At 67.6% G+C, this 115343-nt stretch carries 96 protein-coding genes and 3 pseudogenes (2 of these 99 cut by a window edge); 56 read left to right on the forward strand and 43 right to left on the reverse strand.

The annotated features are described in order from the left end of the window. From VHAB30_RS01850 to ppc, 3 genes are all read right to left on the reverse strand, one after another. Positions 1–1776, reverse strand: partial view of a GH36-type glycosyl hydrolase domain-containing protein gene (locus tag VHAB30_RS01850; protein ID WP_159275617.1) — the 5' end (the start) only. It extends 6417 nt beyond the left edge of the window; the window shows 1776 of its 8193 coding nt (coding positions 1–1776); the start codon lies at positions 1774–1776; its stop codon lies off the left edge, out of view. Next, positions 1773–1991: a hypothetical protein gene (locus tag VHAB30_RS01855; protein ID WP_062474298.1), complete on the reverse strand. Its 219-nt coding sequence runs from the start codon at positions 1989–1991 to the stop codon at positions 1773–1775. The genes VHAB30_RS01850 and VHAB30_RS01855 overlap by 4 nt, the downstream gene beginning before the upstream one ends. 166 nt (positions 1992–2157) lie before the next feature. Then, the gene (ppc, locus tag VHAB30_RS01860) at positions 2158–5004 is read right to left on the reverse strand and encodes a phosphoenolpyruvate carboxylase (protein ID WP_070062227.1); all 2847 of its coding nucleotides are present in this window, start codon (positions 5002–5004) and stop codon (positions 2158–2160) included. 106 nt (positions 5005–5110) lie between these two features. Here ppc and hemC point away from each other — a divergent pair, with 106 nt between their 5' ends. The 4 genes from hemC to VHAB30_RS01880 are packed head-to-tail and all read left to right on the forward strand — an operon-like array spanning position 5111 to position 9191. Beyond that, complete coding sequence (gene hemC, locus VHAB30_RS01865) at positions 5111–6016, forward strand: hydroxymethylbilane synthase (RefSeq protein WP_235926390.1); 906 nt, start codon at positions 5111–5113, stop codon at positions 6014–6016. A 19-nt stretch (positions 6017–6035) separates the two neighbouring features. Further along, positions 6036–6806, forward strand: coding sequence for a uroporphyrinogen-III synthase (locus VHAB30_RS01870; RefSeq protein ID WP_159275619.1), 771 nt, complete (start codon positions 6036–6038; stop codon positions 6804–6806). Then, positions 6803–7897: a uroporphyrinogen-III C-methyltransferase gene (locus VHAB30_RS01875; RefSeq protein WP_095949583.1), complete on the forward strand. Its 1095-nt coding sequence runs from the start codon at positions 6803–6805 to the stop codon at positions 7895–7897. Before VHAB30_RS01870 ends, VHAB30_RS01875 begins: the two co-directional genes overlap by 4 nt. Before the next feature lie 7 nt (positions 7898–7904). Next, positions 7905–9191 carry a heme biosynthesis protein HemY gene (locus VHAB30_RS01880; RefSeq protein WP_159275620.1) on the forward strand — a complete coding sequence of 429 codons (1287 nt, stop codon included), beginning with the start codon at positions 7905–7907 and terminating at the stop codon, positions 9189–9191. A 22-nt stretch (positions 9192–9213) separates the two neighbouring features. On the opposite strand, the gene VHAB30_RS01885 is transcribed toward VHAB30_RS01880, so the two are convergent. After that, positions 9214–10782: an MFS transporter gene (locus VHAB30_RS01885; protein WP_159275621.1), complete on the reverse strand. Its 1569-nt coding sequence runs from the start codon at positions 10780–10782 to the stop codon at positions 9214–9216. 111 nt (positions 10783–10893) lie between these two features. On the opposite strand from VHAB30_RS01885, the gene VHAB30_RS01890 reads away from it, so the two are divergent. After that, positions 10894–11772 (forward strand): LysR family transcriptional regulator, encoded by an 879-nt coding sequence (locus tag VHAB30_RS01890; RefSeq protein ID WP_159275622.1) that lies wholly within the window; start codon positions 10894–10896, stop codon positions 11770–11772. Positions 11773–11833: 61 nt separating this feature from the next. Here the strand turns inward: VHAB30_RS01890 and VHAB30_RS01895 are convergent, their stop codons facing one another. Further along, complete coding sequence (locus VHAB30_RS01895) at positions 11834–15064, reverse strand: Rne/Rng family ribonuclease (protein WP_159275623.1); 3231 nt, start codon at positions 15062–15064, stop codon at positions 11834–11836. 548 nt (positions 15065–15612) lie between these two features. On the opposite strand from VHAB30_RS01895, the gene VHAB30_RS01900 reads away from it, so the two are divergent. From VHAB30_RS01900 to VHAB30_RS01915, 4 genes are read left to right on the forward strand one after another with little or no spacing between them, the layout of a single operon-like run. Beyond that, on the forward strand, positions 15613–16713 hold the full coding sequence (locus VHAB30_RS01900) for an RluA family pseudouridine synthase (protein WP_062475576.1): 1101 nt from the start codon (positions 15613–15615) through the stop codon (positions 16711–16713). Next, on the forward strand, positions 16706–17389 hold the full coding sequence (locus VHAB30_RS01905) for an HAD family hydrolase (protein ID WP_159275624.1): 684 nt from the start codon (positions 16706–16708) through the stop codon (positions 17387–17389). The genes VHAB30_RS01900 and VHAB30_RS01905 overlap by 8 nt, the downstream gene beginning before the upstream one ends. Positions 17390–17399: 10 nt before the next feature. Further along, complete coding sequence (locus VHAB30_RS01910; RefSeq protein WP_070062237.1) at positions 17400–17768, forward strand: Rieske (2Fe-2S) protein; 369 nt, start codon at positions 17400–17402, stop codon at positions 17766–17768. Position 17769: 1 nt separating this feature from the next. After that, on the forward strand, positions 17770–18810 hold the full coding sequence (locus tag VHAB30_RS01915; RefSeq protein WP_056572114.1) for a S49 family peptidase: 1041 nt from the start codon (positions 17770–17772) through the stop codon (positions 18808–18810). Positions 18811–18823: 13 nt separating this feature from the next. Here the strand turns inward: VHAB30_RS01915 and VHAB30_RS01920 are convergent, their stop codons facing one another. Genes VHAB30_RS01920 through VHAB30_RS01930 form a run of 3 tightly spaced genes read right to left on the reverse strand, consistent with a single transcriptional unit; the run spans position 18824 to position 21338 of the window. Beyond that, positions 18824–19990, reverse strand: a complete 1167-nt coding sequence (locus VHAB30_RS01920) for an MFS transporter (RefSeq protein ID WP_159275625.1) — start codon at positions 19988–19990, stop codon at positions 18824–18826. Positions 19991–19992: 2 nt separating this feature from the next. Further along, on the reverse strand, positions 19993–20760 hold the full coding sequence (locus VHAB30_RS01925; protein WP_159275626.1) for an SAM-dependent methyltransferase: 768 nt from the start codon (positions 20758–20760) through the stop codon (positions 19993–19995). After that, complete coding sequence (locus VHAB30_RS01930; protein ID WP_159275627.1) at positions 20757–21338, reverse strand: Maf family protein; 582 nt, start codon at positions 21336–21338, stop codon at positions 20757–20759. Before VHAB30_RS01930 ends, VHAB30_RS01925 begins: the two co-directional genes overlap by 4 nt. 86 nt (positions 21339–21424) lie before the next feature. Between VHAB30_RS01930 and VHAB30_RS01935 the strand changes: the two genes are divergently transcribed. From VHAB30_RS01935 to nagZ, 22 genes are all read left to right on the forward strand, one after another. Beyond that, positions 21425–21982, forward strand: coding sequence for a YceD family protein (locus VHAB30_RS01935; RefSeq protein WP_095949572.1), 558 nt, complete (start codon positions 21425–21427; stop codon positions 21980–21982). A gap of 173 nt (positions 21983–22155) precedes the next feature. Continuing rightward, on the forward strand, positions 22156–22338 hold the full coding sequence (rpmF, locus tag VHAB30_RS01940) for a 50S ribosomal protein L32 (RefSeq protein WP_057592299.1): 183 nt from the start codon (positions 22156–22158) through the stop codon (positions 22336–22338). 61 nt (positions 22339–22399) lie between these two features. Further along, positions 22400–23497 (forward strand): phosphate acyltransferase PlsX, encoded by a 1098-nt coding sequence (plsX, locus tag VHAB30_RS01945; protein ID WP_159275628.1) that lies wholly within the window; start codon positions 22400–22402, stop codon positions 23495–23497. Then, positions 23497–24474 (forward strand): beta-ketoacyl-ACP synthase III, encoded by a 978-nt coding sequence (locus VHAB30_RS01950; RefSeq protein ID WP_070062242.1) that lies wholly within the window; start codon positions 23497–23499, stop codon positions 24472–24474. The genes plsX and VHAB30_RS01950 overlap by 1 nt, the downstream gene beginning before the upstream one ends. Positions 24475–24525: 51 nt before the next feature. After that, on the forward strand, positions 24526–25479 hold the full coding sequence (fabD, locus tag VHAB30_RS01955) for an ACP S-malonyltransferase (protein WP_159275629.1): 954 nt from the start codon (positions 24526–24528) through the stop codon (positions 25477–25479). 32 nt (positions 25480–25511) lie between these two features. Further along, on the forward strand, positions 25512–26255 hold the full coding sequence (fabG, locus tag VHAB30_RS01960; protein ID WP_062475549.1) for a 3-oxoacyl-ACP reductase FabG: 744 nt from the start codon (positions 25512–25514) through the stop codon (positions 26253–26255). A gap of 100 nt (positions 26256–26355) precedes the next feature. Further along, positions 26356–26595 (forward strand): acyl carrier protein, encoded by a 240-nt coding sequence (gene acpP / locus VHAB30_RS01965; RefSeq protein ID WP_007830471.1) that lies wholly within the window; start codon positions 26356–26358, stop codon positions 26593–26595. Between the two features lie 96 nt (positions 26596–26691). Then, a complete protein-coding gene (gene fabF, locus VHAB30_RS01970) occupies positions 26692–27936 on the forward strand; it encodes a beta-ketoacyl-ACP synthase II (protein WP_159275630.1) in 1245 nt (414 codons plus the stop codon). Between the two features lie 13 nt (positions 27937–27949). Further along, positions 27950–28432 carry a hypothetical protein gene (locus tag VHAB30_RS01975; RefSeq protein WP_159275631.1) on the forward strand — a complete coding sequence of 161 codons (483 nt, stop codon included), beginning with the start codon at positions 27950–27952 and terminating at the stop codon, positions 28430–28432. A 9-nt stretch (positions 28433–28441) separates the two neighbouring features. Beyond that, entirely contained in the window at positions 28442–29116 is a 675-nt protein-coding gene (rpoE, locus tag VHAB30_RS01980) for an RNA polymerase sigma factor RpoE (RefSeq protein ID WP_235926394.1), read from the forward strand. A gap of 17 nt (positions 29117–29133) precedes the next feature. After that, positions 29134–29808: a sigma-E factor negative regulatory protein gene (locus VHAB30_RS01985; RefSeq protein ID WP_159275632.1), complete on the forward strand. Its 675-nt coding sequence runs from the start codon at positions 29134–29136 to the stop codon at positions 29806–29808. A gap of 38 nt (positions 29809–29846) precedes the next feature. Beyond that, complete coding sequence (locus tag VHAB30_RS01990; RefSeq protein WP_235926396.1) at positions 29847–30914, forward strand: MucB/RseB C-terminal domain-containing protein; 1068 nt, start codon at positions 29847–29849, stop codon at positions 30912–30914. A gap of 108 nt (positions 30915–31022) precedes the next feature. Beyond that, positions 31023–32501 carry a DegQ family serine endoprotease gene (locus VHAB30_RS01995; RefSeq protein WP_062475536.1) on the forward strand — a complete coding sequence of 493 codons (1479 nt, stop codon included), beginning with the start codon at positions 31023–31025 and terminating at the stop codon, positions 32499–32501. Between the two features lie 522 nt (positions 32502–33023). Next, positions 33024–34835, forward strand: coding sequence for a translation elongation factor 4 (lepA, locus tag VHAB30_RS02000; protein WP_070062248.1), 1812 nt, complete (start codon positions 33024–33026; stop codon positions 34833–34835). An 11-nt stretch (positions 34836–34846) separates the two neighbouring features. Further along, the gene (gene lepB, locus VHAB30_RS02005) at positions 34847–35812 is read left to right on the forward strand and encodes a signal peptidase I (protein WP_159275634.1); all 966 of its coding nucleotides are present in this window, start codon (positions 34847–34849) and stop codon (positions 35810–35812) included. Positions 35813–35853: 41 nt separating this feature from the next. Further along, positions 35854–36225, forward strand: coding sequence for a DUF4845 domain-containing protein (locus VHAB30_RS02010; protein WP_159275635.1), 372 nt, complete (start codon positions 35854–35856; stop codon positions 36223–36225). Positions 36226–36245: 20 nt separating this feature from the next. Further along, positions 36246–36932 (forward strand): ribonuclease III, encoded by a 687-nt coding sequence (gene rnc, locus VHAB30_RS02015; protein ID WP_056572447.1) that lies wholly within the window; start codon positions 36246–36248, stop codon positions 36930–36932. 7 nt (positions 36933–36939) lie between these two features. After that, complete coding sequence (era, locus tag VHAB30_RS02020) at positions 36940–37905, forward strand: GTPase Era (RefSeq protein ID WP_159275636.1); 966 nt, start codon at positions 36940–36942, stop codon at positions 37903–37905. Between the two features lies 1 nt (position 37906). After that, the gene (gene recO / locus VHAB30_RS02025; protein ID WP_159275637.1) at positions 37907–38680 is read left to right on the forward strand and encodes a DNA repair protein RecO; all 774 of its coding nucleotides are present in this window, start codon (positions 37907–37909) and stop codon (positions 38678–38680) included. Beyond that, entirely contained in the window at positions 38677–39444 is a 768-nt protein-coding gene (locus tag VHAB30_RS02030; RefSeq protein ID WP_159275638.1) for a pyridoxine 5'-phosphate synthase, read from the forward strand. The genes recO and VHAB30_RS02030 overlap by 4 nt, the downstream gene beginning before the upstream one ends. Next, positions 39441–39833 (forward strand): holo-ACP synthase, encoded by a 393-nt coding sequence (acpS, locus tag VHAB30_RS02035; protein WP_056572075.1) that lies wholly within the window; start codon positions 39441–39443, stop codon positions 39831–39833. Before VHAB30_RS02030 ends, acpS begins: the two co-directional genes overlap by 4 nt. A 44-nt stretch (positions 39834–39877) precedes the next feature. Then, positions 39878–40975 carry a beta-N-acetylhexosaminidase gene (gene nagZ, locus VHAB30_RS02040; protein WP_159275639.1) on the forward strand — a complete coding sequence of 366 codons (1098 nt, stop codon included), beginning with the start codon at positions 39878–39880 and terminating at the stop codon, positions 40973–40975. Here the strand turns inward: nagZ and VHAB30_RS02045 are convergent. From VHAB30_RS02045 to VHAB30_RS02055, 3 genes are read right to left on the reverse strand one after another with little or no spacing between them, the layout of a single operon-like run. Continuing rightward, positions 40945–42837 carry a glycosyltransferase family 2 protein gene (locus tag VHAB30_RS02045; RefSeq protein ID WP_159275640.1) on the reverse strand — a complete coding sequence of 631 codons (1893 nt, stop codon included), beginning with the start codon at positions 42835–42837 and terminating at the stop codon, positions 40945–40947. The two genes, nagZ and VHAB30_RS02045, sit on opposite strands and share 31 nt — an antisense overlap. 19 nt (positions 42838–42856) lie before the next feature. Further along, positions 42857–43393 carry a YgjP-like metallopeptidase domain-containing protein gene (locus VHAB30_RS02050; protein WP_159275641.1) on the reverse strand — a complete coding sequence of 179 codons (537 nt, stop codon included), beginning with the start codon at positions 43391–43393 and terminating at the stop codon, positions 42857–42859. Between the two features lie 7 nt (positions 43394–43400). After that, entirely contained in the window at positions 43401–44666 is a 1266-nt protein-coding gene (locus VHAB30_RS02055) for an Hsp70 family protein (protein WP_095746459.1), read from the reverse strand. A 94-nt stretch (positions 44667–44760) separates the two neighbouring features. Between VHAB30_RS02055 and VHAB30_RS02060 the strand changes: the two genes are divergently transcribed. Then, entirely contained in the window at positions 44761–46095 is a 1335-nt protein-coding gene (locus VHAB30_RS02060) for a glycosyltransferase family protein (protein WP_159275642.1), read from the forward strand. A gap of 21 nt (positions 46096–46116) precedes the next feature. Here VHAB30_RS02060 and VHAB30_RS02065 read toward each other — a convergent pair whose 3' ends face one another. From VHAB30_RS02065 to VHAB30_RS02085, 5 genes are all read right to left on the reverse strand, one after another. Next, a complete protein-coding gene (locus VHAB30_RS02065) occupies positions 46117–46911 on the reverse strand; it encodes a class I SAM-dependent methyltransferase (protein WP_159275643.1) in 795 nt (264 codons plus the stop codon). 23 nt (positions 46912–46934) lie between these two features. Then, positions 46935–48476 carry a lysine--tRNA ligase gene (gene lysS / locus VHAB30_RS02070; RefSeq protein WP_062475499.1) on the reverse strand — a complete coding sequence of 514 codons (1542 nt, stop codon included), beginning with the start codon at positions 48474–48476 and terminating at the stop codon, positions 46935–46937. A gap of 146 nt (positions 48477–48622) precedes the next feature. Then, positions 48623–49993 (reverse strand): hypothetical protein, encoded by a 1371-nt coding sequence (locus tag VHAB30_RS02075; protein ID WP_159275644.1) that lies wholly within the window; start codon positions 49991–49993, stop codon positions 48623–48625. A gap of 17 nt (positions 49994–50010) precedes the next feature. Then, positions 50011–50634 carry an LON peptidase substrate-binding domain-containing protein gene (locus tag VHAB30_RS02080; RefSeq protein ID WP_159275645.1) on the reverse strand — a complete coding sequence of 208 codons (624 nt, stop codon included), beginning with the start codon at positions 50632–50634 and terminating at the stop codon, positions 50011–50013. A gap of 28 nt (positions 50635–50662) precedes the next feature. Continuing rightward, positions 50663–51628, reverse strand: coding sequence for a glycosyltransferase family 2 protein (locus VHAB30_RS02085; RefSeq protein WP_159275646.1), 966 nt, complete (start codon positions 51626–51628; stop codon positions 50663–50665). Positions 51629–51718: 90 nt separating this feature from the next. Here VHAB30_RS02085 and VHAB30_RS02090 point away from each other — a divergent pair, with 90 nt between their 5' ends. Then, a complete protein-coding gene (locus tag VHAB30_RS02090; protein ID WP_056572059.1) occupies positions 51719–52279 on the forward strand; it encodes a YggT family protein in 561 nt (186 codons plus the stop codon). Positions 52280–52365: 86 nt separating this feature from the next. On the opposite strand, the gene accD is transcribed toward VHAB30_RS02090, so the two are convergent. From accD to VHAB30_RS02180, 18 genes are all read right to left on the reverse strand, one after another. Next, on the reverse strand, positions 52366–53238 hold the full coding sequence (gene accD, locus VHAB30_RS02095) for an acetyl-CoA carboxylase, carboxyltransferase subunit beta (RefSeq protein WP_062475492.1): 873 nt from the start codon (positions 53236–53238) through the stop codon (positions 52366–52368). 24 nt (positions 53239–53262) lie between these two features. Continuing rightward, on the reverse strand, positions 53263–54108 hold the full coding sequence (trpA, locus tag VHAB30_RS02100; RefSeq protein ID WP_159275647.1) for a tryptophan synthase subunit alpha: 846 nt from the start codon (positions 54106–54108) through the stop codon (positions 53263–53265). Then, on the reverse strand, positions 54108–55394 hold the full coding sequence (gene trpB, locus VHAB30_RS02105; RefSeq protein ID WP_159275648.1) for a tryptophan synthase subunit beta: 1287 nt from the start codon (positions 55392–55394) through the stop codon (positions 54108–54110). Before trpB ends, trpA begins: the two co-directional genes overlap by 1 nt. 47 nt (positions 55395–55441) lie before the next feature. Continuing rightward, on the reverse strand, positions 55442–56185 hold the full coding sequence (locus VHAB30_RS02110) for a phosphoribosylanthranilate isomerase (protein WP_159275649.1): 744 nt from the start codon (positions 56183–56185) through the stop codon (positions 55442–55444). Further along, on the reverse strand, positions 56182–57006 hold the full coding sequence (truA, locus tag VHAB30_RS02115; RefSeq protein WP_159275650.1) for a tRNA pseudouridine(38-40) synthase TruA: 825 nt from the start codon (positions 57004–57006) through the stop codon (positions 56182–56184). Before truA ends, VHAB30_RS02110 begins: the two co-directional genes overlap by 4 nt. Positions 57007–57037: 31 nt before the next feature. Then, complete coding sequence (locus tag VHAB30_RS02120) at positions 57038–59836, reverse strand: FimV/HubP family polar landmark protein (RefSeq protein WP_159275651.1); 2799 nt, start codon at positions 59834–59836, stop codon at positions 57038–57040. Between the two features lie 167 nt (positions 59837–60003). Further along, on the reverse strand, positions 60004–61149 hold the full coding sequence (asd, locus tag VHAB30_RS02125) for an aspartate-semialdehyde dehydrogenase (protein ID WP_159275652.1): 1146 nt from the start codon (positions 61147–61149) through the stop codon (positions 60004–60006). A gap of 90 nt (positions 61150–61239) precedes the next feature. Beyond that, positions 61240–62328 carry a 3-isopropylmalate dehydrogenase gene (gene leuB / locus VHAB30_RS02130; RefSeq protein ID WP_159275653.1) on the reverse strand — a complete coding sequence of 363 codons (1089 nt, stop codon included), beginning with the start codon at positions 62326–62328 and terminating at the stop codon, positions 61240–61242. A gap of 43 nt (positions 62329–62371) precedes the next feature. After that, entirely contained in the window at positions 62372–63022 is a 651-nt protein-coding gene (gene leuD, locus VHAB30_RS02135) for a 3-isopropylmalate dehydratase small subunit (RefSeq protein ID WP_062479700.1), read from the reverse strand. A 14-nt stretch (positions 63023–63036) separates the two neighbouring features. Continuing rightward, entirely contained in the window at positions 63037–64458 is a 1422-nt protein-coding gene (leuC, locus tag VHAB30_RS02140; RefSeq protein WP_159275654.1) for a 3-isopropylmalate dehydratase large subunit, read from the reverse strand. 48 nt (positions 64459–64506) lie between these two features. Further along, a complete protein-coding gene (locus VHAB30_RS02145) occupies positions 64507–65460 on the reverse strand; it encodes a LysR substrate-binding domain-containing protein (protein WP_159275655.1) in 954 nt (317 codons plus the stop codon). Between the two features lie 179 nt (positions 65461–65639). After that, positions 65640–66950, reverse strand: coding sequence for a citrate synthase (gene gltA, locus VHAB30_RS02150; protein WP_062479703.1), 1311 nt, complete (start codon positions 66948–66950; stop codon positions 65640–65642). A 24-nt stretch (positions 66951–66974) separates the two neighbouring features. Then, on the reverse strand, positions 66975–67295 hold the full coding sequence (locus tag VHAB30_RS02155; RefSeq protein ID WP_062479704.1) for an FAD assembly factor SdhE: 321 nt from the start codon (positions 67293–67295) through the stop codon (positions 66975–66977). Positions 67296–67319: 24 nt separating this feature from the next. After that, the gene (locus tag VHAB30_RS02160) at positions 67320–68021 is read right to left on the reverse strand and encodes a succinate dehydrogenase iron-sulfur subunit (protein WP_062479706.1); all 702 of its coding nucleotides are present in this window, start codon (positions 68019–68021) and stop codon (positions 67320–67322) included. Positions 68022–68043: 22 nt separating this feature from the next. Further along, a complete protein-coding gene (gene sdhA, locus VHAB30_RS02165) occupies positions 68044–69852 on the reverse strand; it encodes a succinate dehydrogenase flavoprotein subunit (protein ID WP_159275656.1) in 1809 nt (602 codons plus the stop codon). Between the two features lie 6 nt (positions 69853–69858). Beyond that, complete coding sequence (gene sdhD / locus VHAB30_RS02170; RefSeq protein ID WP_062479708.1) at positions 69859–70224, reverse strand: succinate dehydrogenase, hydrophobic membrane anchor protein; 366 nt, start codon at positions 70222–70224, stop codon at positions 69859–69861. A gap of 13 nt (positions 70225–70237) precedes the next feature. Beyond that, positions 70238–70684 carry a succinate dehydrogenase, cytochrome b556 subunit gene (sdhC, locus tag VHAB30_RS02175; protein WP_159273217.1) on the reverse strand — a complete coding sequence of 149 codons (447 nt, stop codon included), beginning with the start codon at positions 70682–70684 and terminating at the stop codon, positions 70238–70240. A 234-nt stretch (positions 70685–70918) separates the two neighbouring features. Next, positions 70919–71677 (reverse strand): GntR family transcriptional regulator, encoded by a 759-nt coding sequence (locus tag VHAB30_RS02180; protein WP_070062271.1) that lies wholly within the window; start codon positions 71675–71677, stop codon positions 70919–70921. 181 nt (positions 71678–71858) lie between these two features. On the opposite strand from VHAB30_RS02180, the gene VHAB30_RS02185 reads away from it, so the two are divergent. The 5 genes from VHAB30_RS02185 to VHAB30_RS02205 all read left to right on the forward strand — a co-directional run bounded on the left by VHAB30_RS02185 (position 71859) and on the right by VHAB30_RS02205 (position 77919). Then, complete coding sequence (locus VHAB30_RS02185) at positions 71859–72845, forward strand: malate dehydrogenase (RefSeq protein WP_042578072.1); 987 nt, start codon at positions 71859–71861, stop codon at positions 72843–72845. A gap of 15 nt (positions 72846–72860) precedes the next feature. Beyond that, positions 72861–73649 carry a trans-aconitate 2-methyltransferase gene (gene tam / locus VHAB30_RS02190; protein ID WP_159275657.1) on the forward strand — a complete coding sequence of 263 codons (789 nt, stop codon included), beginning with the start codon at positions 72861–72863 and terminating at the stop codon, positions 73647–73649. Beyond that, positions 73646–74659, forward strand: coding sequence for an HpcH/HpaI aldolase/citrate lyase family protein (locus VHAB30_RS02195; protein WP_159275658.1), 1014 nt, complete (start codon positions 73646–73648; stop codon positions 74657–74659). Before tam ends, VHAB30_RS02195 begins: the two co-directional genes overlap by 4 nt. A gap of 23 nt (positions 74660–74682) precedes the next feature. Beyond that, positions 74683–75240, forward strand: coding sequence for a hypothetical protein (locus VHAB30_RS02200; protein WP_062479718.1), 558 nt, complete (start codon positions 74683–74685; stop codon positions 75238–75240). A 93-nt stretch (positions 75241–75333) separates the two neighbouring features. Next, positions 75334–77919 carry a bifunctional aconitate hydratase 2/2-methylisocitrate dehydratase gene (locus tag VHAB30_RS02205; protein WP_159275659.1) on the forward strand — a complete coding sequence of 862 codons (2586 nt, stop codon included), beginning with the start codon at positions 75334–75336 and terminating at the stop codon, positions 77917–77919. Between the two features lie 87 nt (positions 77920–78006). On the opposite strand, the gene VHAB30_RS02210 is transcribed toward VHAB30_RS02205, so the two are convergent. The 3 genes from VHAB30_RS02210 to VHAB30_RS02220 are packed head-to-tail and all read right to left on the reverse strand — an operon-like array spanning position 78007 to position 80477. After that, positions 78007–78867, reverse strand: coding sequence for a hypothetical protein (locus VHAB30_RS02210; protein WP_159275660.1), 861 nt, complete (start codon positions 78865–78867; stop codon positions 78007–78009). Positions 78868–78897: 30 nt separating this feature from the next. Then, positions 78898–80040 carry a DUF2827 domain-containing protein gene (locus tag VHAB30_RS02215; protein ID WP_070062276.1) on the reverse strand — a complete coding sequence of 381 codons (1143 nt, stop codon included), beginning with the start codon at positions 80038–80040 and terminating at the stop codon, positions 78898–78900. Further along, on the reverse strand, positions 80037–80477 hold the full coding sequence (locus VHAB30_RS02220) for a DUF4019 domain-containing protein (protein ID WP_159275661.1): 441 nt from the start codon (positions 80475–80477) through the stop codon (positions 80037–80039). Before VHAB30_RS02220 ends, VHAB30_RS02215 begins: the two co-directional genes overlap by 4 nt. A 317-nt stretch (positions 80478–80794) precedes the next feature. On the opposite strand from VHAB30_RS02220, the pseudogene VHAB30_RS31395 reads away from it, so the two are divergent. Together VHAB30_RS31395 and VHAB30_RS31360 are read left to right on the forward strand one after the other, a co-directional pair. After that, positions 80795–81844 (forward strand): annotated as a pseudogene (locus VHAB30_RS31395) (ESPR-type extended signal peptide-containing protein); the annotation flags it as partial. A gap of 1395 nt (positions 81845–83239) precedes the next feature. After that, a pseudogene (locus VHAB30_RS31360) lies at positions 83240–90766 on the forward strand (ESPR-type extended signal peptide-containing protein); the annotation flags it as partial. A 2594-nt stretch (positions 90767–93360) separates the two neighbouring features. Here the strand turns inward: VHAB30_RS31360 and VHAB30_RS31400 are convergent. The 3 genes from VHAB30_RS31400 to VHAB30_RS31410 form a co-directional block, all read right to left on the reverse strand. Then, positions 93361–94023, reverse strand: a complete 663-nt coding sequence (locus tag VHAB30_RS31400) for a hypothetical protein (RefSeq protein WP_308789327.1) — start codon at positions 94021–94023, stop codon at positions 93361–93363. A 15-nt stretch (positions 94024–94038) separates the two neighbouring features. Next, entirely contained in the window at positions 94039–94389 is a 351-nt protein-coding gene (locus tag VHAB30_RS31405; protein WP_308789328.1) for a hypothetical protein, read from the reverse strand. Positions 94390–94473: 84 nt separating this feature from the next. Next, entirely contained in the window at positions 94474–94689 is a 216-nt protein-coding gene (locus tag VHAB30_RS31410; protein WP_308789329.1) for a hypothetical protein, read from the reverse strand. On the opposite strand from VHAB30_RS31410, the pseudogene VHAB30_RS31415 reads away from it, so the two are divergent. The 5 genes and pseudogenes from VHAB30_RS31415 to VHAB30_RS02245 form a co-directional block, all read left to right on the forward strand. Further along, positions 94592–95080: pseudogene (locus VHAB30_RS31415) on the forward strand (YadA-like family protein); the annotation flags it as partial. The gene VHAB30_RS31410 and the pseudogene VHAB30_RS31415 sit on opposite strands and share 98 nt — an antisense overlap. A gap of 85 nt (positions 95081–95165) precedes the next feature. Further along, positions 95166–96317, forward strand: coding sequence for a DUF2827 domain-containing protein (locus tag VHAB30_RS02230; protein ID WP_070062291.1), 1152 nt, complete (start codon positions 95166–95168; stop codon positions 96315–96317). Continuing rightward, positions 96314–97480 carry a DUF2827 domain-containing protein gene (locus VHAB30_RS02235; protein ID WP_159275662.1) on the forward strand — a complete coding sequence of 389 codons (1167 nt, stop codon included), beginning with the start codon at positions 96314–96316 and terminating at the stop codon, positions 97478–97480. Before VHAB30_RS02230 ends, VHAB30_RS02235 begins: the two co-directional genes overlap by 4 nt. Before the next feature lie 11 nt (positions 97481–97491). Continuing rightward, entirely contained in the window at positions 97492–98082 is a 591-nt protein-coding gene (locus tag VHAB30_RS02240; RefSeq protein WP_159275663.1) for a hypothetical protein, read from the forward strand. 122 nt (positions 98083–98204) lie between these two features. Continuing rightward, on the forward strand, positions 98205–100463 hold the full coding sequence (locus tag VHAB30_RS02245) for an acyl-CoA dehydrogenase (protein ID WP_159275664.1): 2259 nt from the start codon (positions 98205–98207) through the stop codon (positions 100461–100463). Here the strand turns inward: VHAB30_RS02245 and VHAB30_RS02250 are convergent. After that, on the reverse strand, positions 100369–101223 hold the full coding sequence (locus VHAB30_RS02250; RefSeq protein ID WP_095746440.1) for a helix-turn-helix domain-containing protein: 855 nt from the start codon (positions 101221–101223) through the stop codon (positions 100369–100371). The genes VHAB30_RS02245 and VHAB30_RS02250 overlap by 95 nt on opposite strands. Before the next feature lie 132 nt (positions 101224–101355). On the opposite strand from VHAB30_RS02250, the gene VHAB30_RS02255 reads away from it, so the two are divergent. From VHAB30_RS02255 to VHAB30_RS02305, 11 genes are all read left to right on the forward strand, one after another. Continuing rightward, a complete protein-coding gene (locus VHAB30_RS02255; RefSeq protein WP_159275665.1) occupies positions 101356–101769 on the forward strand; it encodes a hypothetical protein in 414 nt (137 codons plus the stop codon). 163 nt (positions 101770–101932) lie between these two features. Beyond that, positions 101933–104800 carry an aconitate hydratase gene (gene acnA, locus VHAB30_RS02260; protein ID WP_159275666.1) on the forward strand — a complete coding sequence of 956 codons (2868 nt, stop codon included), beginning with the start codon at positions 101933–101935 and terminating at the stop codon, positions 104798–104800. A 10-nt stretch (positions 104801–104810) separates the two neighbouring features. Then, positions 104811–105272, forward strand: coding sequence for a metallophosphoesterase family protein (locus VHAB30_RS02265; protein ID WP_159275667.1), 462 nt, complete (start codon positions 104811–104813; stop codon positions 105270–105272). Between the two features lie 121 nt (positions 105273–105393). Beyond that, complete coding sequence (gene efeU, locus VHAB30_RS02270; RefSeq protein WP_159275668.1) at positions 105394–106230, forward strand: iron uptake transporter permease EfeU; 837 nt, start codon at positions 105394–105396, stop codon at positions 106228–106230. A gap of 12 nt (positions 106231–106242) precedes the next feature. Continuing rightward, positions 106243–107421, forward strand: a complete 1179-nt coding sequence (gene efeO, locus VHAB30_RS02275; protein ID WP_095746435.1) for an iron uptake system protein EfeO — start codon at positions 106243–106245, stop codon at positions 107419–107421. Positions 107422–107443: 22 nt separating this feature from the next. After that, on the forward strand, positions 107444–108745 hold the full coding sequence (gene efeB, locus VHAB30_RS02280) for an iron uptake transporter deferrochelatase/peroxidase subunit (protein WP_159275669.1): 1302 nt from the start codon (positions 107444–107446) through the stop codon (positions 108743–108745). Between the two features lie 44 nt (positions 108746–108789). Further along, positions 108790–109626 carry an iron uptake system protein EfeO gene (gene efeO / locus VHAB30_RS02285; RefSeq protein ID WP_082818180.1) on the forward strand — a complete coding sequence of 279 codons (837 nt, stop codon included), beginning with the start codon at positions 108790–108792 and terminating at the stop codon, positions 109624–109626. Between the two features lie 140 nt (positions 109627–109766). Further along, on the forward strand, positions 109767–110066 hold the full coding sequence (locus VHAB30_RS02290; RefSeq protein WP_070062301.1) for a FeoA family protein: 300 nt from the start codon (positions 109767–109769) through the stop codon (positions 110064–110066). Next, positions 110059–111954: a ferrous iron transporter B gene (gene feoB, locus VHAB30_RS02295; RefSeq protein ID WP_159275670.1), complete on the forward strand. Its 1896-nt coding sequence runs from the start codon at positions 110059–110061 to the stop codon at positions 111952–111954. The genes VHAB30_RS02290 and feoB overlap by 8 nt, the downstream gene beginning before the upstream one ends. A gap of 27 nt (positions 111955–111981) precedes the next feature. After that, the gene (locus VHAB30_RS02300) at positions 111982–112284 is read left to right on the forward strand and encodes a DUF6587 family protein (protein ID WP_062477175.1); all 303 of its coding nucleotides are present in this window, start codon (positions 111982–111984) and stop codon (positions 112282–112284) included. A 5-nt stretch (positions 112285–112289) separates the two neighbouring features. Continuing rightward, the gene (locus VHAB30_RS02305) at positions 112290–113474 is read left to right on the forward strand and encodes an FAD-dependent monooxygenase (RefSeq protein ID WP_159275671.1); all 1185 of its coding nucleotides are present in this window, start codon (positions 112290–112292) and stop codon (positions 113472–113474) included. 263 nt (positions 113475–113737) lie between these two features. Here VHAB30_RS02305 and VHAB30_RS02310 read toward each other — a convergent pair whose 3' ends face one another. Together VHAB30_RS02310 and kynA are read right to left on the reverse strand one after the other, a co-directional pair. After that, complete coding sequence (locus tag VHAB30_RS02310; protein ID WP_159275672.1) at positions 113738–114991, reverse strand: SMI1/KNR4 family protein; 1254 nt, start codon at positions 114989–114991, stop codon at positions 113738–113740. A gap of 94 nt (positions 114992–115085) precedes the next feature. After that, positions 115086–115343: the end of a tryptophan 2,3-dioxygenase gene (kynA, locus tag VHAB30_RS02315; protein ID WP_159275673.1), read on the reverse strand. Its footprint extends 603 nt past the window's final position; only the last 258 of its 861 coding nucleotides appear in the window; its start codon lies beyond the right edge, outside the window; it ends in the stop codon at positions 115086–115088.

A 115343-nucleotide genomic window follows, 5' to 3' on the forward strand; every position in this document is an offset into this window, starting at 1 on the left:
GCTCCAGCTGCGCGGACGGTGCAGCAGCAGGAAGCGCGGCGCGGCGCCGTCGGCCGGCGGGTACTTGGCGTTGAGTGCGGCGATGCGTTGCTGGGCGTCATCGAGCAAGGGCGCGTCGTCGGGCATCGCGGCTTGCGACGCGTCGGCCCAGTCGGTCAGCAGCGCGAACTGCGCGTGCGCCTCGCGGTTGGCGAGCCAATGCAGTTCGAGCCGGTGCGCGAGTTTGGCGTTGTTCGCGGTCGAACCCAGCATCGTGGGCATGACGACGAGCGCGCGGTGCCGCTCGGGAATGCCGTTCGCAAAATCGAGGCGTGGCAGGGCCTGCACCCGCACCGACTCCGCCATGATGCGTTGCGCCAGTGCAATCAGCGCCTCGGACAGCGGCCACGCGAGCAGCAGCAACGCCGCGACCGTGGTCCAGTCGCCGCGATGCGGCAGACCGTGCAGCACGGCGGCCAGCAGCAGCGCGGTGCCGAGGGCGACGGACCCCACGTAGACGGGCAGGCGCCAGCCGCGATGGCTGCGTGCGGGCCGCGCGCTCGCAGTGCGTGCAGCTTGGCCCGGCGCTGCGTTCGCCTGCAGCGATGCGATCAGCGCGGGCCGGCCCTGGCCGAAGAGGTAATAGCCCGCAGTGCCGTCGGCACGGTCGGTCTCGGCACCGGCTTCGTCGGCCGGCGCGCCCGATGCCAGCGTGACCACGGCCTGCGCCACTTCGCGCTCGGGCCGTTCGGTGCTGCGCGCCACCTGCTCCATCGCATGCGTGATCTGCTGGCGCGTGAGTTCGCTCTCGTTCGCAAAGCTCGGCAGTTCGCGCAGCACGCGCAGCGAGCGGCTCACCGGCTCGATGAGGTCGCTCCATTCGACCTGGCCGATCATGCGCAGGGTCGTGATGATGTTGCCGACCGTGAGGTTGGCCGCGGCCTGCGCGTTCTGCGCGTCGCCGATCAGCGCCGGGCCGTTGGGACAGTGCTGTTCGGTCCAGCGCACCAGCGCGGGCATGTCGTCGCCGTGCTCGACGGGCAGGCGCTGCCACAGCTGCGTGAGGTAGCTGTCCTGCAGGCCGTGGCTTTGCAGTGCGCGGTACAGCACGTCGAGGTCTTGCACCGAGAGGTGCGGCGCCGCGTCCCAGGCCGCATGCGCGATCTCGCGCGCGACCTTGTTCTCGGCGATGCGCTCGGCCACGCGGCGCAGGTTTTCGAGCAGCACCACGCGCAGGGTGGTGGGCAGCGCCCACAGCTCGCCGAGCATGAGCTCGTCGATATCTTGATACGCGTTGAGGAAGGCCGTGAACAGCGTCTTGTTGAGCACGCTGTCGGTGTGCGCCACATAGGCCCACGCAATGCCGTACACGCGCGGCAGCCCTGCCAGCGGCGGCGTGACGAGCTTGGGCAGGCGCGCGTAGTAGCTGCGCGGCACGCCGTCATGGATCTGCTGGAGCTGCGCCTCGACGAGGTGGAAGTTGTCGAGCAGCCATTCGGCTGCCGGCGATACATAGCGCCCGCTCAGCGAGATCAGCGCGATGTAGTCGAAGGCGGCGCGCAGCGACTCGAGGTTCTCGTCGACCCGCGGAAAGAAGGGCGCGCCTTCGCGCGCGCGGTGGTGCTCGTCTTCCACCACCTGGGCACGGGCCAGGCTGTGGCCGTGCTGTTCGAAACGTTGGGCACCGAAGAGTTCGGCGCGGATCGGGAGGGCTACCGGGTCGTGCGGACCGAGCAGAAGGGTCCGGGCGTAGTGACTGAGCCCTTGGAGGCGGTCGACGACGGCAGCGGCGCTCAAGTGACCGCGAACAGGCCGATGCCCAGAACCACGGCCACGCAGGCCATCGTGACAATGCGACCCGCAGCGAGCGCGCGCACACGTTGCATGTGGCTTCGCAGCGAGAACCATCGCCCGTGGGCACGTGCACAGTGGTGCATGTGGGAAGCCAGGGCCTCGAAATCGCTGCCGACGAAATCGATCTGAGAATGGGAAAGGGACTGCGGGACGGACATTGCAACGGGCTCCTGTGAAACGACTTCGAGCTGCCGCGCGATTGCGAGAACTGTGAACGTGTCCCGACCGTACCCTTTTAAATGACCTTACAGGTACCTCATTGCCGACAGCGCACGTAGGAAAGGGCGCACAAGGCGCCCTTTGTCCGTGGAGGCTGTGTGCAGGTTAGCCCGTGTTGCGCAGCCCCGCCGCCACCCCGTTGATCGAGATGTGGATGCCGCGCTGCAGCCGCTCGCCGCCGTCGCCCGCGCGATAACGCCGCATCAGCTCGACCTGCAGGTGGTGCAGCGGGTCGATGTACGGGAAGCGGTGGCGCACCGAGCGCTGCATCTCGGCATTGCCCTCGAGCCGCTGCTTGGCGCCCGTGATGAGCGTGAGCGCATCCGAGGTGCGTTGCCACTCGGCCTCGATCATCGAGAACACCTTCTGGCGCAGCTTGCGGTCGGTGACCAGCTCGGCATAGCGCGAAGCCAGCGCGAGGTCGCTCTTGGCCAGCACCATGTCCATGTTCGACAGCAGCGTGCGAAAGAACGGCCACTGCGCGTACATGCGCTGCAGCAGCGCCTGGCGTTCCTTCTTGCCCGCGGCGGTGCCGGCGGCGGCCAGGAACTGCTCCACGCCCGAGCCGAAGCCGAACCAGCCCGGCAGCGTGAGGCGGCACTGGCCCCAGCTGAAGCTCCAGGGCACGGCGCGCAGGTCGTCGATCTTGTGGCTCGGGTTGCGCGAGGCGGGGCGCGAGCCGATGTTGAGTTCGGCGATCTCGCGGATCGGCGTGGAGCCGAAGAAGTAGTCGCCGAAGCCCGGGGTCTCGTACACCAGCTTGCGGTACGCGGCCATGCTCGCGGTCGAGAGTTCGCCCGCGGCCGAGAGGAAGTTCGCGGGCGCCGACTTGCCCTGCGGAAGCAGAGTCGCTTCGAGCGTGGCGGCCACCAGCGTCTCCAGGTTGCGCCGGCCGATCTCGCGGTTGGCGTACTTCGAGCCGATCACTTCGCCCTGCTCGGTGAGGCGGATCTGGCCGCGCACCGTGCCGGGCGGCTGCGCCAGGATGGCCTGGTAGCTCGGGCCGCCGCCGCGTCCCACCGTGCCGCCGCGGCCGTGGAACATGCGCAGGCGGATCGGGTTCTTTTTCTTCTTGTTCAGCTCGTCGAACAGCGACACCAGCGCGATGCCCGCGCGGTACAGCTCCCAGTTGCTGGTGAAGATGCCGCCGTCCTTGTTGCTGTCGGAGTAGCCCAGCATCACGTCCTGCTCGGCGCCCGAGCGTTCGATGAGCGCCTGGATGTTCGGCAGCGCGTAGAAGGCACGCACGATGGGCGCGGCGTTGCGCAGGTCTTCGATGGTTTCGAACAGAGGCACCACGATCAGGTCGCAGGTCGCGTTGCTGTCCATCGCGCCGCGCAGCAGGCCCACTTCCTTCTGCAGCAGCAGCGCCTCGAGCAGGTCGCTCACCGTTTCGGTGTGGCTGATGATGTAGTGGCGGATGGCCGCCGCGCCGTAGCGCGCACGCGCGGTGCGTGCGGCCGCGAAGATGGCCAGCTCGCTTCGGGCGAGCGGCGAGTAGTCGGCATCGGGCACGCGCAGCGGACGCGCGTCGTCGAGCAGCTTGAGCAGCAGCGTCTGCTTGGCCTCTTCGGCCAGCGACGCATACGAGGGCTCGATGCGCGCGGTGGCCAGCAGCTCGGCGATCACGGCCTCGTGCTTGTCGGAGCTCTGGCGCAGGTCGACCGTGGCCAGGTGGAAGCCGAACACTTCCACCGCGCGGATCAGCGGGCGCAGGCGCGGCGCCGCGAGCACGGTGCCGTGCTTCTCGACCAGCGACTCCTCGATGGTGCGCAGCTCGGCCAGGAATTCTTCGGCATTCGCATACGGGTTCTGCGGCGCGACCGCATGGCGCGCGGCCTCGCCGCCGCTGAGTTCGCGCAGCGTGGCGGCCAGGCGCGCGTACACGCCGGTGAGGGCGCGGCGGTAGGGCTCGTCCTTGCGGTGCTCATTGGTGTCGGGCGAGCGCTCGGCCAGCGCCTGCATCTCGACCGACACATCGACCAGCGTGGCCGACAGCGACAGCTCGCCGCCCAGGTAGTGCACCTCGGTGAGGTAGTGGCGCAGCGCGAGTTCCGACTGGCGGCTCAGCGCGTACTCGAGCGTCTCGGCCGTGACGTTGGGGTTGCCGTCGCGGTCGCCGCCGATCCACTGGCCCATGCGCAGGAAGGGCGCGACCGAGGGCGTCTGCCCGCCTTGCACCAGCGCCTTCTCGAGGTCGGCGTACACGCGCGGAATTTCGCGCAGGAAGGTGGCTTCGTAGTAGCTCAGCGCGTTCTCGATCTCGTCGGCCACCGTGAGCTTGGAGAAACGCAGGATGCGCGTCTGCCAGATCTGCGTGACGCGGATGCGCACCTGGGTTTCGTTGTCAGCCAGTTCGATGGGCGAGAGCGCGTCTTTTCCGCCCGCATAGGCGTTCTGGCGCAGCTTGATCTCGTCGCGCGTGGTCAGCAGCAGGGCGATGGCGCGCTCGGCGTCGAGGATGCTCTTGCGCTGCACTTCGGTCGGGTGCGCCGTGAGCACGGGCGACACGTAGCTGTGGGCCAGCGAGGCGACGATCTCGTCGGGCTTGATGCCGGCCTTGCGGATGCGGGCCAGGGCGGTCTGCAGGTCGCCGTCGGCCTGCACGCCTTCGCGCTCGGCCTCGGTGCGGCGGCGGATCTGGTGGCGGTCTTCGGCCAGGTTGGCCAGGTGGCTGAAGTAGGTGAAGGCGCGGATCACGCGCACCGTTTCGGCGGCGCTCAGGCCCTTGAGCAGGTTCTTCAGCGCGCGGTCGGCGGCATGGTCGGCGTCGCGTCGGAACGACACCGACAGGGTGCGGATCTTCTCGACCAGCGCGTAGGTTTCGTCGCCCTCCTGCTCCCGGATCACGTCGCCGAGGATTCGGCCCAACAGCCGGATGTCGTCGATCAATGGCTGGTCTTCGGTCTGGCGGCGCTTGGCGGGAGATGCAGGAGTCTTGCTGGCTTTCATTCGATGTTGTTCCTGGGGACTTGAATGGACGCGCCGCCTCCGTTGCTGCGGCGCAACATGCTAGCATTCCAGAGGTCAGAAACCATGTACTTTTTTGGGAGCGATCTTGAGCAACATCGTGATCGCCACGCGCGAAAGCCGGCTGGCCCTGTGGCAGGCCGAACACGTGCAAACGCTTTTGCAAGAACGAGGCCACACGGTCAGCCTGCTGGGCATGACGACCCGTGGTGACCAGATCCTGGACCGCACGCTGAGCAAGGTCGGCGGCAAGGGCCTCTTCGTCAAGGAACTCGAAGCCGCGCTCGAAGACGGGCGCGCCGACATCGCTGTGCATTCGCTCAAGGATGTGCCGATGGAGCTGCCCGAGGGCTTCACGCTGGCCTGCGTGCTGGAGCGTGAAGACCCGCGCGACGCGCTGGTGTCGCCGCGCTACGCCTCGCTCGACGAGCTGCCGCAGGGCGCGGTGGTCGGCACCTCCAGCCTGCGCCGCGTGGTGCTGCTGCGCGCGCAGCGGCCCGACCTGCGCATCGAACCGCTGCGCGGCAACCTCGACACCCGCCTGCGCAAGCTCGACGAAGGCCACTACGACGCCATCGTGCTGGCGGCGGCCGGGCTCAAGCGGCTGGGCCTCGAAGACCGCATCCGCGTCGCCTTCGACCCCGACACCATGCTGCCCGCCGCAGGGCAGGGCGCCCTCGGCATCGAGGTGCGCGCCGACCGGCAAGACCTCATCGACCTGCTGGCACCGCTGGCCCACAAGGGCGACTGGCTCAGCACCACCGCCGAGCGCGCCGTGAGCCGCGCGATGGGCGGCAGCTGCTCCATGCCGCTCGCGGCCCATGCGCGCCGACAGGCCGACGGCACGTTGCGCATCGACGCCGCCTGGGGCGACCCGGAAGGCGATGCGCCGCTGGTGCGCGTGCATGCGCAGGCCGAGGCCGGCGACTTCGCGGGGGCCGATGCCCTCGGCCAGCACGCCGCCGGGCTGCTGCGCGACGCCGGTGCCCACTGATCACGGTGGGCGCCGAGCGATGCGCGCGGGGCCTGTCATCGTCACGCGGCCGGCGCACGAAGCGGCGGCGTGGGTTCGCGATTTCCAGTCGGCCGGTCTCGAGGCCGTGGCGCTGCCGCTGATCGCCATCGCGCCCGCGCTCGACGTCGAACCGCTGCGCGCCGCGTGGGCGCGGCTCGCGGACTACGCGGCGCTGATGTTCGTGAGCGCCACCGCCGTCGATCACTTCTTCCAGCACCGGGGCACCTCCACCCTCGCCGGTTGCCGCTTCTGGGCCACCGGCCCCGGCACCGAGCGTGCACTGCTGCGCGCCGGCGTGCCGCCCGCCGCCATCGACGCACCGCCACCCGGCGCCACGCGCTTCGACTCCGAGGCGCTGTGGGCGCTGGCCCACGGGCAGGTGTCGCCGGGCGTGCGCGTGCTCATCGTGCGCGGCGGCGACGAAGCCGGCCAACCGGCCGGTCGCCAATGGCTGGCCCGCGAGATCGACGCCGCCGGCGGCGTGCGCGACACCGTCGTGGCCTACCGGCGCCTGGCGCCCGCGCTCGACGAGGCGCAGCGCCGCATCGCGACCGAAGCCGCAGGCGGGCACGGCATCTGGCTCTTCAGCAGCTCGGAAGCCATCGGCAACCTGCAGCGCGCCATGCCGGGCACCTCGTGGCAGGCGGCGCGCGCCATCGCCACCCATGCACGCATCGGCGAAGCCGCGCAGGCCGCGGGTTTCGGGGCGTTGCGTGTCTGCACACCCCTGCGGGAAGCGCTGATCGCGTCGATAGAATCCTTCGCATGAGCGCCGCGTCCCCGTCCGACGACCTTTCTCCCCCTTCCGCCGCCCCGGTGCAGGTGCCCGCCACGGTGGCGCCGCACCAGACGCCCGCCGCCCAGGCGGCCGCGGCCACCCTGCTGGCACGCATCGGCATGGGCCTCGTGGCCCTCGTGGCGCTGATCGCGCTGCTGTCGACCATCGCGTTGTGGCAGAAGGTCGGCGGCATGAAGGAACAGCTTGCGCGCCAGAGCGCCGAGGCCACCGCCCAGTCGATGGAAGCGCGCACGCTGGCGCGCCAGGCCAGCGACACGGTGCGCGACGCCGCCGCCCGCGTGGCGCTCATCGAGACCCGCGTGGCCGAAGTCGCGCTGCAGCGCTCGCAGCTGGAAGAACTCATTCAAAGCCTCTCGCGTTCGCGCGACGAGAACCTGGTGATCGACATCGAATCCGCCGTGCGCCTCGCGCTGCAGCAGGCGCAGGTCACGGGCAGCCTCGAGCCGCTGCTCGCCGCGCTCAAGGCCGGCGACCTGCGCATCGCACGCGCCGCGCAACCGCGGCTGGCGCCCGTGCAGCGCGCCATGCAGCGCGATGCCGACCGCCTGCGCAGCAGTGCCAGCACCGACAGCGCCGAAGCCCTGCAGAAGCTCGACGAACTGGTGCGCAGCGTGGACGACCTGCCCACGCTCAATGCGGTGGCCGTTCGCGGCAACGGCGTCAACGCCTGGCGTCCCGAACCCATTCCCGCTGATGCGCCCTGGTGGCAGCGTGTGCTGCTGACCATCCGCGGCGAGGCCCGTTCGCTGGTGCGCGTGGGCCGCATCGAGAGCCCCGAAGCCGTGCTGCTGGCGCCCGAGCAGTCGTACTTCCTGCGCGAGAACCTCAAGCTCAAGCTGCTCAACGCGCGGCTGTCGCTGCTGTCGCGCCAGATGGATGCCGCGCGTGGCGAACTGGGCCAGGTCACCGCGTCGCTCAACCGCTATTTCGATCCGGCCTCGCGCCGCACGCAGGCCGCGGCCACGCAGCTGCAGCAACTGCAGCAGCTCGTGCGCAGCACGGAGCCGGTGCGCATCGACGACACGCTGGCCGCGCTGACCACCGCGGCCGCAGGGCGCTGATCCGTTCATGCGCGCCGCAATCTGGCTCCTCGCGCTGTTCGCCGTCGCTGCGGCGGTGGCGCTGTTCGCCGGCAACAACCAGGGCACGATCACCGTGTTCTGGCCGCCGTGGCGGGTCGACCTCTCGCTGAACCTCGTGCTCGTGATCCTGCTGCTGACCTTCGTGCTGCTGCACGTCGCGTTGCGCGCACTCGCGGCGCTGTTCTCGCTGCCCACGCAGGCGCGCCACTGGCGGCTGCAGCAGAAGGAGCGCATGCTGCACTCCGCCTTGCTCGACGCCATGGTGCAGCTGATCGCCGGCCGCTTCTCGCGCGCCCGCAAGGCTGCGCAGGCCGCGCTCACGCAGGAAAAGACACTGGCCGCGCTCGGCGCCGAGCTGCCGCAGGCGCAGCAGGTGCGCGTGCTGTCGCACCTGCTGGCCGCTGAAAGCGCGCAGGCCCTGCAGGACAAGGCCGCGCGCGACGCGCATCTGCAGCAGGCCCTCAACGAAAGCGCCGACCGCACCGTGCTCGCGAGCCCTGAAACCCGTGAAGGCGTGCAGCTGCGCGCCGCGCGCTGGGCGCTCGACGACCGCGACCCGACGGCCGCGCTCGCACGGCTCGAAGAACTGCCGCAGGGCGCGCAGCGCCGCACGCTGGCGCTGCGGCTGCGCCTCAAGGCCGCGCGGCAGGACCGTCGCACGGTCGAGGCGCTCGACACCGCGCGCCTGCTGGCCAAGCACCGCGCCTTCTCCGACGCGGCGGCGCAAAGCATCGTGCGCGGCCTCGCGACCGAACTGCTGACCGGTGCGCACGACCCGGCGCAGCTGCTGCGTGCGTGGTCCGAACTCGATTCCGCCGAACGCCAGATGCCCGAGGTGGCCATCCACGCGGCCCAGCGCATGGTCGCGCTGCGTGGCGACCTGGCGCTGGCACGCGGCTGGCTGCTGCCGGCCTGGGAGCGCATGGTGGCGAACCCGCGTGGCCTCGGCGACGGGCTGCGCGTGAAGCTCACGCGCGCGCTCGAAGCGGGGCTCGATTCGGTGGACGCCGACTGGCTCGCACGCATCGAAAGCGCGCAGCGCAACAACCCGCGCGACGCCAACCTGCAGTACCTCGCCGGCATGGCCTGCATGAAGCGCCAGCTCTGGGGCAAGGCCCAGCAGCTGCTCACGCAGGCCGGGCTGGGCCTGCAGGACCCCGACCTCTACCGGCGCGCCTGGCTCGCGCTGGCCCAGCTGGCCGAGGCGCGCGAAGACCACGCGCAGGCGGCCGACGCGTGGAAGCGCGCGGCGCAGGTCGACAGCACGCCCTGAGCGTTGCCTCAGTCCGCCGGCTTCAAGAGCACGCGGATTCCTTGGCGGTCGCCAGGCCCGTCGTTCGCACCGACGGCTTGCCATTGCCGAAGATCAGCAGGCTGAAACCGGCCAGCACCCACACCCCGATCCCGCCGTAGAGCATCACCCAGCCGAAGCTGTGCACCAGCGCCGCATGCACGGCGGCGCCCGACGGATCGGCCTGCGCCAGCGCCGGGAACTGCTCGGGCAGCGACGCGAAGCTGCCCGCCGCGACTTTCTCTGCCAGCGCGCGCAGCTGCGCTGCATCGAGCGACGCGGACAAGGTCTGCTTCAGGTGCGCGTGAATGCCTTCGAGTAGCAGGAACCCCATCAGCGCAATGTTGATGGCCAGCGTGATCAGCCGCGCGCTCATGTCCATGCCCGAGGCCATGCCCGCGCGCGCGCTCGACACCGAGCCGGTGGTGGTGTTGGTGACGGGCGTGTTCGTCAGCCCCAGCCCGATGCCGGCCAGCAGGCAGCCGGGCAGCAGCGTGAGCCAGCTCGCATTTGCCAAGCCGCTGCCCCAGCGCATCGCGACGAAGCCCAGCCCGATCACGAACAGCCCCGCCGGGATCACCACGCCGGGCCGGTAGCGCATCGACAGGCGCTCGGCCAGCGGCGGCAGCACCAGCGTGGGCAGCGTGTAGGCCAGCAGCGCCGAGCCGGCCGTGACGGCGTCGTAGCCCAGGCCGCTCTGGAAGTAGATCGGCAGGTAGATCATGAACGGCCAGAAGCTGAAGTTCATGCCGATGGAGCCGACGATCGAGCCCGAGAAATTGCGGATGCGGAAGACCGAGAAGTCGAACATCGGGTGCGGGTTGATCTTCTCCACCCACACGAAGACCGCGAAGCAGGCCAGCGTCGCGACGAGGATGCCGATGGCCACGGGGCTCGTGAAGCCGAGGCCCGGCCCCTGCGTGATGAAGTAGGTCAGGCCGAACACCGCGAGCGACAGCGTGACGATGCCCGGCAGGTCGAGCCGCTTCGCGTCGGGGTCGCTGGACTCTTCCACGCTGCCCAGGACCAGTGCCAGCGCCACCACGGCCAGCGGCACGTGGACCAGGAACACCCATTCCCAGCTCGACAGCGCAACGATCGCGCCGCCGACGATCGGCCCGAAGCCCAGTCCCATGCCGAACACCACGCCCCAGATGGCGAAGGCCTTGCTGCGCTCCTTGCCTTCCTGGAACTGGTGCGACAGCACCGCGAGCTGGCAGATCAGCATCGCGCCGCCGGCCAGGCCCTGCAGGAAGCGGCTGACGATCAGCACCGGCGCGTTGCCCGCGATGCCGCACGCCAGCGAGGTGAGGCCGAACAGCACCACACCGACGATCAGCACGCGCTTGCGGCCGTAGCGGTCGGCCACGGTGCCGGCCGCCATCAAGACCGTGGTGCAGGCGAGGGTGTAGGCGTTCATGATCCACTGCATGTCGCTGAAGTCGCCGTGCAGTGATTTTTCGAGCGTGGGAAGAATGACCGGCACGCTGGAGATTTCCAGGCCGAACATCAAGGCAATCAGGCAGACCGCGGACAGGGCGATCCGGTTCTTGCCGGCAGGGGAGAGGGACATCGGGCGGTTTCCAAAAAGGCAGAGCGGCCGATTCTGGTGAAACCCTCTTCATGATGGAAATGATTTGATTTCCTAGAATTCATTAGGAAACATCATTGATCAAAACTCCCCATGGACTTCGACCCCACGCTGTTGCGCGCCTTCGTGGCCGTCAAGGAAACCGGCGGCTTCACGCGCGCCGCCGAGCGCCTGCACCTGACCCAGTCGGCCATCAGCCACCAGATCCGCAAGCTGGAAGAGCAGGTGGGTCGGCCGCTGTTGCACCGCACGACGCGCCGCCTCACGGTGACCGAGGACGGTGAAGACTTCCTGCGCTACGCGACGCAGATCCTCGACACGCTCGACGCGATGACGCGGCGCTTCCAGCCCTCGCCGATCTCGGGCGTGGTGCGCTTCGGCGTGCCGGACAACTTCATGGGCGACCGCCTGCCGCCGCTGCTCTCGCAGTTCGCGCGCGGGTTCCCGGCCGTGCGCATGGAGGTCTGCGTGAGCATGCACACCGACTTGCGCGCGGCCATCCGCGCCGGCGAGCTCGACCTCGCGGTCGTGATGTCGCCGCCCGACGTGGTGGAGGGCACCTGTCTGCGGCGCACGCAACTGGTCTGGGCTGCGGCCGAGGCCTTCGAGGCGCCGAAGGGCGCATCGCTGCCGCTGGCCTTCTTTCCGAAGCCGTGCGTCAACCGGCAGGTGGCCGGGTCGGCGCTCGACCTCGCGCCGCTCGACTGGCACGTGGTCTTCACCTCGGCCAGCCCGCAGGGCATTCGCGCGGCGGTGCTGGCGGGGCTGGCGGTGACGGTGCTCACGCGCGAGGAGGTGGAGCCGGGCATGAAGATCGTCGACGGCCGCTACGGCCTGCCGCCGCTGCCGAGCGTGAACTTCTCGTTGATCTGGAGCGAGAACGGCAAGACGCCCTGCGCCTGCCGCTTCGGGCAACTGATCCTGGAGATGCCGGACCTGCCCGGCGTCGAGGCGCTGCCGCAGCAGGCCTGAACTCCGAAGCAAAAAAAACGGCGCCACGAAGGCGCCGTTTTCATTTGCGAGGGAGCAGGGCTCAGAGCGAGCGCTGCTGTTCCTGCGGCTGCTGCTGTTGCTGTTCGAACGGCAGCGACATCGAACCGAGGTCGCGGCGGGTTTCGACCAGCACCAGCGGGCCTTCGTCGAGCACGATCACCGGCGGGCGTTCGCGCGGCACGTGCACCGGCTTCGGCTCGGCGGCGATCGCGGCGCGCGCCTGCGCGATGCGTTCGGCATCCGAGTTGACCCACTGCAGGCCCGAGCTTTCGGCGATCTGCGCGAGCTCGTTCAGCGGCAGTTCGAAGGCCTGCACCTTGGGCAGTGCACGGCCGTTGCCGGCGGGCGCTGCTGCTGCGGGCTTGGCCGCGGCTTCGACCACGATGGGCGCTGCGACGGGGGCCGGTGCGGGCGCGGCGGGGCGCTCGAAGCGCGGCTGCTCCTGCACCTGCGGCGCGGGTTCGCGCACTTCGACCGCGGTGGCGACCACGGCCACTGCGGCGGCTTCCGCCACCAGCGGCAGTTGCTGCTGCGGCTGGCGCTCGGCCTGGGCTTCGGCAGCCACGGCGCCTTCGGCGACCGGTGCGGCGTCTGCGCCGTTGGCTTCGCTGCCACCGTTGCCGGCGTCGTCACGCGGACCGCGTTCGCGGCGGTCACGGCCGTAACGGTCACGCGAACGGCCGCGGCGCTCTTCGCCGTCGCGGCGCGGGGCTTGCTGCTCGTTGCCTTCGTTGCTGTTGCCTTGCTCGGCATCGCCAGCGACAGCCGATTCGGCCACGCGTGCGTCGCCTTCGTTGGCTGCAGGTGCGTCGTTGCGGCGCTCGCGGCGGCCGTCGTTGCGCTCACCGCGCGGGCCGCGCGACTCGTCGCCACGGCCGTTGCGGGGCTGGCGCTCGCCGTCGCCGGCGGGTGCTGCTTCATCGCGCGGCTGTTGCTGCTGCGCGTCGCCGTTGCGCTCACCGCGCTCGTTGCGTTCGCCGCCACGTTCACCACGCTCGCCACGTTCACGGCGCTCGCCGCGGGCGCGGGGTGCGCGTTCCGCTGCGGCATTGCCGTTCTCGTCGCCGCCGGGTGCCGGCTGCTGTTGCTGCGCGTCGAGGTTCAGGTTGCCGTCGAGCAGGGCTTCGGCCGGCGCGTTGCGGCCTTCGCCACCTTCGCGGCGCTCACCGCGACCGCCACGGCGTTGTTCGCCGTCGCGCGGTGCGCGTGCTTCACGGGGCTCGCGTTGCTCGCGTGCCGGGTTGGTGCTGTCGTTGCGCTGCTCGGTGTTGCGAGCCTCGCCGCGGCGTTCGCCGCCTTCACGGCGCTCGCCGCCGCGTCCGCCACGGCGGTCACCGTCGCGTCCACCCGAACGGCCGCCGCCTTCGCCACGGCCTTCGCCGCCGCGTCCGCCGCGGCGCTGTTCGCCGTCGGCGCCGCGCGCACCGCGCGTTTCGCCGTCACGGCCCGGGCGACCGCCTTCGCGGCGGGGCTTCGGTGCTTCGACCGGAATGGCGCTGGGCGCCGGTGCCGGTGCGGGCGCCGGCGAGGCGCCGCCGAAGAAGCTCTTGATCCAGGCCATGAAGCCGGTCTGTGCCGGGGCCGGAGCGACCACTGCGGGCGGGGCCACCGGTGCGGGCGCGGGCGCAGCGCGCACCGCTTCGGGCTTGGGCGGCACCACGGGCGCGGGTGCGTCGGGCAGCACGCCCTTGATGACCGGCGTCTGCTTGTTGGTGGGTTCCTGCGAACGGCGCGTGACCGAGGTCGGGTCCTCGATCTCGTCGGCCATCTTGTAGCTGGCTTCGATGTGATCGAGGCGCGGATCGTCGTGCTTGAGGCGCTCGAGCTTGTAGTTCGGCGTTTCGAGCGTCTTGTTGGGCACCATCAGCACGGTGACGCGCTGCTTGAGCTCGATCTTGGCGATTTCAGGGCGCTTTTCGTTCAGCAGGAACGAAGCGACTTCCACGGGCACCTGCACATGCACGGCGGCCGTGTTGTCCTTCATGGACTCTTCCTGAATGATGCGCAGGATCTGCAGCGCGCTCGATTCGGTGTCGCGGATGTGGCCCGAGCCGCCGCAACGGGGGCAGGGGATCGACGAACCTTCGGACAGTGCCGGCTTCAGGCGCTGGCGGCTCATTTCCATCAGGCCGAACTTGCTGATCGAACCGAACTGCACGCGGGCGCGGTCTTGCCGGAGCGCGTCGCGCAGGCGGCTTTCGACTTCGCGGCGGTTCTTCGACTCGTCCATGTCGATGAAGTCGATGACGATCAGGCCGCCCAGGTCGCGCAGGCGCATCTGGCGGGCCACTTCGTCGGCGGCTTCGAGGTTGGTGCGGGTGGCGGTTTCTTCGATGTCGCCGCCCTTGATGGCGCGGGCCGAGTTCACGTCGACGGACACCAGTGCTTCGGTGTGGTCGATCACGATGGCGCCGCCCGAGGGCAGCTGCACGGTGCGGGCGTAGGCCGACTCGATCTGGTGCTCGATCTGGAAGCGGCTGAACAGCGCCGCGTCGTCGCGGTAGCGCTTCACGCGGGCGGCATGCTCGGGCATGACGTGCGCCATGAACTGCTGCGCCTGGTCGTAGATGTCGTCGGTGTCGATCAGGATGTCGCCGATGTCGTGATTGAAGTAATCACGGATCGCGCGGATGACGAGCGACGATTCCTGATAGATCAGGAAGGCACCCTTGCCGCCCTTGGCCGCGCCGTCGATGGCGGTCCACAGCTTGAGCAGGTAGTTCAGGTCCCACTGGAGTTCGGGCGCCGAGCGGCCGATGCCGGCGGTGCGCGCGATGATGCTCATGCCCTTCGGGTACTCGAGCTGGTCCATCGCCTCCTTGAGCTCGGCGCGGTCGTCGCCCTCGATGCGGCGCGACACGCCACCGCCACGGGGGTTGTTGGGCATCAGCACGACATAGCGGCCGGCCAGCGAGATGAAGGTGGTGAGGGCGGCGCCCTTGTTGCCGCGTTCTTCCTTTTCGACCTGGACGGTGAGTTCCTGGCCTTCACGGATCACGTCCTGGATGCGGGCCTGGCTGGCCGACACGCCTTCGGCAAAGTACTGCTTGGAGATTTCCTTGAACGGCAGGAAGCCGTGGCGGTCTTCGCCGTAGTCGACGAAACAGGCTTCGAGCGACGGCTCGACGCGGGTCACGACCGCCTTGTAGATGTTGCCCTTGCGCTGTTCGCGCCCTTCGATTTCGATTTCGTAGTCGAGCAGTTTCTGCCCGTCGACGATGGCCAGGCGGCGTTCTTCGGCCTGCGTGGCATTGATCAGCATCCGCTTCATGATGCGTTGTCCTTATATGTATCGTTCTACCGGCTCATGACGAGCCAACGATGCACGGACGACGCCCGCGAAACCAGGGAATTGCCGCTTGGCCCCGGATGCTGTGACTGCCGCGCCAGGCGCGAGCAGGCCTCTCGAGCGTCAGCTCAAGAAGACAGCCGGGGTGGGGGCGCGTGGATGGGCGCGAGCCAGATTCGGTGTTGGGTGGCTGCCTTTTTGACAGCCGGTTGCGCAAGGGTGGCGCGCACTGCGGGCGATTCAATGCCTGAGGCGACTGGTCGAAACCAGGTCGACCAGCGCAGGCATATTTGAATCAGCAGCATCAACACAACAAGGGACTCGCTTCGATCCGCCTGCAGCTTGGAAGCTGCAGGCTGGGTATTCCGTATCGGTGTTTCGTGGGTGTCGGCTTGACTTGGGTGCCTGGCCTGCCACTTTGCGCGATTGCGCGGGGTTTGCGGGCTGGACGCCAAAGCGGCATCGACCTCACAGCATGGTCGTCAGTGCTCTAAACTTCTGTCTAATCAAGCACTTACACGACCGCGCTGGTGAAAAACATTATAGGTGCGAAGAAAAGCCCCGCGGGGGCTCCAAATCCCGCGGATCGACCCGCGGGCGCCGACACCGGCACGCCGCACGCCGCCATCCACTTCCTGACCGTCGACGCCGAATCCGCCGGGCAGCGGCTCGACAACTTCCTGTTTCGCCATCTGAAAGGCGTGCCGAAGACGCACGTCTACCGGATCATCCGGTCGGGCGAGGTGCGCATCAACAAGGGCCGCGCCCAGGCCGAAACCCGCATCGAAGACGGCGACCTGGTCCGGATTCCGCCGGTCCGCATATCGCCGCGCGCCGAAGAGGGTGCCACGCCGCCCGCGCCGGCGCGCGAGTTTCCCGTGTTGCTCGAAGACGAGGCCGTGCTGGCCATCGACAAGCCGGCCGGCGTGGCGGTGCACGGCGGCAGCGGCGTGAGCTTCGGCGTGATCGAGCAATTGCGCACGGCGCGCCCGGGCGCCAAGTTCCTGGAACTGGTGCACCGGCTCGACCGCGAAACCTCCGGCATCCTGCTGGTCGCCAAAAAGCGCAGCGCACTGGTGGCATTGCAGGACCAGTTTCGCGAGCGTGAAACCGGCAAGACCTACCTGGCGTTGGTCGAAGGCGACTGGCCCGCCAACAAGAAGGTGCTCGACGCGCCGCTGGCCAAGTACCTGCTGCCCGACGGTTCGGGCGCCGGTGCCGGCGAACGCCGCGTGCGCGTGGTCGCCAAGGACCACCCCGACGCGATGCGCGCCGTCACGCTGGTGCGCGTGCTGGCCCGCCTCAGCCTGCCGGGCGACGCCACGCCGCTGTCATTGCTGGCGGTGACCATCAAGACCGGGCGCACCCACCAGATCCGTGTGCACCTGGCCTCGGCCGGGCATCCGATTGCCGGCGACGACAAATATGGCGAGTCCGATCGGCAGCGCGCCTTGCACAAACTCGGCCTCAAGCGCATGTTCCTGCATGCGTGGCGGCTGCAATTCAACCACCCGGCCAGCGGCGAGCGCATTGCGCTGCAGGCCGGGCTGCCGCCCGAGCTGCATGCGCTGATGTCGCGTGCGGCGCTCGAGGCGATGGCGCAACATCCCACCCCCACGGCCCATGACTGATTCTTCCGCCAGCCCTGCACGTTCCCCTCGCTTCGACCTGATCGCCTTCGACTGGGACGGCACGCTCTACGACTCCACCCGCCTGATCGTGCGCTGCATCCAGGCGGCCGTGGTCGATGTCGGCGGTGCCAAGCCCAGTGAGGACGATGCCGCCTGGGTGATCGGCCTGGGCCTGGCCGAGGCGCTCGCGCGCGCGGCGCCCGACGTGCCCAAGGAAAAGTACCCCGAGCTCGGCGCCCGCTACCGCTACCACTTCCTGCAGCACCAGGACGACCTCGTGCTGTTCGACGGCGTGCTGCCCATGCTCGATGCGCTGCGCGCGCGTGGCCACAAGCTGGCCGTGGCCACGGGCAAGTCGCGCCGCGGCCTCAACGAAGCATTGAAGACGGTGGCGCTGCGCGACCGCTTCGACGCCTCGCGCACCGCCGACGAAACCTTCGGCAAGCCGCACCCGCGCATGCTGCTCGAACTCATGGAAGAGCTCGACGTGCCGGCCGAGCGCACGCTGATGATCGGCGACACCACGCACGACCTGCAGCTGGCGCAGAACGCCGGCTGCGCCAGCGTGGGCGTGGGCTTCGGCGCGCATGCGTCGTCCACCTTCGACGAATTCAAGCCGCTGTACGTGGCGCAGTCGATCGCCGAGCTGCAGGCCTGGCTGCTCGGGAACGCCTGAGGGCCAAGGCATGAGCGACTCGCGCATCCCGCTGTGCAATGCCTCGGACCTGGTCGAGGGCGGCAACGCCGTGCCCTTCGACGTGGTCCACGGCGGCGAAACCTGCCGTGCCTTCGCGGTGCGCTTCGAGGGCCTGCCGCATGCGTACCTCAACCGCTGCAGCCATGTGGCGATGGAGATGGACTTCCAGCCCGACCGCTTCTTCGACGACAGCGGCCAGTGGCTGCTGTGCGCCACCCACGGCGCTGTCTACAAGCCCGACACCGGCGAATGCGCGGGCGGACCCTGCCGCGGCGGGCTCGTGAAGATCGCGCTGAGCGAAGAAGACGGCGTGGTGCACTGGCATACTGACTGGAACCTCCAACCTCTTTCCTTCTGACATGACCGATCCGAATCGCAGGGAACCCCAGGGTTTCGAACCGCTGGAGCCGGCCGTCCCCCTCACGACATCCCAAGACAGCCCCCGCACCATGGCCCAAGATCCCACGCAGCGCCCCGGGTGGGAGCGCGCCACGCTCGAGAAACTCGCGTTCGCCTCCCTGAATGAGCAGAAGGCCACGCGCCGCTGGAAGACCTTCGTGCGCCTGGGCTGGCTGGCCTTCTTCGTGTTCCTGGCCTGGTTTGCGTTCTCGCGCAGCACGCCCAGCACCGCCAAGACCACGGCCCATACGGCCGTCGTCGAGATCAAGGGCGAGATCGCCAACGGCGGCGACGCCAGCGCCGAGTTCGTGATCGCCGCCATGAAGACGGCCTTCGAGGACGAAGGCGCCAAGGGCGTGGTGCTGCTGATCAACTCGCCCGGCGGCAGCCCGGTGCAGGCCGGCATCATCAACGACGAGATCAAGCGCCTGAAGGCCAAGCACAAGAAGCCGGTCTACGCGGTGGTCGAAGAGACCTGCGCCTCGGCGGCGTACTACATCGCAGCTGCCGCCGACAAGATCTTCGTCGACAAGGCCAGCATCGTCGGCAGCATCGGCGTGCTGATGGACGGCTTCGGCTTCACCGGCGTGATGGAAAAGGTCGGCGTCGAGCGCCGGCTGCTGACGGCCGGTGAGAACAAGGGTTTCCTCGACCCGTTCAGCCCGATGAACGACGCGCAGCGTGCGCATGCCCAGTCGATGCTCAACCAGATCCACACGCAGTTCATCAACGTGGTGAAGACCGGCCGCGGCGACCGCCTCAAGCTCGATACCCCGGGCCTGTTCAGCGGCCTGTTCTGGAGCGGCGAGCAGGCCGTCGAGTTCGGCCTGGCCGACCAACTGGGCAACGTCGACTTCGTGGCACGCGAGGTGATCAAGGCCGAGGAAGTCATCGACTACACGCGTCGCGACAACGTGGCCGAGAAGCTGGCCAAGAAGTTCGGCGCCGCCATGGGCGCGGCCTCGGTGAGTGCGCTGAAGACTTCGCCGGCGCTGCGCTGAGCGCGGCTTTTTTTCAGGCGGCGCTGCTGTCGCCGCTGCCGGTGAACCGGGCCGAGGCCGCCAGCGCGGCGGCAAAGGCCACCACCACATAGAGCGCGGCGGTCAGCGAGCTGACCCGCGCCAGCAGGCCGATCACCGCGGGCCCTGCCATGAACCCCAGGTAAGCGATGGCCGACACGGCGGCAATGCCATTGGCGGGCGCCACGCCCGGCACGCGGGCCGAGGCGCCGAACAGGATCGGCACCACATTCGCGAAACCAACGCCGACGCCTGCGAAGCCGAGCAGTGCGAGCCAGGGCAGGTCGGTCAGCAATACCAGCGTCATCGCCCCCGCCGCGAGGAGGCCACTGCCGCGCAGCAAGGCCGTGGGTGAGAAACGGGCGCGCATCGCATCACCGCCAAAACGTGCGGCTGCCATCGCGGCGGAAAAGCTCGCATAGGCCAGCGCGGCCTGCTGCTGCGGGCTGCCCAGTTCCTGCTGCATGTAGAGCACGCTCCAGTCGTAGATGGCGCCCTCGGCGATCAGCCCCAGCGCGGCCAGCACGCCAAGCACCGCGAGCACGCCGCGCGGCAGGCGAAAGCTATGGTCCGCTGCGGCCGCGCCGTCGGCGGGGGCAGCCGGCGTGGGCAGCATGCGCGTTGCCGCGATCGCGACCACGCCGATCATCACCACGGCCACGGTCCACAAGTGGGTCTGCGGCGCCATGCCGGCGGCCAGCGCCGCGCTGCCGCTCGCGGCACCGACCATACCGCCGAGGCTGAACATGCCGTGCATGCCGCTCATCAACGGTTGATTGCCGCGCAACTCGAGCTGTGCGGCCTCGGTGTTGATCGCCACGTCGAACACGCTGGTGACCAGGCCGAACACCGCCAGCAGGCCCAGCAGCGCGGCATAGCCGGGCATCGCGATCAGGCCGGCGATCAGCAGTGCGTAGACGCAGCCGCACAGCGCGGCCATGCGGCGCGGGCCGTGGCGGCCGATCCAGCGCCCGGCGCTGGTCAGGCCGACCATCGCGCCGGCGCCCGCCGCGAGCATGGCGAGCCCGAGCTGCGCCTCGTCGATGGCGTAGTGCGCCTTGACCGTCGGCACGTGCACGCCCCAGGTCGCGAAGATGAAGCCCGACGCGAAGAACTGGGCGCGCGACGCCCAGCGCGTACCGGCCGTGACGCCCGGCCCCACCCTCAGCGCCCGATCGCGAACACGGCGGGCAGGCGCTCGTCGGTCGTGGCCTGCGGCTTGGCGGCGCGCCAGGCTTTCACCGTCTCGCTGCGCACCTGCGCGGTGGCGAGCGTCAGGCCGCGCGCGACGGCGAGGCGGGTGTTGTGCTGCAGCGTCTGCACCAGCGCCTGCAGCAGGGCGGCGTTGCGGTACGGCGTTTCGATGAAGAGCTGCGTCTGGCCGGTCTTGAGCGCGAGCGCCTCGAGTTCGCGGATGCGCGCCTGGCGTTCGCCGCCGTCCTGCGGCAGGTAGCCGACGAAGGCGAAGTTTTGTCCGTTCAGGCCGCTTGCTGCGAGGGCCAGTAGCAAAGACACCGGCCCGGTGAGCGGCACGACGGTGATGCCCAGGTCGTGCGCGGCGCGCGCCACCGACGAGCCGGGGTCGGCCACGGCGGGCATGCCGGCTTCGCTCAGCAGGCCGATGTCGTGGCCTTCGAGCGCGGCGGCGAGCAGCGGGCGGGCGTCGAACTGGCCGGCGTGGTCGCCTTTCTTGTGCACTTCGCGCGGCAGTTCCTGGATGTCCTGCGCCTGCAGCGGCGCGGCGAGCGGGGCGACGGCGTCGACGCGCTTCAGGTAGGCGCGGGCCGACTTGGCGTTCTCGCAGATCCAGTGCGTGATGCCGGCGGCGGCCTGCAGCGTGCCCAGCGGCAGGGCGTCCTGCAGAGGGGCCTGGAGGTCGCAGCCGAAATCGAGCGGCGCGGGGACGAGGTAGAGCTTGCCTTTTGTGGTCACAGCAGGTCGACTCCCGCGGCACGCAGCATCCGGCAGGTGCGGATCAGGGGCAGGCCGACCAGCGCGGTGGGGTCGTCGCTGTCGATGGCGTCGAGCAGCGCGATGCCGAAGCCTTCGCTCTTGGCGCTGCCGGCGCAGTCGTAGGGCTGTTCGGCTAATAGATAGCGCTCGATGGCGGTGTCGGAAAGGTCGCGGAACACCACGCGCACGGGGGCGATGTCGCGCTGGACGAAGCCCGTGGCGTGGCAAACGACGGCCACGGCGGTCTGGAAGATCAGCGTCTGGCCGCGCATGCGGCGCAGCTGGGCGGTGGCCCGTGCGTGGTCGCCGGGCTTGCCGAGCGCGTCGCCCGCCAGGTCGGCGACCTGGTCGGAGCCGATCACCACCGCGTCGGGAAAGCGCGCGGCCACGGCGTTGGCCTTTTCCAGTGCCAGGCGCTCGGCCAGCGCGCGGGGCGTTTCGCCGTCGAGTGGGGTTTCGTCGACTTCGGGGGCGTGCACCTCGAAGGGCAGATGGAGGCGGGTGAGCAGTTCGCGCCGGTAGCGCGAGGTCGAGGCGAGGATCACGGTGCGTTGCATGCAGCGATTGTGCGTGAGCGACCGGACCCGACCGGCTCGGCGGGTTGCTCGCCTGGGAGGCCGGCCGGCGCGCTAGACTGGGGCAGATGAAGAGAGAATTTGCCCCCGAAAGGCTCAATGTGCCCGCGTTCACCGCGGCGGCCGCCACGCTGGAAGGCGCCGATCCGGTCCCGGGTTTCGCGCGCCTGGTCGCCGAACTGGCGACGCCGGCCACCGACGCCGTGGTCCGCTGGGAAGCGACCGGTGAAGAGCGCCCCGGCGCCGACGGCAAGGCGACGCCCTGGCTGCACCTGGATGTCGAAACCACCGTGCCCCTGGTCTGCCAGCGCTGCCTGTCGCCGGTCGATACCGAACTGTTCGTGGACCGCTGGTTCCGTTTCGTGGCCGACGAGGCCACGGCCGAGGCGGAAGACGAGGAGTCCGACGAAGACCTGCTGGTCGTCAGCCGCGACTTCGACCTGCGCGGGCTGATCGAGGACGAGCTGCTGATGGAAATCCCCGTCATGCCGGTCCACGACGTGTGCCCGACCCCGGTGCGCCTGTCCTCCAGCGACGACGATTTCCAGGCGGCCGAGGAGGCCAAGCCGAACCCCTTTGCCGTGCTCGGCGCGTTGCGTCCGCGCAAGCCCGAAGAGGGTAAGTAGCCCTTTCTCTCTGGCTGGGCTATAATCATGGGCTTCGCGCGCGCCGCCGTGAGCAGCAATGCATACAAGGCAAAGGCAGAACGTGGCATTCCATGCATGCCGCCGGAGCTTTCGTCTCATTGCCACCGCTTGAGCCCGCATCCAGTCACCCACCTAACCGTCCAGGAGCCATCATGGCCGTCCAGCAAAACAAGAAGTCGCCTTCCAAGCGCGGCATGCACCGTTCCCACAACGCCCTGGGCGTGCCCGGCATCGCTGTCGAGCCCACCACCGGCGAAACGCACCTGCGCCACCACATCAGCCCGAACGGTTTCTACCGCGGCCGTCAGGTGCTCAAGAACAAGTCCGAAGCCTGATCTCGAATCCCAAGGCCAAGGCCCGAAGCTACTTTTGCTGTAGCGTCGGGCCTTTGTTTTGATGGCTGCGCCTTTTTCTCCCGAACTCACTGCTGCGCCCGCCGCAATCACGCTCGCCGTGGATTGCATGGGGGGTGATCATGGGCCGCGTGTCACGCTCGCGGCCTGCCGCGCGTTTCTCGAGCGGCACAGCGAAGCCTCGTTGCTGCTCGTCGGTGCGCCGGCCGCATTGACGGGGTTTGCCGACCATCCGCGCGCCCGCATCGTGCCGGCCAGCGAAGTGGTCGGCATGGACGATCCCATCGAAATCGCCCTGCGCAAGAAGAAAGACTCTTCGATGCGCGTCGCGATCCAGCAGGTCAAGGATGGCGCGGCGCAAGCGGCGATATCTGCCGGCAACACGGGCGCATTGATGGCGATTGCACGCTATCTGCTCAAGACGCTCGACGGCATCGATCGTCCTGCCATCGCGCCGCAGCTGCCCAATGTGAAGGGCGGGGCGACCACCGTGCTCGATCTTGGTGCGAACGTCGATTGCGACGCTGAGGATCTGCTTCAGTTCGCCGTGCTGGGCTCGGCGCTCGTTTCGGCGCTGACCGGCAACGAATCGCCGTCGGTCGGCTTGCTCAATATTGGCGAAGAAGCCATCAAGGGCAGCGAAACCATCAAGAAGGCCAGTCAACTGCTGCGTGCAGCTGCCAACTCCAAGGATCTGAACTTCTACGGCAACGTCGAAGGGAACGACATTTTCAAGGGCACGACCGACATCGTCGTGTGCGACGGATTTGTCGGCAACGTGGCGCTGAAGGCCAGCGAAGGCGTCGCGTCGATGATCGGCGAGTTCATTCGCGTCGAGTTTTCGCGAAACATTTTCACGAAACTGGTGGCTATTGTTGCTTACCCGGTTCTAAAAGCGTTCAAAGGTCGCCTGGATCATCGTCGCTACAACGGCGCGGCCCTGTTGGGCCTGCGCGGGCTGGTGTTCAAGAGCCATGGCTCGGCCGACGAAGTGGCTTTCGGCCATGCGTTGGATCGCGCTTATGATGCCGCTCGCAACAACCTGCTCGATCGCGTGCGGGCCCGCATCGCCCACGCCGCGCCTTTGCTCGCGCGGCAGGAGTCGGCGGTGCCGGCCGACGCGACAGCCCTTCACGCTTGATGACCCCTTTTTCGCGCATTACCGGCACCGGCAGCTACCTGCCCCCCCGCCGCGTCACCAATGACGACCTTGCCAAGGATCTGGCGACACGCGGCATCGAAACTTCCGATCAGTGGATCGTCGAGCGCACCGGCATCCACGCGCGCCACTTCGCGGCGCCCGATGTCAGCAGCAGCGATCTCGGCCTCGAAGCCGCGAAACACGCGCTGGAAGCCGCCGGCCGCAAGGCGAGCGACGTCGACCTGATCATCGTCGCGACCTCGACGCCCGACATGGTGTTCCCGTCGTCGGCCGCGATCCTCCAGCACAAGCTCGGCATCGCCGGCTGCCCGGCCTTCGACGTCCAGGCGGTCTGCAGCGGTTTCGTCTACGCACTGACGGTGGCTGACGCGATGATCCGCACGGGCACCGCGCGCTGCGCGCTGGTGATCGGCGCCGAAGTGTTCTCCCGCATCCTCGACTTCAACGACCGCACCACCTGCGTGCTGTTCGGCGACGGCGCGGGTGCGGTGGTGCTCGAGGCTTCCGACGAACCTGGCATCTTGGCCAGCGACCTGCATGCGGACGGCAAGCACGTCGGCATCCTGTGCGTGCCGGGCCATGTGTCGGGCGGCAACGTGCTCGGCACGCCGCTGCTGCACATGGACGGCCAGGCCGTCTTCAAGCTGGCGGTGCGCGTGCTCGAAGATGCCGCGCGCGCCACGCTGGCCAAGGCCGGCAAGACCGAGGCCGACATCGACTGGCTGATCCCGCACCAGGCCAACATCCGCATCATGGAAGGCACGGCCAAGAAGCTGAAGCTGCCGCGCGAGAAGCTGGTCGTCACGGTGCACGAGCACGGCAACACCTCGGCCGCCTCGATCCCGCTGGCGCTCGACGAAGCCGTGCGCTCGGGCAAGGTGAAGAAGGGTGAGACCCTCATGCTGGAAGGCGTGGGCGGTGGCTTCACCTGGGGCGCGGTGCTATTGAATCTGTAGTGCGTCGCGGCGCCCCGAAGCGGGCGTCGGCGCGGTGACGAAGAAACAACAATGAAATCCTTTGCTTTTGTCTTTCCGGGTCAGGGCTCGCAGGCGGTCGGCATGCTCGACGCCTGGGGCGATCACCCGGCCGTGGTCGAGACCTTGCGCGAAGCCTCTGAAGCGCTGGGCGAAGACATCGGTGCACTGATCAAGAACGGTCCCAAGGAAGAGCTGGCGCTCACCACCAACACGCAGCCCGTGATGCTGGTGGCTGGCGTGGCCGCCTGGCGTGCCTGGCTGGCCGAAGGTGGCGCCGCGCCGTCCGTGGTGGCCGGCCATTCGCTGGGCGAGTATTCGGCGCTGGTGGCTTCGGGCGTGCTCACGCTTTCGCAGGCCGCACCGCTGGTGCGTTTCCGTGCGCAGGCCATGCAGCAGGCCGTGCCGGTCGGCGTCGGCGCGATGGCGGCGATCCTTGGCATGGCGTCCGACAAGGTGGTCGCCGGCTGCGCCGAAGCCACCGCCACGTTCGGCCCCGGCAGCGCCGAGGTGGTCGAGGCCGTGAACTTCAACGATCCGATGCAGACCGTGATCGCCGGCAGCAAGGCTGCGGTCGACAAGGCCTGCGAGCTGTTGAAGGCCAACGGCGCCAAGCGCGCGTTGCCGCTGCCGGTGTCGGCGCCGTTCCATTCAAGCCTGATGAAGCCCGCGGCCGAAGCCCTGCGCGAGAAGCTCGCGAGCGTGGCGCTGGCCGCGCCGCAGATTCCGGTGCTCAACAACATCGACGTGGCCGTCGAGACCGATGCCGACCGCATCCGCGACGCCCTGGTGCGCCAGGCCGCCGGTCCGGTGCGCTGGGTCGAGAGCGTTCAGGCCTTGAAACTGCGCGGTGTAGCCGCCATCATCGAGTGCGGTCCCGGCAAGGTGCTGGCCGGCATGGTGAAGCGCATCGCCCCCGAACTGGAAGCCGCGTCGGTGTACGACCCGGCCACCCTCGCGGACGTCCGACAATCGCTCGCCGGCTGAACGCCGCCAGGCCCCGATACTTTTTCTCTTTTATGAGCACTCCCAAATTCGAAGGCCAGGTCGCCCTGGTCACCGGCGCAACGCGCGGCATCGGCGCCGCCATTGCGCTCGAACTCGCGCAGCGCGGCCTCAAGGTCGTGGGCACCGGCACCACCGATGACGGCGCCGCCAAGATCACCCAGGCGCTGAGCGCGTTCGACGGCCGCGGCCGTGCGCTCGACGTGAACGACGGCGCTGCTGTCGAAGCCCTGATCGACGAGATCGTGCAGGCTTACGGCGCGATCCATGTGCTGGTCAACAACGCCGGCATCACGCGCGACACGCTCGCCATGCGCATGAAGGACGACGACTGGGATGCGGTGCTCGACACCAACCTCAAGGCCGTCTTCCGTCTCTCGCGCGCGGTGATCCGCCCGATGATGAAGCAGCGCTATGGCCGCATCATCAGCATCACGAGCGTGGTGGGCGCGTCCGGCAATGCCGGCCAGGCCAACTACGCGGCCGCCAAGGCCGGCGTGTCGGGCATGACCCGTGCGCTGGCCCGCGAACTCGGCAGCCGCAACATCACGGTCAACTGCGTCGCGCCGGGCTTCATCGAAACCGACATGACGGCCAGCCTGCCGGAAGCCCAGCAACAGGCGCTGCTCTCGCAGATCCCGCTGGGCCACCTGGGCAAGCCGGCCGACATCGCGCATGCGGTGGCCTACCTCGCATCGCCGCAGGCCTCGTACGTGACGGGGCAGGAACTGCACGTCAACGGCGGCATGCACATGTAGCCGAAAGGCGCAATCTTTTTCCGTACCGGAGCGCGGGGCAAATGCCACGGGCCGCCCGGCTAAAATCCACCAGTTACCTACAACCCTTAGAGGGAATCAAATGAGCGATATCGAAGCACGTGTCAAGAAAATCATCGCCGAGCAGCTCGGCGTGGAAGAGTCCCAAGTGACGAACGAAAAGGCTTTCGTGGCCGACCTCGGCGCTGACTCGCTCGACACGGTCGAACTCGTGATGGCACTCGAAGACGAGTTCGGCATCGAGATCCCGGACGAAGACGCAGAGAAGATCACGACGGTGCAGAACGCCGTCGACTACGCCACCAAGAATCAAAAGGCCTGATCGGCCAGCTGACACTGCAACGACGGCCGGCGGCTCTTTTTTCAACCGCCCGCGCCGCTCGGCAGCTGTCCAGCGCTTCCAGAAAGGTTTGCCGGCATGACCAAACGCCGCGTCGTCGTGACCGGACTCGGTTGCATCGCTCCTGTCGGAAACACCGCAACCGAATCCTGGACCAACCTGTTGGCCGGGAAGTCGGGCATTGCGAACATCACCGCGTTCGATGCAAGCGCCTTCGCCTGCAAGTTCGCCGGTGAGGTCAAGGGTTTCGACATCACCCAATACATCTCGGAGAAAGAAGCGCGTCACATGGACCGCTTCATTCATCTGGGACTCGCCGCCGCCATCCAGGCGGTGCAGGACAGCGGACTGCCGACCGGCGACGCGCTGTCCTATGAAAAGGCCGTGCGCATCGGCTGCAACATCGGTTCGGGCATCGGCGGTCTGCCGATGATCGAACAGACGCATGGCGAGTACGCGAGCCGCGGCCCGCGTCGCATTTCGCCGTTCTTCGTGCCGGCGTCGATCATCAACATGATCTCGGGCCACGTCTCGATCAGGTACGGCTTCAAGGGCCCGAACATCGCCGTCGTGACCGCCTGCACCACCGGCCTGCATGCCATCGGCACGTCGGCACGCATGATCGAGTACGGCGATGCCGACGTCATGATCGCGGGCGGCGCCGAATCGACCATCTCTCCGCTCGGCATCGGTGGCTTCACCGCGCCTCGCGCGCTGAGCACCCGCAACGACGATCCCGCCACGGCCTCGCGTCCGTGGGACAAGGACCGCGACGGCTTCGTGCTGGGCGAGGGCGCCGGCGTGCTGGTGCTCGAGGAGTACGAACACGCCAAGGCGCGCGGCGCCAAGATCTACGCGGAAGTCTCCGGCTTCGGCATGACGGGCGACGCGTACCACATGACCGCCCCCGACGTCGACGGCCCGCGCCGTTCGATGGCGATGGCGCTGGCCAATGCGGGTGTCAACGCCGACGAGGTCCAGTACCTGAACGCGCACGGCACCTCGACGCTGATCGGTGACCTCAACGAGACCAATGCGGTCAAGCTGGCGTTCGGCGATCACGCGAAGAAGCTCGTCGTCAATTCGACCAAGTCCATGACCGGCCACCTGCTGGGCGGCGCGGGCGGCATCGAATCGGTGTTCACGGTGCTCGCGCTGCATCACCAGAAGAGCCCGCCGACGATCAACATCTTCAACCAGGATCCGGAGTGCGATCTCGACTACTGCGCCAACGAGGCGCGCGATCTGAAGATCGATGTCGCGGTCAAGAACAACTTCGGCTTCGGCGGCACCAACGGCACGCTGGTGTTCAAGCGCGCTTGAGCGTCGCTCTCCCATGCACAGCGCACCGTCGGTGACCTATCCGGTGGGGCGCACCCGCGGCGCGACCCGGATTCTTCTGGCCCTTTGGACTCTGGGCGTCTGCTGCGCCGGCGCAGCCTGCTATCTGTTCGATAGCAATGGCTGGCGCCAGTTGTTACTGCTCCTCAGCGTCGTCTTTTCCGGTGTCGCGGCAGGTTTCGGCCTGCGGCGCGACGGGGTGGCGACGCTGCATTTCGATGGATCGCATTGGTCGCTGACCGGTGCCGATCCGACGCGCGGCGTGCTCGCCGCGCGCGCCGTGGTGGCGCTCGATTTCCAGTCGCTGCTGCTGGTCCGCCTGGCCGAACCCGGCCGCGCGGCCCGCTGGGTCTGGCTCGAGCAGCGGGCCATGCCCGAGCGCTGGCGCGACGTGCGCCGTGCGGTCTATGCGCGGCCCCCGGCGGCCGAGCCGGCCGGCGATCCCTGGCGCGCGACCGCTCCGGCCGACGCGCCCTGACCCGTTTCGATGACCACTTCTTTGCCTCCCGTGCCTCCGGAGTCCGCGCTGCCCGATGAGGCGGCGCAGGCGCCGCGCCCGGGTGAGGTCGATTTCCAGCTGGTCCAGCGCACCGTCGCGGGCGACCAGAAGGCGTTCGAGCTGCTGGTCATCAAGTACCAGCGCCGCATCGAACGCCTGATCGGACGCATGGTGCGCGATGTCGACCTGATCGAGGACATCGCCCAGGAAACCTTCATCCGCGCCTACCGCGCGCTGCACCAGTTCCGCGGCGAGGCGCAGTTCTACACCTGGCTGTACCGGATCGCAGTGAACACCGCCAAGAAGGCGCTGGTGGACATGAAGCGCGATCCGACCGTCTCCGAAAGCGCACTGCGTTCGTCCTCGGATGACGAAGATGAAACTTACCGTCCTGGAAACGAACCAACCAGCGATGAAACCCCCGAATCGGTCATGGCGGCGAACGAAATCGCCAGTGCCGTCGAGGCTGCCATGGAAGCGCTCCCCACCGAGCTGCGCCAGGCGGTCACGCTGCGCGAGATCGAGGGGATGAGTTACGAAGAGATTGCCGAGGTCATGGATTGCCCGATCGGCACGGTGCGCTCGCGTATTTTCCGGGCGCGCGAGGCCATTTCGGCCAGGGTCAAGCCGCTGCTGGACAACCAGTCCGGCAAGCGTTGGTAGATCAGCAGGTGAATGACATGAATCAGACGATGACGGTTCGGGAACAGGTGTCCGCACTGGCGGACGGCCATTTGCAGGGCGAGGCGTTCGCGCGTGCGATCGAATCCGTCTGCGCCGAGGACGACTCGCGCGACGCCTGGCACGCCTACCACGTGGTGGGCGATGTGCTGCGCTCGTCGGCGCATTCGCGCTGCAGCGACACCTCGGCCTTCCTGGCGCGTTTCCAGCAGCGGCTGGCGCAGGAGCCGGTCGTGATCGCTCCGCCCGCGGCCGTGGCGCCGCTGGCCGCCGTGCCGGCCGCGATGCCCGTTCGGCAACGCGCTGAGGCGGCCAACGAGCCGGTGTTCCGCTGGAAGCTGGTGGCCGGCGCCGCGTCGTTGATGGCCGTGGCGGCCATCAGCTGGACGCTGGTCGGCAACGGCGCCGCGGTGCCGAACGGCGGTGCCCAGCTGGCCGCGGTGCAGCCGCCCGTGGCGAATTCGGTGCTGGCGGCCGCGGCCGGCGGCAGCGAGCTGCCAGGCAACGGCGCCCTGACGCCGACCCGCGTGCTGGTCGGCAATGGCAATCCGCAGGTCATGCTGCGCGATCCGCGCCTTGACCAGCTGCTCGAAGCCCACCAGCAGGCCGGTGGTGCATCGCAAATGCCGTCCGGTTTCCTGCGCAACGCCACCTTCGAGGGCCCCACGCGCTGATTGCGCGACCGTCGCCGCCTGCAATGACCGTTGTTCACATGCCGATTTCCGCACGCACCCTGGTGCTCGCGTTTGCTGTTCTTTGCCTGGGGCAGATGGCCACCGCGCAGACCCGCTACGGTGCGGCGAACACGAAGAGCGTGCCCTCGGCGCAGACCGACGAACCGCCGGCCATGGGCGTGACCGAGTGGCTGCAGCGCATGCATGCGGGCGCACGGCAGCGCAGCTACGTGGGCACCTTCGTGGTGTCGGCGCCAGGTGGCGATCTGTCGAGCGCGCGCATCTGGCATGTGCGCGACGGCGATCACCAGCTGGAACGCATCGAAGCGCTGTCGGGCCCGCCGCGCTCGACCTTCCGGCGCAACCGCAACGTGATGACCTTCCTGCCCGAGGCGAAGGTCGTGAAGGTCGAGAAGCGCGAGAACCTCGACCTCTTCCCCAACCTGCCCGACAAGCCCGATTCGTCGGTGGGCGACTACTACGACGTGCGCGCCATCGGCAAGGACCGCGTCGCGGGCTTCGATGCCGACGTGGTGCAGCTGGTGCCGCGCGACGGCCTGCGCTTCGGCTACCGCATCTGGAGCGAGCGACGCTCCGGCCTCGTGGTGAAACTCCAGACCGTCGACAGCGACACCCGCGTGGTCGAGCAGTCGGCGTTCTCCGAGCTGCAGCTCGATGCGCCCGTGAAGGCGCAGGCGCTGGCGCAGATGATGGCCAACACGAGCGGCTACCGCATCGAGAAGCTCGAGCTCGAGCGCAGCACGGCGCAGGACGAAGGCTGGATGCTGCGCACACCCGTGGCCGGATTCAAGCCCCGAAGCTTCTTCCGGCGCCCCGCGCTGCCCGCCGGCGACGGCAAGCCGCCCAAGCCCGAGGCGACCACCGTCCAGTGGACCTTCTCCGACGGCCTGGCGACGGTCTCGCTCTTCATCGAACGCTACGATCCCACGCGCACGCCGGGCGACGGCGTGCTGACCATCGGCGCCACCAACGCGATCCGCCGGCGACTGCCCGCACCGGCCAGCGACTGGTGGCTGACCGCGGTCGGCGAGGTGCCGCAGCAGACGCTCAATGCCTTTGCCCAGAGCCTCGCGCGCACGCGCTGACGGGCGATGGGCTGACGCCGTGCAGGCGTTCGGGCTGAACCAAGCCGGCGCCGGGTACTCATAGCCTCTGTCGTTATTTGCAGCTCTGTTCTTTTTGAAAGACAACCGATGATGTTCAAAGTCGAGGGACACAAGCTTCGTTCCGGTCTGCTGGCCTTTGCGCTGGCGCTGACGGCCGGCGCCACTTTCCTGCCGGTCGAGTCGGTGCATGCACAGACGCGCACGCTGCCCGACTTCACCGACCTGGTCGACCAGGTCGGTCCGTCCGTGGTCAACATCCGCACCGTCGAGAAGGTCGCGCAGCGCGGCGGCGGCAACGGCGAGATGGACGAGGAGATGCAGGAGTTCTTCCGCCGATTCTTCGGCCAGCCGCTGCCGGGCACGCCGCGCCAGGGGCCGCGCCCGAACCGTCCGCAGCAGGAAGAAGAGCGTCCGCGCGGCGTGGGCTCGGGCTTCATCCTGACGGGCGACGGCTACGTCATGACCAACGCGCACGTGGTGGAAGACGCCTCCGAGGTGCTGGTCACGCTGCCCGACAAGCGCGAGTTCAAGGCCAAGATCATCGGCGCCGACAAGCGCACCGACGTGGCCGTGGTGAAGATCGAAGCCACGGGCCTGCCTGCGGTCAAGGTGGGCGACATCTCCAAGCTGCGCGTCGGCGAGTGGGTGATGGCGATCGGTTCGCCCTTCGGCCTGGAGAACACCGTCACCGCCGGCATCGTGAGCGCCAAGCAGCGCGACACGGGCGAGTACCTCCCGTTCATCCAGACCGACGTGGCCATCAACCCCGGCAACTCGGGCGGCCCGCTGATCAACATGCGCGGCGAAGTGGTGGGCATCAACAGCCAGATCTATTCGCGTTCGGGCGGCTTCATGGGCATCTCGTTCTCGATCCCGATCGACGAGGCGATCCGCGTCAGCGAGCAGCTGCGCACCTCGGGGCGCGTCTCGCGTGGGCGCATCGGCGTGCAGATCGATCAGGTCACCAAGGACGTGGCTGAAGCCATCGGCCTGGGCAAGGCGCAGGGCGCGCTGGTGCGCGGTGTCGAAGCCGGTTCGCCGGGCGAGAAGGCCGGCGTGGAGCCGGGCGACGTCATCACCAAGTTCGACGGCAAGGCGATCGAGAAGCCGAGCGACCTGCCGCGTCTCGTGGGCAACACCAAGCCGGGCACCAAGAGCACGCTGACCGTGTTCCGCCGCGGCAGCTCGCGCGACCTCAGCGTGACCATCGCCGAGATCGAGCCGGACAAGCCCGCCAAGCGCGCAACCGACCGCGACGAGCCGGCTGCGAAGCCGTCTGCCTCCGCGGCCCTCAAGTCGCTCGGCCTTGCGGTCAGCGACCTCAGCGATGCGCAGAAGAAAGAGCTCAAGCTGAAGGGTGGCGTGAAGGTCGATGCCGCCAACGACGCTGCGGCGCGGGCCGGCCTGCGCGAGGGTGACGTCATCCTGGCCGTGGGCAATCTCGAGGTGGCGAATGCCCGCGAATTCGAGGCGGCGGTCGCCAAGGCGGACAAGGCCAAGTCGCTCAGCGTGCTCTACCGCCGGGGCGACTGGGCGCAGTACGCCCTGATCCGACCCGCACGCTGATACGGCGGCGGCGTCAAGTGGCCCCACCCGGCAGTCGGGTTTGGGGCCATTTTTTCGAGGTGTTTACGACGCTTCGGCGCCGGCCTCTAAAAAAATCCGAGGCCTCGAAAACGTCAAGATTTGTTTGCGATCACTAACTTATAAAAGGGCTAAGGACGAATTTCGGTAGAATAGACAGCTCCTGGCGGCCAGTCAGCGCATAAAGAGGGCGATGGCCTTCACGATGCGAGATGTCACACAGCCGTCCACCGGTGCTCCACAGATCGCCCACAAGTTGTTCAGCTACTGCTCCACCGATCCTGTTGATAAGTTGTGAGTATCTTTGATGTTGTGGACCTGCAACGAGCCCTTTGGACCCTGTTCCCGGATGTACGTGCTTCCCTTTTTGCCTACAATGAAGTTCCAACTACTGCAGTTGCCATTGCTTGTTGGTTCAGGGCGCGTCTCCAGAAGACGCGCCCTTTTTTCTTGGCCCCGCCCCTCGGCGCCCGAGCCAATTCAAGTACTTAAGCGTTCCCGTTGATGAATCACATCAGAAATTTTTCGATCATTGCGCACATCGATCATGGCAAGTCGACGCTCGCAGACCGTTTGATCCAACGTTGCGGCGGCCTCGCGGAACGCGAGATGGAAGCGCAGGTGCTCGACTCGATGGACATCGAAAAAGAGCGTGGGATAACCATCAAGGCGCAGACCGCCGCGTTGCACTACAAGGCACGCGATGGACAGGTCTACAACCTCAATCTGATCGACACGCCGGGCCACGTCGACTTCTCGTACGAAGTGAGCCGCTCGCTGTCGGCATGCGAAGGCGCATTGCTCGTTGTCGACGCATCGCAAGGCGTCGAAGCGCAGACGGTGGCCAACTGCTACACCGCGCTCGACCTCGGCGTCGAAGTGATACCGGTGCTCAACAAGATCGATCTGCCGAACGCAGACCTCGACAACGCGCGCACCGAAATCGAAGACGTGATCGGCATCGACGCGACCGACGCGATTCCGTGCTCCGCAAAAACCGGCGTCGGCATCGACGACATCCTCGAGACCATCGTCGCGCGCATGCCCGCACCGCGCGGCAATCCCGACGGCCCGCTGCGCGCGATGATCATCGACAGCTGGTTCGACCCGTACGTCGGCGTCGTGATGCTGGTGCGCGTGGTCGACGGCCGCCTCGTGAAGGGCGAGCGCATCAAGATGATGGCGTCGGGTGCGATGTACAACGCCGACAGCATCGGCGTCTTCACGCCCGCCAACGAGGCGCGCGCGTCGCTCGAAGCCGGCGAGGTGGGCTACATCATCGCGGGCATCAAGGAACTGCAGGCGGCCAAGGTCGGCGACACGGTCACGCTGATCCGTCCCGGTACCGGCGGCGCCGCCGCCACGGCCACCGAGGCGCTGCCCGGCTTCAAGGAAATCCAGCCGCAGGTGTTCGCGGGCCTGTACCCGACCGAAGCCAGCGAGTACGACTCGCTGCGCGACGCGCTCGAGAAGCTCAAGCTCAACGATTCGTCGCTGCGCTACGAACCCGAAGTGAGCCAGGCGCTGGGCTTCGGCTTCCGCTGCGGCTTCCTGGGCCTGCTGCACATGGAGATCGTGCAGGAGCGCCTGGAGCGCGAGTTCGACCAGGACCTGATCACGACCGCGCCCAGCGTGGTCTACCAGGTGGTGCGCAACGACGGCGAAGTGATCATGGTCGAAAACCCGTCCAAGATGCCCGACGTCGGCAAGATGGCGGAAATCCGCGAGCCCATCGTCACCGTGCACCTGTACATGCCGCAGGAATACGTCGGCTCCGTCATGACGCTGGCCAACCAGAAGCGTGGCGTGCAGCTGAACATGGCCTACCACGGCCGCCAGGTCATGCTGACCTACGAGATGCCGCTGGGCGAGATCGTGCTCGACTTCTTCGACAAGCTGAAGTCGGTGAGCCGCGGCTACGCCTCCATGGACTACGAGTTCAAGGAGTACCGTGCGTCCGACGTGGTGAAGGTCGACATCCTGCTCAATGGCGACAAGGTCGATGCGCTGTCGATCATCGTGCACCGCAGCCAGTCGCAGTACCGCGGCCGGGCGGTGGTGTCGAAGATGCGCGAGATCATTTCGCGCCAGATGTACGACGTGGCGATCCAGGCGGCCATCGGGGTCACGATCATTGCGCGTGAGACAATCAAGGCACTTCGCAAGAACGTGCTCGCCAAGTGCTACGGCGGCGACATCTCCCGCAAGAAGAAGCTGCTCGAGAAGCAGAAAGCGGGCAAGAAAAGAATGAAGCAGATCGGCTCCGTCGAAGTCCCGCAAGAGGCCTTCCTCGCGATTCTGCAAGTCGAAGACTGATCACCACGAACATGGCATACCTCACCACCCTGGTTCTCGCGGCGTTCGCCAGCTACGTCGGCGCCTGGTATTTCGGCGCGCTCGAAGGCAACTTCGCGCTGCTGCTGTTCGTGGCCACGGTGGTCACCGGGGTCTACTGGCTGGCCGAGCGCTTCTACTTCCTGCCGCAGCGCGAACGCGCCGCCGCCACGCTCGAGAGCTCCATCGCCGAACGCAACACGCGGCTGGCGGGGCAGGGCATCACCCAGGTCGACACCACCGACGCCAAGGCCAGCGAACGCCTGCTGATGCAGCCCTGGTGGCTCGACTGGACCGCGGGCCTCTTCCCGGTGATCTTGGTCGTGTTCCTGCTGCGCTCGTTCCTGTACGAGCCCTTCAAGATTCCCTCGGGTTCGATGATGCCCACGCTGCTGACCGGCGACCTGATCCTGGTCAACAAGTTCACCTACGGCCTGCGCCTGCCGGTCATCAACACCAAGATCACCGACGGCACGCCGCTGGCGCGTGGCGACGTGGTGGTGTTCCGCTACCCGCCCAAGCCCAGCATGGACTACATCAAGCGCGTGGTCGGCATTCCGGGCGACGAGGTGGCCTACCTGAACAAGAAGCTCACGATCAACGGCCAGCCGGTGGGCAAGGCCCCGATCGCCGACTACCTCGATGGCGAGTCGATGCGCATCCTGAAGCAGTTCGACGAAGACCTCGGCGGCAAGCAGCACAAGATCCTCAACGACGAGAACGCCCCCGCCTTCGTGCCGGGTGCCAGCGACTTCCCGTTCCGCGAGAACTGCCGCTACTCGGTCGAGGGCGTGGTGTGCAAGGTGCCCGAAGGCAACTACTTCATGATGGGCGACAACCGCGATAATTCGGCCGATTCCCGTTTCTGGGGATTCGTACCGGACAAGAACATCGTGGGCAGGGCCTTCTTCGTCTGGATGAACTTCGGCGATCTCGGTCGCATCGGTCCGTTTCAATAATTAATCAACAGTCAACGTTACTGTTCGAGGGGTAAGAGGGCATGAGAACCAACAGTCGGTCCGTCCGTGGCAGTGCCGCGCACCAGCGCGGCATCTCGTTCATCGGCCTGGTGTTCGTCGCGGCGGTGCTGGGCTGCGCGGGCGTCGTCGTCGCGCAGGTCATTCCGACGCTGATCGAATGGCAGGCCATCGACAAGGCCGCCAACAAGGCCAAGGAAGGCGCCACGGTGCCCGAGATCCGCGCGATCTTCGACCGCGCCCAGGCCATCGACGACTTCAAGTCGGTCAGCGGCCGGGACCTCGAGATCAAGAAGGTGGGCGACAAGGTCGTCGTGTCGTATGCGTACGAGCGCGAGATCCCCCTGTTCGGGCCGGCCTACCTGACGCTCAAATACAAGGGCGCGTCCCGCTGACCGCGGTGTCGAACAAGAAGGTGGACGGCAGCCTCGTCGCGCTGCAGGCGCGCCTTCAGTACACGTTCTCGGACCCGCGCCTGCTCCAGCTCGCGCTCACGCACCGCAGTTTCTCGGCCGACCACAACGAGCGCCTCGAGTTTCTCGGCGACTCGGTGCTGAACCTGGCCGTCTCACACCTGCTGTACATCCGCCTCTCGGAACTGCCCGAGGGCGACCTGTCGCGCGTGCGGGCCAACCTGGTCAAGCAGGACACGCTGCACCGGCTCGCGCTGGGACTGGCGCTGTCGCCGCTGTTGCGCCTGGGCGAAGGCGAAGCCCGCTCGGGCGGCCCGAACCGGCCCTCCATCCTGGCCGACGCGCTCGAAGCGCTGATCGGCGCGGTCTACCTGGACGCCGGCTTTGCCGCCGCGCAGGCGCTGGTGCACCGGCTCTACGAGGCGGTCGAGATCAATCCGCGCATGGAAGCCGCCGCGAAAGACCCGAAGACCGAATTGCAGGAATGGCTGCAGGGCCACAAAATGAAGCTGCCGGTGTACCGCGTGGCAGCGACGCTGGGTGCAGCGCACAAGCAGACCTTCGATGTCGAGTGCGAGGTGCCCGAGCTGGGCCTTCGCGAGCGCGGCATCGGCGGCTCGCGCCGCGCCGGCGAGCAAGCTGCCGCGGCCGCCATGTTGATCCGGCTCAAGGCACGCGGCGCCGCGTGAAATCAGAATGAACGATGTAACCAATCCCGCAGCGGGACCCGAAGACACCGCAGGCGACACGCCTGCCACCGGGCCGCAGCACTGCGGCCTGATCGCCATCGTCGGCAAGCCCAATGTGGGCAAGTCGACGCTGCTCAATGCGCTGGTCGGCCAGAAGATCAGCATCACCTCGCGCAAGGCGCAGACCACGCGCCACCGCATCACCGGCATGCGCACGCTGGGCGCCACGCAGTTCGTGTTCGTCGACACGCCGGGTTTCCAGACCCTGCATGCCAACGCGCTGAACAAGTCGCTCAACAAGACCGTGCAGGGCGCGGTGGGCGATGTCGACCTGATCCTGTTCGTGGTCGAGGCCGGCAGCTTCACGCCGGCCGACGAGCGCGTGCTCAAGCTGCTCGGCAAGGGCATCCCCACGGCGCTGCTGGCCAACAAGCTGGACAACGTGCACCGCCGCGGCGACATCGCGCCCTGGCTGCAGACGATGCAGGCCAAGCACAGCTTCGCGGAGTTCGTGCCGATGTCGGCCAAGAACTCGAAGGACGTCGAGCGCCTGTTCGGCATCTGCGAGAAATACCTGCCCGAGCAGCCCTGGTTCTACGACGAAGACGAGCTCACCGACCGCAGCGAGAAATTCCTCGCCGGCGAGCTGGTGCGCGAAAAGCTCTTCCGCCTCACGGGCGACGAGCTGCCCTACACCTCGACCGTCATCATCGACAAGTTCGAGGAAGAGCCGCCCCAGAAGAAGGGCCAGAAGCGCCTGCTGCGCATCGCCGCCACCATCGTGGTCGAGCGCGACGGCCACAAGGCCATGGTGATCGGCGACAAGGGCGAGCGCATCAAGCGCATCGGCATGGAAACCCGCGTCGAGCTCGAGAAGCTGGCCGACGCCAAGGTGTTCCTCGAGCTGTGGGTGAAGGTGCGCTCCGGCTGGGCCGACGACGAGGCGCGCGTCCGCTCCTTCGGCTACGAATGAAGTGGCTGCCGCTCATCGCGTTTCGCATGAACCGGCTTACGTGCTCCATCGCTACGACTGGAGCGAGTCGAGCCTGATCCTCGAGGTCTTCACCCGCCACCACGGGCGCATCGCGCTCGTGGCCAAGGGGGCGAAGCGGCCGAGTTCCAATTTCCGTCCCGTGCTGCTGCCGCTGCAGCCGCTGCAGCTCAACTACGGCGGCGACGCCGAGATCCGCACGCTGAAAGGCGCTGAATGGATGGGCGGCCACGTCATGCCGACCGGCGAGGCGCTGCTCTCGGGCTACTACGTCAACGAGCTGCTGCTGCGCCTGCTGGCGCGCGACGACGCGCACGAGGCGCTGTTCGACGCCTACGCCGGCGTGGTGCAGGTGCTGGCCGGCGACCACGCGGGCGCCCAGGCCGCGACGCAGGCCGCCGCGCTGCGCGCCTTCGAGCTGCTGCTGCTGCGTTCGGTCGGCCTGCTGCCCTCGCTCGACGTGCAGACGCTCACCCTGGAGCCGCTGGCGGCCCGCACGCGCTACACCCTCGTGCCCGAAGCCGGCCTGCGCCAGGCGGCCAAGGACGAGGCCGCGCTGGCCGGCGCCGACTGGCAGGTGCTGCAGAGCGTGCTCGACGACCGCACCCCGTTCACCGCCACCCTGCGCGAGGTCGCGACGATGAACGTCGGCAGCAACAGTGCCCTGCGCAACCAGCTGCGGGCCTTGCTCAACTACCATTGCGGCGTGACCACGCTGCGCACGCGGCAAATGATGAGAGATCTGCAAGCACTATGAGCACTTCTTCGGGCGATGCCGGTACCACGGCCCTGTCAGTCAATCTCAACAAGGTCGCCCTGGTGCGCAACACGCGCCACCTGGGCATCCCGAGCGTGGTGGGCGCGGCCCAGGCCTGCCTGGCCGCGGGCGCGCAGGGCATCACCGTGCACCCGCGCCCCGACGCGCGCCACATCCGCGCGCACGACGTGAGCGACCTGTCGGAACTGCTCGCCAAGGACTGGCCGGGCATCGAGTTCAACATCGAAGGCAACCCCTTCCACAACCTGATGGACTTCGTGCGCGAACTCAAGCCGCACCAGGCCACCTTCGTGCCCGACAGCGAAACGCAGTCGACCAGCGACCACGGCTGGAGCTTCCCCGAGGACGCCGAGCGCCTGCGCCCGCTGATCGCCGAAGCCAAGGCGCTGGGCGTGCGCGTGAGCCTGTTCATGGACCCGATCCCCGAGATGATGGCCGCCGTCAAGGCCGTGGGCGCCGACCGCGTCGAGCTCTACACCGAAGGCTATGCCGCCTCGCGCGGCACGCCGCAGGAAGCCGCCGTGCTCGCGCGCTACGTGGCCGCAGCGCAGGCCGCGCACGCGGCGGGCCTGGGTGTCAACGCTGGCCACGACCTGAGCCGCGACAACCTCACGCCGTTCCTGCGCGCCGTGCGCGGTGTGCACGAGGTGTCGATCGGCCATGCCTTCGTCGCCGATGCGCTCGAACTCGGGTACGCCGCGACCACCCGCGACTACCTGCGCTGCATCGCCGACGCCGCATGATCTACGGCATCGGGACCGACATCTGCGATGTGCGCCGCATCGCGGCGACCTTCGAGCGCCAGGGCGAACGCTTCGCCCGCCGGGTGCTGAGCGATGCCGAGTTCGCCATCTGGCAGGCCCGCGCCGCGCGCTGGCCCAAGCGCGGCCTGAGCTACCTCGCCACGCGTTTTTCCGCCAAGGAAGCCTTCAGCAAGGCCATCGGCCTGGGCATGCGCATGCCGATGAGCTGGCGCCTGTGCGAGATCGCCAACCTGCGCAGCGGCAAGCCGGTGATCGTGTTGCACGGCGAGCTGAAAGACTGGTTCGAGGCGCAGGGCCTGACGGCGCACGTGACCGTCACCGACGAAACCGAGTACGCCGCCAGCTTCGTGGTGGTGGAAAAGGCCTGACCAAATCTCCGGCGCCGTTGCGCCTTGCCGACCGATCGACCGACATGACCGACCTGAACCACGCGCCGCTCCTCATCGATGTGGCCGGCACCGAACTCACTTCCGCCGACCGCCGGCGCCTTGCCAACCCGCATGTGGGCGGCGTGATCCACTTCACCCGCAACTGGCAGGACCGCGCGCAGATGACCGCGCTCAACGCCGAGATCAAGGCGATCCGGCCCGACCTGCTGATCTGCGTCGACCACGAAGGCGGCCGTGTGCAGCGCTTTCGCACCGACGGCTTCACACGACTGCCCTCGATGCGCAGCCTGGGCGAGCTGTGGATGCACGATGCCCTGCGCGCTACGCAGGTCGCCACTGCGGCCGGGCAGGTGCTGGCCGGCGAGTTGCGCGCCTGCGGCGTCGACTTCAGCTTCGCGCCGGTGCTCGATCTGGACTACGGCGGCAGCAGTGTGATCGGTGACCGCAGCTTCCACCGCGACCCGCGCGTGGTCGCGCTGCTCGCCAAGAGCGTGATGCACGGCATGCTGCAGATGGGCATGCGCAACTGCGGCAAGCACTTTCCGGGGCATGGCTTCGTGCAGGCCGATTCGCACGTCGAAATTCCGGTCGACCGGCGCAGCCTGAAGGCCATCCTGGCCGACGACGCGCGGCCCTACGACTGGCTGGGCGGCACGCTCGCGGCCGTGATGCCGGCCCACGTGATCTACCCGAAGGTCGACAAGCGGCCGGCCGGTTTCTCCGAGAAATGGCTGAAGGACATCCTGCGCCAGCGCTTTGCGTTCGACGGCGTGGTGTTCAGCGACGACCTGAGCATGGAGGCCGGGCGCTACATCGACGGCCAATTGCTGAGCTACACCGACGCCGTGCTGGCGGCACTCGCGGCGGGTTGCGACCTCGCGCTGCTGTGCAACCAGAGCATCGGCGAAGGCCGGCCGCTGGACGAGATGCTCGACGGCTTCACGGCTGCGGCGCCCGACGGGCGCTGGCAGGGCGATGCGGCCAGCGAGGCGCGGCGCCGGTCACTGCTGCCGGGCGACGACGCGCTCGGCTGGCAGGCGCTCACGGCCTCGGCGCGCTACGTGCAGGCGCAACGCCTGCTGGCCGGCGCTCAGTCGCGGAAGGGCCGCACCGGCAGCTGATTCGCCGCGGGGCCGAGCAAGGCGGCCACCTCGGGCGTCTCGAACAGCGACTCCAGCCAGGGCTTGTCGGCCAAGGCGGCTTGGAAGAACACCTGCAGCAGCCGCAGGGTTTCGGTGCGCAGCGCGCGCGTCAGCATTTCAGCGTCGATCCGCGGCGTGCCGACGGGCGCAAGCGCCGCGCAGGCCTGCGCCACGGTGCGCAGCAACTGTTCGGCAAAGTCGCGCTGCGGCGGCCACAGGTGCGCGTAGAGCTGGGCGATGAGGTCGATGTCTTCCACACGGCTGCGCGGCAACAAGTGACGCAGCACCGCGCGCCGCGCCCGCATGGCGAGCGAAGCGGCGTGCGCCAGGTCAGTCGGCGGCGCGACCGGTGCCGCGCGGTGCAGCAGCTCGGGAATGACCGCGAAGCGCGCACCGGCCACGATGCAGCGGCACAGCATCTGCAGCGCATCATGGACAGCGAACTCGGGGTCGTGGCGCACGCCGGTGCGTTCCAGGAAGCGGCGGCGCACCAGGCAGGCCGACAGCCGCAGCGGCTCGGGGCCCAGCGCTTCGGCCACGATCTCGTCGTGCCGCTGGGCGTACTTCAGCGGCCCGGCCGCCGTTTCGCTCCAGCAGCCGACGATGTCCAGGTCCGGGCAGGCGGCGAGCAGCGCGGCCTGCCGCTGCAGGCGGCCGGGCAAGGCGCGGTCGCCCGCATCGGCGAAGACGACGTGCTCGCCAGTGGCTTGTGTGAGCGCGAGGTTGCGCAAGGTGGCGCGGTCGCAGGGCACGGGGAGCGCGATCCAGCGCAGGTCGGGGGCGATGGCGCGCGCCTCGCTTTCAGCTGACGCAGGCAGACCCGCCGCCACCACGACCAGCTCCAGCGCCACATCGGCCTGTGCGGCCCAGTCGCGCAGGTCCTGCAGCCAGTCGTCGCGGGTGCCGTCGGGTGTCAGGCAGACCGACACGCGCGGCATTGCCACGGGCGGCACGCGGTCGGGCTGCTGGGCGCGCCAGGCGAAGTAGCGTTCGAGTGCAGGGCCGATGTCCGGCGGCGCGAAGGCCCGCTCGAGCGTGTCGAGCCCGTCGCGTTCGAGCTGCGCGCGGCGCGGCGCATCGGCGACCAGCGCGACCACGGTGTCGACCAGCTGGTCGTAGGGCACGCCCACCACCGCATCGCGGAAGGCGGGGTCGATCTCGCTGTCGGGGTAGAGCTCGCAGACCACGGCCTTGCGATGGCGCAGCAGGATCGACAGCCGGGGCGTCTCGACCACGCGGGACGCTTCCCAGTTGTGCAGGTTCAGCATGACCTTGGCGCGGCGCATGCGGTCTTCGCGCTCGGCCTGGGTCCAGAACCCGCCGCGCGTCATCTCGAGGCGCAGGCCGCGCGCCATCAGCGCTTCAAGTACGTCGATCCGGCGCTGCGTGAACGAGCCGAAGAAGCAGACGTCGATGTCGCGCTCCTCCTCGGGCAGGACTTCCGACAACGGCAGGATGCGGGCCGCGTCGGGCTCCCAGCCCAGCGGCACGTAGTCGGCGTTCTGGTAGCCGAGCTCGCGGTGGCGATGGAAGTTGGTCTTGCTGTACTCCCACAGGTAGCAGCGCGGGAGCAGGTCGAGGTAACGGTCGTTCCAGGCATGCGAGCCTTTGACCATCGGCTCGAAGTTGACGACGATGCAGTTCGGGTGAAGCGGCGCGATGCCCTCCCAGGGGGTGTCCCAGAAGAAGAACAGGATGTTGATCGCGCTGGGATCGACGTTCGCCGGCGTGTAGCTCGTCGGGTAGCCCAGCCGCTCGGCCGCCAGGCGATAGGTCCGCACGATGTCGCCGCAGACCGCGTCTTCGGACAGGGACGTGAAGTGCAGCCGTGGCAGGGTCATGGGCGACGACTGTACCGGGTCAGCCCGCAGCCGGCGCGCCTGGCACGCCCACGGCCGCGGGCCACAGCGGCGCGCCGCCCGCTTCCAGGTGCGTCAGGTACAGGCGCAGCTCGAACTCGAAGCGGTGGTACTCGGGCTCCATGTGCGTGCACAGCGCGTAGAAGGGCTTGTCGTGGTTCTTCTCGCGCGTGTGGGCCAGTTCGTGCACGACGATCATGCGCAGCCATTCGAGCGGCACGGTCTTGAACAGGCTGGCCACGCGGATCTCGCGCTTGGTCTTGAGCTTGCTGCCCTGCACGCGCGCGATGGTGGTGTGGGTGCCCAGCGCGTGGCGCACCACATGCAGCTTGTTGTCGAACACCGCCTTGGCCAGCGGCTCGGCCTTGCGCATGTACTCGCCCTTGAGCTCGCAGGCGTAGTCGTACAGCGCGCGGTCGGTGCGGATGTCGTGCAGGCCGGCGTAACGTCCGCGCAGCAGGGCGCCGAGCTTGTCGGCCGCCATCAGCTCTCTCACCTGCGCCAGCAGCGCGGGCGGGTACGCGGACAGGTACTTCATCGGTGGCTCACCCCGCCGTGCGTGCCGAATAGGCGAGCCCGGCCGCCACGCCGCCGAGCAGGTCGCCCTCGATCAGCGGCACGCCGGCGAAGCTCGCGCGCAGCGCCCGCTGGAACGGGCGCAGGGCCGACGAGCCGCCGGTGAGGTAGATGGCGTCGAGGTCGCCGCTGCGCAGGCCGGCGCGCTTCACGCAGGCGTGGGCGCAGGCCACCACGTTCTCCAGCGGCGCCGCGAGCTGCTGCGCCATGTCGGTCGGCGTCAGCGCGGAAGCCAGCCCCGCCTCGATGCACGACAGGTCGATCTGCACTTCGGCGTCGCTGACCGAGCCGTTGATCTTGGCCTGCTCGACCTCGCTGGCGATGCGGTGGCCGTGGCGCTCCTCGAGCACCGTCATCAGGCGGTCGTGCAGCTGGCGGTCGCTGTAGCTGGTGCGCAGCTCGCGCGCCTGGCGCACGGCCTTCGGGGCGTAGAGCCAGTTGATCAGGTGCCAGGACGACAACTCGAAGAACACCTTGCTGGGCACCTCGCGCCCGCTCGGGCCGAGGTGGCGCAGCCCGAGCAGCGGCATCACGCGCTCCAGGTTCAGGCGCTGGTCGAAGTCGGTGCCGCCGATGTGCACGCCGCTGGTGGCCAGCACGTCGTCGGCGCGGTCGGCGCGCGCCATGCGCTCGGGGCCCAGGCGCACCACGGTGAAGTCGGAGGTGCCGCCGCCGATGTCGACGATCAGGATCAGCGACTCGCGCGTGACGCGTTGCTCGTAGTCGAAGGCTGCGGCAATGGGCTCGTACTGGAAGGACACGTCGCGCAGGCCGGCGGCGCGCGCGGCGTGGCGCATGCTTTCCTCGGCGCGCTGGTCGCGCTTGGCGTCGTCGTCGACGAAATGCACCGGGCGGCCGATGACCACGCGCTCGGGGCGCTGGCCCAGCTCGCGTTCGGCGCGCGTCACCAGCTCGTGCAGGAAGCGCGCGATGATGTCCTCGAAGCTGACCAGCCCGTCGTAGACGGCGGTCTTCTCCTGCATCAGCGGGCTGCCGAGCAGGCTCTTGAGCGAGCGCATGAGCCGGCCTTCGACGCCGGACAGGTACAGCGCGATGGCGTCGCGGCCGAAGTGCGTGCTGCGGTCCTCGGCGTTGAAGAAGAGGGCGGTCGGCAGGGTGGTGGCGCTGCCTTCGATGGGCAGCAGGCGCGCGGCCTCGCCGGGGGAGGCAAAGGAAACCGCGGAATTCGAAGTGCCGAAATCGATGCCGATGGCCGGGGTGCGTAGGGGATTCATTCAAGCAGGAAATCGGAGGGCCCAAGAGTGTAGAGGGTCGGCCGGAGCGCGAGATAGACTGCGCCCCAATGACCACCCCACCCGGACGCCGTCGATGCCGCTGTGCCTGACCTTCTTCGACCGGCTCGACGAGCCGGTGCTGCGCAACCACAGCCACTACTGCCGCCGTTTCGGCTACCCCCATGCCTGGGTGGAGAGCGAGGGCGCCGGGCATCCCGCGCTGCGCGACTGCGCGAAGTACGCCGAGATGCTGCGCCGCCTGCGCGGCCTCGACGAAGGCGACTGGCTGCTCTTTCTCGACGGCGATTCGGTGCTGTTCCATCCGGTGGCTGTCGAAACGCTGCTGGAAGGCCGCGACCTGCTCGTGGTGGACGGGCCCAAGGGCCTGCCGCTCGTCAACCTGATGATCCTGCGCAACACGGCGGCCAACCGTGCGCTGCTGCATGCGCTCATCCGGGCGGCGAGCCAGGTGGTGGCGCGCGTCACGCCCCGCCTCGACGCCGCGGCGCTGCTGCGTCCGGCTGGCATGCTGTCGTGCAACGGGCTCATCGGCGACTGCTACGTGAACGTCTCGTGGCGCATCGCGAACTGGTTCACCGCCCGCATCTTCGTGGTGCACCTGGCGCCCCTGGTGGAGCTGGATGCCGAGGGCCGCGTGGTGGAAGAGCTGCTGCACGACGCGAACCTGCAGCGCCTGCTGGTGCGCCGGGTGAACGCGGCGCTGACCGACGGCGAGCCCGTGCTGCCGCCGCCGGCCTATCCGGCGATCTCGGAAGACGTGTATTCATGCGTCAACCCGCAGGCGCCCATTGCCTTCGTCACGCTCTACACGCACCACATCAACGACTACGCGCGCGTGTCGGAGCACAACGTGCGGCGCTACTGCGAGCGGCACGGGTACGGCTACCACGTCTACCGCGCCATCCCGGACGAGCTCGATCCGTCGATCAGCGGCGCCTGGGTGAAGAGCTGGCTCGTGAAGCGGCATCTCGCGCAGCACCAGTGGGTGGTCTGGATCGACGCCGACACGCTGTTCGTCAACCAGACCCAACGCATCGAGCCGCTGCTCGAAGGCCGCGACCTGCTGTTCGCCAAGGACATCGGCGCGTGGGACGTCAACTCGGGCGTGATGGGGTTCCGCCACACCGAGCGCAACCTCGAACTGCTCACGCAATTGTGGGAGCGCATCACCGGCGTCGACGACAAGTCGACCGTGTACGCCAGCCAGGGCGACCAGTACTACACGAACGTGGTGCTGGGCGAACACGGCCTGATCGGCGACGCGGTCGTGACCGACCTGCTGAGCATCAACACGCCGCCGCACCTGGCAGGCGACGACAGCCTGCTGGTGCACTTCGTGGGGCTCGGGGAGCCCTACCGGTCGGTGTACATGGCGGACGTCGACGCGCGCTCCAAGCGCCTGGGCTGAGCGGGCGGCGCGCGCCGCGCTTCAGCCGCCGAAGGTATAGGTCGTGGGGTAGCTGCTCGACGCCATCTCGCGCTCGCTGTCGTCGCGGAAGTCGCCGTGGTGCGGGCTGAGCAGATAAAGGTTGCGGTCGGCGCACAGCCGGGCCAGGTCGTCGGCCGATGCGACCTGCAGCGAGAGCCCGCCCAGCGTCAGCACCAGGGGGAAGGGCTCGGCCTGGTGGCGCTCGTAGATGCCGCGGCCTTCGCCGAGGTAGTCGAGCCGGTGGTCGATCACGCGAAAGCCCGTCTGGTAGAACATCTTGCGGGCATCGAAGTCCGTGAAGAAGCGCAGGTGCGTGAAGTCGAGCAGGCCCCAGTGGGTGTAGCGCCAATGCCCGCGCATGGCGTCGTACAGCATCGGCAGGTTGGACGCGTTCGGCAGGCTGACCAATATCTGCGCATCCGGCGCGACGATGCGCTTCAGGCCGCTGAGCAGCTGCCACGGATTGACGAGGTGCTCGAGCACGTCGAACAGGCACACGAGGTCGAAGGGGCGCGTGAGGCCCATCGCGGCGAAGTCGACGGTTTCCACGTCCTGCTCGACGACCTTGTCGAAATGTTCGCGCGCCACCTGCGCCGCCGAGGCGTTGAACTCGCAGCCCCAGAGTTCGCAGCCGGGGTGGCGCCGGCGCAGTTCGTGGCCCACGCCACCGGAGCCGCAACCGATGTCGAGGGCGACCGTGGGAGGACGCTGGATCATGTCCAGGCACTCGGGCCTGGGGTTGAACGGGTAGACGTATTCCTTCTTGTCGCGGTCTTGCCAGAGAAAGTCGGTCACGGACAGCGTCCCCGTCGGGTGGGTCAGCCTTCCCGGCGCAGCGCCGGGAACAGGATCACGTCGCGGATGCTCGGCGAATCGGTCAGCAGCATCATCAGGCGGTCGATGCCGATGCCGCAGCCGCCGGTGGGCGGCATGCCGTATTCGAGGGCGCGCACGAAGTCGTGGTCGTAGAACATGGCTTCGTCGTCGCCGCTGTCCTTGGCGGCCACCTGTGCGTTGAAGCGCGCGGCCTGGTCTTCGGCGTCGTTCAGCTCGCTGAAGCCGTTGCCGAATTCGCGGCCCGTGATGTACAGCTCGAAGCGCTCGGTGACCTCGGGGCGCTCGTCGTTGGCGCGCGCCAGTGGCGAGATCTCGGTCGGGTGCTCCATGATGAAGGTCGGCTGCCAGAGCTTCTCTTCCACGGTCTCCTCGAAGTACATGACCTGCAGGCTGGCGAGGCTGCGCTGCGAGAGCTTGTCCTTTTCTTCGCTCAGGCCGAGCTTGCGCAGGGCGTTGATGAGCCAGGCGGTGTCGTCCACGCCATCACCGGCATCGGTGTGCTTGAGGATCGCTTCGCGGATCGTCAGGCGCTCGAAGGGCTGCGTGAGGTCGACGGCCTTGCCGCCGTAGGTGAGCTGCTGCGTGCCCACGGCCTTGTCGGCGATGGTGCGGATCAGCGTCTCGGTGAAGTCCATCAGGTCGCGGTAGTTCCAGTAGGCCGCGTAGAACTCCATCATCGTGAACTCGGGGTTGTGCCGCACCGAGATGCCCTCGTTGCGGTAGCTCCGGTTGATCTCGAACACGCGCTCGAAGCCGCCGACGATCAGGCGCTTGAGGTACAGCTCGGGCGCGATGCGCAGGAACATCTCCTGGTCGAGCGCGTTGTGGTGCGTCTTGAACGGCTTGGCGTTCGCGCCGCCCGGAATGGGGTGCAGCATGGGCGTCTCGACCTCGAGGAAGTCGTTGGCCACCATGAACTCGCGCAGCGCGCTCACGGCCTTGCTGCGCGCGGTGAAGCGCACACGGGCCGATTCGTCGGTGATCAGGTCGACATAGCGCTGGCGGTACTTCTGCTCCTGGTCGGCCATGCCGTGGAACTTGTCGGGCAGCGGGCGCAGGCTCTTGGTGAGCAGGCGCAGGCGGCTGACCTTGATCGACAGCTCGCCGGTCTTGGTCTTCATGAGCGTGCCTTCGGCACCGAGGATGTCGCCGAGGTCCCAGCGCTTGAAGTCGGCGTACGCCTCTTCGCCGATGGCGTCGCGCGTCACGTACAGCTGGATGCGGCCGGTGGCATCCTGCACGGTCGCGAAGCTGGCCTTGCCCATCACGCGCTTGAGCATCATGCGGCCGGCCACGCTGACGGCGACGGCCTGTGCTTCCAGGGCTTCCGGCTCGGTGCCGCCGTGCTGCTCGACCAGCGCCGCGGCGCGGTGGCCGGGCTTGAAGTCGTTCGGGAACGCGACCCCCTTGCCTTCGGTCTGCGCCGTGCGCAGCAGCTTGAGCTTTTCGCGGCGTTCGACGATGAGCTGGTTGTCGTCGGCCGTGGACGTGGGAGAAGAGGAGGGCAGTTGTTCGTCGGACATGGGAGGCGTGTGGGGGCGCAGCAAGAAGAGGGAGGGTGTGCGCGGGCCGTGCATTTTAGCCCATCGGCCTTGAGCGGAATCGGCCTGAAGCGCCCGTCAGTTCTGTGAGGGTTGCTATCAAAAGTGGAGCTTAACCCTCAGCGTTTTCAGCCGTTCGGCGGTGTCGCGGCGTCTGGGGTGCCCGCGTGGCGGCGCGCGATCTGCTGGGCGTCGTGCTGCATCACCAGCGTGCGCAGGCGATCCGGGTAGCCCATGTAGTGCAGCATGAAGCTGTCGCCGTCGTACAGCGCGGGGTGCGAATTGAAGGACACGCCGTCGGAACGCGGCATGGCCGCGTCGCCGCCGGCCTCGGCCCAGGCGGCGACGAAGAAGGCCTGGTCGCCGCCCGAGGCGTAGACACCGCGCTTGTCCTGCACGGCGTCGATCAGCGCTTGCACGCGCTCCAGGTAGGCGATGCAGGCCGGCGTGTTCGAGAACACCATGAAGCCGCTGTTGAATTCGTAGCCCGACACGTCGCGCGCCAGCGCCACCGGCCGGCCACGCAGCAGGGACACGAGCGGCCGTGCGCGGTCGTGGATGAGGATGTCGGCATCGACCCACGCGACCTGTTCGTGCTCGGCCAGGTGCTTGAGCAGCAGCCGGGGCTTGATCCAGTTGCCGGCCACGCGGCCCCGCAGGTCGGCGGGCAGGTCGCGGTAGACGTGGTGGGTGTGGCCGTGGTGGTCGGCGTACGCGGCGATGTTGCGCTCCGACAGCGTGGCGTAGCCGGCGATGTTGGGCGTGTAGCTGGTCAGCAAGGCGACGGGGCGGCCGGGGTTGCGCACTTCGTAGTCCGGCTGGCCCGTGGGGGCTGGCGGCAGGTCGTCGTAGAGCTGGCCGTTGCGCGCGAGCACTGCGTTCAGGTGCGCGACGAAGAGGCCCCGCACCCGCATGTCCTGGACATCGATGTGGACCGCGGGATTGAACGAGAGCACGAAGGCCGAGACCTCCGGCAGGTAGTGGCCGAAGCGGGCGAACAGCAGGTTGGGGTAGTGCCGGCCGTCGATGAGCTGGTGGTGCGGATGGGCCGCCAAGCCTTCGAGCTCCCGGTGCGCCCAGCGGTCGGTGCCCGCGTCGGGCGCGGTGCGCAGGCGTTCGAGCACTTGGGCCACCAGGTCCGTCGCCTCGGGGCCCGCACGCAGCATGAAGCAGCTGCCTTCGGGGCGGTGGTGGTGCTCGTTCTCGGCGATCCAGTGCGCTGCGTCGCCGATCACGGCCGGTGCCGGCAGGGGCGCGAGAAAGGCCGCATCGTCGTCCGCGAAGACCAGCAGCGTGCCGTCGGGCGCATCGGCCAGCGCGGCGCTCACCACGCTGTACTTGTAGACCAGCAGCGTGCGCGCGCTGTTGTGCGGCGTGCCGATGGCGTGCAGGCGGTGCGCGTAGCCCCAGCGGGCGCAGTAGGCGCGGTGGTTGTCCGCGAGGGCCTCCGCGCCCGCGCGCAGCAGGATCGAGTGGAAGCGGACCGGCGCCGGGCTCATCTCGCGGCGGGCCGTGTCTAGTCGGTGATGCCGGTGCGTGCCAGCAGGTCGCTGACCAGCTCCAGGCGCATCAGCGGGCTGTCGAGTTCCATCAGGCGCTGCTTGAGTTCGAGCTGCATCGGCACCAGCTCGCACCAGCGGTTGGCCACCCAGCCGCAATCGTCGAGGCGGTGGGGCGCACCGATCGGCAGGCGTACCGTGTCGCCCTGCGCGTGGCGGCGCTCTTCGAGGGTGTCGATCAGGCGGCGCAGCGCGGTGGCGGTGTGGCGCAGGTCATCGGGGATCTCGAGGTCGACGTCGTCGGCGACGGCTTCGACCTCGGCGATCCACAGGCCGTGCTTCTGCAGCTCGCTGCTGCGCACGCGAAAGCGCTGCGTGCCGACGCATTCGATCTGCAGCAGGCCGCTTTGCGGCGCGTCGAACGTGCGGATGTCGGCGAGCGTGCCGACGGCGGCAAAGCTTTCGGCTTCGGCGCCGGCCTTGCGCACCTCGGCGCCGCTCGTCAGGCTGACGACGCCGAACGGGGTGCCGGCCTTGCGGCACTTGCCGACCATGTCGAGGTAGCGGACCTCGAAGACACGCAGCGGCAGCAGGCCGCCGGGAAACAGGACCGTACCGAGCGGAAAGAGAGGAATGCGCACGTTGAAAAGGCCGGGCCAGTCGCCGCGGTCAGCTGGGTTGAAGGATCAGGTTGAGGACGGTCGCGTGCTCGGGCCGCAGTATCCCCTGCATCTGGAACGCGTGGCGCGCGTGGTTGAGCAGGTTGAGGATCGACTGCTGGCACTCGCCGGCGCTCTGGCCCCAGCGCGTGTCGACCTCGGACAGGGCGCTGTGCGCCGCGCGATGCAGGTCGACCAGGTGGGCCAGCGTCTGGGGCATGTCGCCGGGGTTGCGGTACAGCGTGAGCAGCTGTTCGCACTCGCGGCCCCGCAGGCGCGGGAAGACCAGCGGCAGCAGGCGCCGGTAGATGCGGTCCTTCGAGGCGTAGAGCCGGTCGCGCGGCAAGGTGCGGGAGGTCATGCCCGGGTGGATGCGGTAGCGCGTCAGCGGCTCGGGCAGGTTCGCGAAGCGCGCGCCGTGCAGCATGCAGTCGACCCAGAACCCGAGGTCGTCGACGGCGTAGAGGTTGGGGTCGAACTGCAGCCCGTGGGTGCGGTAGAAGTCCAGCCGCCCGGTCGTGCTCTGGTTCGCGAGGTAGTCGTAGCCTTCGACCATGCGGGCCTTGATCGTCGCGTCGTCCAGCGGCAGGCCGGTGACGCCGGCCTGGTCCTGGAAGTGCTCGAGCTGGCTGCCGACGACGGTGACCGACGGGTTGCTTTCCAGGAACGCGACCTGCTTGGCGAAGCGGTCCGGCGTGGCGCAGTCGTCGTGGTCGACGCGCGCCAGGTAGGTGCCCCGGGCCATCGCCATCGCGAGGTTCATGTTGGCCGGCAGGCCGACGTTGCAGGCGTTGCGGTGCCGCCGGATGCGCGGGTCGTCGAAGGCCGCCAGGTGCTCCCAGGTACCGTCGGTGCTGGCGTCGTCCATGACCAGCAGCTCGAAGTCGGTGAAGGTCTGTGCCTGCAGCGACTGCAGCGTCTCGATGAGGAACTCGCCGCTGTTGAAGGTGGGGAGCACGACGCTGAGCAAAGGCATGGGGTTCCGTAGGGCGGTGTGGCCGGGGGCGAGGCTTGTGGTCCAGAATCGGAGCAGTCGCGCGCGTGCGCACCTCCCTGCCCATCCGACATGTTGTACCAGATACCCTCGTTTCTCCTCGACGTGATCGTCGGCCTGCTCGGTGGCGCCTGCCTGCTGCGCCTGTACATGCAGTACCACCGCGTGCCCTTCGGCAATCCGCTGGGGCGCTTCGTGTTCGCCATCACCGACTGGATCGTGCTGCCGCTGCGGCGCATCGTGCCCGCGGTGAAGCGCTGGGACCTCGCGAGCCTGATCGCGGCCTGGCTGCTGGTGATGCTCAAGTTCCTGGTGCTGTGGCTGCTGGCCGGCAGCTTGGCGCGGATCACGGCGCTGCCGCTGGTGTCGCTGGTCGGGCTGCTGCAGCTGGCGGTGTCGGGCCTGACGGCGCTGCTGGTGGTGTACGCGGTGCTGTCGTGGATTCCCGGCGCTTCGCCGATGCTGCTCGACCTGATCTCGCGCCTGGCCGAGCCGCTGGTGCGGCCGTTCCGCCGCTTCATTCCGCTGATCGGCGGTGTCGACCTGTCGCCGCTGGCCGCCATCGTGGTGCTGCAGGTGGTGGCGATCGTGCTGGGCAACCTGCTGGTCTTTGCGTTCCGGCTCGGCGCCTAACGCGTCGGGGTACCCCAGACAGCAAAACGCCCGCACCGCCTTTCGGCGTGCGGGCGTTCAGGCCGAAGCCTGAGCTACGGTGAAGGTCAGAGCACCGCGTCGGCCGGCTGGCGCAGCAGCATGGCCAGCGTGCTGGCGATGGTCTTGCGCAGTTCGCGGCGGTCGCTGATGAAGTCGATCGCACCCTTGGTCTGCAGGAACTCGGCGCGCTGGAAGCCTTCGGGCAGCGTCACGCGCACGGTCGATTCGATCACGCGCGGGCCGGCAAAGCCGATCAGCGCCTTGGGCTCGGCAATGACCACGTCGCCCACGAAGGCGAAGCCGGCGCTCACGCCGCCCATGGTCGGGTCGGTCAGCACGCTGATGTAGGGCAGGCCCTTCTTCGCCAGGCGCGTGAGCGCGGCGTTGGTCTTGGCCATCTGCATCAGCGAGAGCAGGCCTTCCTGCATGCGCGCGCCGCCGGTGGCGGTGAAGCACACGAAGGGCACCTTCTGCTCGATGGCGGTCTCGACGCCGCGCACGAAGCGCTCGCCGACCACGCTGCCCATGGAACCGCCCATGAACTCGAACTCGAAGCAGGCCACGACCACGCTGATGCTGTGGACGGAACCGCCCATGACGACCAGCGCGTCGGTCTCGCCGGTGTTCTCCAGCGCTTCTTTCAGGCGCTCGGGGTACTTGCGGCTGTCCTTGAACTTCAGGGCATCGACCGGCAGCACTTCCTGGCCGACTTCGTAGCGGCCTTCGGCGTCCAGGAAGGCGTCCAGGCGGGCGCGGGCGCCGATGCGGTGGTGGTGGCTGCAGCTCGGGCAGACGTTCTGGTTGTGCTCGAGGTCGGTCTTGTACAGAACGGTCTCGCAGGCCGGGCATTTGATCCACAGGCCCTCGGGTACCTGGCGGCGCTCGGACGGGTCGGTTTGTGCGATCTTGGCGGGTAGCAGTTTTTCAAGCCAGCTCATGGGGGCTCCTTGTGAGGGCAGTGATTATCGACCAGCCGCGTTCTTGGCCGTGGCGGCCGGCAGGGCGTCGAGCGCCTCGCGGATGCCGGCCAGGAATTCGCGCACCGTGGGCACCACGTTGTCGCGGGGCTGGTCTTCGATGAGTTGAATGATCTTGGTGCCGATGACCACCGCGTCCGCCGCCGAGCCGATGGCCTGCGCCGTGCGCGCGTCGCGGATGCCGAAGCCCACGCCGACGGGGATGCTCACGTGCTCGCGAATGCGCGGAATCATGCGACCGACCGCCTCGGTGTCGAGGTGGCCGGCACCGGTCACGCCCTTGAGCGACACGTAGTACACGTAGCCGCTCGCGATGCGCGCCACCTGCGCCATGCGCTCGGGGGTGCTGGTGGGGGCCAGCAGGAAGATCAGGTCGATGCCGGCGGCTTTCAGGTCGGCGGCGAAGTCCTCGCATTCCTCGGGCGGGTAGTCGACGACCAGCAGGCCATCGACGCCGGCCGCGGCCGCGTCGCGGATGAAGGCCTTCTTGCCGTGCACGAGGTCGTAGCGCTCGACCGGGTTGGCGTAGCCCATGAGCACGACCGGCGTGGTCGTGTCTTTGGCGCGAAAGGCGGCCACCATGGCGAGCACCTGCTTCATGCCGACGCCCAGCGCCAGCGCGGCCTCGCCGGCCTTCTGGATCACGGGGCCGTCGGCCATCGGGTCGGAGAAGGGCACGCCCAGCTCGATCACGTCGGCGCCGGCCTCGACCATGCCGTGCATGAGCTCGGGCGTGATGTCGGCGAAGGGGAAACCGGCGGTGACGTAAGGGATCAGCGCGCGACGGCCTTGCGTTTGCAGGGCCTGGAACTTGGCGGCAATGCGGCTCATCACTTGCCTCCCTTCACGCTTAGACCGCGCATCGAGGGGCGGTCGTAGAAATCGACGCCCGACAGGTCGGCGACGGTGCCGATGTCCTTGTCGCCGCGGCCCGAGAGGTTCACGAGGATCGACTGGTCGGGGCGCATGGTCTTGGCGAGCTTCAGGGCGTAGGCCAGGGCGTGGCTGGATTCGAGCGCGGGAATGATGCCCTCCGTGCGGCATAGGTAGTGGAAGGCTTCGAGCGCCTCGACGTCGGTGATGCCGACGTACTCGGCGCGGCCGATGTCGGCCAGGTAGGCGTGCTCGGGGCCCACGCCCGGGTAGTCGAGGCCGGCGCTGATACTGTGCGTCTCGGTGATCTGGCCGTCGTCGTTCTGCAGCAGGTAGGTGCGGTTGCCGTGCAGCACGCCGGGGCTGCCGCGCAGGATCGAGGCGGCGTGCTTGCCGCTGTCCAGGCCTTCACCGGCCGCTTCCACGCCGATGAGGCGCGTGCCCGCGAACGGAATGTAGGGGTGGAAGATGCCGATCGCATTGCTGCCGCCGCCCACGCAGGCGACCACCACGTCGGGCTGTTTGCCCTCGGCTTCTCCGGTGATGCCGTCGGCCGCGAGCATGGCGGGCATCTGCGCGATGCACTCGGTGCCGATCACGCTCTGGAAGTCGCGCACCATGGTCGGGTAGGGGTGCGGGCCCGCCACCGTGCCGATGATGTAGAAGGTGTTTTCGATGTTCGTGACCCAGTCGCGCATGGCCTCGTTGAGCGCGTCCTTCAGCGTCTTGCTGCCCGATTCGACGGGCACGACGGTCGCGCCCAGCAGGTTCATGCGGTAGACGTTGGGGCTCTGGCGCTTCACGTCCTGGCTGCCCATGTAGACCACGCACTCAAGGCCGTAGCGCGCGCAGATGGTGGCCGTGGCCACGCCGTGCTGGCCGGCGCCGGTCTCGGCGATCACGCGGGGCTTGCCCATGCGGCGCGCGAGCATCGCCTGGCCGATCACGTTGTTGATCTTGTGCGCGCCGGTGTGGTTCAGGTCCTCGCGCTTCAGGTAGATCTGCGCGCCGCCCATTTCGCGGCTGGTGCGCGCGGCGTGGTAGATCGGCGAGGGGCGGCCGACGAAGTGCTTCAGCTCGTAGTGGAACTCGGCCAGGAAGGCCGGGTCGTCCTTGAACTTGGCGTACGCGTCGCGCAGTTCGTTGATCGCGTGGGTGAGCGTTTCGCTCGCGAAGGTGCCGCCGTAGGGGCCGAAGTGGCCGCTGGCGTCGGGTTGCTGGTAGTCCTGGAATTGGCTTTGCATGGTTCTCGATCGATGGGCCGCAGCCCGAGTGCGATCGGGTGCGGCGGCTAACTGGAGAAGGACGAAGCGTCGGCTGCCGAGGCTTTGACAGTGTTCGCCGCATCTGCGGCTCTCACGGCGGCGACGAATGCCCGGATCTTTCCGGCGTCCTTGAGGCCCTTGTGCCCGGGACCGTCGATTTCGACGCCCGAGCTCACATCAACGGACAGCGTCTTGCAGCGCGTCCGCAGGCTGTGAATGCCATCGCTCACGTTTGCAGGTGTGAGCCCACCACTCAAGACGAGGTGAGCGTCGACGGCGGGTGGAAGAAGTGACCAATCGAAAGCCTTGCCGCCTCCGCCATAACCTTCGACATGGGCGTCGAGCAGGATGGCCTGGGCGCGGGAGTAATCGGACGCGTATTTTACGAGGTCGAAGCCGGCCCCGGCAGCCCCCAGCGGAATCCGGGCGGCGCGCATGTAACGAAAGCGTCCCGGGCCGGTGGCTTCCTCGCACTGTTCGGGCGTTTCTTCCCCGTGGAACTGCGCGATGGCGCCCTTCACGCGGGCCAGGGAAGCCATGACTTCGGGAGCGTCCGCGTTCACGAACAGCAGCACGGGCGTGATGAAGGGTGGCAGGCGCGAGGCCAGTTCGGCGGCGCGCTCGACGCTCACGGCGCGCGGGCTCTTCGGGTAGAGCACGAAGCCGATCGCGTCGGCGCCGGCCTCAACCGCCGCGTCCACGTCGGCCTCACGCGTGAGGCCACAGATCTTGATGCGGGTGCGCGGGGCGAGGGGGGCGGGAGATGTCATGGCGGGCCATCATACGAAGCCCGCTCGCCCTGGAACGTGGCCTCGGCCGGCAGACCCCACTTGGCGTCGTACAACGGGCCGAGAAAGTACAGGCCGTCGGCGGAGAAGGTGGGCGCGGCCACCTTGCGGCTGCGTGCCTCGAGCACCTCGGTGATCCATTCGGGCCGCTCGTCGCCGCGGCCGATGCGCACCAGGCTGCCCATCAGGTTGCGGATCATGTGGTGCAGGAAGGCGTCGGCCTCGAACTCGAAGTGCCAGCGGCAGCGCTCGCCGTCGCCCACGCGCGTGATCTCGAGGCGCCGCAGGTCCTTGACCGGCGAGAGGGCCTGGCAGGCGGAGGCGCGGAACGAGCTGAAGTCGTGCCGGCCCACCAGCAGCGCCGCAGCGGCGCGCATCGCATCGCCGTCGAGCGGGTACATCGACCAGCCGACCCGGCCCGCATCGAGGCTGGGCCGCACGGGCGACTGCGAGAGCACGTAGACGTAGCGACGCGCCAGGGCACTGGCGCGGCAATGGAATTCGGCGGGCACCGGATGCGCCCACTGCACCGCGATGTCGTCGGGCAGGTAGCGGTTGGTGCCGCGCATCCAGGAGAAAGGATCGCGTTCGATGTCGGTGTCGAAGTGCACCACCTGCATCAGCCCGTGCACGCCGGCGTCGGTACGGCCGGCGCACAGCGTGCTGACCCGGCTGCCGGCGGGCAGGCCGGCGAACTTCGCGAGGGCGGCTTCGAGCTTGTCCTGCACCGTGCGGCCCGAGCGCTGGCTCTGCCAGCCCTCGTATGCCTGGCCGTTGTAGCGGATGCCGAGTGCCAGCCTCACGAAGCGATCAGAAGGGCAGTCGGCAACCGGCTCAGCGCAGTTCGGCGAGCAGCTGCTTGGCTTGCGACTTGAGGTCGCCAGCGCTTTCGGCTTCGACTTCCTCGACCAGCGAGCGCGCGCCTTCGACGTCGCCGATGGCCTGCAGTTCGCGGGCCAGCGAGAGCTTCACGGCGTGCGGGTTGTCGTCACCGTCGTCGTCCAGGGCGGACGGCGAGGTGGCTACAGCCGCCGAGCGCGGTGCCTCGGCAGTGGCGGAGCGGGCCGGCAGGCCGGCGAGGGCGCTCATGTCGAACTCGATGAAGCCCGAGTCGGCAGGCAGCGTGTCGCGCAGCATGGCCGGGCGGGTGTTGTGCTCGGCGTCGTTCAGCGACGAGGGGCGCGTGTGGGCGGTCAGGGCGCCGGGCGCCGTGTCGAAGTCGTTTTCGAGATCGACAGGCGCTGCGGCGTGGCCGTTGCTCAGCGGGGCCGGTGCGGCCGTCGGCGCGTAGACCGACTTCGGCAGGCTGGCACCCACGGGGGCAGGCGCCGGTGCCGGCGGCTGGGTCAGGTCGAGGTCGAAGTCCAGCGGCGCGACCGAGGGCATGAAGGCCGGCGGGGCCGACGCCACGGGCGGTGCGGCCGGGGGCGGCGGTGCCACGACGGCGGCTGCGACTGCGGCAGCCGGCTTGGCGGCAGCGGCCAGCGCGCCGGCGAATGCCGCGGTTTCGGCCTGGCTGGCGCCTCGCGCGGTGCCCGTGCCCGATTCGTACAGCGGGTTGCCCGGGTCGAGGTCCTTGCCCATGTCGACCACGCGGTTCCATTCGGAGCCCGCGCCGTTGGTCAGCTTGTGCACTTCGGTGGCCAGGCCGTCGAAGGCGCGCACATCGCGGCGCTTGGCGTGGATCTCGAGCAGCTTGAGGTGGATGGCGGTGCGGTCCGGGTTCAGGCGCAGCGCTTCGCGCAGGATTTCCTCAGCCTGCAGGTCGCGGCCATAGGCGAGGTAAACGTCGGCTTCGGCGACCGGGTCGACATCGCCCGCGTCGAGCTGGCTCGGCGAGTACGACAGCGACGACACGGTGGAATCGCCGCGGTTCTTGGTGTCGACCGATTCGCCGCCGCTGGCGCCGAAGAACGAGTCCTTGGGAATGCGGCTCTCGAGGAACACGCTCTCGCTCATCTCTTCACGGCGGCGGCCCAGCACGCGGTACAGCAGGAAGCCGACCAGCAGCGCGATCAGCGCGGCGCCGGCAAGCATCAGCGGGTTGTCGAGCAACTCGTCGAGGAAGCTGCGCTCCGGCGGGGGCGGCGGCGGTGCGGCCTTGACCACAGGCTTGGGAGCGACGATGGGCGCGGCGGTGGCTGCAGCGCTGGCTGCGGCTGCCACGGGCAGGGCGGCTGCGTCGGTGGCCGACGGTGCGGCGGCTGCTGCAGCGGAGGCCGCGGCGACGGGGGCCGTTGCAGCGGGAGCGGTTGGTGCGGCTGCCGGCGCCGGCGTTGCCGGTGCGGTGGCTGCGGCAGCAGGGGCCGCGGCGGGCGCAGGAGCGGCCGCTACCGCTGGCGTCGGCGTCGTGGCACCGCTCAGCGGTGCGGGAACGGCGATGCCGGGCGTGGTGGCCGGCGCTGCGGGCGCGGCGGCCGCAGCGGACGATCCGGTGCCCGTGCCGGTACCGGACTTGAGCTTGTTCAGCTCGTTGATGTTCTTCGTGAGTTCTGCGACGCGGTTGCTGCTGTCCTGCGCCTGGCGGGCTTGGGCGACCTTTTCGTCGGCGGCGCGCGCGGCGGCGTTGCCTTGCGACACCGTGAGCTTGTCGGGTGCGCTGGCGCCGGCATTGCGGTCTTCCACGCTGGCCTGCAGCTTGCCCGAGGCCTGGCGGCTTGCGGCGGCCACGTTGGTGGTCGGGGCGTTTTCGGCGAGGCGCTGGCGATAGCTGCCGAAGTCGCGGCTTTGCGCGGTGATCGTGCGGCGTGCGTCGGCGGCCGGCACGGCGGCTGCTGCGGCGGCGTTCGGCAGGTCGAGCACGGCACCGGCCTTCATCCGGTTGACGTTGCCGCCGACGAAGGCGTCGGGGTTGGCGTTCAGCAGCGCGACCAGCATCTGGTCGAGCGAGACGTCGGCGGGCTTGTGGGCGGAGGCGATCTTGCCGGCGGTGTCGCCACGGCGCACCGTGACTTGCTCGCCACTGCCGCCGCTGGGGGCGGCGACGGCGGCACGTGCCGGCGCGGGAGCCGGTGCGGCCGCAGGGGCCGGCGCAGCCGCAGCGGGTGCGGGCGTTGCAGCCACTGCAGGCGCGGGTTCGCGGCGCACGCGCGGGGTGGGCGCGGGGCGCTCGACCGGCGTGGCGATCTGCGGCGCGATGGGAGTCACTGGTGCGGCTGCCGCCTGGCGCGTGGCCGGCGGATCGAGCAGCACGGTGTAGTCGCGCACGATGCGGCCCGAGGCGCCATTGGCTTCGAGCAGCAGGTCGATGAAGGGGTCGTTGAGCGGGCGGTTGCCGGCCAGGCGCACCACGTACTGGCCGCCGGCGCGGCGCTGCAGCGTGGCTTTCACGTCGCCGAGGGCCGCGTTGTACGGGATGCCTGCGTTCTTGAAGGCTTCGGCCGTGGCGATGTTGATCTTCAGGCCTTCCGCCTCGTTGGCGGCCATTTCAGTGACATCGATCTCGGCGCGCAGCGGTTCGCCCAGTGCCGACTGCACCCGCAGCGGTCCCAGCGCGAAGGCGCTGGCGTCGGCGCTGGCCAGTCCCAGCGTCAGGGCCGCAGCGGCACCCAGGATGGAAAGGCGCCAGCCATTCGACGGCAGGGCGGGGCGGGCGGCCGAAGGGCGGGCCGCGGGCAACAGATGTCTTGTCATGCTGATAGGGGCGGCTCAGGCCCTGAATTTGTAAGAGGACGTTAGCATCATCAACATGCACTGACAAGGCAATGCGCCTGATCTACCCAGTGCGCGCATACTTCCGATGACATCCTGCGTTGCCTTTTGGCAACATTTTTGTATTTCAAGGCCCTGAGCTGCCCGCATCAGGCTTCGAGCAGGATGCGCAGCATGCGGCGCAGCGGTTCGGCCGCGCCCCACAGCAGCTGGTCGCCGATGGTGAAGGCGCCGACGTACTCGGGGCCCATCGCCAGCTTGCGGATGCGGCCGACCGGGATGTCCATGGTGCCTGTCACGGCCACCGGCGTCAGGTCCTTCACGGTGGCTTCGCGCGTGTTCGGCACGACCTTGGCCCAGGGGTTGTCGGCGGCGATCATCGCTTCGATGTCGGCCACCGGCACGTCCTTCTTGAGCTTGAAGGTCAGGGCCTGGCTGTGGCAGCGCATGGCGCCGATGCGCACGCAGAAGCCGTCCACCGGCGTGGCGGCGGTGCCGAAGCCCGCGCCCTGGCCGAGGATCTTGTTCGTTTCGGCGCCGCCCTTCCACTCTTCCTTGGACATGCCATCGCCCAGGTCCTTGTCGATCCAGGGGATCAGCGAGCCGCCCAGCGGGGCGCCGAAGTTGGCGATTTCGGACGCGCTCAGGCTCTGCTGCTTGTGCAGCACCTTGCGGTCGATCTCGAGGATGGCCGACTTCGGGTCGTCGAGCAGGGCGCGCACTTCGGCGTTGAGGGTGCCGAACTGGGTCAGCAGTTCGCGCATGTGCTGCGCGCCGCCGCCCGAGGCCGCCTGGTAGGTCATGCTGGTCATCCACTCGACTAGGCCGGCCTTGTAGAGGGCGCCCACGCCCATGAGCATGCAGCTGACGGTGCAGTTGCCGCCGACCCAGTTCTTGCCGCCCTTGGCGAGCGCGTTCTGGATCACGGGCAGGTTGACGGGGTCGAGCACGATGATCGCGTCATCGTTCATGCGCAGCGTGGAGGCCGCGTCGATCCAGTGGCCGTTCCAGCCGGCGGCGCGCAGCTTGGGGAAGACCTCGCTGGTGTAGTCGCCGCCCTGGCAGGTGATGACGATGTCGCACTTCTTCAGTGCCTCGATGTCGTTCGCATCCTTGAGCGTGGTTTCGTTCTTGGCCATCGCCGGGGCCTTGCCGCCCGCGTTCGAGGTCGAGAAGAAGACCGGCTCGATGAGGCCGAAGTCGCCTTCGGCCTGCATGCGGTCCATGAGGACCGAGCCGACCATGCCGCGCCAGCCCACGAGGCCGACCAGAGGTTGCTTGGATGCGTTCGCCATTTCAGTTTGCCCTTAGTGAAGAAAGAAAAAATCAGTCTTTTTTGCCCCCGACTCGTCGGCCGGGGGAGGGCGTGACGAAGCGGGCTGCGGTTAGCCGGTAATCGTCTTTTTGGTGATGGCTGCTACGACCGCGTCGCCCATTTCGCGGGTGCCGACGCGCTTCGTGCCTTCGGACCAGATGTCGCCCGTGCGCAGCCCGGAGGCGAGCACGTGCTTGACCGCCGACTCGATACGGTCGGCAGCTTCGGGCTGGTTGAGGGAGAAGCGGAGCATCATGGCAGCGGACAGGATTGTAGCCAAAGGATTGGCAACCCCTTTGCCGGCAATGTCTGGCGCGCTGCCGTGGCTCGGTTCGTACAGGCCCTGGTTGCTCGCATTGAGCGAGGCCGAGGGCAGCATGCCGATGGAGCCGGTGAGCATCGCGGCCTCGTCCGAGAGGATGTCGCCGAACATGTTGCCGGTGACGACCACGTCGAACTTCTTGGGCGCCTTCACCAGCTGCATGGCCGCGTTGTCGACGTACATGTGGTCGAGTTCAACGTCCGGATATTCCTTGCCGACCTCGGTCACGATGTCCTTCCAGAACTGGAAGGTCTCGAGCACGTTGGCCTTGTCCACGCTGGTCACGCGCTTGCTGCGCTTGCGGGCCGCCTCGAAGGCCACGCGGGCGATGCGCTCGACCTCGGGGCGCGAGTAGCGCATCGTGTCGAAGGCCTCTTCGGCGCCCGGGAAGTGGCCGTCGGTGGCAATGCGGCGCCCGCGCGGCTGGCCGAAGTAGATGTCGCCGGTCAGCTCGCGGATGATGAGGATGTCCAGGCCCGCGATCAGCTCGGGCTTCAGGCTCGAGGCGCCCACCAGCTGCTCGTAGCAGATGGCCGGGCGGAAGTTGGCAAACAGGCCCAGGTTCTTGCGCAGCCCCAGGATGGCTTGCTCGGGACGCAGCGGGCGGTCGAGCTTGTCGTACTTCCAGTCGCCGACGGCGCCGAACAGCACCGCGTCGGCGTCCTTGGCGAGCTTGAGCGTCGCTTCGGGCAGCGGGTGGCCGTGCGCCTCGTAGGCCGCACCGCCGACCAGGGCCGATTCCATCTCGAACTTCAGGTCGAGGACTTCGAGCACCCTGACGGCTTCCGCCACGATTTCGGTGCCGATGCCGTCACCCGGGAGAACTGCGATTTTCATAAGTTGGTCTGAGGTTTTTTCTTGAAAACGGAAATGCCGCCGATCACGAGATCATCGTGTGCGCGAGCCAGGGCTTCTGCGCCAGGCGCTCGGTTTCGAAGGCCTTGATCTTGTCCTTGTGGCGCAGCGTGAGGCCGATGTCGTCCAGCCCGTTGATCAGGCAGTACTTGCGGAAGGCCTGCACGTCGAACGCGAACTCCTGGCCGTCGGGCTTCACGACGACCTGGCGTTCCAGGTCGATGGTCAGCGTGTAGCCCGGGAAGGCGAAGGCCTCGTCGAACAGCTGCGAGACCTGCGACTCGGGCAGCACGATCGGCAGCAGGCCGTTCTTGAAGCTGTTGTTGAAGAAGATGTCCGCATAGCTCGGCGCAATGATCGCGCGAAAGCCGTACTGGTCGAGCGCCCACGGCGCATGCTCGCGAGACGAGCCGCAGCCGAAGTTCTTGCGCGCCAGCAGCACCGAGGCGCCGGCGTAGCGCGGCTGGTTCAGCACGAAGTCGGGGTTCGGCTTGCGGCTGGCCGGGTCCTGGCCCGGAAAGCCGGCGTCGAGGTAGCGCCACTCGTCGAACAGGTTCACGCCGAAGCCGGTCTTCTTGATCGACTTGAGGAACTGCTTGGGAATGATCGCGTCGGTGTCGACGTTCTCGCGGTCCATGGGGGCCACGAGGCCCTTGTGCACGGTGAATTTCTGCATGTGATGTCTCCAGATCAGGCGAAGGTGCGCACGTCGACGAAGTGGCCGTGCACGGCTGCGGCGGCGGCCATGGCCGGGCTCACGAGGTGGGTGCGGCCACCGGCGCCCTGGCGGCCTTCGAAGTTGCGGTTGCTGGTGGAGGCGCAGCGCTCGCCGGGCTCGAGGCGGTCGGCGTTCATCGCCAGGCACATCGAGCAGCCGGGCTCGCGCCATTCGAAGCCTGCGGCCTTGAAGATCAGGTCGAGGCCTTCGCGCTCGGCCTGTTCCTTCACCACGCCCGAGCCGGGCACGACCATCGCGAGCTTCACGTTCTTCGCGACCTTCTGGCCCAGCTTCTTCACCACGGCGGCGGCTTCGCGCATGTCCTCGATGCGGCTGTTGGTGCACGAGCCGATGAACACCTTGTCGATGAAGATGTCGTTCATGGCCTTGTTGGGCTCCAGGCCCATGTAAACCAGCGCGCGCTCGATGGCGCTGCGCTTGCTGGCGTCCTTTTCCTTGTCGGGATCGGGCACGCGGCCGTTGATCTCGACCACCATTTCGGGCGAGGTGCCCCAGGTGACCTGCGGCTGGATCTGTGTGGCGTCGAGCTCGACCACGGCGTCGAAGGTCGCGCCGGGGTCGGACTGCAGTGTGCGCCAGTAGCTCACGGCCTGGTCCCATTCGACGCCGGTGGGCGCGAGCGGGCGGCCCTTCACGTAGGCGATGGTCTTTTCGTCGACCGCCACCAGCCCGGCGCGCGCGCCAGCTTCGATGGCCATGTTGCAGACCGTCATGCGGCCTTCCATGCTCAGGTCGCGGATGGCCGAGCCGGCGAATTCAATGGTGTAGCCCGTGCCGCCGGCGGTGCCGATCTTGCCGATGATGGCCAGCACGATGTCCTTGGCCGTGCAGCCCAGCGGCAGCTTGCCTTCGACCTTCACGAGCATGTTCCTGGCCTTCTTGCCCAGCAGCGTCTGCGTGGCCATCACGTGCTCGACCTCGCTGGTGCCGATGCCGTGCGCGAGCGCGCCGAACGCGCCGTGCGTGGAGGTGTGCGAGTCGCCGCAGACCACCGTCATGCCCGGCAGCGTCGCGCCGCTTTCCGGGCCGATCACGTGCACGATGCCCTGGCGCTTGCTCAGGAACGGGAAGAACGCGGCGGCGCCGAACTCGGCGATGTTGTGGTCCAGCGTGGTGACCTGCTCCTTGCTGGTCGGGTCGGCAATGCCTTCGTAGCCGCGCTCCCAGCCGGTGGTCGGCGTGTTGTGGTCGGCGGTGGCCACGACCGAGCTGATGCGCCACAGCTTGCGGCCGGCCTCGCGCAGGCCTTCGAAGGCTTGCGGGCTGGTCACCTCGTGCACCAGGTGGCGGTCGATGTAGAGGATCGCGGTGCCGTCTTCCTCGGTGTGGACGACGTGTTCGTCCCAGATCTTGTCGTAGAGCGTGCGTGCCATGTCGGTCTCTTGTCTTTCGTGGGGAAATGGATTGTCTGTCGAGGCGGTCTAGGCCGCGAGTCGTTCGGTGGCGTCGGCCGAATCGGCCGCTGCGTGCAGGTGGTTCACCAGCGTGCGCGCCGCCACCGGCAGGGTGGAGAAGTCGCGCGCCACCAGCCGGATTTCGCGCGCCGCCCAGGCGTCGTTGAGCGGCACGCTCACGAGGCCGCGGCCGATGCCGTTGTGCATGAGTTCGAAGGCGCGCTGCGGCATCACGCCGATGCCCAGGCCGTTGTCGATCATCCGGCACATGGCGTCCAGGCCCGTGACGTGGATGCGCAGCTTCACGCTGCGGCCGGCGCTCAGCGCCGCTTCATGCATCGCCACGTAGATCGAGCTGTTGGTGTGCAGGCCGACGTGGTCGAAGGCCAGCGAGTCGACGAAATCGATCGTGTCGTGCGCGGCCAGCGCGTGCCCCTCGGGAACGATCAGCGCGAGGCGGTCGTGGCGGTAGGAAAGGCTCTGCAGCTCGCCCGCGCCGCCGGCCACGTGGCAAACGCCGAGGTCGGCCGCGCCTTCCTGCACCGCGCGGATCACTTCGCTGCTCAGGTGCTCCTCGAGGTCGATCTTGATGGCCTCGTGCGCGCGCGAGAACACGCCAAGGTCTTCCGGCAGGAACTGCACGATGGCCGAGATGTTGGCGTGCACCCGCACGTGCCCGCGCACGCCGTCGGCGTATTCGCTGAGCTCGCCCTGCATCTTCTCGAGGCTGTAGAGCACCGAGCGGGCGTGGTGCAGCAGGCTTTCGCCAGCCGGCGTGAGGTCGACGCCGCGCGCATGGCGGTAGAGCAGGGCGGTGCCGAGCGTGGCCTCCAGGTCGGACAGCCGCTTGCTCACGGCCGAGGCCGCGATGAACTCGCGCTCCGCCGCGCGCCCGATGCTGCCCAGCTCGCACACGGCCACGAACAGCTGCAGCGACGTGAGGTCGATGCGGCGGGCAAAGTTGCGTTCGGACGTGCTCATGGGGCTTGGGCATCGCGATTGGCGATGAGTTGGCTATTTTCTTCCTGTTTTGAAGCCCTTGCCATCGCGATATGCGATGACCTCGCTGCCGGCTGGCGAAGAGGGGCATGCCGAACGGGCAATAAAAAAGCTGCCCGGAGGCAGCTTTTTCAGGGGGCGGAGGTTCCGCAGCCGGTCGATCAGCGGGCCGAGATCGGCTTCACGTCACGCTTGGGCGAGCCTTCGAACAGCTGGCGCGGGCGGCCGATCTTGTACTCGGGGTCGCCGATCATTTCGTTCAGCTGGGCGATCCAGCCGACGGTGCGGGCCAGCGCGAAGATCGCGGTGAACAGCGGCACGGGGATGCCGATGGCGCGCTGCACGATGCCCGAGTAGAAGTCGACGTTCGGGTACAGCTTGCGCGACACGAAGTACTCGTCTTCCAGGGCGATCTTCTCGAGCTCCTTGGCCAGCTTGAACAGCGGGTCGTTTTCCAGGCCTAGCTCGGTCAGCACTTCGTTGCAGGTTTCCTGCATCAGCTTGGCGCGCGGGTCGTAGTTCTTGTACACGCGATGGCCGAAGCCCATCAGCTTGACGTTCGAGTTCTTGTCCTTGACCTTCTTGATGAACTCGCCGATCTTTTCCACGCCGCCTTCGCGCTGGATGTCGTACAGCATGTTCAGCGCCGCTTCGTTGGCACCGCCGTGGGCCGGGCCCCAGAGGCACGCCACGCCGGCTGCAATGGCCGCGAAGGGGTTGGTGCCCGACGAGCCGCACAGGCGCACCGTCGAGGTCGAGGCGTTCTGCTCGTGGTCGGCGTGCAGGATGAAGATGCGGTCGAGCGCGCGCTCGAGCACCGGGTTCACCTTGTACTCTTCGCACGGCGTGGCGAACATCATGTGCAGGAAGTTGCCTGCATAGCTGAGTTCGTTCTTCGGGTACATGTACGGCTGGCCGACGGTGTACTTGTAGGCCATGGCCACGAGCGTGGGCATCTTCGCGATCAGGCGGATCGCGGCGATCTCGCGGTGCTCGGGATTGTTGATGTCCGTGCTGTCGTGATAGAAGGCCGACAGGGCGCCCACGAGGCCGGTCATGATGGCCATCGGGTGGGCATCGCGACGGAAGCCGCGCAGGAAGAACTGCATTTGCTCGTTGACCATCGTGTGGTTCGTCACGAGCTTGGTGAAGCTGGCCTTCTTGCCTGCGTCCGGCAGCTCGCCGTACAGCAGCAGGTGGCAGGTTTCCATGAAGTCGCAGTTGGTCGCGAGCTGCTCGATGGGGTAGCCGCGGTACAGCAGCTCGCCCTTGTCACCGTCGATGTAGGTGATGGCCGACTGGCAGGCGGCGGTCGACATGAAGCCCGGGTCGTACGTGAACATGCCGGTCTGTGCATACAGCTTGCGGATGTCGATCACGTCGGGCCCGATGGTGCCCTTGTAGATCGGCAGTTCGACGTTGTCGCCGCCATTGCTGAACGACAGCGTGGCCTTGGTATCGGATGCTTTCATTTCGGTTTACTTTCAGAGGTGGATTCAGGACGAAGGAGAAAAAATGGCAGGACGCTGAGCGCCGTCGGTACGCATCAGCTGCAGCAATGCGACCACCTCGGCCCCGGCCCATGCGGGCTCGGGCTCCTTTCTGCACAGCAGCAGGTCGAGGAGGTCGTTGTCCGACAGGTCCATCAATGTCTCCATCGCTCCCGCTTGACCGACGGTCATGTGGGATTCGTGCCGCTCGAAGAAGCGGGCGATGAACAGGTCGTTCTCCAGCAGGCCGCGCCGGCAACGCCACTTGAGCTTGCTCAGCGCGCGTTCGCCGAGCAGCGTATCGGGGGCGTTGGCGGGGGTCGACATAAGTAAGGCTTCTCGGAAAAACCGTCAGATGGCGCGACGCACCATCAGTTCCTTGATCTTGCCGATGGCCTTGGTCGGGTTCAGGCTCTTCGGGCACACGTCGACGCAGTTCATGATCGTGTGGCAGCGGAACAGGCGGTACGGGTCTTCCAGGTTGTCCAGGCGCTCGGCGGTGGCTTCGTCGCGGCTGTCGGCGATGAAGCGGTAGGCCTGCAGCAGGCCGGCCGGGCCGACGAACTTGTCGGGGTTCCACCAGAAGCTCGGGCAGCTCGTGGAGCAGCTCGCGCACAGGATGCACTCGTACAGGCCGTCGAGCTCTTCACGCTCTTCGGGCGACTGCAGGCGCTCCTTTTCGGGCGGCACGGTGTCGTTCTGCAGGTACGGCTTGATCGAGTTGTACTGCTTGAAGAACTGGGTCATGTCGACGATCAGGTCGCGGATGACGGGCAGGCCCGGCAGCGGCTTGAGCACGACGGTGCCCTTGAGCGTGTTCATGTTGGTCAGGCAGGCCAGACCGTTCTTGCCGTTGATGTTCATCGCGTCGGAGCCGCAGACGCCTTCGCGGCACGAGCGGCGGAACGACAGCGTGGGATCCTGCGCCTTGAGCTTCATCAGGGCGTCCAGCAGCATGCGTTCGTGGCCGTCGAGTTCGACCTCGACCGTCTGCATGTAGGGCTTGGCGTCCTTGTCCGGGTCGTAGCGGTAGATCTGGAATGTGCGCTTCATCGTATGGACCTTGTAAATATTCTTAGAACGTGCGGACCTTGGGCGGCACGGATGCCACCGTCAGCGGCTGCAGCTTGACGGGCTTGTACGAGAGGCGGTTGTCCGCGCTGTACCAGAGCGTGTGCTTCATCCAGTTGGCGTCGTCGCGGCCCAGCGGTGCGACCGGGTCGTCCGCGGGACGCTCGTAGTCTTCCACCGTGTGGGCGCCGCGGCATTCCTTGCGGGCGGCGGCCGAGACCATGGTGGCCTGCGCCACTTCGATCAGGTTGTCGACTTCCAGCGCTTCGATGCGGGCGGTGTTGAACACCTTGGACTTGTCCTTCAGGCCGATCGACTTGACGCGCTCGCGCACGGCGGCGATCTTGACCACGCCTTCGTCCATCGAGGCCTGCTTGCGGAACACGGCGGCGTGCTGCTGCATGACGGCGCGGATCTCGCCGGCCACGTCCTGGGCGTATTCGCCGCCGGTGGAGGCTTCGAGCTCGTTCAGGCGCTGCAGGGTGCGGTCGGCCGCATCCTTGGGCAGTTCCTTGTGTTCCTTGAGCTTGTCGTTGAACTCGACGATGTGGTTGCCGGCCGCGCGGCCGAACACCAGCAGGTCGAGCAGCGAGTTGGTGCCCAGGCGGTTGGCGCCGTGCACGCTCACGCAGGAGCATTCGCCCACCGCGTACAGGCCGTTCACGATGGCGCTGTTGTCTTCACCCTTCTGGATGACGACCTGGCCGTTGATGTTCGTCGGGATGCCGCCCATCTGGTAGTGAATGGTGGGCACCACGGGAATCGGTTCCTTGGTGACGTCGACGTTGGCGAAGTTGATGCCGATCTCGTAGACCGACGGCAGCCGCTTGTGGATGGTGTCGGCACCCAGGTGGTCCAGCTTCATGTGGATGTAGTCCTTGTTGGGACCACAGCCACGGCCTTCCTTGATTTCCTGGTCCATCGAGCGCGACACGAAGTCGCGCGGTGCCAGGTCCTTCAGGGTGGGCGCGTAGCGCTCCATGAAGCGTTCGCCGTTGCTGTTCAGCAGGATGGCGCCTTCGCCGCGGCAGCCTTCGGTCAGCAGCACGCCCGCGCCGGCCACGCCGGTGGGGTGGAACTGCCAGAACTCCATGTCCTGCAGCGGGATGCCCGAACGTGCGGCCATGCCCAGGCCGTCGCCGGTGTTGATGAACGCGTTGGTGGACGCACCGAAGATGCGGCCTGCGCCGCCGGTGGCCAGCAGCACGGTCTTGGCCTGCAGGATGTGCAGGTCGCCGGTTTCCATTTCGAGGGCCGTGACGCCGACCACGTCGCCTTCGTTGTCGCGGATGAGGTCCAGCGCCATCCATTCGACGAAGAACTGGGTGCGGGCTTCCACGTTCTTCTGGTAGAGCGTGTGCAGCATCGCGTGGCCGGTGCGGTCGGCCGCGGCGCAGGCGCGTTGCACGGCCTTCTCGCCGTAGTTGGCGGTGTGGCCGCCGAACGGGCGCTGGTAGATCGTGCCGTCGGGGTTGCGGTCGAAGGGCATGCCGAAGTGTTCGAGCTCGTACACGACCTTCGGGGCTTCACGGCACATGAACTCGATCGCGTCCTGGTCGCCGAGCCAGTCGGAACCCTTGATCGTGTCGTAGAAGTGGTAGTGCCAGTTGTCCTCGCTCATGTTGCCGAGCGAAGCGCCCACGCCGCCCTGGGCAGCGACGGTGTGCGAACGGGTCGGGAACACCTTGGAGAGCACGGCCACGTTGAGGCCGGCACGGGCGAGTTGCAGCGAGGCGCGCATGCCGGAGCCGCCGGCACCGACGATGACGACGTCGAACTTGCGCTTGGTGATGTTTTCTTTTGTGTAGGTCATGGTGGGTCAGATCTTCCAAAGCACTTGAATGGCCCAACCCGCACAACCGACAAGCCAGACGATGGTGAAAACTTGCAGCACGAGACGGATGGCGACAGGCTGGACGTAGTCCATCCACACGTCGCGCATGCCGACCCACACGTGATAGAGCAGGGCAACGATCACGGAGAAGGTCAGGACCTTCATCCACTGTGCGGCGAAGATGCCGGCCCACAGGTCGTAACCGATGGGGCCGCGCGAGAAGATCAGCTGCGCGAGCAGGATGATCGTGAACAGCGCCATCAGGGCGCCGGTGATGCGTTGGCTGAGCCAGTCGCGCAGACCGTAGTGCGCGCCGACGACGATGCGCTTGGAGCCGTAATTCACAGACATGGTTGGCTCCTTCTCAGTACAGGCCGAACAGCTTGGCGCCAAGCACCAGCGTGAGGATGATGCTCGCAGCCAGAGTGAAGATGGCCGAGCTGTGACCGAATTCCTTCGTCACGGCGGAGTGGCTCACGTCCATCCAGAGGTGACGCAGGCCGGCGATGAAGTGGTGCAGGTAGGCCCAGATGAGCGCCAGTGCGACGAGCTTGAAGAACCATCCCGGAGCGAAGCCGACGCCGATGTTGAAAGCAGACTTGAATTTCGCGAACGAATAGTCAGATGACAGCGAGGTGTCGAACATCCAGATGATGAAGGGCATCAGCAGGAACATCAGCACACCGCTCACGCGGTGAAGGATCGACACGATGCCGGCCGGCGGCAGCCGGTAGGTCGTGAGATCGGTGAAGGCGTTGATGTTCCGGAATTCGCGACGCGGCGGCCGGGGGGGAGTTGCAAGCTCTGTCATAGGGAGATGGCTTTCGTGGCTTTGTGACTTGTTGGCTTGTTCTGAGAGCGAACGCTTTTGTTTCTTCTGCGGAATGCAAACAACGCAAAATTCTATTGCAATGCACCATCGCGCATCGGACGCGCAGGAGTCAACGCACTGCGGCAGTCGGATGCTCGGGGCTCGAGGTCGCGTTGCGCGGGCTGAGTGTGCGCGTTTGTGCCCGCGCGGGCGAGGTTCTTCGGCGCCATCGGATCAGCCCAGCTGGTTGCGGTAGTGGTGGGTGTCGGTGCGGTACAGGCCGCGGCGCAGTTCCATCGGCATGTCGTGGTACGTGTGCGCCACGCGCTCCACGCTCAACAGCGGCATCTGCAGCGGCACGTCGAGCAGCTGCGCCTGTTCGGCATCGGGCAGCACGGCGCGGATCTTTTCTTCGGCGCGCACCATGCGCACGCCGAATTCGGTTTCGAACATCGCGTACATCGGGCCGGGCCAGGCGCGCAGCCGGTCGGCCGTGAGGCCCTTGAAGGGCGCGCCGGGCAGCCAGAGGTCTTCGAGGATGGTCGGCACGCCGCCATAGGCGAGCACGCGGCGCACCTGCAGCACGGCGTCGCCGGTGCGCAGGCTCAGCGCGCGCGCCACGTCGGCCGAGGCGCGCAGGCGCTTGCAGTCGACGATGGTGCGCTCGGCCGGGCCTTCGGCGCTCGGGCTGCCGGCGTCGGGTACGAGCTTGAGAAAACGGTACTGCACATGCTGTTCGGCATGCGTGGCCACGAAGGTGCCCTTGCCCTGGCGGCGCACCACCAGGTTTTCGGCCGCCAGCTCGTCGATCGCCTTGCGCACCGTGCCCTGGCTCACGCGGTACCGCACGGCCAGGTCCATCTCGCTGGGGATGGGCTCGCCCGGCTTCCACTCGCCGGCCTGCAGGCTCTGCAGGATCAGGGTCTTGATCTGCTGGTAGAGCGGACTGAAGGACGGCGTCGTGGGCTCGTCGAGGGTGGAGGGCGTGTTCATGGCAGCGGTGGGGTGCGCCGTGGCGGACCCCCAGAGGATATCTTATATAAGACATAAGACGGCCTTTGTCGAATCGGCTTAAAATGCGGCCCGGTCCCGCGCCGCGGGAAAGCTTCCCCCCGCTGGACCGCGGCGCCCCACGAGAGCGCTAACCCGTTTCACCACCTTCTGGAGTCTTCCCATGAGCAAAAAGCCTGTCCGCGTTGCCGTTACCGGTGCCGCCGGTCAAATCGGTTACGCCCTGTTGTTCCGTATCGCTTCCGGCGAAATGCTCGGCAAAGACCAGCCGGTCATCCTGCAACTGCTCGAAATCCCCGACGAGAAGGCCCAGAAGGCGCTCAAGGGCGTGATGATGGAGCTCGACGACTGCGCCTTCCCGCTGCTGGCCGGCATGGAAGCCCACGGCGACCCGATGACCGCCTTCAAGGACGCCGACTACGCCCTGCTGGTCGGTTCGCGCCCCCGTGGCCCCGGCATGGAACGTGCCGAGCTGCTGGCCGTCAACGGCGCCATCTTCACGGCACAGGGCAAGGCACTGAACGCTGTCGCTTCGCGCAACGTGAAGGTGCTGGTCGTCGGCAACCCCGCCAACACCAACGCCTACATCGCCATGAAGTCGGCACCCGACCTGCCGCGCAAGAACTTCACCGCCATGCTGCGCCTGGACCACAACCGCGCTGCCAGCCAGATCGCCGCCAAGACCGGCAAGGCCGTGGCCGACATCGAGAAGCTCACCGTCTGGGGCAACCACTCGCCCACGATGTACGCTGACTACCGCTTTGCGACCATCAACGGCGAAAGCGTCGCCAAGATGATCAACGACCAGGAATGGAACGCCAACACCTTCCTGCCGACCGTCGGCAAGCGCGGCGCGGCCATCATCGAAGCGCGCGGCCTGTCGTCGGCTGCCTCGGCCGCCAACGCCGCCATCGACCACATGCGCGACTGGGCCTTGGGCACCAACGGCAAGTGGGTCACGATGGGCATCCCGTCGGACGGCCAGTACGGCATTCCGAAGGACGTGATGTTCGGCTTCCCGGTCACCTGCGAAAACGGTGAGTACAAGCTGGTCGAAGGCCTCGAGATCGATGCATTCAGCCAGGAACGCATCAACAAGACGCTCGAAGAGCTCGAAGGCGAACGCGCCGGCGTCGCCCACCTGCTGTAAAGCAAACCCGCCAGCATGCTCGACTGGAACCCCGCGCTCTACCGTCGCTACGAGGACGAGCGCACCCGGCCCGCACAGGAACTCCTGGCGCGGGTCCCGCTTGCCGAGGCCGCCCGCGTGGTCGACCTCGGATGCGGACCGGGCAATTCCACCGAGCTGCTGGCACATCGGTTCCCGACGGCGCAGGTCACGGGCACCGACAACTCCGAAGCCATGCTGGTCAGCGCGCGCGAGCGCCTGCCGGCGGCGCGCTTCGAGTTGAGCGACATCGCGACCTGGGCGCCGCGTGAAACAGAAGCGCCCGATCTCATTTACGCCAACGCGTCCCTGCAATGGGTGCCGGATCACGAAACGCTGATCCCCCGCCTGTTCGACGCGCTGGCCCCGGGCGGCGTGCTCGCCGTCCAGATGCCCGACAACCGCCAGGAGCCCACGCACCGCCTGATGCGTGCGGTGGCGGCCGAAGCGCCCTGGGCTGAGCCCATCGGCGACGCCGACAAGCTGCGCACCTTGTTGCTGCCGCTCGGCGGTTACTACGACCTGCTGGCGCCGCAGGCGGCCAACGTCGATGTCTGGCACACCATCTATCAGCACCGCATGGCCGATGCCGCCTCCATCGTCGAATGGGTGCGCGGCACGGGCCTGAAGCCCTTCGTCGACCGGTTGCCGCCCGACCTGCAGGCGAGCTATCTCGCCGAATACGAACGCCGGGTGAACGAGGCCTACCCGGTGCGCACCGACGGCAAGCGCCTGCTCGCCTTCCCGCGCATGTTCATCGTGGCGCACAAGAAAAAAGACGCATGACCACCAAGAACGCCGCCCATCCCGCGGACGTGCTGCTCGGCGCACAGGCCGGCGCCGTGACCCTGCCGGTGTGCGACCACTACAGCGGCGTCGAAGCCCGCATGAAGAAGAGCCTCGCGCTCCAGGCCGAGATGGCGCAGGAGTTCGGGGCCTGCGTGTTCGACGTCACCCTCGACTGCGAAGACGGCGCCCCGGTCGGCGGCGAGGCCGAGCATGCCGCGCTCGTCACCGAGCTCGCGCTGGCCGCCCGGCCCGGCATGCGCGTGGGCGTGCGCGTGCATCCGGTCGACCACCCGGCCTTTGCCGGCGACGTGGTCACCATCGCCGGGCGCGCCGGCCATCGGCTGAGCCACCTCATGGTGCCCAAGGTCGAATCGGTGGCCGATGTGTGTCAGGCTGTTGCCGCGCTCGACGCGGCCGATGCCGACGCGCTGCCGCTGCACGTGCTCATCGAATCGCCCCTGGCGGTGCACAACGCCTTCGAAATTGCCGCGCACCCGCGCGTGCAGTCGCTGAGCTTCGGCCTCATGGATTTCGTGTCGGCGCATGCCGGCGCCATTCCCGCCGACGGCATGGGCGCGGCGGGGCAGTTCAGCCACCCGCTGGTCGTGCGTGCCAAGCTGGCACTGGCCTCGGCGGCGCATGCCTACGGCAAGGTGCCTTCGCATTGCGTGGTCACCGAATTCAACGACATGGATGCGATGCGCACCGCGGCCCGCAAGGCGGCCACCGAATTCGGCTACACGCGCATGTGGAGCATCCACCCGAACCAGATCCGGCCGATCCTCGAGGCCTTCGCGCCCGACGAGGCGCAGATTCAAATTGCCACAAAAATCATTACAAAAGCCGCAGACGCGGATTGGGCACCGACACAAATTGATGGCACATTGCACGACCGCGCGAGCTACCGCCACTTCTGGCAGGTCCTGACGCGCGCCCACGCAACAGGGCGCGCGTTGCCCTCCGAGGCGAAAGCCTGGTTTGCATCGCGGTCTCCTGAAACCCACTGAATCAGCCTGAAGGAACCCCGCTCATGAAGAAAATTGCACTGATCGCCGCCGTTGCGCTGGCCCTGCCTTTCGCCGCCGTGGCCCAGAACGCCACCGCCACCAAGCCGGCCGCGGCCAAGGCCGAAGCCAAGAAGACCCCGCCGAAGCGCCAGGTGACCCGCAAGGCGGCCAAGGCCGTCGAAGAGGTCACGCCGATCGCCGACGACACCAACATCGTGCTGTCCGAGTCCGACCTGGCCGTGGCGCAACGCGTGTCCATCGGCAAGGCCCAGTGCGAACTCGGCGCCGACGTGACCGTCACGCCCGACGAGAAGAAGCCCGGCTTCTTCACCGTGACCACCAAGGGCCTGAAGTACCGCATGCACCCGGTCGAAAGCCGCACCGGCGCCATCCGCCTCGAAGACCCGCGTGCCGGCGCCATGTGGCTCCAGCTGGGCAACAAGTCGATGCTGATGAACCAGAAGGCCGGCCTGCGCATCGCCGACGAATGCCAGACCGCCGCTCAGGTCGCCTTCGCCGACGAGATGAAGAAGAACCCCCCGAAGGCCCTTTTCGAAGGTGCCGACGCAGCCAAGAAGTAAGAAGAGCACCGAACCCGGGGTGCGGCGCGGCTCTTGCTTGGCCGCTTGAGACCGCAGCGCACGCCCGATAGCCTAGTTTCCGGAGAAAAGAAGATGTTGCAAGCCTACGTTGATCATGTTGCCGAACGCGCCGCGCTCGGTATCCCGCCGCTGCCCCTGAGCGCGAAGCAGACCGCCGAAGCGATCGAGCTCCTGAAGAGCGCGAATGCCAAGGACGGCGCCTTCCTGCTGGACCTGCTCACCTACCGTGTGCCCGCCGGCGTCGACGACGCCGCCAAGGTCAAGGCGAGCTACCTCGCGGCCGTGGCCCACGGCACCGAGAAGAACGCGTTCATCTCGCGCGCCCGCGCCACTGAACTGCTCGGCACCATGCTCGGCGGCTACAACATCAGCCCCATGATCGACCTGCTGGACGACGCCGAAGTCGGCGCTGTCGCAGCCGAAGGCCTGAAGAAAACCCTGCTGATGTTCGACCAGTTCCACGACGTCAAGGAAAAGGCCGACAAGGGCAACGCCCACGCCAAGGGCGTTCTGCAAAGCTGGGCCGATGCCGAGTGGTTCACCAGCCGTCCCGAAGTGCCCAAGAGCATCACCGTCAGCATCTTCAAGGTGGCCGGCGAAATCAACACCGACGACCTGTCGCCCGCACCCGACGCCACCACGCGTCCCGACATTCCGATGCACGCCCTGGCGATGCACAAGAACGCCCGCCCCGGCATCGTTCCTGAAGAAGACGGCAAGCGCGGCCCGGTGAAGTTCATCGAAGACCTGCGCGCGCGCGGCCACCTCGTGGCCTATGCCGGCGACGTGGTCGGCACGGGTTCGTCGCGCAAGAGCGCCACCAACTCGGTGCTGTGGTTCACCGGCGAAGACATTCCCTTCGTGCCGAACAAGCGTTTCGGCGGCGTCTGCCTCGGCGGCAAGATCGCTCCCATCTTCTACAACACGATGGAAGACTCGGGCGCACTGCCCATCGAGCTCGACGTGACGCAGATGAACATGGGCGACGTGGTCGAGCTGCGTCCCTACGAAGGCAAGGCCCTGAAGGACGGCAAGGTCATCGCCGAATTCCAGGTCAAGAGCGACGTGCTGTTCGACGAAGTGCGTGCCGGCGGCCGCATTCCGCTGATCATCGGCCGCGGCCTCACGGCCAAGGCGCGCGAGGCCCTGGGCCTGCCCGTCTCGACGCTGTTCCGCCTGCCGCAAAGCCCGGTCGACACCAAGAAGGGCTTCTCGCTTGCACAGAAGATGGTCGGCCGCGCCTGCGGCCTGCCCGAAGGCCAGGGCGTGCGCCCGGGCACGTACTGCGAACCCAAGATGACCTCGGTCGGCTCGCAGGACACCACCGGCCCGATGACCCGCGACGAACTGAAGGACCTGGCCTGCCTGGGCTTCTCGGCCGACCTCGTCATGCAGTCGTTCTGCCACACGGCGGCCTACCCGAAGAAGGTCGACGTCAAGATGCACCACGAACTGCCCGAGTTCATGGCCAACCGCGGCGGCGTGTCGCTGCGTCCGGGCGACGGCGTGATCCACAGCTGGCTCAACCGCCTGCTGACCCCCGACACCGTGGGCACGGGCGGCGACAGCCACACCCGCTTCCCCATCGGCATCAGCTTCCCCGCAGGCTCCGGTCTCGTGGCCTTCGCGGCCGCCACCGGCGTGATGCCGCTGGACATGCCCGAATCGGTGCTCGTGCGCTTCAAGGGCAAGATGCAGCCCGGCGTCACGCTGCGTGACCTGGTCAACGCCATTCCGCTGTACGCCATCAAGTCGGGCCTGCTGACCGTGGCCAAGCAAGGCAAGAAGAACATCTTCTCGGGCCGCATCCTCGAGATCGAAGGCCTGCCCGACCTGAAGGTGGAGCAAGCCTTCGAACTGAGCGACGCCTCGGCCGAACGCTCGGCCGCCGGCTGCACGGTGCACCTGAACAAGGAACCGATCCAGGAGTACATCAACAGCAACATCACGCTGATGAAGTGGATGATTGCCGAAGGCTACGCCGACGCCCGCACGCTGGCACGCCGCATCGCCGCGCAGGAAGCCTGGCTCAAGGACCCGCAGCTGCTCAAGGGCGATGCCGACGCCGAGTACGCCGCCGTCATCGAGATCGACCTGGCCGAGATCCACGAACCCATCGTGGCCTGCCCGAACGACCCCGACGACGTGAAGACGCTGAGCGACGTGGCCGGTGCGCAGATCGATGAAGTGTTCATCGGCTCGTGCATGACCAACATCGGTCACTTCCGCGCCGCATCGAAGCTGCTCGAAGGCAAGCGCGACATCCCGGTCAAGCTGTGGATCGCACCGCCGACCAAGATGGACGCGCAGCAGCTCACCGAGGAAGGCCACTACGGCGTGTTCGGCAACGCGGGCGCGCGCACCGAAATGCCGGGCTGCTCGCTGTGCATGGGCAACCAGGCACAGGTGCGCGAAGGCGCGACGGTGATGTCGACCAGCACCCGCAACTTCCCGAACCGCCTGGGCAAGAACACCAACGTGTACCTGGGCTCGGCCGAACTGGCCGCCATCTGCTCGCGCCTGGGCCGCATCCCGACCCGCGAGGAGTACATGGCCGCCACGGGCGTGATCGACGCGTCCAGCGCGCAGATCTACCAGTACCTGAACTTCGACAAGATCGAAGACTACAAGGGCGTGGCGGACACGGTCACGGCCTGAGGGTCGTTGCAGCCGGCGAGTGATTCGCCGGCCTCATGAAAAAGCCCCGCTTCGGCGGGGCTTTTTCATGGGCGGTCGCTGCCGGTGTCAGCCCGGTGGCGGATTCGGCTTCAGGTGCTCCTGGCCCTTCAGCACCATCGCCATGCCGGCGGGGCCGCCCACCGCGTAGGGCAGCGAGGCCTGCAGCGAATGGGCGAAATCGCCGCGGTACAGTTTGGCGCCCTGGTGGGTCAGGTTCGAGTTGGCGTCGATGTAGATCGACTCGCCCAGCCCCGACCACAACCGGCAGAAGCCGTAGTCTTCCGACAGGTAGCGCCGCGTGATGGGGTCGACCATCACGTCGAAGAAGCGGTAGTGCAGCCCGCGGTCGGCTTCGCCGATGCTGTCGGGCACGTACTGCAGCTCGGGGTAGGCGGCCATGAGCCGTTCGAACACGCCGCGCCGGATCGCCATGAAGCCCGTGGGCGCCTCGGTCATCTTCATGAAGCCGTCGGGCTGCACCTCGAGCTCGATCTGCGACGCGCCTTCTTCGGCCTGGGCATTGACCGTGTAGCGCGTGAACGCGGCCTCGAACTGCTGTTGCGTGGTGCCTGCCGCCACGCCGTCCTGCGGCCAGTTCTCCCGCTTCAACGGGTACACGCCGGCGGCGATGTCGTAGCCCGACAGCAGCAGGCGGAACGCCGCCTCGGCCGAGAAACCGATGTCCGCGTCGATCCAGAACAGGTGGGTCCACTCGGTGTTGGCCAGGAACTGGGCCACGCAGTTGTTGCGCGCACGCGTGACCAGGCTCTCGCCCTGGTGCATCAGCACCTGCACCTTCATGCCGGCACGCTCGGCGCTCACGGTGAAGTTCAGCAGCGACGCCACGTAGTTCTGGAAGAACTTGCCGTCGTGGCTCGGCGTCACGATCACGGGATAGAAATTCCGGAGTTCGGACGGATCGAGCATGCGAGGGGGCTCCGTGGGACGAGGGGCTGGCTAGCGGGCAGGGCGCTGCATCAGGCCCTGCAGCAGGGTGTCGTAGGTCTGCGTGGCCACTGCGTCGCCGGGCAGGTAGCGCCCGATCAGCGCGCGTTGCCGGTCGCGGTAGGCCTGCGCCTGGGCGTCGTGCCCGTCGATGGCCTCGAGCACGCGGGCGCTGCCCGCGGCCACGTCGTTTTCTGCGTAGTAGTAGCCGAGGTCCGCGCACAGGTGGGCGTTGTGCACCAGCGGATAGCCCTGCCAGCAGGTCTCGAGGTAGAAGTAGTTGAGCGGGTTCTCCCACTGGTGGGAGACCACGATGTCGGTGTTCTGCGCCAGGAACACCGGGGTTTCGTGCCGGCCCAGGAAGACCGCCTTGTGCTGGCGCACCAGGTCGAGCTGGTTCATCAGCGTGATGAACTCCATGCTGTCCTTGGCCATGCGCTCCACGTTCGTGACCTGCAGCAGCCCGATCGCGTCGGGGCGGGCGCGGTAGGCCAGCTCGGCGATCAGGATCGGGTAGACGCAGAACTTCACCACGTTGATGTTCGGCTCCATCACGCTGAGCCGCCGCGGGCCGCTGCGCGGCTGGTACGCACCGCCGTCGGGCAGGGCGCGGGCGCGCTCTTGCAGGAACACCGGGCTCCAGACGAAGGGCACGGCGCGCGCCTCGGCGCGACGCAGCACCTCGAAGTACGGCTGGCTGATGTGGGCCACCTGCGGAACCATCCAGATGTCGTCGTAACGCTGGTTGATGAACAGGTTGCGGCCCCACAGCGGCTTGCCGAACAGCATCGACTCCATCGCGTGCACGTACTCGAAGCCGCAGCAGTACGACACCAGCCGCGCGCCGCGGCGCTTGAGGTGGTCGGTCTGGTCGGCGTCGATCTGGCCGCCCAGTTCGATCAGCACGTCCACGCTGTCCTTGGCCGCTTCGAAAGTCACGGTCGGCCAGCGGGCCTGGTCCCAGGGCAGGGCGGGGGTGATGGGGGTGGCGGTGGTGTTGACCAGCACCACCGAGGCGACGCTGGGGCAGTGCTTCAGCGCCTCTGCCAGGAACACGGCGTTCTGCTTGATGCCGTTGTTCCAGAGGGTCTCGGCCTCGTGGTGGAGGCCGATCGTGATGCCGATGCGCAGGCCGGCACCCGAGGCGGTGGTCATTGGTTTTCGCGGGGGACGTAGCCGGTCAGGCGCCAGCCTTGGGGTTCGAGGCGGAAGCTGACTTTTTCGAAGACCGTCTTGTCGTTGGTCAGGCGGGTGGCGAAGTCGACGTTGGCGTACAGGCCTGCAGGGATGCCGGTGCTGTCGTCCAGGTAGCGGATGCGGGTCACGCTGGCCCAGTCACGGCGGGCCACGACGCCCACGGTCTGGCGCGAGCGTTGCGTGTTGGCAACGAATTCGGCCTTGGGAAAGCGAGTCTTCACAAACGCAGATGCGGTGTCCCAGATCTCTCCCGCCCGGTTCTCATCGATCTGCTTGAGGCTGCTGAGGCCCGCCTGGACGAGTTCGTCGGCGGAGTTGCCGTCCTGCGCCAGGGCGCAGGAACCGGCCAGGGCCAGCGTGCATGCGGCCAGGAAACGGGGGAGAAACGGCTTCATTGGGCACCTTTTGTGAGGAAAACCGCTGTGACAGACAGCGGCGGCGATTCTAGGCGGGGCGTTCGGATCGACGTTCCACAGCGACATCGGCGAGCCGGAACTTGTCGCCAATCGTGAAAGTTTGTGAACTAAATCATCATTTCACGGTTTCCGGTAGACCGAAATGGCTGCAAATGTAAACGGCTGCGTACATTACCGCGTCCATTGTGAACGTCAGGGTAACTACGACCCTGGCTGGGGCGACGAACCGCGGGCGGTCGTCGTCTTCCTCCGCCGTTGATACCGCGCCCGCCCTCTGCGAACCGAGCTCGAAGAATATGAACAAGTCTTACCGAAGTATCTGGAATGAAGCCCTGGGGGCCTGGGTTGCGGCGTCTGAAATCACTTCGGCACGGGGGAAGAAGAGCAAGTCGCGGGTGGCTGCGGCTGTCGTGGCTGTTGCGGCTTCGGTTGCTGTGGGATGGGCGCCGGGAGCGCTTGCGGCGTATACGGGCAATCAATCAGGTGTCGGTGTGACGGGGACTAGCACCAACAGCGTCGCAATCGGCTCAAGCTCTGGCAGCGGTGCGGGTTCGGGACGTGCCTACGCCAATAGCGGCGACTTTGCCGTTGCGATCGGGTTCGCGGCCAATGCACTGGGTGCAAATGCCACGGCAATGGGGGCAAACGCGATCGCATCAAGTACAGGGGCAACGGCAATAGGTTCCGGCACCAATGCATCGAACACTGGCGCAACCGCATTGGGCTCGAATGCGATTGCCAGCGGCAATGGCGCAACCGCACTTGGTCAGAACACGGTCGCGACCAATACAGCCGACGTCGCAATCGGTCGCGGTGCATCAACAAGCGGTAGCGGTGGTTACGGTGTTGCCATTGGCCACAACGCGACGGCTCAAGCCAAAGGCGGGAGTTCCACTGCCATCGGTTCGGGTGCCAAGGCGAACATCGGAGCGGGTGCATTCGCGCTGGGCAACGACGCCAATGCCAGTGGCACGTCTTCGGTCGCGATCGGTGGAGGAGACGGCTCGACGACAGGTGGTTCGGTCGCTTCCGGTGAGCGAGCGATTGCGATCGGGCGCTCCAGCAATGCCTTCGGTGACAGGTCCGTCGCCATTGGCTCAGACGCAGCCGCAGCCCAGCAGGCCGTGGCGATGGGCGACGGCGCAAACGCCGCCTATGCCGGCAGTGTTGCCTTGGGGCAGGGAAGTGTGACGGGTGCCGCAGCCCCGACAGCAACCGGGTTTTTGACTGGATCTGCTGCGCCTGCCGCCGAAGTGTCTGTCGGCTCTGCAACGGCTCTACGTCGAATCACGAATGTGGCCGATGGCGCCGCAGCGCAAGATGCTGTGACTGTTGTGCAGTTGAGCACGGGTTTGAGCACCACCGCCAGCAGCATCAGTAGTCTGTCGACTTCGACGTCGACGGGGCTCAGCACGGCGACCAGCCGCATTTCGAGTCTGTCCACGGGGCTGAGCACCACGAACAGCAACGTCGGCAGCCTGTCGACTTCGACGTCCTCAGGTCTGAGTACCAGCAGCAGCCGCATCGACAGCCTCTCGACGTCGACGTCGAGCGGTTTGAGTACGGCGACCAGCGGCATTTCCAGCTTGTCGACCGGCCTGAGCACCACGAACAGCAACGTCGCCAGCCTGTCGACATCCACATCGTCGGGCCTGAGCACGGCGAGCAGTCGCATCAACAGCCTGTCGACTTCGACGTCGTCGGGTCTGAGTACGGCCACGAGCGGCATCTCGAGCCTCTCGACCGGCCTGAGCACCACGAACAGCAACGTCGGCAGCCTGTCGACCTCCACGTCGTCCGGGCTGAGCACGGCGACCAGCGGCATCTCCAGCCTGTCGACTGGCCTGAGTACCACGAACAGCAACGTCAGTAGCCTGTCGACATCGACGTCGTCTGGCTTGAGCACGGCCACGAGCGGCATCTCGAGCCTGTCCACCGGCCTGAGCACAACGAACAGCAATGTCGGCAGCCTGTCGACCTCCACGTCGTCGGGTCTGAGCACGGCGACCAGCGGCATCTCCAGTCTGTCGACTGGCCTGAGCACAACGAACAGCAACGTCAGCAGCCTGTCGACTTCGACGTCGTCCGGCCTGAGCACGGCCACGAGCGGTATCTCCAGCCTGTCCACCGGCTTGAGCACGACCAACAGCAATGTCAGCAGCCTGTCGACTTCGACGTCGTCCGGCCTGAGCACGGCCACGAGCGGCATCTCCAGCCTGTCCACAGGCCTGAGCACTACGAATAGCAACGTGAGCAGCCTTTCGACGTCGACGTCGTCGGGGCTGAGCACGGCGACCAGCGGAATCTCGAGCCTGTCCACGGGCTTGAGCACGACGAACAGCAATGTGGGCAGTCTGTCAACGTCCACGTCGACTGGCCTGAGCACGACCAACAGCCGCATCGACAGCCTGTCGACGTCCACATCGAGCGGCCTGAGCACTGCGACCAGTGGAATCTCGAGCCTGTCCACTGGTCTGAGCACGACGAACAGCAACGTCAGCAGCTTGTCGACCTCCACGTCGTCGGGTCTGAGCACCGCGACCAGCGGCATCTCCAGCTTGTCGACGGGCCTGAGCACCACGAACAGCAGCGTCAGCAGCCTGTCGACTTCGACGTCGTCCGGCCTGAGTACGGCCACGAGCAGCATCTCCAGCCTGTCCACGGGCTTGAGCACCACGAACAGCAACGTGGGTAGCTTGTCGACCTCGACATCGTCGGGTCTGAGCACGACCAACAGCCGCATCGACAGTCTCTCGACGTCCACGTCGAGCGGCCTGAGCACTGCGACCAGTGGTATCTCGAGCCTGTCCACGGGGCTGAGCACGACGAACAGCAACGTGAGCAGCTTGTCGACCTCGACGTCGTCGGGCCTGAGCACTGCCACCAGCGGCATCTCCAGCTTGTCCACGGGCCTGAGCACCACGAACAGCAACGTCAGCAGCTTGTCGACGTCCACGTCGTCCGGTTTGAGTACCGCTACGAGCGGCATCAACAGTCTGTCGACGGGCCTGAGCACGACCAACAGCAATGTGAGCAGCCTGTCGACGTCGACGTCGTCGGGCCTGAGCACGACCAACAGCCGCATCGACAGCCTCTCGACGTCCACGTCGTCTGGCCTGAGCACCGCTACCAGTGGCATCTCCAGTCTCTCCACGGGGTTGAGCACAACGAACAGCAACGTCAGCAGCCTGTCGACTTCGACGTCGAGCGGGCTGAGCACGGCGACCAGCGGCATCTCCAGCCTGTCGACTGGCCTGAGTACCACGAACAGCAACGTCAGTAGCCTGTCGACATCGACGTCGTCTGGCTTGAGCACGGCCACGAGTGGCATCTCGAGCCTGTCCACAGGTCTGAGCACGACGAACAGCAACGTCAGCAGCTTGTCGACCTCCACCTCGAGCGGCCTGAGCACCGCCACGAGCGGCATCTCCAGCCTGTCCACAGGCCTGAGCACTACGAATAGCAACGTGAGCAGCCTTTCGACGTCGACGTCGTCGGGTCTGAGCACGGCGACCAGCGGAATCTCGAGCCTGTCCACGGGCTTGAGCACGACGAACAGCAATGTGGGCAGCCTGTCAACGTCCACGTCGACTGGCCTGAGCACGACCAACAGCCGCATCGACAGCCTCTCGACGTCGACTTCAAGCGGTCTGAGCACCGCCACGAGCGGCATCTCGAGCCTGTCCACAGGTCTGAGCACCGCGACCAGCGGCATCGCCAGCTTGTCCACGGGTCTGAGCACGACGAACAGCAACGTCAGCAGCTTGTCGACGTCCACGTCGTCCGGTTTGAGTACCGCTACGAGCGGCATCAACAGTCTGTCGACGGGCCTGAGCACGACCAACAGCAACGTGAGCAGCCTGTCGACGTCGACGTCGTCGGGCCTGAGCACGGCCACGAGCAGCATCGACAGCCTCTCGACCTCCACCTCGAGCGGTCTGAGCACTGCAACCAGCGGTATCTCGAGCCTGTCCACGGGCTTGAGCACCACGAACAGCAACGTGGACAGCTTGTCGACCTCGACGTCGTCGGGTCTGAGCACGGCCAATAGCCGCATCGACAGCCTCTCGACATCTACGTCGTCGGGCCTGAGCACGGCGACCAGTGGTATCTCCAGCCTGTCCACAGGTCTGAGCACCACGAACAGCAATGTCAGCAGCTTGTCGACCTCGACGTCGAGCGGCTTGAGCACGGCAACCAGCGGCATCTCTAGTCTGTCTACGGGCCTGAGCACGACCAACAGCAACGTCAGCAGCCTGTCGACTTCGACGTCGTCCGGCCTGAGCACCGCGACCAGCGGCATCTCCAGTCTTTCGACCGGTCTCAGCACCACGAACAGCAACGTCAGCAGTCTGTCGACCTCGACGTCGTCTGGTTTGAGCACTGCCACCAGCGGCATCTCCAGCCTGTCCACGGGTCTGAGCACGACGAACAGCAACGTGAGCAGCTTGTCGACCTCCACGTCGTCTGGCCTGAGCACAGCGACCAGCGGGATCTCGAGCCTGTCCACGAGCCTGAGCTCGACAAACAGCAATGTCAGCAGCCTGTCGACCTCCACTTCGAGCGGCTTGAGCACAGCCACGAGTGGCATCGACAGCCTTTCGACTGGTCTGAGCACGACCAACAGCAACGTCAGCAGCCTCTCGACCTCGACGTCGTCCGGCCTGAGCACGGCGACCAGCGGCATCTCGAGCCTGTCTACGGCTCTGAGCAGCACCAACAGCAACCTGGACAGCCTCTCGACTTCCACGTCGAGTGGATTGAGCACCGCGACCAGTGGCATCTCCAGCTTGTCTACTGGCCTGAGCACGACCAACAGCAACGTGAGCAGCCTGTCGACTTCGACATCGTCGGGCCTGAGCACTGCGACCAGTGGCATCGCCAGCCTGTCGACGGGCTTGAGCACCACGAACAGCAGCGTGGGCAGCTTGTCGACCTCGACGTCCAGTGGTTTGAGCACGACCAACAGTCGAATCGATAGCCTTTCGACCTCCACGTCCTCGGGGCTGAGCACGGCGACGAGTGGCATCTCGAGCCTGTCGACCGGGCTGAGCACCACGAACAGCAACGTGAGCAGCCTGTCGACTTCGACTTCGTCGGGTCTGAGCACCGCCACGAGCAGCATCGACAGCCTCTCGACGTCTACTTCGAGCGGTCTGAGTACAGCAACCAGCGGCATCTCGAGCTTGTCGACGGGCCTGAGCACGACGAACAGCAACGTGAGCAGCCTGTCGACTTCGACGTCGAGTGGCCTGAGCACGGCGACCAGCGGGATCTCTAGCCTGTCCACGAGCCTGAGCTCGACAAACAGCAATGTCAGCAGCCTGTCGACCTCCACTTCGAGCGGCTTGAGCACAGCCACGAGTGGCATCGACAGCCTGTCGACTGGTCTGAGCACGACCAACAGCAACGTCAGCAGCCTGTCGACTTCCACGTCGTCTGGCCTCAGCACCGCCACGAGCGGCATCTCCAGCCTGTCTACAGGCCTGAGCACCACGAACAGCAATGTGGGCAGCCTGTCGACTTCGACATCGTCGGGTCTGAGCACAGCCAACAGCCGTATCGACAGCCTGTCGACGTCCACGTCGAGCGGCCTCAGCACCACGAACAGCAACCTGGACAGCCTTTCGACCTCGACGTCGAGTGGCTTGAGCACGGCGACCAGCGGCATCTCCAGCTTGTCGACGGGCCTGAGCACGACGAACAGCAATGTGAGCAGCTTGTCGACGTCTACGTCGTCGGGTTTGAGCACGGCCACGAGCGGCATCTCCAGCCTGTCCACGGGCCTGAGCACGACGAACAGCAACGTGGGCAGCCTGTCGACTTCGACATCGTCGGGTCTGAGCACGGCGACCAGTGGGATCTCCAGCCTGTCGACCGGCCTGAGTACCACGAACAGCAATGTCAGCAGCTTGTCGACCTCGACGTCGTCGGGGCTCAGCACGGCGACCAGTGGCATCTCCAGCCTGTCCACTGGCCTGAGCACTACGAACAGCAACGTCAGCAGCTTGTCGACCTCGACCTCGTCCGGTCTGAGCACGGCCACGAGCAGCATCGACAGCCTTTCGACTTCGACGTCGTCTGGTTTGAGCACTGCCACCAGCGGTATCTCCAGCCTGTCCACGGGTCTGAGCACGACGAACAGCAACGTGAGCAGCCTGTCGACCTCGACGTCCTCTGGTTTGAGCACGGCGACCAGTGGCATCTCCAGCCTGTCTACCGGCCTCAGCTCCACGAACAGCAACCTGGACAGCCTTTCGACCTCCACGTCGAGCGGTCTGAGCACTGCAACCAGTGGAATTTCGAGCCTGTCGACTTCGACGTCGTCGGGCCTGAGCACGACCAACAGCCGTATCGATAGCCTTTCGACATCCACGTCGAGCGGCCTGAGCACGGCGACGAGCAGCATCGACAGCCTCTCGACGTCTACGTCCTCGGGCCTGAGCACTGCGACCAGCGGCATCTCTAGCCTGTCCACTGGCTTGAGCACGACCAACAGCAACGTCAGCAGCCTGTCGACCTCCACGTCGAGCGGCCTGAGCACGGCGACAAGCAACATCGACAGCCTATCGACGTCCACGTCGTCTGGTTTGAGCACTGCCACCAGCGGTATCTCCAGCCTGTCGACTGGCTTGAGCACGACCAACAGCAACGTCAGCAGCCTGTCGACCTCCACGTCGAGCGGCCTGAGCACGGCGACGAGCAACATCGACAGCCTTTCGACGTCTACGTCCTCTGGTTTGAGCACCGCGACCAGTGGTATCTCCAGCCTGTCGACCGGCCTGAGCACGACGAACAGCAACGTCAGCAGCCTCTCGACCTCGACCTCGTCGGGTCTGAGCACCGCCACCAGCGGCATCTCCAGCCTGTCCACTGGGTTGAGCACGACGAACAGCAACGTCGGCAGCCTCTCGACCTCCACGTCGTCGGGTTTGAGCACGGCGAACAGCAGCATTAGCAGCTTGTCGACGTCTACATCGTCCGGCCTGAGCACGGCCACGAGCAGCATCGACAGCCTGTCGACGGGCTTGAGCACGGCGACCAGTGGTTTCTCGAGCCTGTCCACCGGCCTGAGCACCACCAACAGCAACCTGGACAGCCTGTCGACGTCCACGTCGAGCGGCTTGAGCACGGCCACCAGCGGTATCTCCAGCCTGTCCACGGGTCTGAGCACCACGAACAGCAACGTCGGCAGCTTGTCGACCTCGACTTCGTCTGGCTTGAGCACGACGAACAGCCGTATCGACAGCCTGTCGACGTCCACGTCGTCGGGCTTGAGTACGGCGACCAGTGGCATCGATAGCCTGTCTACCGGCCTGAGCACGACGAACAGCAACGTCAGCAGCCTGTCGACGTCGACATCGTCTGGCTTGAGCACGGCGACGAGCAGCATCGACAGTCTTTCGACTTCGACCTCGTCGGGTCTGAGCACTGCCACCAGCGGCATCTCCAGCCTGTCCACTGGCTTGAGCACGACCAACAGCAACGTCAGCAGCTTGTCGACCTCGACGTCGTCTGGCCTGAGCACCGCGACGAGCAGCATCGACAGCCTCTCCACGTCCACATCGTCGGGCTTGAGCACGGCCACCAGCGGTATCTCGAGCCTGTCCACGGGGCTAAGCACGACGAACAGCAACGTCAGCAGCTTATCGACCTCGACCTCGTCCGGTCTGAGCACGGCCACGAGCAGCATCGACAGTCTTTCGACTTCGACGTCGTCGGGTTTGAGCACTGCCACCAGTGGCATCAACAGCCTGTCGACCGGTCTGAGCACGACCAACAGCAATGTGAGCAGCCTGTCGACGTCCACGTCGTCAGGGCTGAGCACGGCGGCCAGCGGCATCGCCAGCCTGTCCACCGGCCTGAGCACCACCAATAGCAACCTGGACAGCCTGTCGACCTCCACGTCGAGCGGCTTGAGCACGGCAACCAGTGGTATTTCGAGCCTGTCGACTTCAACGTCGTCTGGCTTGAGCACGGCGACGAGCAGCATTGGCAGCCTTTCGACCTCGACGTCGTCTGGTTTGAGTACTGCGACCAGCGGTATCTCCAGCTTGTCCACTGGCCTCAGCTCCACGAACAGCAACCTGGACAGCCTGTCGACGTCCACGTCGAGTGGCTTGAGCACGGCCACCAGCGGTATCTCGAGCCTGTCTACGGGCCTGAGCACCACGAACAGCAATGTGAGCAGCCTGTCGACCTCCACGTCGTCCGGCTTGAGCACTGCGACGAGCAGCATCGACAGCCTGTCGACTGGCCTGAGCACGACCAACAGCAACGTCAGCAGCCTGTCGACCTCGACGTCGTCCGGCCTGAGCACTGCGACCAGCGGCATCTCGAGCCTGTCCACTGGCTTGAGCACCACGAACAGCAACGTGAGCAGCTTGTCGACTTCGACGTCGAGCGGCCTGAGCACGGCCACGAGCAGCATCTCGAGCCTGTCCACTGGCCTGAGCACAACGAACAGCAATGTCAGCAGTCTTTCGACCTCGACGTCGAGTGGGCTGAGCACGGCCACGAGCGGCATTGAGAGCCTCTCGACCGGCTTGAGCACGGCAACCAGCGGTATCTCCAGTCTGTCGACGGGCCTGAGCACCACGAACAGCAACGTGAGCAGCCTGTCGACGTCCACGTCGAGCGGGCTGAGCACGGCCGCGAGTGGCATCGATAGCCTTTCGACGGGGCTCAGCACTGCGACCAGTGGCATTTCCAGCCTGTCCACTGGCCTGAGCACGACGAACAGCAATGTCGGCAGCTTGTCGACCTCGACGTCGTCGGGCCTGAGCACGGCCACGAGCAGCATCAATAGCCTCTCGACCGGCTTGAGCACCGCAACCAGCGGTATCTCCAGTCTGTCGACTGGCCTGAGCACCACGAACAGCAACGTCAGCAGCCTCTCGACGTCCACGTCGTCCGGCCTCAGCACCGCCACGAGCGGCATCTCCAGCCTGTCCACGGGCCTGAGCACGACGAACAGCAACGTGGGCAGCCTGTCGACTTCGACATCGTCGGGTCTGAGCACGGCCAATAGCCGCATCGACAGCCTGTCGACTTCCACGTCCAGCGGCCTGAGCACCACGAACAGCAACCTGGACAGCCTTTCGACCTCGACGTCGAGTGGTTTGAGCACAGCGACCAGCGGCATCTCGAGCCTGTCGACGGGTCTGAGCACGACGAACAGCAATGTGAGCAGCCTGTCGACGTCCACTTCGTCCGGCCTCAGTACCGCCACGAGCGGCATCTCCAGCCTGTCCACGGGCCTGAGCTCGACGAACAGCAATGTCAGCAGTCTTTCGACCTCCACGTCGTCCGGCTTGAGCACTGCGACGAGCAGCATCGACAGTCTGTCGACCGGCCTGAGCACGACCAACAGCAACGTCAGCAGCCTGTCGACGTCCACGTCGTCTGGCCTGAGCACCGCCACCAGCGGCATCTCCAGCCTGTCCACGGGCTTGAGCACGACGAACAGCAACGTGAGCAGCTTGTCGACCTCCACGTCGTCTGGCTTGAGCACTGCGACAAGCAGTATTGACAGCCTGTCGACTGGTCTGAGCACGACCAACAGCAACGTCAGCAGCCTGTCGACTTCCACGTCGTCTGGCCTCAGCACCGCCACGAGCGGCATCTCCAGCCTGTCTACAGGCCTGAGCACCACGAACAGCAATGTGGGCAGCCTGTCGACTTCGACATCGTCGGGTCTGAGCACAGCCAACAGCCGTATCGACAGCCTGTCGACGTCCACGTCGAGCGGCCTCAGCACCACGAACAGCAACCTGGACAGCCTTTCGACCTCGACGTCGAGTGGCTTGAGCACGGCGACCAGCGGCATCTCCAGCTTGTCGACGGGCCTGAGCACGACGAACAGCAATGTGAGCAGCTTGTCGACGTCTACGTCGTCGGGTTTGAGCACGGCCACGAGCGGCATCTCCAGCCTGTCCACGGGCCTGAGCACGACGAACAGCAACGTGGGCAGCCTGTCGACTTCGACATCGTCGGGTCTGAGCACGGCGACCAGTGGGATCTCCAGCCTGTCGACCGGTCTGAGCACCACGAACAGCAACGTCAGCAGCCTGTCGACGTCCACGTCGTCGGGTCTGAGCACCGCCACCAGCGGGATCTCCAGCCTGTCTACCGGCCTGAGTACCACGAACAGCAATGTCAGCAGCTTGTCGACCTCGACGTCGTCGGGGCTCAGCACGGCGACCAGTGGCATCTCCAGCCTGTCCACTGGCCTGAGCACTACGAACAGCAACGTCAGCAGCTTGTCGACCTCGACCTCGTCCGGTCTGAGCACGGCCACGAGCAGCATCGACAGCCTTTCGACTTCGACGTCGTCTGGTTTGAGTACGGCAACCAGCGGTATCTCGAGCCTGTCGACGGGCCTGAGTACCACGAACAGCAACGTGAGCAGCTTGTCGACCTCGACGTCGTCTGGCTTGAGCACTGCCACGAGCAGCATCGACAGCCTCTCGACCTCCACCTCGAGCGGTCTGAGCACTGCAACCAGCGGTATCTCGAGCCTGTCCACGGGCTTGAGCACCACGAACAGCAACGTGGGCAGCTTGTCGACCTCGACGTCGAGCGGCTTGAGCACGGCAACCAGCGGCATCTCTAGTCTGTCGTCGGGCCTGAGCACGACCAACAGCAACGTCAGCAGCCTGTCGACCTCGACGTCGTCGGGCTTGAGTACGGCAACCAGCGGTATCTCCAGCCTGTCCACGGGCCTGAGCACCACGAATAGCAATGTGAGCAGCTTGTCGACCTCGACGTCGAGCGGCCTGAGCACTGCGACGAGCAGCATCGACAGCCTGTCGACCGGCCTGAGCACGACGAACAGCAACATCAGCAGCCTCTCGACGTCTACGTCGTCTGGCCTGAGCACGGCGACCAGCGGTATCTCGAGCCTGTCCACCGGCCTGAGCACGACGAACAGCAACGTAAGCAGCCTGTCGACCTCGACGTCGAGCGGCCTGAGCACTGCCACCAGTGGCATCTCCAGCCTGTCCACCGGCTTGAGCACGACGAACAGCAACGTGAGCAGCCTGTCGACTTCCACGTCGTCCGGCCTCAGCACCGCTACTAGTGGCATCGACAGCCTCTCGACCGGTTTGAGCACAGCGACCAGTGGCATCTCCAGCTTGTCCACGGGCCTGAGCACCACGAACAGCAACGTCAGCAGCCTGTCGACTTCGACGTCGTCGGGACTGAGCACGGCCACGAGCGGCATCGACAGCCTCTCGACCGGCTTGAGCTCGGCGACCAGCGGCATCTCGAGTCTGTCTACTGGTCTGAGCACAACGAACAGCAACGTCAGCAGTCTCTCGACCTCCACGTCGTCCGGTCTGAGCACCGCGGCGAGCGGCATCGACAGCCTCTCGACCGGCTTGAGCACGGCGACCAGTGGCATCTCCAGCCTGTCGACCGGCCTGAGCACCACGAATAGCAACATCAGCAGCCTCTCGACGTCGACGTCGTCCGGCCTCAGCACTGCTACCAGCGGTATCTCCAGCCTGTCCACGGGCCTGAGCACGACGAACAGCAATGTCAGCAGCCTGTCGACGTCGACGTCGTCCGGTCTCAGCACCGCTACCAGCGGCATCGACAGCCTCTCGACTGGTTTGAGCACGGCGACCAGTGGCATCTCCAGCTTGTCCACTGGCTTGAGTACGACGAACAGCAACGTCGGTAGCTTGTCGACTTCGACGTCGAGCGGCATCTCCAGCCTGTCGACCGGCCTGAGCACCGCCACCAGCGGCATCTCCAGCCTCTCCACAGGCCTGAGCACCACCAACAGCAACGTCAGCAGCCTCTCGACTTCCACGTCGTCTGGTCTGAGCACCGCGACGAGCGGAATCGACAGCCTCTCGACTGGTCTGAGCACGGCGACCAGTGGCATCTCCAGCCTGTCCACCGGCTTGAGCACGACGAACAGTAACGTGAGCAGCCTCTCGACATCTACGTCGTCTGGCCTGAGCACCGCGGCGAGCGGAATCGACAGTCTGTCGACTGGCCTGAGCACCGCCACCAGCGGCATCTCGAGCCTGTCCACCGGCCTGAGCACCACGAACAGCAACGTCGGTAGCTTGTCGACTTCGACGTCGAGCGGCATCTCCAGTCTGTCGACGGGCCTGAGCACCGCCACCAGCGGAATTTCTAGCCTCTCGACCGGCCTGAGCACCACCAACAGCAACGTGAGCAGCCTGTCGACCTCGACGTCGAGCGGCCTGAGCACGGCCGCGAGTGGCATCGACAGCCTGTCGACGGGGCTGAGCACCGTCACCAGCGGTATCTCAAGCCTTTCGACCGGCCTGAGCACGACGAACAGCAACGTGAGCAGCCTGTCGACTTCCACGTCGTCGGGTTTGAGTACGGCCACGAGCGGCATCGACAGCTTGTCGACGGGTCTGAGCACGGCCACCAGCGGTATTTCCAGCCTGTCCACTGGCCTGAGCACCACGAACAGCAACGTCGGTAGCCTGTCGACTTCGACGTCGAGCGGGATCTCCAGTCTGTCGACGGGCCTGAGCACGACGAACAGCAATGTGAGCAGCCTCTCGACCGGCCTGAGCACCGCCACCAGCGGCATCTCCAGCCTCTCCACAGGCCTGAGCACCACCAACAGCAACGTCAGCAGCCTCTCGACCTCCACGTCCTCGGGCCTGAGCACCGCCACGAGCAACATCGACAGCCTCTCGACCGGCCTCAGCACGACGAACAGCAACGTCGACAGCCTCTCGACCTCGACCTCGTCGGGCCTGAGCACGGCCACGAGCAGCATCGACAGCCTGTCGACCGGCCTGAGCACGACCAACAGCAACGTCAGCAGCCTGTCCACCTCGTTCTCGTCCGGCCTGAGCACCGCCTACAGCGGCATCTTCAGCCTGTCGACGGGCCTGAGCACGACGAACAGCAACCTGGGCAGCCTGTCGTCCTCGACCTCGACCGGCCTGAGCACTGCCAACAGCAGCATCGGCAGCCTGTCGACCGGCCTGAGCACCGCCAACAGCGGCATCAGCAGCCTGTCGACCGGCCTGAGCACGACCAACAGCAATGTCGGCAGCCTCTCGTCGGGCCTGAGCACGACGAACAGCAACCTGAACAGCCTCTCGACCTCCACGTCGTCCGGCCTGAGCACGGTCACGAGCAGCGTGAACAGCCTGTCGAGCTCGGTGTCCACCGGCCTGAGCACCTCGGCCAGCCGCATCGACAGCCTGTCGACCGGGCTGAGCACGGTGGGCAGCAGCGTTGACAGTCTTTCGACTGGCCTGAGCACGACCAACAGCGCCGTCGGCAGCCTGTCGACCGGCCTGAGCACGACGAACAGCAACGTGAGCAGCCTGTCCACCGGGTTGAGCACGACCAACAGCACCGTCAACAGCCTGTCGACCGGCCTGAGCACCACCAACAGCAACCTGGACAGCCTGTCCACCAGCGTGGGCGGCGCGGCCAGCGGCCTCTCCAGCCTGTCGACCTCGACGTCGACTGGCCTGAGCACGGCGATGAGCGGCATCGGCAGCCTGAGCACGACGGTCAGCTCGATCTACAACGGAGGCACCAAGTACTTCCACGCCAACTCGACCAACACCGACTCCAAGGCCAGCGGTGCGGAAGCGGTGGCGATCGGGCCGCGTTCCGAAGCCAGCGGCGCCAACTCCTTCGCCGCCGGCAACGGCGCGCGGGCCACGGCCGACGGCGCGGTGGCGGTGGGCTTCGGGGCGCAGGCCACGGGCACCAACGCGATCGCCATCGGCACCGGGGCGCTGGCCACGGGCTCGCAGGCCATCGGCGCGAACTCCCGTGCCGGCGGCGGCGGCGTGGCCCTGGGTGACGGTGCGGACGCCGGCGGCACGCCGCTGAGCAAGGCGCAGAACATCGCGCAGGGCACGGCCATCGGCTTCGGCGCGGTGGTCCAGCAGACCGGCGGCGTGGCACTGGGTGCGAACTCGGTGGCCTCGCGGGCGGCGGGCGTGGCTGGCTACGTGCCGGGCAGCGCGAATGCGCAGCAGGAAGCGGCCATCAAGGCCACGACCAGCACGCAGGCGGCGGTGTCGGTGGGCGATGCGGCCAACAACCAGTTCCGCCAGATCACGGGCGTGGCAGCCGGCTCGGCCGACAGCGACGCGACCAACGTGGCGCAGCTGAAGGCGGTCTCGGCGGCTGCGAAGGCCAGCAGCGTGCAGTACGCCACCAACCCCGACGGGTCGGTGAACTACAACCAGATCACGCTGGGCACCGAGACTTCGGGTCCCACGCGCATCAGCAACGTGGCACCGGGCGTGCTGCCGGGCGACGCGGTCAACCTGGGCCAGCTGCAGCAGGTGCAAAAGCAGGTGGGCGACGTGGCGCGCATCGCCTACTCGGGCTCGGCGATGGCCTTCGCGATGTCGGGCACCTACCTGCCCACGCTGTACCCGGGCGAGAAGACGATCGGCATCGGCATGGGTTCGTACAAGGGCTACAGCGCCGTGGCGCTGACCTTCAAGGCCCTGTCGGACGACGGCAAGATCTCCTGGGGCGCGGGCCTGAGCTCCACCGGCAAGGAGTGGGGCGTCAACGCGGGCATCGGCTGGAAGTGGAAGTAAAAGGCCGCTAGGCCGACGCCCCCGGTCCGGTGGCTCCCGCGCCCTGCGCGCGGGAGCCATTGTTTTTTTGGTACACACTTCGGCCATGCGCATCGGTATTTCAGTCCTCTCCCACGCGGGGCAGAACATCTGGGAAAACGGAATGGGACAGAACGTCCTGTTCCTGGCCCGGCTGCTGCAACGCATCGAATTCGTCGAGTCCGTCACGCTCATCGACGCGGGCGACCAGCAGGCGATGCCGCCGCAGGTCGACCTGTCGGCGATGGGGCTCACGCTGGGCCGCGCCCGCGAGCTGACCGATGCGCTCGACGTGGTCATCGAAATGGCCGGTGCGCTCGACGTGCAGTGGCTGTCGTACTTCCGCGCCTGCGGCGGACGCGTGGCCTTCCACGGCGTGGGGCAGCCCTTCGTGGCGCTGGCCGAGCCGATCGTCTTTGCCGACAAGGGGCACTTCGGCGCCACCGACCGCTGCGACGAGATCTGGCTGCTGCCCAAGGACACGGCCTTTGCGCCGATGATGCGCACGCTGCACCGCTGCCCGGTGCACGAGGTGCCGTACCTGTGGTCGCCGCAGTTCCTGGCGCAGCGTGTGGACGAGGTGCAGGCGCAGGGCTTTCGCTTCGGCTACCAGCCGCGCACGGCGCAGCAACCGGGGTTCCGGGTCGCGATCTTCGAGCCCAACATCTCGGTGGTGAAGTCGTGCAGCATCCCGATGCTGATCACCGACGAGGCCTACCGCACCAACCCGGAGCACGTCGCGGCGATGCACGTGCTCAACACGCTGCACCTGAAAGACCATCCGACGATGCTCTACCTGGCCAACTCGCTGGACATCGTGCGCCAGCACAAGGCCACCTTCCACGGACGGCACGACTTCGCCGGCTTCATGGTGCAGCACGCCGACGCGGTGGTGTCGCACCAGTGGCAGAACGACCAGAACTACAGCTACCTCGACGCGCTGTACGGCAACTACCCGCTGGTGCACAACTCGCCCTGGCTGCGCGATGCCGGCTACTACTACCCCGACTTCGACATCGCCGTCGGCGCCGAACAGCTGGCCGCGGCCGTGCGCGGCCACGACGCGCAACTCGACGACTACCGCGCGCGCAGCCAGCGCGTGTTCGACGCGATCGACCCGATGCACCCCGCCAACATCGACGGCTACGCACAGCGGCTGTTGAACCTGGTGGGCGGCGATCCGGCGTTCCGTGCCGGCAACGCGAAGGTGGCCGCATGAGCGAAGGGCAAAACCCCACCGCAGGCCCGCGCGCGGCCGCTTCACCGACCCGGCTGAAAGTCGGCGTCTCCATCTTCATCCGCAAGGGCGAGCAGAGCCTGTGGGAGAACGGCGTCTACCAGAACTGCCTGTTCCTCGTGATGCTGCTGCTGCGTTCGCCCTGCGTCGAGCGCACGGTGCTGGTGGCCGGCGGCGGCGACGGCGGTCCGGCCGACGCCACCAACTTCCTGGCCGACTCGCCGGTGCCGATCATCGACATGGCGACCGCCGCGCAGGAGCTCGACCTCATGATCGAGATGAGCGCGCAACTGGGGCGCGACTGGTCGGTGGCGTTCCGCGAGCGCGGCGGAAAAATCGTCTCGATGCGCGTGGGCAACGACTACGTGATCGACATCGAGCGCATGACCTTCAACAAGCCGCACGGCATGCTGGTCAGCGGCGCACCGTACGACGAGGTGTGGACGCTGCCCGAGTACGAAACCTCCTGCAAGCCGTACTTCGCGAGCACCTTCCGCGCACCCACCAAGCTCATGCCGCACCTGTGGAGCCCGATGGTGGTCGAGAAGGCGATGGCGCGCGGCGCCGAGGGCAAGCGCTTTGCCTACGAGCCGGGGCGCAAGCAGTGGCGCGTGGCCATCTTCGAGCCCAACATCTGCATGGTGAAGACCAGCTTCATCCCGATGCTGGGCTGCGAGTCGGCGCACCGCGCGCAGCCTCGCCTCATCGAGAAGATGTGGGTCTACAACAGCTTCCACCTGAAGGACAAGCCGAACTTCGTCGCCTTCGCCCAGAGCCTGGATCTGGTGCAGCACGGCCTGGCGACCTTCGAAGGGCGCTTTCCGCTGTACCAGGTGCTGCCGGGCGCCATCGACGCGGTCTTTGCGCACCATTGGGAGAACGCGCAGAACTACCTCTACTACGAGGCGCTGTACGGCGGCTGGCCGCTCATTCACAACTCGCACCTGATCGGCGACTGCGGCTACCGCTATCACGGCTTCGACTGCGAGGAGGGCGGGCAGGCGCTGCGGCGTGCGTTCGCCGAGCACGACGCCAACCTGCCGGCCTACCGCGAGCGCGCACGCGCTCTCATCGCGAAGCTCGACCCGGAAGGCGAGGAGAACGTGCGCCTCTACTCGGCGGCCATCGAGAGCCTCTACGCGTGAAGGCGACACCGATGAACGTCCTCGCCCGATCCACCGTTGTAGCCTGCACGCTCGCGATGGCCGGCAGCGCGCTCGCGCAGGGCGTGCTGGCCCCGCCCGCGGCGCCGCAGGACACGCTCACGCGCGCCGCCGCCAGCGTGGGCGTGCAGCGCTGCCTGCCCGCGATCACGCGGCTGGCCACGCTCACCGTGCAGGGCAGCCGCGCGCACGACGTGCTGCTCGACTGGGACCGCAAGCGTCCCGACGCCGGCCCGGTGTTCTCGCTTGTCGGCATCCAGTACCCGAACGCGGGCGTGGCCGCGTCGATCACCGCCATTCCCGACGACAGCGGCGCCTGCACCGTGGCGGCCGAGCGCATCTCGGTCGCGCCCTTCACCTGCGCCAGCGTGGCCGAGCAGGAACTGAAGAACTACAAGCGCACGGCGCTGCTGCCGATCTACACGGTCTACACCGACGACAAGGAACCCACCTCGTCGGTCTCGCTGATCGACTCGCCGCCGGGCTGCCTCGTGATCCGCCGCTACGTCGAGTACGGCTGGCGCGATCCCAATGCACCCGTGCCGGCCGCCGCGCCGGCCGGTCAGGCGCCCAAGCGTCGCTGATCCCGCGGGGCGCGCGAGCCCGTCTCCGACACGCGCGAACGCCCTTGACCGGCCCGGTGCGGGCCGGTGCCGTCCAAGAATGGACGCATGCCGCGCGCTCCGGTGCGGTGCAAGGAGACCCCATGCCACTGGCGACCCTGATCGGCCGATGGGCGATGCAGCCTTTCTCCAAGGCCCTGCCGCCGCTGGGCGACACCGAGCGCGCCGCGCTCGAGGCCGGCACGGTCGGGTTCGAAGGCCAGCTCTTCGCCGGGCGCCCCGATTTCGACGCCCTGACGGCCGCCGGCCCCAACCAGCTCAGCGCGCGCGAAGAAGCCTTCCTGGCGAACGAGGTGCCCGCGCTGTGCCGCATGCTCGACGACCACGCCATCGACCAGGCGCACGACCTGCCGCCCGAGGTGTGGCGCTTCCTGCGCGAGAAGCGCTTCTTCGGGATGATCATTCCCGAGGCCTTCGGCGGCCTGGGCTTCGGCCACTACGCGCATGCGACGGTGGTGGCGCGCATCGCGAGCGTCAACGTGGCAACGGCCGTCACGGTGATGGTGCCCAACTCGCTCGGGCCGGCCGAGCTGCTGCTGCGCTACGGCACCGACGCGCAGAAAGACCACTACCTGCCGCGCCTGGCCGACGGCCGCGAGCTGCCGTGCTTCGGCCTGACCTCGCCTTACGCGGGCTCCGACGCCGCCGCCATTCCTGACCGCGGCGTGCTCGTCGAGCGCGAGTTCCAGGGCCGGCGCACGCGCGGCTTCCTGGTCGATTTCGACAAGCGCTACATCACGCTCGCGCCGGTCGCCACCGTGGTCGGCCTGGCGTTCCATGCCATCGACGAAAGCCGGCCCGAAGGCCAGCGCGAGCTGGGCATCACCTGCGCGCTGATTCCCGTGCCGCATGAAGGCATGGCGATCGGCCGGCGCCACCGCCCGATGGACAGCGCCTTCATGAACGGCCCGATCCGCGGCCGGCAGGTGTTCGTGCCGATGGACTGGATCATCGGCGGCGAGCCGCAGGTGGGGCAGGGCTGGCGCATGCTGATGGAATGCCTGGCCGCGGGCCGCGCCATCTCGCTGCCCGCGCTGGGCTCGGCGATGCAGCAGACCGCGCTGTACGTGAGCAACGCCTACGGCCAGATCCGCGAGCAGTTCGGCCTGCCGGTGGGCAAGTTCCACGCAGTGGCGGGGCTGGTCGCGCAGATGTCGGCGCAGCTGTACGCGACCGATGCCGCGCGCCGCTTCACGGCGGCCGCGCTCGACAAGGGCGAGCGGCCCAGCGTGGCCAGCGCGATCCTCAAGGTGCAGCTCACCGAGGCCGGGCGCCGCGCGGTCAACCATGGCATGGACATCCTGGGCGGCAAGGGGATCATCTCGGGTCCGTCGAACCTGCTCGGCGTGGCGTACCGGCAGGCGCCGATCGCGATCACGGTGGAGGGCGCGAACATCCTCACGCGCGCGCTCATCGTGTTCGGCCAGGGCGCGGTGCGCTGCCACCCGCACGTGCTCGACGAGATGGCGGCGGTGCAGGCGAAAGATGAAACAGCACTGGGCCAGGCGCTCCTCGCGCACGGCAGGCATGTGGCGCGCAACTTGTGGCACAGCCTGTTCGGCGCGCCGGTGCTCGGCGATCCGCCCGAGGCGCTGGCGGCCGAAGCGCGGCTCATCGCGCGCATGAGCGCCAAGTACGCGCTCACCGCCGACCTGGCGATGGGGCTGCTCGGCGGCAAGCTCAAGCGCATGGAGCTGCTGTCGGCGCGGCTGGGCGATGTGCTGGCCCATCTGTACCTGGCGAGCGCCTGCGTGTGGCGCTACCGCGTCGATGCGGCGCCCGAGCTGCTGCCCTTTGCGCAGGCGGCGATCCGGCTGCAGCTGGACGAGGCCGGCAAGATCCTGCGAGACCTGTACGCCAACCTGCCGACGCCGGGGCGGCGCCTGCTCGGTGCCCTGGTGCTGCGCCGCACCGCGTACCTGGCGCCGCTGCGCGACGTGCAGCTGATGGCGCTGGCCGAGCTGCTGCGCACGCGGCCGGACGTGGTCGCGCGGCTCGTGCCCGATCTGGCCGAGCCCGGCCCGGGCGGCCTGCGCGACCTGATGCAGGCGATGGCGCTCGGCGCGCAACTGGGCGAGGAGACGGCCGCGCTCAACAAGGTGCTGCGCCGCACGCGCTCGCTCGACGAGGCCGCGCGCTCGGCCAGCGACCCCGCGCTGGCGCTGGCCTACCTGCAGGCGGCCGACAAGGTGATCCAGGTCGACGACTTCGAAGGGCCGGCGCGCAACGCGGACGGCAGCGCCGGCCTCAGCGCGCCTGCTGCGCCGCCAGTGCCGTCAGCGCCGCCGCCGTCTGCTCGTCCGCCGGAAAGAACGACTCCACCGCGAGTTCCTGCAGCGTGACGTCCACCGGCGTGCCGAAGATCGTGATGGTGCTGATGAAGCTCAGCACGCCGCTGGGCATGACCACCTGGAACGGCACGGCCACCGCCGACAGCGCGGTGTCGAGCAGCGGCGCGTCGTGGCTCACGGCCGGCGGCGGGTAGCCCTCCAGCTCGTCGTGCAGCGCCTGCAGCACGGTGTCGCCGGTGGCGGCGATCTGCTGCTGCAGCCGCTCCAGCAGGTGCGTGCGCCATTGCGCGAGGTTCGCGATGCGCGGCGCCACGCCCTCGGGGTGCAGGCTCAGGCGCAGCACGTTGATCGGCGGCTTCAGCAGCTCGGCCGAGCAGCCTTCCATGAGCAGCGGCACCAGCGCGTTGTGCGCCACCAGGTTCCAGTGGCGGTCCACGGCCAGCGCGGGGAAGGGCTCGTGGCCCTTCAGCACGAGGTCGATGGCGCGGCGCGCCGAGGCCATGGCCGGGTCGTCGAGCGAGCGCTGGCGGTACATGGGCGCGAAGCCGGCGGCCACCAGCAGCGCATTGCGCTCGCGCAGCGGCACGTCCAGGCGCTCGGCCAGGCGCAGCACCATTTCGCGGCTGGGCGCGGCACGGCCGGTTTCCACGTAGCTCAGGTGGCGGGTCGAGACCTCGGCCTCCTGCGCCAGGTCGAGCTGGCTTAGGCGGCGGTGGGTACGCCAGTGCCGCAGGTGGGCGCCGAACGGATCGCGCGCGCCGGGCAGGCTGGCGGCGGCGGCCTTGGACGAATGGGTGCGGGGGGTGTTCATGGAGCCGCATTCTGGCGCGGTGGCGGCGCGGCGCCATGACCTCCCAGGTCATCGACGCGATCCACGCCCGGCGGAATCATCGACCCCAACGCAGCAGGACTGGCCTGCCGCGTACCCACCCAGGAGATCCACATGTCTGTTTTCGCTTCCCCCCGCTTCCTGTCGAACGTGATGTGGGCCGATGCCGCTTCGTGCGCCGCGACCGGCGCGCTGCAGGTGGCGTTCACCGACGTTCTCGCCCACCTGACCGGCCTGCCGGCCTGGCTGCTCATGGGCACCGGCGTGTTCCTGCTGGCCTATGCGGCCGCCGCCGCCTTCATGGCCAGCCGCCGCACGCCGCCGCGCACGCTGATCGGCCTCGTGGTCGTCGGCAACTTCGCCTGGGCCGTGGCCTGCGTGGCGCTGCTGGTGAGCGGCGTGTTCGCGGTCACCGCGCTGGGCACGGCCTGGGTGCTGGCGCAGGCGCTGTGCGTGGTCGTGCTGGCCGAGCTGCAATGGACCGGGCTGCGCCGCACCCGGGGCGCTACCCGTATGGCGATGGCCTGAGCGCCTGACGGTCCGCTCCACGCCCGCCGCACCCCGTGCGGCGGGCGTTTTCGCTATGAGAACGATAGTTCCGGGAGAGCCCGACAAGGAAGACCGACTACAGCCACTGACATTGAACCTCGCTATCCTTGAGAGGCTTCCACGAACACACAGGAGTCTTCTCATGGCCAAAGCCCCGGCGCACGCGTTTGCGTCCACCCTCAAGACCTTCAAGACCGCGTCGGGCAAGTCCGGCAAGTACTGGTCGCTGAAGGAACTGGCCAAGCAGTACCCGTCCGTGGAGCGCCTGCCGGTGTCGATCCGCATCGTGCTCGAGTCTGTGCTGCGCAACTGCGACGGCCAGAAGGTGTCGGCCAAGCACGTCGAGGAGCTGGCCCACTGGGCGCCCAACGCCGAGCGCACCGACGAAATTCCCTTTGTCGTCACCCGCGTGGTGCTGCAGGACTTCACCGGCGTGCCGCTCCTGGCCGACCTGGCCGCCATGCGCAGCGTGGCCGCCAAGCTGAACAAGTCGCCCAAGACCATCGAGCCGCTGGTGCCCGTCGACCTGGTGGTCGACCACTCGGTGATGGTCGACTACTACGGCACGCCCAAGGCGCTCGACCTGAACATGAAGCTGGAGTTCCAGCGCAACAACGAGCGCTACCAGTTCATGAAGTGGGGCATGCAGGCCTTCGACACCTTCGGCGTCGTGCCGCCGGGCTTCGGCATCGTGCACCAGGTCAACCTCGAGTACTTTGCACGCGGCGTCTACAAGAGCCCGGCCGACAAGAGCGACACGCCGGTGTACTACCCCGACTCGCTGGTGGGCACCGACAGCCACACCACCATGATCAACGGCATCGGCGTGGTCGGCTGGGGCGTGGGCGGCATCGAGGCCGAGGCCGCCATGCTGGGCCAGCCGGTCTACATGCTCACGCCCGACGTGGTGGGCTTCGAGCTCACCGGCAAGCTGCGCGAAGGCGTCACGGCCACCGACCTGGTGCTGTACGTCACCTCGATCCTGCGCGCCGAAAAGGTGGTGGGCAAGTTCGTCGAGTTCTTCGGCCCCGGTGCCGCGTCCATCGCCGTGCCCGACCGCGCCACCATCGGCAACATGGCGCCCGAGTACGGCGCCACCATGGGCTTCTTCCCGGTCGACGAGATGACCGTGGCGTACTTCGAAGGCACCGGCCGCACCAAGGAAGAAGTGGAGCGCTTCGCCGCCTACTACAAGGCGCAGGGCCTGTTCGGCATGCCCGCGCCGGGCGACATCGACTACACCAAGGTCGTCAAGCTCGACCTGGGCACCGTCTCGCCCAGCCTGGCCGGCCCCAAGCGCCCGCAGGACCGCATCAACCTGGGCGACCTGTCGACCAAGTTCGCCGAGCTGTACAGCAAGCCGAACGACGCCAACGGCTTCAACCAGCCGGCCGACAAGCTCAAGCAGCGCTACGCGCTGACGCGCGAAGGCCAGAGCGGCGACACCGAAGTGCCCCCGCCGCCGCCCGGCTCGCCGCGCCCGGTCATCGAGATGGTGGCCAACCGCTCGACCAAGGCCGCGGCCCACACCAGCGCCACGGCGCCGTCGGCGCCCAAGGGCGACGTCACCATCGGCAACGGCGACGTGCTCATTGCGGCCATCACCTCGTGCACCAACACCTCCAACCCGAGCGTGATGCTCGCGGCCGGCATCCTGGCCAAGAAGGCGGTGGAAGCGGGCCTGAAGGTGCAGCCGCACATCAAGACCTCGCTGGCCCCGGGCTCGCGCATCGTCACCGAATACCTCGAGAAGGCGGGCCTGCTGCCGTACCTGGAGAAGCTGGGCTTCTACCTCGCGGGCTACGGCTGCACCACCTGCATCGGCAACGCCGGCGACCTCACGCCCGAGATCAACGAAGCCATCACCAAGAACGACCTCATCGGCGCGGCCGTGCTCTCGGGCAACCGCAACTTCGAGGCGCGCATCCACCCGAACCTGAAGGCCAACTTCCTGGCCTCGCCGCCGCTGGTGGTGGCGTTTGCCATCGCGGGCAACGTGATGACCGACCTCATGACCCAGCCCGTGGGCAAGGGCAAGGGCGGCAAGGACGTGTACCTGGGCGACATCTGGCCCACGCCGAAGGAGATCGACGACAACCTGCGCTTCGCGATGAACGCCAAGTCGTTCCGCGCGAACTACGAGAAGGTCAAGAGCGATCCGGGCAAGTTCTGGACGAGCATCAAGGGCACGACCGGCCAGGTGTACGACTGGCCGACCTCGACCTACATCGCCGAGCCGCCGTTCTTCGAAGGCTTCCAGATGCAGCCGCACGCGTCGGACGCGGGCATCCAGGGCGCGCGCGTCATGGCGCTGTTCGGCGACTCGATCACCACCGACCACATCTCGCCGGCCGGCTCCATCAAGGAAAGCTCGCCCGCGGGCATCTGGCTCAAGGCGCACGGCGTGCCCAAGGCCGACTTCAACAGCTACGGCTCGCGCCGCGGCAACCACGACGTGATGGTGCGCGGCACCTTCGCCAACGTGCGCATCAAGAACCTGATGATTCCGCCGGACGCCAACGGCACGCAGGAAGAGGGCGGCGTCACGCTGTTCCAGCCGGGCGGCGAAAAGATGTTCATCTACGACGCCGCCATGAAGTACATGGCAGCGGGCACGCCGACCATCGTGTTCGGCGGCGAGGAGTACGGCACCGGCTCGTCGCGCGACTGGGCCGCCAAGGGCACGCAGCTGTTGGGCATCAAGGCCGTGGTGGCGCGCAGCTTCGAGCGCATCCACCGCGCCAACCTGGTCGGCATGGGCGTGCTGCCGCTGCAGTTCCGCGGCGCCGACTCGTGGCAGACGCTGGGCCTCACGGGCGAGGAAAAGATCGACGTCGTGATCGGCGGCGAACTCAAGCCGCAGATGGATGTGAAGCTGGTCGTGCACCGCGCCGACGGCAGCCACCAGGAGGTGACGGTGCGCCTGCGCATCGACACGCCGATCGAGGTCGACTACTACAAGCACGGCGGCATCCTGCCGTTCGTGCTGCGGCAGCTGCTGGCGGCCTGACGGGCTGGGTTTGATCCGCGTCGGGCTCATCTCCGACACCCACGGCCTGCTGCGCCCGCAGGCCGTGGCGGCCTTTCAGGGCAGCGACTTCATCGTGCACGGCGGGGACATCGGCGACGCCGGCATCCTCGACGCACTCGCCGCGATCGCGCCGCTGACGGTGGTGCGCGGCAACAACGACCGCGAGGCGTGGGCCGGGGCCATTCCAGAGACGGCATTCCTGAAGGTCGGCGACGTGCATGTCTACGCGATCCACGACCTTTCTCAGATCGACATCGACCCCGCCGGTGCCGGCGTGCGTGTCGTGATCTCCGGCCACTCGCACCAACCCAAGGTCGAAGAACGCAACGGCGTGCTCTACGTCAACCCGGGCAGCGCCGGCCCGCGCCGATTCAAGCTGCCTATCGCCGTGGCCGAACTGATCGTCGACGGCGACACCGTCAGCGCGCGCATCGTCGAACTGCCCCTGTGAGCGGGGCGGGGTCGAATACCCCTAATTGAGAATAAATCTTATTTGATGGGGTATCCTCGGGCCGTTCTATGAAAAATGCACCACATCGGGGCATTTTCAAAGAACGTTCTTCTGTTCCGAGATGCTCATTCCCTTTCTCATCATGCTGCGCGAAGGCATCGAAGCCGCGCTGATCGTCGGCATCGTTGCCAGTTACCTGAAACAAAGCGGTCGCGGCGTGCTGATGCCCGCGGTGTGGGTCGGCGTGCTGCTGGCCACCGCGCTGTCGCTGTTCGCCGGCGCCGGCCTGCAACTGCTGGCGGCCGAGTTTCCGCAGAAGCAGCAGGAGCTGTTCGAAGGCGTGGTGGGGCTCATCGCCGTGGTCATGCTGACCACGATGGTGTTCTGGATGCGCAAGGCGGCCCGTTCCATCAAGGGCGAGTTGCACGCGTCGATCGACAAGGCGCTGGCGCAGCATGCCGACGGGCAGGGCTGGGCGCTGATCGGCATGGTGTTCCTGGCGGTCGCGCGCGAGGGGCTGGAGTCGGTCTTCTTCCTGCTGGCCGTGTTCCAGCAGAGCACCGGCTGGGAAGCGCCCGTGGGCGCGCTCGCCGGCATCGCCGTGTCGGTGGTGGTCGGCTGGGGCATCTATTCGGGCGGCGTGCGGCTCGACCTGCGCCGCTTCTTCCGCTTCACGGGCCTGTTCATCCTGCTGGTCGCGGCCGGGCTGCTGGCGGGCGTGCTGCGCAAGCTGCACGAGGCCGGCGTATGGAACCAGCTGCAGACCGTGGTGTTCGACATGAGCGAAACCCTGCCGATGGACAGCCCCGTGGGCGCCGTGCTGTCGGGCCTGCTGGGCTACCAGGCCGCGCCCGTGGTGGGCGAGGTGATCGTCTACCTGGCCTTCCTGGCCGTGGCCCTGTTCTTCTTCCTGCGCCCGGCCGCCGCGCCGGCGCCGCGCACGGCCACCGCCGGCTGATTTCTTTCCTCCATGTCTTCTTCCTCTTCTTCGTCATCGACGCTCATGCGCGTCGCCGTGGGCGCCTCGGCGCTGCTGGTCGTCGCCGGCCTCGCGGCCTTCTGGTACGCCTCGAACCAGGCGCGCAAGGCGCCGCCCAAGGCGGTCGACCATGCCGTCACCGTCACGATCCGCGGCAACGCCTGCGACCCGAACGAGATCACCGTGCCCGCGGGCCGCACGACCTTCACCATCGTCAACCAGTCGAACCGCGCGCTCGAGTGGGAAATTCTCGACGGCGTGATGGTGGTCGAAGAGCGCGAGAACATCGCGCCCGGCTTCTCGCAGACCATGACGGTCAAGCTCTCGCCGGGCGATTTCGCCATCACCTGCGGCCTGCTGAGCAACCCGCGCGGCAAGCTGCACGTCACGCCGTCGGCGGCCTCGCTGGCCGAGGAGGCGCGGCCCTCGCTCGTCAACTACGTGGGCGCGCTGGCCGAGTACCAGGTGTTCCTGCGGCTGGAGGCCGCCACGCTCGACGACGCGGTGCGCGCGCTGGCCGATGCCGTCAAGGCCGGCGACCTGGCGCAGGCGCGCGCGCTCTACGCACCGGCCCACCAGGCCTACAAGCGCATCGAGCCGATGGCCGAGCTGTTCGCCGACCTCGACGCGCGCATCAACGCCCGCGCCGACTACTTCGAGAAGCGCGAGGCCGACCCGGGCTTCAGCGGCTTCCACCGCATCGAGTACGCGCTGTACGGCCAGGGCGACGCGAAGGCGCTGGCACCGGTCCTGGACCAGCTGCTGGCCGACACCGAAACGCTGCAGGCGCGCCTGCGCGAGCTGAGCGTGCCGCCCGAGCGGCTCGCCAGCGCCGCCTCGAAGCTGCTGCGCCGCGTGGCCGACAACCTGCCGGCTGGCGGCGAAGACCACTACGGCCATGCCGAGCTGGTGAACCTGCAGGGCAGCTACGAAGGCACCAAGAAGATCGCCGACCTGCTGCAGCCGCTGCTCGTGAAGGCCGCGCCCGCGCAGCAGAAGGCCGTGGACGAGCGCTTTGCCGCCTTCGACGCCGCATTGGCGCCGTACCGCGCCGGCGAAGGCTTCCAGCCCGCGCCGCTGGACGACGCGCAGCGCCAGGCGCTGGCCGTGCCGGTGCGCGCGCTGGCCGAGGAACTGGGCAAGGTGAACGCCGCGCTCGGTCTGGAATGAGTTGAGAGAGAACGACGACCCCATGGAACCGACGAAGAAGAACGACACCGCTCCTGCCTCGCCGCACCGCCGCCGCATGCTCGGCGCTGCGGGCGTGGCCTTTGCCGGGCTCGCCGCCAGCGCGCGCGCCGGCGCGGCCATTCCGGGCCCGCCCGACACTGGCGCGCAGGTCACCGACGCGCCGCAGAGCACCCACACGCAAGACCGCGTGCCCTTCCGCGGCAAGCACCAGGCGGGCGTCGTCACGCCGCGCCCGACGGCCGGCATGATCGCCTCGTTCTACGTACTGGCCGAGAACCGCGCCGACCTGGAACGGCTGATGCGCACGCTCACCGAGCGCATCGCCTTCCTCACGCAGGGCGGCCCGCAGACCGACCCCGATCCCAAGCTGCCGCCCGCGGGCTCCGGCATCCTCGGCCCGGTGGTGCAGCCCGACGGGCTCACCGTGACCGTGTCGGTCGGCGCGTCGCTGTTCGACGAGCGCTTCGGCCTCGACAAGAAGAAGCCGCTGCGCCTGAAGCCGATGCAGCGCCATCCGAACGACGCGCTCGACGCCGCGCTGTGCCACGGCGACTTGTCGATCCAGTTCTGCGCCAACACGCCCGACACCAACATCCACGCGCTGCGCGACATCATCAAGAACACGCCCGACCTGCTGGTGCTGCACTGGAAGCAGGAAGGCTCCGTGCCGCCGATTCCGGCCGTGGCGGGCCAGCCGGCGGAGAGCGCACGCAACTTCCTCGGCTTTCGCGATGGCTCGGCCAACCCCGACTCGGCCGACGACACGCTCATGAACAAGCACGTCTGGGTGCAGCCGAACGGCGACGAGCCGGCCTGGGCCGTGGGCGGCAGCTACCAGGCGGTGCGCATCATCCGCAACTTCGTCGAGCGCTGGGACCGCACGCCGCTGCAGGAGCAGGAGGCCATCATGGGCCGCCTGAAGCCCAGCGGCGCGCCGCTGGACGGCGGCAAGACCGAGCACGACGTGCCGGACTACACCAAGGACCCCGAAGGCAAGGCGACGCCGATGGACGCGCACATCCGCCTGGCAAACCCGCGCACCAAGGCCTCGGACGCCAACCTGATGCTGCGCCGGCCCTTCAACTACTCGAACGGCGTCACCAAGTCGGGCCAGCTCGAGATGGGCCTGCTGTTCATCTGCTACCAGGCCGACCTCGAGAAGGGCTTTGTCGCCGTGCAGACCCGCCTGGACGGCGAGCCGCTCGAGGAATACATCAAGCCCATCGGCGGCGGCTTCTTCTTCACGCTGCCCGGCGTGCAGGGCGCCGACGACTGGCTCGGGCGCAGCCTGCTGGCCGCCTGAGCGCTCCCTTTTTCATCACCACCGCACCGCATCCAAGGAGATTCATGACCGTGCAGTTCCGCCGCCGCTTCCTCGCCGCTTTCGTCGCAGGCTTTGCCGGGCTCTACGCCGTCGGCGCGCAGGCCGCCGTGTCGCCGCTCGAGCTGGTTGGTCCGATCTCGGACTACAAGATCTACGTGACGCAGAACGTGCGCAAGCTGGCGGCCGACGTGCGCGTGTTCACCGCCGCCGTGAAGGCCGGCGACATCGAGAAGGCCAAGAAGCTCTACGCGCCCACGCGCACCAGCTACGAACGTGTGGAGCCCGTGGCCGAGCTGTTCACCGACCTCGACCAGTCGATCGACTCGCGCGCGGACGACCACGAGAAGGCCGAGAAAGACCCGGCCTTCATCGGCTTCCACCGCATCGAGTACAGCCTGTGGACGCTCAAGAGCACCAAGGACCTGAACCCCGTGGCCGACAAGCTGCTGGCCGACGTGCTCGAGCTGCAAAAACGCCTGGGCGCGCTGACCTTCCCGCCCGAGAAGGTCGTGGGCGGCGCCGCCGTGCTGATGGAAGAGGTGGCCGCCACCAAGATCTCCGGCGAGGAAAACCGCTACAGCCACACCGACCTGTGGGATTTCCAGTCGAACTTCGAGGGCGCCTACAAGATCGTCGAGCTGCTGCGCCCACTGGTCGTGAAGCAGGACAAGCCCTTCGCCGAGAAGGCCGACGCCAACTTCAAGGTGGTGTTCGACACGCTGGCCAAGTACCGCACGGCCGACGGCGGCTTCGAAACCTATTCGAAGCTCACCGAGCGCGACCGCAAGATGCTGGCCGGCCGGGTGAACACGCTGGCCGAAGACCTGTCCAAGCTGCGCGGGATGCTCGGATTGAACTGAGTCCGGCCCCGCGGGACGCGCTCATTTCCGGCTGACCCGGTACTTTTTGGGGTTGGTCAGGTTTTCGCGAGTGAGAATTGCTAGCATCTGGCTTTTGCTTACTGGCGTGCCCCGGGATTTCCGGGGGGCGCACCTCCACCGTGCGAAACAACGACCTCGGCGCAGCGCCGACCACCACCGCGCTGAGCCTCGACCAGCTTCCGTCCCATCAGTGGGCCACCGTGCTCGACGTGGCCCGCCCCGACAGCGCGGACGACCGCGAGCTGGTGCTGCGCCTGACCGAAATCGGCTTCGTGCCGGGCGAGGCCGTGCGCATCGTCGCCACCGGAACCCCGGGCCGCGAGCCGCTGGCCGTGCGCCTGGGCCACACCACCTTCGCGCTGCGCCGCCACGAGGCCGCGCTGATCCACGTCACGCCGGGGGCCGCGAACCATGGTTGAAGCCGTCATCCAGGGGCCGGGCCGTCTCGGCGCCACCGCGCAGCCCGCGCGCATCGCGCTGCTGGGCAACCCGAACTGCGGCAAGACCGCGCTGTTCAACCTGCTGACCGGCAGCCGCCAGAAGGTGGCCAACTACGCCGGCGTGACCGTCGAGCGCAAGGAAGGCACGCTTCGCACGCCGACCGGCCGCCGCGTGTTCGTGCTCGACCTGCCGGGCGCCTACAGTCTGAACGCCCTGAGCGCCGACGAGGCCGTCACGCGCGACATCGTCACCGGCCAGGCGCAGGAAGCGCTGCCCGACCTGCTCGTGTGCGTGACCGACGCCACCAACCTGCGCCTGAACCTGCGGCTGGTGCTCGAAGCGCGCCAGCTCGGCCTGCCGATGGTGGTGGCGCTCAACATGACCGACATGGCCAAGAAGCAGGGCATCGCGGTCGACACCGCCGTGCTCTCGCGCGAACTCGGCGTGCCGGTGATCGAGACCGTGGGCGTGCACACCGGCGGTGCCAAGGGCCTGCTCGAGGCGCTCGACGCACCGGTCGCCGCCGCGGCGCCCCAGCCCTGGAAGGCGCCCGGGCTGGACGACGTGCTCGCCACGCAGCGCGAGGTGCGCCGCATCCTCGGCCTGGCCGTGAAGGAGCCCGTGGGCAGCCTGGACACCAGCGACCGCATCGACCGCGTCGTGATGCACCCGGTGTGGGGCATGCTGGTGCTGGCCGTCACCATGTTCCTCATGTTCCAGGCCGTGTTCAGCTGGGCCAACGTGCCGATGGACGCCATCAAGGCCGGCACCGAAGGGCTGGGCAACCTCATCAAGACGCACATGCCCGAAGGCATGCTGCAGAGCCTGCTGGTCGACGGCGTGATCGCGGGCGTGGGCGGCGTGATCGTGTTCCTGCCGCAGATCCTGATCCTGTTCCTGTTCATCCTCGCGCTCGAAGACTCCGGCTACCTGCCGCGCGCGGCCTTCCTGCTCGACCGCCTGATGGGCACCGTGGGCCTGTCGGGCCGCTCGTTCATTCCGCTGCTGTCGAGCTTTGCCTGCGCCATTCCGGGCGTGATGGCCACGCGCACCATCAGCAACTGGCGCGACCGCATCACGACCATCATGATCGCGCCGCTCATGACCTGTTCGGCGCGGCTGCCGGTGTATGCGCTGCTCATCGCGGCCTTCATTCCGGCGCGCGACGTGGGCGGCATCTTCAACCTGCAGGGCGTGGTGCTGTTCGCGCTGTATGTGTTCGGCATCGTCTCGGCGATGGCGGTGGCCTGGGTGATGAAGCGCTTTCGCGACAGCACGCGGCACTCGCCGCTGCTGATGGAGCTGCCGGCCTACCGCTGGCCGAACCTGCGCAACCTGGCGCTGGGGCTCTACGAGCGGGCATGGATCTTCATCCAGCGCGTGGGCACGATCATCCTCACGCTGACGATCCTGCTGTGGTTTTTGTCGACCTTCCCGTCGCCGCCCGAAGGCGCGACCGGCCCCGCCATCCAGTACAGCCTGGCCGGCATGATCGGCCGCGGGCTGGAACACATCTTCGCGCCCATCGGCTTCAACTGGCAGATCTCCATCGCGCTGGTGCCGGGCATGGCCGCACGCGAAGTCGCGGTGGGCGCGCTGGGCACGGTGTACGCGCTCTCGGCCACCGGCGACGACGTGGCCAGTGCGCTGGAGCCGCTCATCGCCGGCAGCTGGTCGCTGGCGACCGCGCTGTCGCTGCTGGTCTGGTACGTGTTCGCGCCGCAGTGCATCTCGACGCTGGCGGCCGTCAAGCGCGAAACCGGCTCCTGGAAATACGTGTGGATCATGGCGGGCTACTTATTCGCCTTGGCATACGTGGCATGCTTCTTGACCTATCGCATTGCACTCGCTTTCGGCGCGGGGTAAAACCACAGGGAAAGGGTTGAAGAAGACATGACACAGCAACTGATCGTCGGATTGATCGTCGCGGCCGCCGCGCTCTACGCGGTCTGGCGCTGGATGCCTGCCGGCTGGCGCCGTGGCGCCGCGCGCAAGTTCGCGGCCGGCACGCAGCGCGCGGGCCTCATCGATCAGGCCCGCGCCGATCAGCTCGCCGCCTCGCTGGCCAAGACCTCGGGCTGCGGCTCGTGCGACAGCTGCGGCAGCTGTGCCCCCAAGAAACCCGCTGGCGCCGACCCGGCCGACAGCCACAGCAGCCCCGCGCTGACTTCCACCACGCCCAGCACCGGACGCTGAGTCCGATGCCCGCGCACATCCTCGTCGCCGGGGGCGGGATCGGGGGGCTGGCCACGGCGCTGGCGCTGTCCCGCGCCCACCACCGCGCCGACGTCTTCGAGCAGGCCGCCGACTTCGGCGAAATCGGCGCCGGCGTGCAGCTCGGCCCCAACGCCACCCGCCGCCTTCACCAACTCGACCTCGGCCGCGGCCTCGCAGCCATCGCGGCGTGCCCCGAGGCGCTGGTGGTCCACAGCGCCGGCAGCGGCGCCGAACTGGCCCGCATGCCGCTGGGCGATGCCATGCAGCAGCGCTACGGCGCGCCGTACTGCTGCGTGCATCGCGCCGACCTGCACACGCTGCTGCTCGATGCCGTGCGCGCGCAGGGCACGGGCTCGCTGGTCACGGCCGCGCGCATCCGGCAGGTCGAGACCAGCGACGACCTGGTCTGCGTCTCGAGCACCGACGCGCGTGCGTGGGAGGGCGAGGCGCTGGTGGGGGCCGACGGCCTGTGGAGCCTGGTGCGGGCGCAGCTCGAATCCGAATCTGCTGAAGCGCCGCCGCGCGTGACGGGCCACACAGCCTGGCGTGCGTTGGTGCGTCAGGCCGACCTGCCTGCGGCGCTGCGTCGTTCGCGCGTCGATGTGTGGCTCGGGCCGCGTTTGCATGCGGTCGCGTACCCGGTGCGTGCTGGGGATGCGCTCAATGTCGTTGTGATTGCCGAATCTGCACCTGCGGGCGATGCGCGCGATTGGGATCAGGCCAGCAGCCTTGTGGCCTTGAAGCAGGCGATGGGTCGCAGCTGTGCGAGCCTTCAGTCATTGCTCGATGCGATGCCGAGTTGGCGCGCCTGGACGCTGAGCGACCGTGCGCCCGTGGCCGGGCCTAGCGACATGGCGCACGAGCGCGTGGCGCTGGTGGGCGATGCTGCGCATCCGATGGTGCCGTACCTCGCGCAAGGCGCTGGCATGGCGATCGAGGATGCGGTCGCGTTGGCGGATGCCTTGGGCGATGCCTCGGCGTTGGGTGTGCCGGCCGCGTTCGCGCGCTATGCCGATGCGCGCTGGGAACGCAATGCGCAGGTGCAGGCGCGGGCGCGTCGCAACGGCGAGATCTTTCATGCCACGGGTGCGGTGCGCTTCGGGCGCGACATGGCGATGCGGTTGCTGGGGTCCCGGCTGCTCGATCAGCCCTGGCTGTACGGCGGCTGATCCAGGGCGCGTGCCCAGGCCACCGGGTACTTCCCTCCGCGAATGTCCCCCGGGGCTTCGCCCCTCCTCCTTAATTTCGCTGCGGGAAGCACCCAGTGTCCTGGGCACGGGACACAGCGCTGGCGTGCAGCCGATCAACGACCGCGCTGCCCCACGCTTACGCCGATGGGGTGCCTTGCGCAGCGAAATTAAGGAGGAGGGCGAAGCCCGGGGGACATTCGCGGAGCAAGGTGCCCCGTCGGCGTGAGCGTCGCCCTGAAAAATCAGAGCCGGAACGTTTGCAGATGCTCGATGCGCTCGGCCAAGCCTTCCTGCCCCAGGTAATGCCCCTGCGTCCCATCGCGCATCTGCGCGAGCGTGGTTTCCAGTTCGACCAACATCGCATCGCGATCCGCCACGAAGGCCGGCGGCACGTCGATGCCGATCTGCGCGCAGGCGTCGGCGATCAGGTGCGCGCTGGCGGGCGCACCGCAGGCTGCGCACTTCACGATGGCCGCCACGGTCGGCTCGGCGCCGTTGTCCAGCAGGGCGCGCGTGAGTTCGGGCGAGATCTGACCGTCGATGTTGCGCAGCACGTCGGATGCCACCGGCGCGCCTGCGCGCACCAGCGCTGCCGCGGCGGCGAAGGCGCTGTGTCCCACGGCCACGTCGGTGGCGAGTGCACTGCCTTCATGCGGCCCTTCGAAGTTCAGGCCTGCGGCGGCAAGTTCGGCGACCAACGCAGCGTCGTCGGTGGCAATCGCGTGGCGCAGTGCCGCGCGTGCGAGCGCCGGGTGATGGCGCAGCGTGCCGTCTGCAAGCGGCGTGCGCCAGTCGACGATGGCGCGGCAATAGAAGGTGACCAGCTTGTCCATCAGATCGAGGTCCAGCCCGTAGCCTTCGTGGCGGTCATCGAGGTAGGCGAGCAGCGCCTGCCCCGAGAAGTAGTCACCCGTCGGCGCCAGCGGGTCTTCGTCGAGATGCAGCGCCGCGAAGGCGCCATACAGGTCGGCGGCCACGGGGCTCAGGCCGTCTTCGTGCAGCGCGTGCGTCCAGGCCGGCGGCAGGCCCTGCTTCCACGCGATGACCTGGCCGTGCGCGGCACCGGGCTCGACCACCGCGTAGACGCGGTCGCAGTACTCGAAGCCGCCGAAGGGCAGGTGCGTGAGCTTGCCGCTCCAGGGCGTGCCGCTGTCTTCAGCCCCTTCCTCGGCGAGTTCCTGCTCATGCTCGATCCAGCCCTGCAGGTCGCGGTAGCCGTCGCTGCCGTCCCAGAACAGCTCCGACCAGCTGACGCTCTCGACGTTGCCGTTCATCGGCAACGCGAGGTCGTAGTCGAGGCGCCCGCCTGCCGTGTGCTGCCACAGCGCGACCAGCGCCTCGGGCAGCGGGCCGGCGCACAAGGCCTGCACCGCATCGATCTGCTGCTGCGGCATCGGCGGTTGCGCGTCGAAGATCACGCGGTCGGCGAACAGCACGACGCCATGTTCGCGCAGGGTGGAGAGCTCTTCGGCAGAGAACGAGGTGTTGTTGTTCATGGCGGCAGCCTCCGTGTTCTCCAAAATGTAGCGCTTTGCGCCGAGGGAGCAACCCTCGTTCGCCCGGGGCTGCTGCAAGCCTCTGCATGACGCACTACAGATCGGTGCGCAGCTTCCAGATCTCGGGGAACAACACCACGTCGAGCATCTTGCGCAAGTAGCTCACGCCCCCCGTGCCGCCGGTGCCGCGCTTGAAGCCGATCACGCGTTCGACCGTGGTCACGTGGCGGAAGCGCCAGAGGCGGAAGGCGTCTTCGAGGTCGGTGAGTTTTTCGCCGAGCTGGTACAGGTCCCAGTGGTCGTGCGGGTTGCGGTAGACCGTGAGCCAGGCGGCCTCGACGCCGTCGCTCGA

This window comes from Variovorax boronicumulans (genome assembly GCF_009811375.1).
Lineage (GTDB): Bacteria > Pseudomonadota > Gammaproteobacteria > Burkholderiales > Burkholderiaceae_C > Variovorax > Variovorax boronicumulans.

Bases quoted from the DNA above. Each gene is read 5' to 3' on its own strand.
- VHAB30_RS01855 (WP_062474298.1), bottom strand. From the start codon at position 1,991: ATGTCCGTCCCGCAGTCCCTTTCCCATTCTCAGATCGATTTCGTCGGC.
- ppc (WP_070062227.1), bottom strand. From the start codon at position 5,004: ATGAAAGCCAGCAAGACTCCTGCATCTCCCGCCAAGCGCCGCCAGACC.
- VHAB30_RS01870 (WP_159275619.1), top strand. From the start codon at position 6,036: ATGCGCGCGGGGCCTGTCATCGTCACGCGGCCGGCGCACGAAGCGGCG.
- VHAB30_RS01875 (WP_095949583.1), top strand. From the start codon at position 6,803: ATGAGCGCCGCGTCCCCGTCCGACGACCTTTCTCCCCCTTCCGCCGCC.
- VHAB30_RS01880 (WP_159275620.1), top strand. From the start codon at position 7,905: ATGCGCGCCGCAATCTGGCTCCTCGCGCTGTTCGCCGTCGCTGCGGCG.
- VHAB30_RS01885 (WP_159275621.1), bottom strand. From the start codon at position 10,782: ATGTCCCTCTCCCCTGCCGGCAAGAACCGGATCGCCCTGTCCGCGGTC.
- VHAB30_RS01890 (WP_159275622.1), top strand. From the start codon at position 10,894: ATGGACTTCGACCCCACGCTGTTGCGCGCCTTCGTGGCCGTCAAGGAA.
- VHAB30_RS01895 (WP_159275623.1), bottom strand. From the start codon at position 15,064: ATGAAGCGGATGCTGATCAATGCCACGCAGGCCGAAGAACGCCGCCTG.
- VHAB30_RS01905 (WP_159275624.1), top strand. From the start codon at position 16,706: ATGACTGATTCTTCCGCCAGCCCTGCACGTTCCCCTCGCTTCGACCTG.
- VHAB30_RS01910 (WP_070062237.1), top strand. From the start codon at position 17,400: ATGAGCGACTCGCGCATCCCGCTGTGCAATGCCTCGGACCTGGTCGAG.
- VHAB30_RS01915 (WP_056572114.1), top strand. From the start codon at position 17,770: ATGACCGATCCGAATCGCAGGGAACCCCAGGGTTTCGAACCGCTGGAG.
- VHAB30_RS01930 (WP_159275627.1), bottom strand. From the start codon at position 21,338: ATGCAACGCACCGTGATCCTCGCCTCGACCTCGCGCTACCGGCGCGAA.
- VHAB30_RS01935 (WP_095949572.1), top strand. From the start codon at position 21,425: ATGAAGAGAGAATTTGCCCCCGAAAGGCTCAATGTGCCCGCGTTCACC.
- rpmF (WP_057592299.1), top strand. From the start codon at position 22,156: ATGGCCGTCCAGCAAAACAAGAAGTCGCCTTCCAAGCGCGGCATGCAC.
- plsX (WP_159275628.1), top strand. From the start codon at position 22,400: ATGGCTGCGCCTTTTTCTCCCGAACTCACTGCTGCGCCCGCCGCAATC.
- VHAB30_RS01950 (WP_070062242.1), top strand. From the start codon at position 23,497: ATGACCCCTTTTTCGCGCATTACCGGCACCGGCAGCTACCTGCCCCCC.
- fabD (WP_159275629.1), top strand. From the start codon at position 24,526: ATGAAATCCTTTGCTTTTGTCTTTCCGGGTCAGGGCTCGCAGGCGGTC.
- fabG (WP_062475549.1), top strand. From the start codon at position 25,512: ATGAGCACTCCCAAATTCGAAGGCCAGGTCGCCCTGGTCACCGGCGCA.
- acpP (WP_007830471.1), top strand. From the start codon at position 26,356: ATGAGCGATATCGAAGCACGTGTCAAGAAAATCATCGCCGAGCAGCTC.
- fabF (WP_159275630.1), top strand. From the start codon at position 26,692: ATGACCAAACGCCGCGTCGTCGTGACCGGACTCGGTTGCATCGCTCCT.
- VHAB30_RS01975 (WP_159275631.1), top strand. From the start codon at position 27,950: ATGCACAGCGCACCGTCGGTGACCTATCCGGTGGGGCGCACCCGCGGC.
- rpoE (WP_235926394.1), top strand. From the start codon at position 28,442: ATGACCACTTCTTTGCCTCCCGTGCCTCCGGAGTCCGCGCTGCCCGAT.
- VHAB30_RS01985 (WP_159275632.1), top strand. From the start codon at position 29,134: ATGAATCAGACGATGACGGTTCGGGAACAGGTGTCCGCACTGGCGGAC.
- VHAB30_RS01990 (WP_235926396.1), top strand. From the start codon at position 29,847: ATGCCGATTTCCGCACGCACCCTGGTGCTCGCGTTTGCTGTTCTTTGC.
- VHAB30_RS01995 (WP_062475536.1), top strand. From the start codon at position 31,023: ATGATGTTCAAAGTCGAGGGACACAAGCTTCGTTCCGGTCTGCTGGCC.
- lepA (WP_070062248.1), top strand. From the start codon at position 33,024: ATGAATCACATCAGAAATTTTTCGATCATTGCGCACATCGATCATGGC.
- lepB (WP_159275634.1), top strand. From the start codon at position 34,847: ATGGCATACCTCACCACCCTGGTTCTCGCGGCGTTCGCCAGCTACGTC.
- VHAB30_RS02010 (WP_159275635.1), top strand. From the start codon at position 35,854: ATGAGAACCAACAGTCGGTCCGTCCGTGGCAGTGCCGCGCACCAGCGC.
- era (WP_159275636.1), top strand. From the start codon at position 36,940: ATGAACGATGTAACCAATCCCGCAGCGGGACCCGAAGACACCGCAGGC.
- VHAB30_RS02030 (WP_159275638.1), top strand. From the start codon at position 38,677: ATGAGCACTTCTTCGGGCGATGCCGGTACCACGGCCCTGTCAGTCAAT.
- acpS (WP_056572075.1), top strand. From the start codon at position 39,441: ATGATCTACGGCATCGGGACCGACATCTGCGATGTGCGCCGCATCGCG.
- nagZ (WP_159275639.1), top strand. From the start codon at position 39,878: ATGACCGACCTGAACCACGCGCCGCTCCTCATCGATGTGGCCGGCACC.
- VHAB30_RS02045 (WP_159275640.1), bottom strand. From the start codon at position 42,837: ATGACCCTGCCACGGCTGCACTTCACGTCCCTGTCCGAAGACGCGGTC.
- VHAB30_RS02050 (WP_159275641.1), bottom strand. From the start codon at position 43,393: ATGAAGTACCTGTCCGCGTACCCGCCCGCGCTGCTGGCGCAGGTGAGA.
- VHAB30_RS02055 (WP_095746459.1), bottom strand. From the start codon at position 44,666: ATGAATCCCCTACGCACCCCGGCCATCGGCATCGATTTCGGCACTTCG.
- VHAB30_RS02060 (WP_159275642.1), top strand. From the start codon at position 44,761: ATGCCGCTGTGCCTGACCTTCTTCGACCGGCTCGACGAGCCGGTGCTG.
- lysS (WP_062475499.1), bottom strand. From the start codon at position 48,476: ATGTCCGACGAACAACTGCCCTCCTCTTCTCCCACGTCCACGGCCGAC.
- VHAB30_RS02075 (WP_159275644.1), bottom strand. From the start codon at position 49,993: ATGAGCCCGGCGCCGGTCCGCTTCCACTCGATCCTGCTGCGCGCGGGC.
- VHAB30_RS02085 (WP_159275646.1), bottom strand. From the start codon at position 51,628: ATGCCTTTGCTCAGCGTCGTGCTCCCCACCTTCAACAGCGGCGAGTTC.
- VHAB30_RS02090 (WP_056572059.1), top strand. From the start codon at position 51,719: ATGTTGTACCAGATACCCTCGTTTCTCCTCGACGTGATCGTCGGCCTG.
- accD (WP_062475492.1), bottom strand. From the start codon at position 53,238: ATGAGCTGGCTTGAAAAACTGCTACCCGCCAAGATCGCACAAACCGAC.
- trpA (WP_159275647.1), bottom strand. From the start codon at position 54,108: ATGAGCCGCATTGCCGCCAAGTTCCAGGCCCTGCAAACGCAAGGCCGT.
- trpB (WP_159275648.1), bottom strand. From the start codon at position 55,394: ATGCAAAGCCAATTCCAGGACTACCAGCAACCCGACGCCAGCGGCCAC.
- VHAB30_RS02110 (WP_159275649.1), bottom strand. From the start codon at position 56,185: ATGACATCTCCCGCCCCCCTCGCCCCGCGCACCCGCATCAAGATCTGT.
- VHAB30_RS02120 (WP_159275651.1), bottom strand. From the start codon at position 59,836: ATGACAAGACATCTGTTGCCCGCGGCCCGCCCTTCGGCCGCCCGCCCC.
- asd (WP_159275652.1), bottom strand. From the start codon at position 61,149: ATGGCGAACGCATCCAAGCAACCTCTGGTCGGCCTCGTGGGCTGGCGC.
- leuB (WP_159275653.1), bottom strand. From the start codon at position 62,328: ATGAAAATCGCAGTTCTCCCGGGTGACGGCATCGGCACCGAAATCGTG.
- leuD (WP_062479700.1), bottom strand. From the start codon at position 63,022: ATGCAGAAATTCACCGTGCACAAGGGCCTCGTGGCCCCCATGGACCGC.
- leuC (WP_159275654.1), bottom strand. From the start codon at position 64,458: ATGGCACGCACGCTCTACGACAAGATCTGGGACGAACACGTCGTCCAC.
- VHAB30_RS02145 (WP_159275655.1), bottom strand. From the start codon at position 65,460: ATGAGCACGTCCGAACGCAACTTTGCCCGCCGCATCGACCTCACGTCG.
- gltA (WP_062479703.1), bottom strand. From the start codon at position 66,950: ATGAAAGCATCCGATACCAAGGCCACGCTGTCGTTCAGCAATGGCGGC.
- VHAB30_RS02155 (WP_062479704.1), bottom strand. From the start codon at position 67,295: ATGTCGACCCCCGCCAACGCCCCCGATACGCTGCTCGGCGAACGCGCG.
- VHAB30_RS02160 (WP_062479706.1), bottom strand. From the start codon at position 68,021: ATGAAGCGCACATTCCAGATCTACCGCTACGACCCGGACAAGGACGCC.
- sdhA (WP_159275656.1), bottom strand. From the start codon at position 69,852: ATGACCTACACAAAAGAAAACATCACCAAGCGCAAGTTCGACGTCGTC.
- sdhD (WP_062479708.1), bottom strand. From the start codon at position 70,224: ATGTCTGTGAATTACGGCTCCAAGCGCATCGTCGTCGGCGCGCACTAC.
- sdhC (WP_159273217.1), bottom strand. From the start codon at position 70,684: ATGACAGAGCTTGCAACTCCCCCCCGGCCGCCGCGTCGCGAATTCCGG.
- VHAB30_RS02180 (WP_070062271.1), bottom strand. From the start codon at position 71,677: ATGAACACGCCCTCCACCCTCGACGAGCCCACGACGCCGTCCTTCAGT.
- VHAB30_RS02185 (WP_042578072.1), top strand. From the start codon at position 71,859: ATGAGCAAAAAGCCTGTCCGCGTTGCCGTTACCGGTGCCGCCGGTCAA.
- tam (WP_159275657.1), top strand. From the start codon at position 72,861: ATGCTCGACTGGAACCCCGCGCTCTACCGTCGCTACGAGGACGAGCGC.
- VHAB30_RS02195 (WP_159275658.1), top strand. From the start codon at position 73,646: ATGACCACCAAGAACGCCGCCCATCCCGCGGACGTGCTGCTCGGCGCA.
- VHAB30_RS02200 (WP_062479718.1), top strand. From the start codon at position 74,683: ATGAAGAAAATTGCACTGATCGCCGCCGTTGCGCTGGCCCTGCCTTTC.
- VHAB30_RS02205 (WP_159275659.1), top strand. From the start codon at position 75,334: ATGTTGCAAGCCTACGTTGATCATGTTGCCGAACGCGCCGCGCTCGGT.
- VHAB30_RS02210 (WP_159275660.1), bottom strand. From the start codon at position 78,867: ATGCTCGATCCGTCCGAACTCCGGAATTTCTATCCCGTGATCGTGACG.
- VHAB30_RS02215 (WP_070062276.1), bottom strand. From the start codon at position 80,040: ATGACCACCGCCTCGGGTGCCGGCCTGCGCATCGGCATCACGATCGGC.
- VHAB30_RS02220 (WP_159275661.1), bottom strand. From the start codon at position 80,477: ATGAAGCCGTTTCTCCCCCGTTTCCTGGCCGCATGCACGCTGGCCCTG.
- VHAB30_RS31405 (WP_308789328.1), bottom strand. From the start codon at position 94,389: ATGGCCGTGCCCTGCGCGATGTTCTGCGCCTTGCTCAGCGGCGTGCCG.
- VHAB30_RS02230 (WP_070062291.1), top strand. From the start codon at position 95,166: ATGCGCATCGGTATTTCAGTCCTCTCCCACGCGGGGCAGAACATCTGG.
- VHAB30_RS02235 (WP_159275662.1), top strand. From the start codon at position 96,314: ATGAGCGAAGGGCAAAACCCCACCGCAGGCCCGCGCGCGGCCGCTTCA.
- VHAB30_RS02240 (WP_159275663.1), top strand. From the start codon at position 97,492: ATGAACGTCCTCGCCCGATCCACCGTTGTAGCCTGCACGCTCGCGATG.
- VHAB30_RS02245 (WP_159275664.1), top strand. From the start codon at position 98,205: ATGCCACTGGCGACCCTGATCGGCCGATGGGCGATGCAGCCTTTCTCC.
- VHAB30_RS02250 (WP_095746440.1), bottom strand. From the start codon at position 101,223: ATGAACACCCCCCGCACCCATTCGTCCAAGGCCGCCGCCGCCAGCCTG.
- VHAB30_RS02255 (WP_159275665.1), top strand. From the start codon at position 101,356: ATGTCTGTTTTCGCTTCCCCCCGCTTCCTGTCGAACGTGATGTGGGCC.
- acnA (WP_159275666.1), top strand. From the start codon at position 101,933: ATGGCCAAAGCCCCGGCGCACGCGTTTGCGTCCACCCTCAAGACCTTC.
- efeU (WP_159275668.1), top strand. From the start codon at position 105,394: ATGCTCATTCCCTTTCTCATCATGCTGCGCGAAGGCATCGAAGCCGCG.
- efeO (WP_095746435.1), top strand. From the start codon at position 106,243: ATGTCTTCTTCCTCTTCTTCGTCATCGACGCTCATGCGCGTCGCCGTG.
- efeB (WP_159275669.1), top strand. From the start codon at position 107,444: ATGGAACCGACGAAGAAGAACGACACCGCTCCTGCCTCGCCGCACCGC.
- efeO (WP_082818180.1), top strand. From the start codon at position 108,790: ATGACCGTGCAGTTCCGCCGCCGCTTCCTCGCCGCTTTCGTCGCAGGC.
- feoB (WP_159275670.1), top strand. From the start codon at position 110,059: ATGGTTGAAGCCGTCATCCAGGGGCCGGGCCGTCTCGGCGCCACCGCG.
- VHAB30_RS02300 (WP_062477175.1), top strand. From the start codon at position 111,982: ATGACACAGCAACTGATCGTCGGATTGATCGTCGCGGCCGCCGCGCTC.
- VHAB30_RS02305 (WP_159275671.1), top strand. From the start codon at position 112,290: ATGCCCGCGCACATCCTCGTCGCCGGGGGCGGGATCGGGGGGCTGGCC.
- VHAB30_RS02310 (WP_159275672.1), bottom strand. From the start codon at position 114,991: ATGAACAACAACACCTCGTTCTCTGCCGAAGAGCTCTCCACCCTGCGC.